Origin of the sequence: Bacillus silvicola (assembly GCF_050524305.1) — a bacterium.
GTDB lineage: Bacteria > Bacillota > Bacilli > Bacillales > Bacillaceae_G > Bacillus_A > Bacillus_A cereus_AT.
In genome coordinates, this window is the sequence record NZ_JBNGVC010000001.1 from 519,043 (window position 1) to 634,385 (window position 115,343).

Below are 115,343 nucleotides of genomic sequence, written 5' to 3' on the forward strand. Positions count from 1 at the left end.
AAACGTTAAGTTTGTTTTCATATTTTTATCCACTGCATCAAGTAACGAGCCCATTTTGCTAATTGATTGAACAGACATAGCTTTTTTCGCAATTGCTTCAATTACAAGTTGTTGTCTTTGACCACGCATTGCATCACTATCAATTTTACGCGTTCTTGCAAGTGCAAGTGCTTGTTCTCCATTTAAATGTTGGTAACCTTTTTCTAAATGGATCATACCAGCTTGATCTTTACTATCTTGTTCAGTGAAAGTAACTGGTACATCAATATCAATACCACCAATTGAATCGACAATTTGTACGAATGATTCAAAGTTAAACTTCACATAATAATCAACAGGGACATTTAAAAATCTTTCCACCGTATCTCGGGTACTTTCCACGCCACCAAATACGTGAGCATGAGTAATTTTATCTAGTTTTTTTCTAGTTGGAATATAAACACGTGAATCACGTGGAATACTTACTAGCTTAACAGACTTATCATCTTTATTAATTGTTGCTAATAAAAGTGCATCCGTTCGAACCGCTTCGCCATATTGGCTTTTTCTCATTTCACTTCCATCTACACCCATAATTAATATTGAAATATTATCCTTTAAAGGTTCAACTTCTTTATCACGCTTTGATGACTTATCAATTTTTGCATACGCATCACTTACAACAGCTTTTGCTTTGTTATATATAAACGAACCATATCCTACTCCTCCAAAAATAAGTAGGAAAAATGGAATTAATATGAACCATTTCATTGACTTTCTTTTAGAACGCTTTTTATTACTTCTCGTGTTTTGTTCTAATTCAGAGCTCATGTTCATTCTCCTCTCTTTCTCTTTTCCTAGTATAATGTATGTCTAGTAATCTTCATATTGAATTTCCTTTCAATCACCTTACATTTTTGTAAGGTTACATCATGAATCCAATATGTATTCCATTTCACATTATACTCTCGTGCTTATTTTTGGCAAGTCACTGTTTATCAACTTCAAAAATTTAACACTTCAAAGCATTCGAATTCACAGATTTACCATTCTGTTATTTAGGTAGTAAGAGCCTCGAATTTCAGTAAGAATAAAGAGTGAAATTTTTCCTGTAAAAGCTCGATTGAAGGCTAATAATCAGTGGGAGATGAACACCCCCACTGATTAAAGTTTCACCTTATTATTTCTCATTTGGTGTGTATATCATTTGCTTCCCATTATTATTAATTAAAGCTGATTTTGCTTGTATTTTCGTTTTTTCTATTTCTACATCTTCATTTGAGAAATTCACAATAATTTTAATATCCTTTCCATATGAAGCAGATTGTACTAGCTTATCTTCTGACAGATATGCAAAGTTCGTCATTTCTTCTTTTACTGCTTTTTCATGAACTTCATTCCAAACTTTCAGATGCTGTGTAATTTCTTTTTTATGCTTATTCCACTCTATTTCATCTAAATGGTACAACGGAGGAACATTATACAATAACTCATATAACATACGATTTCCAACTTCATCTTTCACCTTCAAACTTCCCCATTCCCAATGGTGCGTTGTAATAACGGAATCGTTGTATACTAATTTATATAATGGTACCGAATATACTGGATTTAAATATACTTGTTTATATTCTTCTTTCAACGGTACTTGTTTTGCATATTTTTCGGGAACATTTTGATTTGGTGACCAATATCCACCTACATAATACGGGCTTGTTTTGTTTTTTCTCATATCTTCATCGTCCCATTTAATAACTGGCGTTTCAATTCCATGAGCAAATGCAATCGTACTACTCGCAAAATCATTTCCGCCCTCAGAGCCCACTACCATACCTTTTTCTTGCGCAATATAATCCATTCGTTTTAATCTTGCTTTTAAATCTTGTTCTTGTGTCGTTATATGTTTTGCCGAATAGTCATCATAAATTTCACCTGTCGCATCACAATCGATAAACCATGAATTATATTTAGGACCATTTTGCAATATGTCGTTCATTCGCTCTTTTACACTAGGAAGTGATAATGTCGGATTTAGTTTTCGCCCTCTACCTAAAAACCCTTGCACCTTTTCTCCATTTTTCTTCGTTACAGTAGCCTCTTCGTATAATGATGGGTCAGTAAAGGAAGCTGTGTTCCAATTTTTATCCCCTTTTTCGTGAATAGAATGATAAGAATCATACGGACCAACTAAATATCCCATTTCCTTCGCTTCTGTAACGAAATTAGGCTGCATAAACCCTTGTTCCCAGTTCGGTAAACCAATCCACGCCTTTTCTATTCCGGCCTCTTTCATTTCCTTTAGTATATCCGTCCCATCTGCTTTACCCCATTTACTTACTTCTTCAACTGCATCACCGAGTACTGACTTTAATAAATGTTTATTTAAGCTATACAGCTCTGTCTTCGATAAGTGATCTACACCTTTCTTTAATAACACACTAGCTTCCTGATTAACTTTCGGGAAAATATCCTCTTTATACAATTCCTTCATAGATAATACTTCGTTTGTATAGCGTAAAATAACATTTTTTTGGTACTTATCGATAAAGTCTTGTTTACTCACCTGCTCAAATACATTCAATTCCCCAGGCTCTGAACTATTTTTTTGAATAAGCTCTTTTATATGACTAAACACCGGGCTATTTATTTGCTCTCTTAGCTTCGGCCAATTTACGTTACTTTCTGATAAACCATTTTGATTCCAAAAGTAAAAATGAGCTGCCCCATAAAGCTTTTCGATTTCTTTATTTTTTCTTGCCTTTTCTTGTAATGTTTTAAATTCACCTTTTTCAACAATATTATCCTTATACAGTTTAGCAATACTTACTGCATCATTATTTGTCACATATAATTGAAAGCCATATGTTTTATTTTTATTTATACTCGGGAATTCATGTGTGAAATCAAACCCTATTTTTGGATTTGAATGAAATTTCAATTCATTATTAAACATATTATTCGCAATATATACGATCGAATATTTAGAACCATTTAATGCAAAAAACTTCATAGAAAATGATTCAGCAAATGAATATGCATCATCCTTTAAAAACTTCTTCCAATTCTCATCATTGCTCGGAATTTGCTTACCTTCCCATAACGGAAGTGTATAATTTTCAGCCTCTACTTTCGGCCACGTAAAGCTTTCCGCACCAGTCGATTCCACTTCAATGTTTAAGTGGTCTTTTTTCTTTTCTAAGTTTACTTTTACTTTTTCATCTGGATATTCCCACGATGTACGATCCTTTTCTTTTTTTACATTCGATACCTTCATTTTCGGTAGGGGTTGTGATGCCTGTTCCTTTACACCCTCATGTTCTACAGTTATTGTGAATGTTTCTGGATTTACATCGTAAGTAAAATCTTTATACGTCGCTTTCTTTATTTTAGACTCTTGTACAGTATTATTACCTTTTACATCACAACCGACTAAAGTCGAAAATGACATAGTTGTAAGAAGACATATCGCTATCATTTTTTTCATCCTCTGCACCTCCACCAATGAATATACAGGTGCTTTGTTACAGGAATGTGGCAAAAAATAATAGAGCTAGCATATTGCTAGCTCTATTTGGAGTATTAAAAAAGGTGATATGAACAACTTTAACTCGCTTAAAAGATATGTAATACGATAACTGCTTTTTTCTTTTTCACTAATTATGAAACTAAACAAATCAAAATTTTAACAAACATTCTTTAACTGAAAAAGTAAGTGTATACAAAGTATCCTAAAAGTAGTACTAAGATGATTATCCCTGTACCTTTCCAATTCATCCCCCCTGTCATATCAACAGGACTACCTGATTCCACTCTATTGAGTCCGTCATTTAAGGAACCAGTGGGATTACTTTTTAATTCACTTTGTCTCATACGTTCTCTTTTTTCTTCTAGTGACTCTTTATTCATATAAGCACCTCCAAAATTAATACACTCTTTACTAAATTATACATTATTATCTTTCTTTTACATGTCAATTTAACAGATATTTACAACATAAAGAAAGCTAGCGATGCTAGCTTTCTTTATAATCCAATATGTTCTTCCTTATTTACAGTAATCCCTTTATGGTCGATTTCAAGCTCACATACTTTCATAGCTGTAAATACTCTCGCTAATTGCTCCGCAATTTCTTGTCGTTTCTCATATGGAGTTAATATAAAAATGGACGGTCCCGCACCGCTAAGCGCTGTGCCATATGCTCCGAATTCTTTTGCACATTTACGAATTGACGGTAATAACGGTACAAGTTCTAAACGATATGGCTCGTGAAAATGATCTCTTTCCATCATTTCACCAACAACTTCCCACTTCTTTTGACATAACGCAGCTACTAATACGTTACTTATCGCGCTAGCCTTAACTGCTTCATGAAACGGAAACACCTCTGGTAATACAGATCGGCTTTCATCCGTATTTAGCTCTTCATTCGGAATGAGAGAAATTACGCCTAATTCCTTACTTTCAATCCTTACAACCGAAACATTTTTCCCGTCCAGTGCTCCGATTACTGTTCCGCCTAAAATAGAAGCAGCGACATTATCTGGATGCCCTTCAAAATTTGTGGAAATTTGAACTTTTTGATCAGTTGTTAAGTTCAAATTGCCCAGTTGATTCGCAAGCTCTATTCCTGCTACAATCGCTGATGCGCTACTTCCTAGACCTCTTGTAAGCGGAATATTACTAGTAACTTCTATTATATGGGGCGATAAAGAAGGACACACTTTACATGCCGTGCTAACGATTAAATTTTTTTCATCTGTTGGAATTGAATCTTCAAAGGAATGGATGACTTGCCATTTATCAGCTTGCTCTTTTACTACCACATCTAAATACAATGACAAAGCTATTCCCACCGAGTCAAATCCAGGTCCAACATTCGCTGTACTAGCAGGAACACGAACGCTTAATGGTATCACGACATAATCACCCCTTTTATATGATCTTTGATTTGTTCTATATCATTTGCAACACTTGCAATGTCAAATTTATTAGAAGAAATAGCGATATCAGGATCTTTCAAACCATTTCCAGTTAATACTGCAACAACTGTTTCTCCCTTTTTGATTTTTCCAGATTGAACATGTTTAATTACACCGGCCAATGAAGCATTTGATCCTGGCTCAGCGAAAACTCCTTCAGTTTTTGCTAACAATCTATACGCATGTAATATTTCCTCATCTGATACCATATCTATTTCACCATTTGACTGCTCAGCAGCCTCTACTGCATACGACCAACTTGCTGGATTACCAATACGAATCGCTGTTGCAATCGTTTCAGGCGCCTCAATTACATGTCCTTTAACAATCGCTGCTGCTCCCTCCGCTTCAAAACCGTGAATTCTTGGTTTCTTATACCCTTTTTCTTTCTCATATTCACAGAACCCTTTCCAGTATGCTGTAATATTTCCTGCATTCCCAACAGGGATAGCTAGAACATCTGGCGCTTTTTGCAACTGGTCACAAATTTCAAATGCTGCTGTTTTTTGTCCTTCAATTCGATAAGGATTCACTGAGTTTACTAATGTAATTGGCTCTTCTGCAGCAATATTTCTTACAGCTTTAAGTGCATCATCAAAGTTCCCTTCTATTGAAATGATCTCTGCCCCATAAGCGACTGCTTGCGCTAATTTCCCGTGCGCAATCTTCCCTTCTGGGATTACGATAATACACTTCATTCCGAGACGTGCCGCGTATGCTGCAGCCGATGCCGATGTATTACCTGTTGATGCACAAATGATTGCCTCTGAGCCTTCTTCTTTCGCCTTAGCAACCGCCATTACCATACCACGATCTTTAAAAGAACCTGTCGGGTTCGCTCCCTCGTACTTCCCATATAACTGAATTCCTAATTGCTTTGATATATTTAATAATGGAATAAGAGGTGTATTCCCTTCCATTAAACTAACATCTGGTGTATTTTCACTTACCGGTAAATATGAAGCATATTGTTTTAAAAGTCCTTTATACATATTGTTTTTCCTCCTCAATACTGTAGTAACTGTTTATTTCACTTGCGATATCTTCAATCGCTCTTAACACTTGTTCAAATTGATATTTTGAAGTGTGATGTGTCACGATAACAACTTCTGCAAGGTCCCTATTCAGCGGCAACTGAATTACCTCTTTTAAACTTATAGAACAATTAGCGAAACATTCTGTTATTTTTTGTAACATCCCAGGTTCATCACTTAATGAAATACGTAAAAAATATTTAGAAACTACTTCTTCATCATCTTGTAATTCATACGGCTCTGGTTCTTTTAATACACTTTTATGTTTCGGTATTTGATTCATATTTTTAACGACTGAAATAATGTCACTAACTACTGCAGATCCAGTTGGTAACTTCCCAGCGCCCGGTCCGTAAAACATCACTTCTCCTACCGCTTGACCATGAACATATACCGCATTAAATTCGTTATTCACATTCGATAATGGGTGGTGACTTGGCAATAAAGTCGGTTCTACACTTAAATGAATAGATGATCCTTGCTTCTCCGCTTTACCAATTAGTTTCATAGTAAACCCTAACTTTTTCGCCATTTCTAAATCTTCTTTTTCAACCTTTCGAATCCCTCTAACTTGAACATCATCTAAAGAAACATTCATCGAAAAACCTAGGTTAGCAAGAATCGCTACCTTTCTTGCTGCATCCAGACCATCTACATCTGCTGTTGGATCTGATTCTGCGAAACCTAATTTTTGTGCCTCCTGTAAAGCCTCTTCATACGACCATCCATTTTGACTCATCTTTGTTAACATATAATTAGTTGTTCCATTTACAATTCCCATTATTTTTTCAATTTGATCTGAGGCCAGTCCGTCTGCCAATCCTCTTAATATTGGAATTCCACCTGCTACACTTGCTTCATAAAACAAATCGCAATTATTTTCATTTGCTAATTGTAGAAGCTCAGCCCCGTATACAGCCATTAAATCTTTATTTGCTGTTACAACATGTTTTTTACTTTGTAATGCCTTAATAATATGCTGTTTTGCTTCTTCAATTCCGCCCATTACCTCTACTACAATATCTATATTTGAATCATTTAGAACTTCATCCACATTACGCGTAACTACGATTCCATCAATACAAACGTCACGTTCTTTTTCTAAATCACGCACAACGACTGTCTTTACCTTTACTTCACACCCTGTATCAAGTGCGATTTTTTGGTAATGCTCTTTCAAAATATGAACAACACCACTTCCGACAGTACCTAAACCGATTACCCCAACATTAATTACATTATTCATCTTCTAATCTCCTCCTAAAATTTTATTTTTCGGCTCTATCAATCACCTTACTCTGCCATTTCCCCATACAGGTGGTGGTTATTTCCGTACGTACAAATCGTTTCATATTACAGCACCTCCTTTCAAAGTAATAAAAAAACACACTCATCCCTAGGAAAGGGACGAATGTGTTTTCGTGGTTCCACCCTTGTTCCAACCTAGACTTATTTTCTTCTAGATTGCTCAAGTTCAGATAACGGCTGATACCGTCAATAATTACTAGATTACTCGTTCACTATTGAAGCTCAAAGGTGGTAAAACCATTTCTCGTGTTAGGAAGCTCACACCCTTGGCTTCCCTCTCTGTAAACCGTAAAAATGATTTCATGTCCTTATCGTTACTTTTTCGCTCATATATATTTGTTAACTCATTATACTCGCATAAAAGACAAAAACAATATATTTTTTAATTATTTTAAATTTTCAATCTTAAAAGCTATAAAAAACACACTCATCCCTAGGAAAGGGACGAATGTGTTTTCGTGGTTCCACCCTTGTTCCAACCTAGACTTATTTTCTTCTAGATTGCTCAAGTTCAGATAACGGCTGATACCGTCAATAATTACTAGATTACTCGTTCACTATTGAAGTTCAAAGGTGGTAAGATCATTTTTCGTGTTAGGAAGCTCACAGCCTTGTCTTCCCTCTCTGTAAACCGTAAAAATCATCTCATGTCCTTATCGTTACTTTTTCGTTCATGTCTATTTGTTAACTTATTATAGTTATGAAAATTTTAAAAAGCAAGCCTATTTTTACTCACTATTTTAAAGATAATTTTTCATTATATTTCACAATAACATTTTACAATGACTGCTCTTATTACTTTTTTTGCAATTTACTAGCTTGCAAATCAACAGTTCATATATAAATATTCCATTTTAAAACGAGAAGATCTCTACTTTCTAAAACTATATCAATAAAGAATTTTTTAATACAATCTTTTCGTATAACTTTCTTCTAAAGAACGTGCAACGTCCTCTTCTGAAGCATTCACTTTCGCATGCTCCAGTAACATCTTCGCTGCTGAAGGTAACTCTTTTTTATTTAACCACGATTCTGGATCCCACATTTTTGAACGTATAAAAGCTTTTGCACAATGGATATAGCACTCCTCTATCTCAACAACAATTCCAAGTAACGGATTACGTCCATTCGCCTGCATTTCTTTCAAAATTTCTTCATCGTTTGTAATATATGCTTTACCGTTTATTCGGAGTGTCTCCCCAAGACCAGGAATAACAAAGATTAGCCCTACGCGTGGATTTGAAATAATATTCAAAATGGAGTCTATCCGACGATTGCCCGGTCTTTCTGGAATGATAATTTTATTATTATTTAATATATATACAAATCCAGGTGCATCCCCTCTCGGCGAAGCATCACACTCTCCTAATTTATTTGCAGTAGATAATACTAGAAAAGGAGATTTAGACAGAAAATCTACACAATGATGATCAAGTGATGAAATAACTTTTTTCAAAGCCCGCTCACTTGGTTGCCCCAATATTTGTCTTAATTCTTCCTCAGTTGAAATTATTGATTTTATTTCCTTATTCTCTATCTCCACTTATAGCCACTCCTTCTTCTTTATTTTCCCAAAATTCAATACAATATTGTATAATAAAATTTGCAGAAAGGGGAATTAAAATGACAGAGTGGTTAACGATATTTGATTCTGAAAAAAATACACTTGGAAAGAAATTACGTGATGAAGTGCATCGTGACGGTGATTGGCACGAAACATTCCATTGCTGGTTTGTAGAAAAAGATGATGAAGATATGTTTTTATATTTCCAATTACGCTCTAAAAATAAAAAAGAAGCTCCAAATATATGGGATATTACTTCAGCTGGGCACATTATGCATGATGAAGAAGTAGAAATTGGCGGTCTTCGTGAAATTGAAGAAGAATTAGGGCTTTCTTTTCAAACTACTGATTTAGCATACAAAGGAATCTTTAAAATAGATTATGAAATTTCTAATCTTACTGATCGCGAATTTTGTCATATGTATTTTCACAATGTAATACAACCTCTACCTTTTACACCAGGTGAAGAAGTAGACGATGTGATGAAAATACACGCAACTTCTTTTCTACAACTATTAAAAAGAGAGATTTCATCTTTTACGGCTATTTCTGTTTTGAGCAATAAACTGATTACAATAACATTTGAAGATATTTACCCTTATGACCTTCAATACTACGAATTTGTTATAGAACAAGGAAAAGAATTACTAAAAAATAATAGTTTATAAATAAAATAGGACCCCTAGCTTATAATATCCGGGGAGTCCTATTTTATTTATCATCATTGTTCAAGGAGCTTCAACCTTTTCTCTACTTGTATAAATAAGCGAATAATTAACAACAGCATAACAATCATAACCGCTATCATTGTATGCGGATATCTAAACAGTATACTAATAACACTTCCAATTAACATCATGATGAAACCATTTTGTTTCATCACTTCCGCACTATACCTATTACCCGCATCCCATAGTTCCTTATTTTTCATAGATCGCTTCGTACGATAACCATATGCCGCGTTAATATCTGTCGGTGGACTTTTTTGAAGTATAAGTGCAGCAAGTATAAATATAACACCAATCAATATGCTCATTCCTATGTTTACTAGTGCATCAATCAATTATATCCCCTCCTAACCTACACTTTCATTATACGACATAACCCTAAATTTCCCAATTGATAACACATTCACTTTCTTTCTTTCGATGTCTGGAACATACTTGGAAGCGTTACAAACCGAGCCCCTTTCATTTTTAACTGCGGAATGATTTTGTCTAGTGCATCTACAGATCCTTGCAAATGTCCGCCTGGAGTTGAATGCTGAAGTATGACACTACCTGGAAATGAATTCCCTAACACATTATTTGTAATCGTATCAGCACTTACACCTTTCCAATCAACCGTATCAACACTCCACTGTACAATCATAAAATTTTTCTCCGTTGCCCATTTCAATTGATTTTCAAGTATTTCACCATACGGCGGACGTATAAATTTAGGTGCATAACCAGCTAAACGATTTAATATTTCTTCCGTTTTTATAATTTGATTACGGTACTCAGCCTCATTTACTTTCGCTAAATTCGGATGGTTATACGTATGATTACCAATTACATGCCCTTCATTAGCGATACGCTTTACTACATTCGGATACCTTTCTGCATTTTCACCAAGCAGAAAAAAAGTAGCTTTTACATTATGTTGTTTTAACTTATCTAAAATTTTTGGCGTAAATACTAAATCTGGTCCATCATCAAATGTAAGAGCTACTTCCGCTTTATTATATGGACCTGAAAATGCATACGCATATTTTTCGGCCCACGAAAACGGTGTCCATGACCCACGATCCTTTTCTTTCATATGGACTTCATAATTTTGAGAAACATGTAAAGCGTATGGCAATGAGCTTATATAGTCTCCATAATAAAATGAGTTATATGGCATATAAGCATACGAAACATTTCGCTCTAATCCCCATTGAAATGGAACGAACATCTCTGGTGAATAAAAATAATACATGATAAAAACCTCCCTAAAATTTCATATGTGATTCAGCTGCACTTTGTTAGAGAAATTCTTATTCATGAACAAAAATAAGACTGTCCATAATTAGGACAGTCTTACTACTTTATACAATTAATATATCGTTGTACTATCTTTCGGCAAAGCTTTCACATGTTTTAAATAGCTCGTCACTTTGTCATCATCATCTTGCGGATATTGATAACCATAAGTGCTAGCAATTTCATTCGCAGCTTCCCTAAATAAATCTCCCATTACAAAGAATGACTCCCATATGTTTTCATATTCAGCATTAGAAAAGGTCCTCTTAAATTGTTGCCATATATCTTTTTCAAAATATTGCTCGAAATGCTTACCAAACTTCCCTGCATTAACTGTAAAGTCTGTTTTCATACCAATATGCCATTCTAGCATTACGATTAACATATCTCGTACTGGCCCTTCAAGCATCCCTTTTGCATAAGAAAGTTCCTCTCTCCATAACCCTTTTGCGATATTCGTACTACACCACCAAAATTCATTACAGCAATCTAAAAACTCTTTTTCTGTAGGCTTTTTTATTAAGTAATCCTTATCACTTGCTATAGAAAATTCTCCAATACAATCATCTTTATCAAGAAGTAGTTTACTTAAACTATCTTGTCCAACGAATGTATGTATCAAATCAACCGGAACTAACGTTAAATCGATTCGGTTCCCATCCATAAACTGCATTAAGTACGGAAATTTTCCGTCTTCATCTGCTGGAATTAATGACATTTCTTCCGGCATTTGTACAATCATTATCTCTCCAAATCTTTGAATCCAATTATGATTAGACGTAAAAGATTGGATATCTTTTACAACATATATAATATCATAATCTTGAAAACAATCTCTTTTCACATTTGGATTTACACGTGATCCATTCATGATGACTGCTCGAATTCTTTCATCCTCATTTGCTGTATTAACAATTAAGTCTAACATTTCTTTTTCAGTTCTCATCTATTCCTAACCTCCAATTTTTATATAAACTTATATTTTTATGTATGTTGGAGGTCCACGAGCTAGCTGTGTTACACAAGATACATGTTATAATTTTTGAAATTTCTTTTTCATCCCTTTTACCTCCTCACATCACTCTTTTACGACTGCCATTATAAATCCATCATACCCTTTACTTCCGACAGTTTGAAGCGCTGTAGCACTTACACGCGGTTCTGCAGCTATCAATTCATAGAAACGACGTATCCCTTGTACACGAGGATCGCTGTTAGTATTGTCAATTACTTCACCTTCACGTACTACGTTATCCCCAATAATTACGGTACCAGGGCGTGATAGTTTCAGTGCCCATTCAAAATAAGCAGGGTTATTTTGTTTATCTGCATCTATGAAAATAAAATCAAATGGTTCATACTTCTCATTTTCTATTTGCTGTAAAGAATGTAGTGCTAATCCTGTTCGTATTTCAATTTTATCATTCAAATTGGCACGTTCAATATTGCTACGTGCAATTTCGGCATGCTTTTCACTTGCTTCCAATGTAACAACTCGACCTCCAGATGGCAATGCTCTTGCAAGCCATATCGTGCTATATCCACCTAAAGTACCAATCTCTAAAATGTTACGAGCTCCTTGAATTTGTACTAATAGTTGCAAAAACTTCCCTTGCGTTGGCGATACATCATGTGTTGGCAAATTAGCTGCAGCGTTTGCTTGAAGGACTTCTTCTAATGTAGAATCTTTCGGTATTAATACATCACTCATATATTGATCAACAGCCGTCCATTTCTCAATCGTACTCATGTAAATACCATCCCCTTAAAGTTTTTTTATCCTTTTCTACCATTCACACTTGATTATACCGAAAATTTCGTTTCACACACAAAAATAAAGAAGGGACATCCACTCCATTACAGAATAGATGTCCCTTCTTTGTTGATAAATGTAGCCCTTACGGATTAGTAGACCAAAGTCCTGCTGATTTAATAAATGTACGTTTATTTAATTTCAGCTGTGCTACGATAAATTCTGCAATATCTTCTGCTTGCATTACTTTATCAGGATTTCCATCAGTTAACCCTAAATCTACAGCCATATCAGTCGCTACTGTACTTGGAGTTAAAGCCGTTACACGAATGTTATGTTTACGAACTTCCATCGCTAACGATTCTGTTAAGCCAAGAACACCAAATTTAGAAGCACTATATGCACTTGTTACAGGCGCGCCTTTTTGTCCTGCTGTAGATGAAATGTTAATAATATCACCAGATTGTTGTTCAATCATGCTTGGTAAAGCGGCGCGAGTTGCATAGTATACACCCATTAAGTTTACTTGAATGATTTTTTCCCAATCAGCAACTTCTAGTTCTAAAAACTTACCGAATTTAGAAATACCAGCGTTATTAATTAAAATATCGATAGATCCTAAACCATTTTTTAAAGTTTCAATTGCAGTCGTTACTTCTTCATATGAAGATACGTCAGCAGTGGCAATAACAGCTTTTACGCCTTCTGCTTCCACTTCTTTCGCAACTGCTTTTAAGTTTTCTTCTGAACGAGCTAAAAGACCTACATTTACGCCCTCTTTCGCTAATGCGATTGCTACAGCGCGACCAATCCCTCTACCTGCTCCTGTAATTAAAGCATTTTTACCTTGTAATAATTCTGCCAAGTATAACACTCCTTAATCATCTCAGTTGTTTATTATATTAAAAGTGTATCTATGTTTATGAAAAAAGGCAATGATGCACTTTCATGTGCGTAGGTTACTTATAGGTAACCATAGTAGCTATATATACATTTTTAAAGAAAAATAGTGTTAGAAATCTTTCCTCCTAACACTACTTCTCTTCATATTTAGGAATACGCACAATAAATTTTGTACCATTCCCTTCCTCACTCTCGACTTTTATTTCTCCATTATGAAGGTCGAGTACTTTTTTTACAATTGCTAAACCTAAGCCACTTCCTCCATAAGCACGGTTTCGTGAAGAATCGGCTTTATAAAAACGCTCAAAAACATGTTGCTTCTGCTCTTCTGATATACCAATTCCCGTATCATGAATACTTACTTCTAGGAATTCCTTATGTTCTTTTAATTGGATTGTAATCGTACCACCACTTGGAGTAAATTTAATACTATTATGAATTAAATTGATCCATACTTGACTCACACTTTCTTGGTCGGCAGTAATTTGCACTTTTTCTAAATCAAGGTCTAACTCAATTTCTTTTTCAGCCCACAGCGGTTCACTATTTAATACAATTTGCTTTAACTGTTGATCTAATCGATAACTCACTCTTTCTGGTGTATACTCTTCTGATTCTAAAAGTGTTAGCTTTAATAGATTTTGACTCAGTTTAGATAATCTCGTTGTTTCAGTTTCAATAATGGTAAGATAGTGCTTTCTTTTTTCCTCAGAAAGATTATTATCTTGCAGCGCTCTAGCAAACCCTTTTATAGAAGTTAATGGTGACTGTATTTCATGAGAAACATTCGATACAAATTCCTGGCGCAGTTTCTCCATTGCGTTCAGTTCATCTGTCATATCATTGATACTCTTTACGAGTACACCAATTTCTCCATCATACTTTTCTTCATTTCGTATTTTTACAGAGAAATCTCCTTTTGCAATTTTTTGTATCGGTTCAATAATAGTCCAAATCATTGCCTCTCGCTTCGGTCTCATTAAAATCCCGATTAATGTCCAAATAAGAACAATAAAAACAAAGCCAACCATATCACTAATTAGAAAAGTAATAAAAGGCGATACGTTTATTTCCAGAGCTTTCATGACACTAGACGATACAAAAAAGGCTATAGACCAAATTATAGTAAGAAAAGTAAAGAGCGCTACTATCGCCCCCATTACTTTTAACATCTTCATCTTACTCATTCTTTCTCTTTTTCTCATTTACTTACCTCTAAGCGATACCCTAAGCCCCTTATCGTCCTTATACTAAACTTCGATAACTCTTCTTGAAACTTTTCACGCAATCGATTAATATGAACGTCTAGCGTGCGTTCATTCCCTTCAAAATCATATCCCCATACATCTTCTATTAATTGCTCTCTTGAACAAGTTCTTCCCGCTTTAGATCCTAATGTAAAGAGTAATTCAAATTCTTTTAACGGCAACGTCACCGTTTGTTCTCCGGCGTTAACTTCAAATGTTTTACGATTTAACAGTACATTCCCAACTTGAATAGATTGCGATACTGTAATTTGATAACGTTTCAACAATGCCTTCACTCTCACAACTAATTCTAAAGGATCAAATGGTTTTACAAGATAATCATCTGTTCCGAGGTGAAACCCTTTTATCTTTTGAGATGTTTCACCTTTAGCAGTTAACATAAGAATCGGTATATCATAGTATTTTCTTAATTCATAGCATAAATCAAACCCATCCATATTTGGCATCATAATATCAAGAATCGCCATATCAACTTTCACTTCTTCTATTCTTCGAAGAGCATCTAATCCATCAACAGCCTCATATGTTTGAAAACCTTCTCGTTCCAAAAATACAGAAACAAGTTCTCTAATGTGCGGATCATCATCTACAATTAATATTTTAGGTATCAAGGAATCATCCCCTTTCTGCTTAACATACTTTTTAGCACTCTAAAATTAACAATCAGTGAAGTGTCCCCCCACTGATTGTTTTCATTCTATAATGCTCCTTCTTTAATTTTCAATTGTTGCATTGCAAATTCACGGTACATGTCGTGTGTCCGTAATAACTCATCATGTGAGCCACTTCCTGTAAGATTCCCTTTTTCAATAAAGATAATTTTATCTGCATCTACAACAGTAGAAAGTCTATGCGCAATAACTAAAGTTGTTCTACCTTTCATTAAGTTATTTAACGCCTTCTGAACAACCGATTCGGATTTACTATCAAGACTTGAAGTCGCTTCATCTAACATAAGGATTTGCGGATTTCGTAGTAACGCTCGAGCGATCGCAATTCGTTGTCTTTGCCCTCCAGAAAGCTTCACACCACGCTCTCCAACTTCTGTTGCGTAGCCGCTCGGTAAATCATGAATAAACGCATCAACATATGCCATTGCTGCCACTTTTTCAATTTCTTCATCCGTCACTTCATTCTCAACACCGTAGCAAATATTATCACGAATCGTTCCATCAATTAACGGACTATCTTGTGAAACGTAACCAATTTGACGTCGCCATGACTGTAATGAATAGGCCGTAATTGGTTCTTCTCCTAATTTTATTACACCATTAGTCGGCTCATAAAAACGTTCTAATAGCGAGAATAAAGTTGTTTTCCCACTACCACTTGGTCCTACAATCGCTGTTACTTTTCCAGATTCAATCGTGAAATCGATATTTTTCAATACTTTCTCATCTTCGTTATACTCAAAATTCACATTTTCAATAACGATCGACTGCTTTGCATTTGTAACTTTCACACCAGTTTCATGGTCTTCTACTTCATATTCTAAAATCATATTAATTCTTTCAGTTGCACCAATTGCCTTTTGGAATTGTGTGAAAAACATAGATAATTGACTCATTGGCATTATAATTTGAACTAAATATAAAATAAACGCTACAAGTTCTCCTGTTGTTAATGCGCCACTAGAAACTCGCATTCCACCATACCCTACGATAATAACAAGCAACGCCATTAAAACAAACGACATAACTGGTGAAATTAACGCTTGCACTTTTCCTTCTTTCAAACCAAATTGCAATAACTTTTGGATACCTGTATTACCTGTTTCATATTCTCTTTTTTCCGTATTTGAAGATTTCACTAAACGAATTTCTGATAACACCTGTGTTAACACACTTGTAAAAGAAGCTGTTTCATCTTGAAGTGCTTTTGAAATCTTATACATTTTCCGTCCAAGTGGCACTAAAATTAGTACAGATAATGGAATAACCGTTAAAAGTAATGCTGTCATTTTCCAATCTAAAACAAATAATACAATTAACGATCCAATAATTGAGATACCGCCTGTTAATAAGTTTGACAAATGCTCAGAAATTAATGTTTTAACAACACCTGTATCATTTGTCATACGACTAATTGTATCTCCAGTTCTATTTTGATCATAATAAGACACTGGTAAAATAAGTACCTTTTTCCACAATCGTTCTCTAAGTCCAGCTACAATTTTTTGTCCAATATAATTCAGTAAATAAATTGACAATCCTGCAGCAATTGTTTGCATAATAAAGAATGCGACTAACCCAACAATTTGTCCTGTACTAATTGAAGAAAGCGAAAAATTATCAACTAATCCTTTTGTTAACATCGGAATAAACAAACTCGCTCCAGTAGAAAGTAAACTCATTAATAATGCAAAAATAAGAATACCTTTCGGTGGATTTGTATCTTGAATAAGACGTAAAAACTGCCTCCAATTTCCTTTTTTCTTTTCTGTATTCCCAACTTCCATTGTCGTTCATCTCCTCGTTTTCAACAAAACTATGATTTCTAAAAATAGAATACGATATAAATGTAAACTGAATGTAAACACACTTTTTCTATTTTTACAAAATATACATATAAACTCATCTTTACAACAGATATAAACATCTGATATTATTACCTGGTACTTAATATTATTCTATGCAAATGCTAGACTAGGCATAGAATATATATAACGGATTTTCTTAATTAGCCAATTTAAAATACTAAATAAATCTCCAGTTACTGAAAGGAGTATCCTTTTTGCAAACAAATAAACATTCTGAAAAGGAAACAATTATTTTTATTCATGGATTAGTTGGAAATCGCCGTGCCTTCAAAAAAGAGCATAAACGATTTTCTGCATACTACAACATTATAACTTATGACTTATTAGGCCACGGAGATGATAAAGGAGAAGCTATCGACTTTTCAATACAGCGCCTCGTAGATCAATTGTTGAACTTGTATGAAAAAGAGGGTATTAAAAAAGCTCATATTTGCGCTCTAAGCTACGGCTGTTATATCTCTACGACATTTGCGCAAATGCATCCTGAGAAAGTATTAAGCATTTGTCATATTGGTGGACATTATAATAATCCTTCCCGTTTATATAATGTTTTTCAGAGATTTTGGGAAAAACGCGGGGATGAATATTCAGCTTGGCTTTCTCAGTATGCAAATACTATTTTCCCAAGTGGGATATTAAAGGCTAATCCATTCGCTGTAATTTCAAGAAATATTTATTACCGTTTCGGATTACAATTACACTCTTCCATTATTGCTGAGTCATTACGACATCGCTTAGAATTCGACTTGAAATCTAAATTAAAAGCACTTCCCCATCCTATATTATGGGTGATGGGGGAACATGATCATCTCTATAAGTCTTGTCTCTTTGATTTAAAGTCCATTCTTCCGAACGTTTTATATAAAGAAATTCCATTAGCAGGACATGCAGCAAACCTATTCCGCCCAAACTATTTCCATGATTTATATGCTAAATTTTTACATGGGAAATTAAAATAAATGCTTCTATATTTGTAATCTATCCAAATATGAAAAAGGCTTCCCAAGTTTCCCTGGAAAGCCTTTTCTCTATACAAAAAGTATAAAAAATACTTTTTCTTAGTATGCTTTTGTGTAACCTGTTAGATGTTTAGCCCAGTAAGAGTTATTAACTGAACTAATTCTTACACCAACACTTTCATTTTCTGCACTAATGAACTGACCGTTTCCTAAGTAAACACCCATGTGAGAAAGACCTGGTTTATAAGTGTCAGAGAAGTATACTAAATCACCTGGTTGTGGATTGCTAGTTTTTGTTTTAGAGCTCCAGTATCCAGCAACTGTTTGACGAGCGCCTGAATGACCAGTTTGATTTAATACGTAGTGAATGAATCCACTGCAGTCGAAACCAGCAGTAGTTTGACCACCAAATACATATTTTGAACCATTTAAAGATCTAGCGAATCCAGCGATTGAAGATGTATCTCCACCTGTTGGTTTTTGTACTTGGTTCGTGCCTTGGTTCGTGCCTTGGTTCGTACCTTGGTTCGTACCTTGGTTCGTACCTTCGTTACCACCAGTAACTACATTGTTCACTCCGCCTTTTACAAACTTAACAAAGTCTGCACTTACGTAACCAGTGCGGCCATTATGGTTAATTTTATACCAACCATTTTCAGCGCCAGTAACGTTTAATACTGTACCATTTGTTACCCCACCAATTACAGGGTTATATGTAGCTGGACCTGTACGTACTTTTAAAGCACCTGTGTTAACAACATATGATCCACCAGTTTGAACTGTAGTAGTATTGTTGTTTGTAGTTGGTTGCTGAGTTTGGTTAGATACAGCTGAACCACCTTTTGTTACGAAGTCTTTGCTTACGTATCCAGTTCCACCATTGAAGTTAATTTTAAACCAATCTTGAACTTCACCTACAACTTGAACTGTTTTTCCTTTATTTACAGAACCTAAAACAGTATGAGATGTACTTGGGCCTGTACGTACGTTTAATGAAGAAACGTTTACTGTGTAAGTACCTGTTCCTTGCTGAACAGTAGTAGTAGTTCCTTTATTGCCACCAGTTGTTACGAAGTCCCCACTTACATAACCTGTTTGACCGTTTACACTAACTTTGAACCAACCGTTTTCTTGTCCAATTACTTGAAGTACTTGACCTGATTTCACTTTAGAAATAACGTTATGTCCTGTACCAGCACCTGAACGTACATTTAATACATCAGCTGTTACTGTGTATTTTAATTCAGAAGTTGTTTCTACCGTTTTTGTTTCAGTTACAGTCGTTTGAGTTTGAGTTTGTCCATTAATTTCTTTTAGCGCATCATTTGAAACTTGTGCATGAGCAGAATCCATTCCAGGAACTGCTACGCCTGCTACAGACGCTGCTGCTAAACCTGCGATTACTTTTTTCATAAGTTGTCTTTACTTCCTTTCCCTACTATCCTCTTGAGAAAAAACTATAAACTTAATACTTTACAATATTATCAAAGTAAAATATTCATCCAGTTCCATTTTTTAGCAAGAGTTTTATTTTTCACACGTCGTTTATTTTAAACGATTGAAGTGAATTTCGTGTGAACTTCATGTGAACTTTACCATTAAACAGTGTGTTTTTGCAACGATTTTTTCAAATTTCTTATGTATTACATCAAAATTTAAAATTTCATACGTTATTTCAATATAGATTTTACACTTTCTATCTAATACTGAAATTCCATTAATCTAATACATAAACACAATATATTTTTCTAGAAAGTTCTTTTTCATGGGGCACACTCTTATCATGACAAAAAAACCCTTATTTATTAATAGTATAATATATTAGGAAAATGAATTCTCAATACTATGTATGATTTTAAACAAAGTGATGATTTGTAAGATTTCACACACGAAAATTTCATCCGACTTGAGAGCATTCCCCTTCCAAAAACACAATTGATTATTTTTCCTCTTCTAAATATGGAATTATTAGGGTTTTATTGATAGAATATATATAATCACATACAAAGAGGAGTTGCATTTGTGGAAAAAATAATAGACGATCACATAACTAATAATATCGAAATTTACTATATACTTACTCACTTATTATCATTTGCAACATTTAAAAAGGTACACACTATTGAAACAAAGAAAAATGAATTAAAAGAACAGATGAAAACAATTCAGCATACAAACTCCTACCATGTATAAAAAGGTGAACAGATTATATCTCTGTTCACCTTTTTATTTTATTTGTAAATTTTCACACGAGTTTCTAATGACTGATATTCTTTATCTCCTGCCGAAGCTACCGGTTTACCAAATGGCATTTGCGCAGTTAACTTCCAGTTTTCAGGTACATCCCATTCTTTTTTTACTTCTTCATCAATCAACGGATTATAATGCTGCAACGTAGCACCAAAACCTTCAATTTCTAACGCTGTCCAAATCGCAAATTGCAACATTCCAGAAGATTGCTGAGACCATGTAGGAAAATTATCTTTGTATAGTGCAAAGTTCTCTTGCAAACTTTCTACTACTCTACTATCTTCAAAATACAAAACTGTCCCATAGCCACTTTTAAATGCATTCATTTTCTCTTCCGTAGGTGCAAAATTATTTTCAGGTACAATTTTTCGTAACGTTTCTTTCGTAACATCCCATAATTTGTCGTGTTGTTCACCTAGTAATACAACAACTCTTGCACTTTGAGAATTAAAAGCCGAAGGTGTATGTTTCACAGCATGATAAATCACTTCTTGAATTCTTTCATCAGAAACTACTTGCTCTTTACTAATCGCGTAAATAGATCTTCTGTCTTCAATTGCTGAGTAAAAATCTTTTGCCATCACAATTCCCTCCAATTTTTATTTGAGGCAGTATCGTCTGTATGAAGCATATAACGCCTCCTAAACTTATTATTAATAAGTTCTTAACTTAATAATATCAACAAAAAAAATCAAATTCAAATGATATCACTTAAGTTTTTACTCCCAATACGTCAAAGAATAAAAAAACAGTCTATTGTCACCAACATCAAGGTTCAATAAACTGTCCGCTTTATTTTTATAACAATCTAATTTCCTTATTTCTTCACCTAATTAAGCAATTGAAATGCATAGGACATTAATTTATTTGTTTCTGTAAAACGTTTTGTTTTCCCCTTCGTCCCCATAACAACTGTAATGATGCGATTATCGCCTTGTTTTGCAGTACCTGTAAAACAATACCCTGCGCTATCTGTAAATCCTGTTTTTAATCCGTCTATTCCTTCTATATATAAAGCTTTATTATTTTTGTTTAACATTTCATTTGTGTTTGTAACATTAATATTATTAAATGCTAACTGACTTTGACGTAAGTGAGTCACTTCTAATATCTCTGGATAGTCTTTTATAAGATGATACGCTAATTTCGCTACGTCAGCTGCTGTCATTTTTGTTTCACTTCCGTCGGACTCCTGTAATCCGGAAGCATTCGCGAATTTAGCTTTATCTGACATTTCTAACTGCTGGGCTTTTTCATTCATAAGTTCAACAAAGTTTTTCTCTGTCTGAGCTACATGTTCTGCTAAAGCGACAGCCGAATTATTAGCCGACTCAATCATTAACGCATGGTATAAGTCCTTAACAGTTAATGTATCATTTACTTGCATCGGGATTTTTGCACCCTCTGTTTGTGCCGATTTCGCACTTATTTTCACTGGATCTTCCCAGCGTACTTTCCCATTATGTATACTCTCTAAAACGAGATATGCTGTCATCATTTTTGACATACTAGCAGGGGCAACAGCTTCATTTTCATTATTTTGATAAATAACTTCTCCATTACTCGCATCGATAATAATAGCTGCTTTTGCATCAATTTCTGGTGGTATATATTTTGGTGGAACTACTTTTTCAGATAGCCCTGTTTTAGGTAGCTCTGCCACTTGTAAAGGCTGAGTATCTACATTTGTTTCACTCTTTTGAACTCCTTGGAAAAAGAACCAACATATACCTAGAGTTACTACTAATAGGATTGTTAATCCTCCCCATTTCAACCGCTTCATTCTAAAACTCCTTTAGCAAACCTTTTATACACTCATGTTTAACCATAACAACAATTACTTTATATCGTCAAGGTAAAAAGCATATTTATTCATCTACAGCAATTATAATTTCAACCTCTTTCTCTTTTTCATATGTGTTACACTAAAAACAACGAAATATAAGAATATTCAATAACATCTAAGCACAAAAACACTATAAATAGAAAGGATTTATACAAATGATACTTCCAAAAGCATTAAAATATGGCGATACAATTGGCATCTACTCTCCCTCTTCACCAGTAGCCCATACTTCTCCAAAGAGATTTGAGCGAGCAAAATTATACTTACAAAAGAAAGGATTTCATATATTAGAAGGTTCACTAACAGGTCAATATGATTATTATCGTTCAGGGAGCATTAAAGATCGTGCTGAGGAACTAAATGAATTAATTAGAAACCCTAACGTTTCTTGTATCATGTCGACAATTGGGGGAATGAATTCAAATTCATTATTACCTTATATTGATTATGCTTCTTTTCAAAAAAACTCTAAAATAATGATTGGCTATTCAGACGCAACAGCATTATTACTAGGAATTTATGCAAAAACAGGAATTCCTACATTTTATGGTCCAGCACTCGTTCCTTCTTTTGGTGAATTTGAGCCTTTCGTAGATTGCACATACAAATATTTTGTGGATACTTTATTAACTGATCAACACCTTCCTTACAACATAAACCAGCCGTTATTTTGGTCAGATGAATTGATTAATTGGGAAGAAAAAACGAAAGAAAAAGATTTTCGACCGAACAATTGGATTTCAGTAATAGGTGGAAAAGCTACTGGACGTATTATTGGTGGGAATTTAAACACTTTACAAGGTATTTGGGGCAGCCCTTATATGCCACACATTCAAGAAGGTGATATTCTCTTTATTGAAGATAGCTCAAAAGATGCAGCTACTATCGAAAGAAGTTTTTCATTACTTAAAATTAACGGCGTTTTTGATAAAGTTTCAGGTATCATCCTTGGAAAACATGAACAATTTGATGATTGTGGTACAAATAGAAAACCTTACGAAATATTATTAGAAGTATTACAAAATCAAAAGCTTCCTTTTCTAGCCGATTTTGACTGTTGTCATACTCATCCAATGATTACTTTGCCAATAGGTATTCAAGTAGAGATGGATGCAACAAATAAAACGATACAAATAATAGAACAGTGGAAAATCTAACTCCACTAACTCTATTATTTTCAGCTCTAAATCTACATATTGCCTTCTATTGTTTTACATTAGAAGACATGATACTATATATTTTGGAATATGAAGAAATAAACAAAAATCATTTCAATATGCCTTATATATAATAAGAAGCTATTGATTATATACATCGAGTTTACATACGTGTATATAAAGTAAAAGAGAGTGAATATATGAAACCAACTATTAAAAACTATGTATTTTTACATGTGGCCTTCTTGATATATTCTATCATTATGGTCTACATGAAATGGGCAGCTCAATTCCCTATTGCATCAATTTCATTTTTTATTGCTTACTTCGGACTTGTTGTACTTTTATTCGGATACGCAATTCTATGGCAACAAGTCATTAAGAATTTTGAAATTTCTAGAGCATATTCACACCGTGGAATTATAATACTATGGTCAATGCTTTGGTCAGTATTCCTATTTGGAGATACGATACAGTGGAATCACATACTTGGCGCAGCTATTATTATCGTCGGAATTGTGGTGGTGACAAAAGATGAATAGTTATATGCTATTATTGATATTCGGGATAATTTTAGCCAATTACTCACAAATATTATTAAAAAAGGCTACTTTACAACAATACGATTCTAAAATAAAAGAATATGTGAATCCTTATGTTATCATCGGCTACTTTTTATTTGTAATTAATGCCGGATTAAATGTGATCGCCTTAAAGGGCTTGGCATTAAAGCAAGCATCTGCATTAGAATCATTAAGTTATATTATCATTTTAATTTTTAGTTGGTACTTCCTAGGAGAGAAAATAACGAAACGAAAAATCATTGGCAACATTATTATTGTCATTGGTGTAATCATCTATTGTATACAATAATAAAAAGATCCGTTTATCATAAACGGATCTTTTTATTATTGCCCTAAATTTTGAACCTTATCTTTCAAATCCTGAACTTGTTCTATCGTCTGCATAAGCTCAGAGTTTTCAAACTGCTCTACATTCATTTTCACTTCCTCTATCTTTTGCATAGAGGTATCAATTAATGTATTTAACTTTTCATTATACCCGACGATTTGCTGGTGAAGATCCTTCGCTACATCCGGTGGTGTTAATTCATTAAAAGCTGGTATATCTTGTTTAATTTCAGTAAGTTTCGTTTCTAGTTCTTTTCGAGCTTCTTTATCATTAACAGCCTTTTCAGCTAATGCTGGCGCTTCATTTGCAAATGCACTTATTTCATTTACATAGTCTGTCGCTTTTTGAGCATAGTCTATAGAGTTCTTCCCTTCCTCTACTAACGAACATCCCATCAAACCAATTGAAACTACAATTGAAAGTAACAGTATTTTTGTAAACTTCATTTTGACCTCCCAAATATTTTCCATACTTTTATTCATTTATAAACACTTTGTTTTCTTCTTATACACCTTATCACATCATATCTTATTTTTTAATCTTCCTTTTATACATTCTAGAAAAATCATTATTTTCCTGTTCAACATGCACCTCGAAACTATCTTCATATAAATATAAAAACAGACATACTTATTTTAAGTACGTCTGTTTTCAAGGTCAGTATGACTCCCACTAATTAAAGTTTCTCTTTATCCTCTCACATGCCCTATTACTGTTAGAATATCTATGTCTATATGTACACTAATAATATCTTCTATAATGTCCGTATATCCTTGGCCTAAAGGTGTTCCGTAATGTAATAAAATCTCTTTTTTTTCATAAACTGACTTCGGTACTGTAAAAATAAATTTCCTCATATTCCGCTCATCAGCAGGCTCCAGAATTAAAACAATGCCATCCTCTTCAAACATATTAATCACGCCTTCCAACAATCCATTCACTATGGCTCAAGTATTGCCTTGAAAGGATAGGTTTTAAACACCCTTTCTAACAATATATAACCAATTCATGATCAAGTAGCTTATACGACCTATATGATTTCACCACAAATACAAAAACACAAACCTTGAACTATCAAGAATTTGTGTTTTTTTTCATGTCATTCTTATATACCTTTATCAAGCTCGTATAACCTACGATATTTCTCATTTTCTTTCAGTAGCTGTTCATGGCTACCTTGCATAGCGATTTGACCACTATCAAGGAAAATAACTTCATCTACATGTTCAATTCCTACAAGATGATGTGTAATCCAAATAACAGTCTTTTCTTCTGTTGCAGAGAACATTGTTTCTATTAAGGCTAATTCCGTTTTAGGGTCTAAACCGATAGTCGGTTCATCAAGTACAATGATTGGTGTTTCTTGCATAAGGGTTCTCGCAAATGCTACCCTTTGCCTTTCTCCGCCAGAAAACCTCTTTCCCATTTCATGCATTTTTGTTTGTAATCCATCAGGAAGAGAAGCAATGTGTGGTGCTAGCTGCGCTTTCTCTAAAGCTTTCCATATCTCTTTATCATTAGCCTCTGGTTTACCGATCCGCACATTATTTCCAATTGTCGTATCGAATAAATGTGGTTTTTGGTTTAATACAGAAATATATTTTGACAAAAGATTCGTATGAGCTTGTTCACCATTCAATATAACTTGGCCACTCACCGGACGTAACGCCCCAGTTAACAGTTTTAGTAAAGTAGATTTCCCTGTTCCACTTCTACCTAAAATAGCAATTTTCTTTCCTGCTTTTATTTGTAACGATACATCTTTTAATACAGTCTCGTTACTATCTGGGTAACTATACGATATATGATTCAGTTCAATATCTACATGTTTTGGTGCAACGTAATCTTTATCTCCATGCAAATCCATTTCATCATGTAAAACACTTTCACTTTCTACACGATTAAGACGATGAGCAGATTCTACATACGATGGGATTCGATCGATGGCATCTGAAATAGGAATAAGCGCATTCGTTACAGATAAAGTCATTAATACGAAAGCCGCGATAACTGTAGGTGCAATCTGTTCACTTGACGCTTCATTCCCAGTCCATATAATCATTGAAATAACTACAATCCCTACTACTAAATGAATGAGACTGTCTCGAATATGATACCAGCGTTTCACTCTCTTCTCCGTTTTTAACAATTGATCATTTTGCTCTACATACGCATTAATAAATTCATTTTTTCTACCACTCGCCTGCCAATCAGATAACCCAAATACTACATCTGTCAATTGTTGATACAAACGATTTCTTCCTTGCTTCAAAGCGATATGATGTCGTTTCATTAAAAGCAGTGATACAAACGGAAGAAGAAAAACGATAATAGCTAACATACAGCCTGCAATGAGTGCAAATACTAAATCAAATGCACCGATAACAAGTACGAAGATGCTATATACAACTAACGCTAATATACTAGGAAATATTGTTCGTAAATATAGATTCTGTAAATGTTCAATATCCTCAGACAATACACCTAGTACATCACCAGTTTGAAAGCGTGAGCGGAAAAATAACGCCTGTGGTTCTACAATTCTATATAGTTTCGTTCTCATTTTTTCTAATATACGTAGTACAACATCATGCCCAACTAAACGCTCTAAATAATGAAAGACCGCTTGTCCTATACTAAATGCACGCGTTGCGACAATAGGAACATATACAGCCATTACATTTTCTGGTCTGAGAGCAGATTTAGAAATTAAATAACCTGAAATAAAAAGTAACATCGCACCCGAACTAACCCCAAGAAGCCCCAGGAAAATAGTCAAAGTCATTCTACCTTTATTTTGCTGTATATAAGGCTTAATCCAATTACTCATCGCTCTCCCCTCTCTTCCCTATGAAAATGTAATGTCTCATTCTTTAAATGTTCTTCATATGTTCCACTTTCTTTAATTTCCCCTTTATTTAAAATAAGAATATGATCCATTTGCTTCATCCAATGCAGACGATGCGTTGCAAGAAATACTAACTTACCTTCAAACAGACGTAACATCGATTGCTTTATTTCAAATTCAGTTTCAATATCAAGATGTGCTGTAGGTTCATCTAATAAAATAATTGGCTTTTTACTTAAAAGTGCACGTGCCATAGCGACACGTTGTTCTTGTCCGCCACTAAGCATACGTCCACCTTCTCCAATTCTTTCGTACATCCCATGTGGTAATGATGCAACTAGCGAACGAAGGCCCACTTCATTTATAACTCTCTCAACTTCTTCATCAAGTGTATTCGCTTCATAGAAACAAATATTATCTTTTAACGAAAGTGGAAAAATATAAGGTTGTTGCGGAATATAAGCAATGTTTTTTTGCCAATCTTCTCGAGTAGATGCGTCAATTTCCACACCATTTACAATCATATTTCCACCAGACGGATTTAGAAATCCTGCTAACACATCGATTAGCGTTGATTTCCCTGCCCCACTTTCACCAATAATGCCTATAGCACCGTTACCTTGCCAAGTAAAATCAATTCCCTCTAATATAGCCTTTTCAGATTCATCATTATTTACTTTTACATCTTGTAATTTCAAGCTACTAGAAGAATTCCATACTATATCTACATTTGAATCCTTCTTTTCTATTTCTTTTTGTTTCTGTAGAATTTCTTCTATTTGCTCCATTGCAAGTTGTCCATCTAATGTAGCATGATAATTCGCTCCAACTTGCTTAATCGGCAGAAAATATTCCGGCGCTAAAATTAAAATCGTAAGAGCTGGTAACAGTATAATTGTCCCATCTATTAACCGTATCCCTAATCCAACTGCTACAAATGCAATTGATAAACTCGTAAAGAAATCTAATGCAAAAGAAGAAAGAAAAGCAACTCGCAAAGTACGCATCGTTGCTTTTCTATATCGTTTACTCACTTTTTCAATCTTTCCTTCGTGCTGTTTACTTTTCCCTAAATACTTTAATGTTTCTAACCCTTTTAACGTATCTACGAAATGATTAGAAAGTACACGATATGTTTCATATTGGCTATCCGCCATTTTCTGCGCTGCTAATCCTAGAAGGATCATAAATATAATCACAATCGGAATCGTTACAACTAAAATGATTCCAGACTTAATATCCAGTGTAAAAACATATAGAACAATTAGTCCTGGTACGATACTACTTCTAATCATTTTAGGAATTGTTAATTCAATATAAGTTTTGAATTTCTCAATACCTTCTATCGATAAAGTAACCAGATGACCAGTCCCATTCGTTTGGACAAATCTAGGTCCTAATGTAAAATATGCTTCTATTAACTGTTTACGTAATGCCAATCCTGTTTTTTCAGCGAAACGCTCAACCAATATTTGCGATGCGCGCACCAACATTTGGCGTGCTGCAAACATAACTCCAAAATAAACAGTTTCATTTAGCACAGCTTGCACTGTTTCTCCATGAAATAAAAATGTGATTGCTCGTGCTAAAAACACTGTCTGCGCAATGATACTACACGCCTCTAAAATGCTAATAAGACTTAAAGTCACATATAAAACTCGGCTACCAGGATACGACGGAAGTCCTCTTTTTCTTTTCATTAGTACTCCAAATCTTTGTCTGACTTAACAGGTTGTCTAAATACATAGAAACTCCATATTTGACTACCGATAACAAACGGTAAAATAGCAAGAGAAAAATAGCTCATCAGTTTTAATGCATAAGGTCCTGATGCCGCATTATAAATTGTCAAATCATTTACCGCTCCTAATGAGCTAATCATGACACGCGGGAACATACCGATGAACACACTTGCACTTAGCAAAATGATTGTTAAACTCGTCATAAAGAAAGCCCAACCATCTCTTCTTCTTTTATTTAATAAAGTAGAAACAAATAGCGCTACAAAAGCTCCAATTGGAACCATTAGCCACTCTGAACCATGTGCGGTGAAAATATCTGTTTTCCATAACCCTACAGCTGCAAAAACAAGAAGTGTTATTAATGCAAAAGGTGCAATCTTTGTCGCGGCAATACGTGCACGTTCTCGTAATTTTCCTGTTGTACGTATAGTAAGAAATTGCAAACCATGAACAATACATAGAAGAAGAAACATAACTCCTCCAAGTAACGCAAATGGGTGAAGTAATTTCATAAATCCGCCTACCATATTTTTACTTTCATCAATTGGTACACCTGTCATAAAGTTTGCGATCGCAACTCCCCAAAGTATAGGAGGTAGCATGCTTCCAATAAACATGCCCCAATCCCAGAAACTTTTCCACTTATGGTTTTCTATTTTCGCACGGAATTTAAAGGAAACGCCTCTTATAATTAAAGCAAGAAGCATAAACACAAACGGAATATAGAACCCACTAAATAAAGTTGCATACCAGTGCGGAAATGCCGCAAACATAGCACCACCAGCACAAACAAGCCATACTTCATTTGCGTGCCAAAACGGTCCAATTGTATTTAAATATATTCGCTTTTCCAAATCGTTCTTTCCTAAAAACCTTGAAACGATTCCTACACCAAAATCGAAACCTTCAAGTACAAAGAACCCAACGAATAAGGTTGAAATAATTAGAAACCATAACTCATTAAGAGATAACATACTCTTCCTCCTTATCAAATGGATCATGGCTTTGATAATCCTTTTTCGTTTTCTTATTCGCATGTCCTTTAATGATACGAACGAATAAGTAAACAGTAATGCCTCCAATAATTACATATAATGATGTGAATGAAACAAGAGAGAATAATACTTCTCCAAATGTAACGTTTGGAGATACTGCATCTTCTGTTTTCATAACACCGAAGACAACCCAAGGCTGACGTCCCATTTCAGTCATAATCCAACCTACTGTATTTCCGATAAACGGTAGTGCAATTGCATATACCATTAATTTTAAATACCAAGTTTTTTCAGCTAAACGATCTTTTCTTGATAAGAACCAGCCGTACACTCCTAAAAGAAGCATGAATGTTCCACTCATTACCATCGCTCTAAAACTCCAGAACATAATATGTACTGGCGGAATATAATCCCCAGGTCCATATTTTTCTTCATATTGTTTTTGAATTTGATTCATTCCTTCTACTTGACCGCTAAATTTATCGTATGACAATAGACTTAGCATATAAGGGATTTGAATTTCAAACGAATTTTCTTTCTTCTCTGTATCAATTTTTGCAAATACTGTAAATGGCGCAGGATCTTCACTCGTATTCCATAATGCTTCAGCTGCTGCCATTTTCATTGGATGTGTCTTAATTAAATTTTGTGCTTGTGCATGACCGAAAAATAATACCAATGCTGTTGAAATTGTTCCGACAACGATAGAAACTCTGAAAGACTTCTTAAACACCTCAGTCTCTTGTTGTTTTGCAATTTTCCATGCACTAACACCAGCAATAAAGAATGCGCCTGTTGCAAGTGCCGCTGTAATTGTATGCGGGAATTGCACCCATAGTTGTGGATTTTGAATAATCGCCAAGAAATCATTCATCTGCGCACGTCCATCTGCAGCCATTTCATATCCTACCGGGGACTGCATAAATGCACTTGCAGTTAAAATCCAAAATGCTGATAACATTGTTCCTATTGAAAGGAGCCAAATACATAAAAGGTGAACTCGCTTCGGAAGTTTATCCTCACCGAATACCCATAAACCTAGGAATGTAGACTCAATGAAAAATGCTAATAAACCTTCAATTGCCAGTGACGGTCCGAAAACATCACCAACAAAACGTGAATATGTTGACCAGTTCATACCAAACTGAAATTCTTGTAAAATACCTGTTACAACACCTACTGCAAAGTTAACAAGGAATATTTGTGTCCAAAACTTTGTCATTTTCTTATAAACTTCTTGTCCCTTTACCACATACAACGTTTGCATTAACGCAATGATAAAAGCTAAACCAATAGATAGCGGAACGAAAAAGTAATGAAAAATCGTTGTAGATGCAAATTGTATTCGTGCCAATTCGAGCGTTTCCATGCTAAATTCACTTCCTTCATAATTTTTTATATCGTAATATCGATTGAATTCACTTCATAACGAACAATTCAATCATTTGGAAATACAAAAAGATAAATTCGTTTATGTACTTTCTGAAAATATAGATTGTCAGTTTTTTAGATAATTACAAAAGAACTTTCTTCATACGATTTACCTTTTCACTATTTCAGTAGTGTTTTATTCGTTAATCGAATTGTATAATATACTTACATAATAAATTCAGGTGATTTTTGACGTATTATTGACAGGATTTTGTCTGAAATATGTCTTTTGTAATTTTTTTGAATTAGATTTCTCACATTTTAAAAACTTGTTTTTCAAACATACAACAGACTCTTATATCAATTATTATTACGTTTTTCTCTTCATGCGCTTGACTTTCCTCTTAAAAAATGTCCTCAAATCAAACCTGGAAACACGCTATATTTTTGTCAAGAGAAAAATGTATTTACAAAATTCAAATTAAGAATATTGTTATTCACAAATAGAAAAACCCTTTCCTTTTTTAGACTAAAAATTCATTTTTTCGTCATTTTTCAAAACTGAATTAACATAAAAAATACCGAGAGTCAGCTAGACTCCCGGTATTTCCCAATTATTTTGCTATGTGCTTTCTAACAGCCGGCATAATTTCAGTTGCAATTAATTCGATGTTTTTCTCAATCTTATCAAATGGTACACCGCCAAAATCAATTTGTGCCATAAAACGTTGTTGCCCAAATAACTCATGTTGATACAGCATTTTTTCAATAATTTGTTGCGGACTACCAATCATTAACACGTCACGATAATCTACTGCATTAGTAAATTGTTGTTTTGGATACCCACCACCACGTAGTGCAAGCATACCAGCATGAATATGAGGATAATATTCACTAAGTGCATCTTGTGAATTTTCTGCTGTATAAAATAAACTTGTTGTAGCAATTGGTAATGTTGCTGGATCAAAACCACTTTGTTCAGCAGCTTCACGATATGCATCCACCGAAACTTTAAAATTAATGGCTGGGCCACCAAGTGTCGTAAGCATCATTGGTACACCTGCGTGACCTGCCTTAATTGCACTAGCAGGTGGCCCTCCAACAGCACGCCAAATTGGCATATTGTTATTTTTTGCTCTCGGTATAATTGTCGCATGTTCAAGCGGCGTTCTAAACTGCCCTTTCCATGTTACACTTTCTTCTTTACTTATTTTTAATAAAAGATCCATCTTCTCTTCAAATAGTTCTTCATAATAATTTACATCGTAACCCAGTAAACTATATCCCCCAATACGAGATCCACGACCAGCAACGATTTCCGCACGACCATTAGAAATTAAATCGATTGTAGCAAAATCCTCATATACACGAACCGGATCTGACGTGCTTAATACTGTTGCAGAACTCGCGATTTTAATGTTTTCCGTAGTTTGTGCAATAGCTCCTAAAATAACTGTATGAGCTTGCGTTGTAAAATGCGCTTGATGACTTTCACCGACAGCAAACACATCAAGTCCAGCTTTATCTGCTAACTTAGCTGTTTCAATTAGTTCATGAATTCTTTTTTCTGCACTTATTTTCGAACCATTATGCGGATTTAAAATGTGATCTCCAATTGAATATAATCCAAATTCAATTCCTTTACTTGTATCAATACGGTATTTTTCCATAGTTGTCCTCTCCCTTTTAATCAAGTGGTATTAATTTCTCTTCAATCTCTTTTCTTCTCTCTTCTAAAAATGGTGGTAAATCTAGCTCTTTTCCTAATTCAGCAACTGCTGAATCTACAGTAAATCCTGGTCCATCCGTCGCAATCTCAAATAAAATTCCATTTGACTCACGGAAATATAAACTTTTAAAATAAAAGCGATCGATAATCCCAGTTGATTGGAACCCTTTATCTTTCACAGCTTCATTCCAATAACTCAGTTCTTCATCATTTTTTACACGAATAGCTAAATGATGAATACTTCCTTTTCCAGGTCTTTCACTCTCTCCTTCTTGCTGTTTCACCAAAATTTCTCCAAAAGATTGACCGGCAATAGATTGATAAATCCCCTCATCATCTGAACGAGATACTTCTTTATAACCAAATAAACCTGTTAATGTTTTTGATAATTTATTTAAACTGCGCACTGTCATTTCAACTGTTCCCATACCTAAAATACGATGATTCTGCTCTACAGAAGAGTCATCCCATGCAGTCCAATATTCAGGTACCTCTTCACCGTTATTATTTAGTAGCACTAACCGTAGGCCATCTGGATCTTCAAAGTGCAGTGCGTCTCGGCTGGCGTAAGTTGTAATTTCTCCATGCGCCACTTGAAGCGACTCAAAACGTTTCTTCCAAAATGTAAGGCTTTCTATTGAAGGTACGAGCAAACCTATTTGCGTTATTGCATTTGTGCCACGGATTGTTCTTCCTACATTCGGCATTTCAAAAAATGATAATTCAGTTCCGGCACTCCCTGTTAAATCGCCATAAAACAAATGATACATAAATGGATTATCTTGATTGACTGTCTTTTTCACTCGGCGTAATCCTAAAATATCTCGATAAAAATCATTATTCGTTTTCGCATTTTTAGTCACCATAGAAATGTGGTGATGTCCTGGAATTGTATACATAAAACTTCCTCCTCTTTATCACTTGATTAGTCAATTGAATGAGTAAAAAAAATTACTCATTCGGTAATTCTTTTTTTTCACTATGCTTATGAACTTTTGTCATCAACTCGTATAGTATTTTCTGCTCTTCTTCATTTAATACATCATCAAAAAATGATGATTGAAATGCAAGTTGCTCTGGCAATGCTCTTTCTAAAGCCTCTTCCCCTTGCTCTGTAAGACTAATTGTTTTCGTTTTCCAATCTTGTTTTCGTATAATATATCCTTCTTTTTCAAGACGTGTTAACATTCGAGAAATACCGCCTTGTGTAACGGTAACCTTTTCTGCTAACTCCATTTGTGTTAATGGCTGATAAGTCCGTATTTGCAAAAGCACATCAAATTGAGCTGTCGTTAAATCAAAACGTTTTAAAAACTCATTTGACATTTGATTACTTTGGTTCGTAAATCGTATTAGGCGTAACCATATTAATGATCCTATCGTATTCTCACGCATGTTTCATCACTTCCTAGCGTTGATCTTACTATCACTTTACCACTCAAGTGATAGTAATGCAAGTAGAAATACGTTAAAAATATCTCCCAAAATCATTATTCTTAATTTTCCATTTCATTCATTGCTATATTTAAAGCTGCCACAGCTTTTGGCCAACCAACGTAAAAAGCCATATGTGTTATTAATGTAACTAATTCATTCTCCATCATCCCATTTTGTTTAGCTAGCTTCAGATGAAATGGTAATTGTTCTATATTACCCAGACTGATTAATGCCGACAATGTACATAAGCTTCTTTCTCTTAATGTTAAAGCGGCATCCCCCCACACTTCCCCAAATAATATCTCTTCACTATAATGAGAAAATACAGGTGCTATTTCTCTCATTTTCTTTGGAATATAAAATTCAATTGGTTCATTCATCATTTTTCTCCCTTCATTTTTACCAATTGTGCCATCCCTTGACCAAATGACCAGTTTTCAGCAGCTGTCTCATGTAATGTAATAAAAATGTCAGTAACTTTTACGTTGGAATATTCTGAAATCCCAACGGATATAGATTGATACAAACCTTTTTTCTGTTGCACTGTTCTTCCAGGTCCACATGTAATAGAAACATGAATCATATTCTCAGTTCTCATTTCTCCTCTTTCCAACAAATAATATGGATTATACAAAAATTGTTTTCGTTGATAAGGTAAAAACATTTGAAAATAATCATTTTCAGGGATGTTAAAATGTTCAATTAATGAAAGATGGATACATTCACCTATCTTTTTCAACTCTTCTTTATTTAATATATTTTCATTATAATAAACGTTCACAAAAGGCATACATTTTCATTCCTTTTTCTTAATTTAGCATTCAACAACATATCATCGTGAAATATGTAAAATCTCATAAATAGTAACATCGTCCATTACATCTATTTCAGGCTTTTCCTTATAAAAACTGAATTGACTATATCCCCACTTATCCGGATTATAAACTATTACATTTCCTAAACATTTTTCTATGTTTTGCACATTTTCATTTACTTTATTTAATTGCGTCCCAATCAGCGATTTACTTGGAGAAATACTTCTTGCATATTCAACAGCATATCTACTTTTTCTAAAATCATTACTTAAATTAACAATTAATGGAACACCTATATTTATTTGTTGCCACCCAAACGATTGCAAAATATTATCGTAATACCCTTCAAAGATAAATTTGTTCATCCCTTCATGACCATTCCAAATATATAAAGGTGCATAACAATTATGGAAATCCCCATACTTACCTGCCTCAGCAATTAAATAAGCCTTAAAATTCAACCCTTGAAAACCATCCGTTTTATAACCATTCTTTTTCACCCTTTCTCTAATAGTCCCCATATCATAATCTTTTGGCAAAATGACCTTATATTGCATACCAATCATGTTTATCACTCACTTTCAATCTTATATACATAATGATAAACCGATGATCGGCTGACGTAAAATAGGTATAAATTATGTTTGGTATCATTTATAATGATACCGTATAAGGGGCTGAAATGAATGGAAATAAATGATCTTATCATATTTAAAACTGTAGCTAACGAAGGATCTATTAGTAAAGCTGCTAAAGAGCTAGGCTATGTACAACCAAATGTAACTGAGCGAATCAAAAAATTAGAACAAGAATTAGAAACACCTTTACTACATAGAGATAACAAAGGTGTTTCCCTGTTACCTTCTGGTGACATTTTATTAGACTACACGAATAAAATATTAGCTCTTTTAGAAGAAGCGAAAGATGAAATTAAAACAAGTACTTCTTCTTATGTAATAGCGACGTCACAATCTATTTTGACTAATTATTTAAGTATGCGTATTAAAGAAAATTTCAGGAATTATCAAATATATATAGAAAGTAGTAGCCATTTACAAAAACTACTACAGCAACAAAAAGTTGATATGGTCATAACTTATGAGGATTATCCCGACGCAGCGTTTAAAAAAGTATTCACCACTTCAGTTTCTGTAGGCTTATTAAAAGCGAAAGAACAGTGTAACATTGACTTTTCAAAAGAACTTTTCTTTGTTAGTAACGATAAAAAGTGCCCTTTTAGAAATATGACAATACAATTTCTAAAAGAAAACAATCTATCCCAGCATCAACTTCAACAGTTAGATTCTTATTCGCTTATTGAAGAGTTTATTGTTGAGGGAAATGGGATAGCTTTTTTACCGATTAGAAATGATAAATTAGTTCCAGTTGAAAATGTCGCGGTTGAAAAACTACCTATTAACTTCTTCACAACTCGAGACTTAGAAAAAGCGATTCCTGGTGAACTATTTAATTAATAAAGAGGCTACACTTGTCGTATTTTACGGGTAAATAGATATCCTTTTTCGAATCGCTAATATAACCTTCATATACTATCGGCTTAATACAATAAAAAGGGATGTTACCTAGTTAATATGTTTAACTACTAGGACATCCCTTTTCATCTTGAAGACTTATTTTACACGTTCTGTTCCACCCCTGTACTCTTCTCCTTCTTACTTCTTTTAAAATTCTTCAACTTCTTAATCGTTCCAACTAATCCTTTTGGAAAAACTAATAACACGATAATGTATAATAAACCTAGAATAATCGTCCATCTTTCAAAAATCGGATATTCTGTTGCTAGTTCTGATAAATAATATTTAAGTGATTCAATAATTCCAGCTCCAGCAATGGCTCCTATTAACGTTCCAACTCCTCCAATCATTGTCATCAATAATGCGTTTAGCGTCATTTCAATTGAAAATACCGTCGTATTTACAAAACGCAATGTGATGACAAATAAACCACCGCTAATTGCCGCTACTACTCCTGCTACTACACTTGCGATAATTTTATAATGAAGAACTTTATATCCAAGTGCTTCAACGCGTTGTTCATTTTGTGAAATGGCCTTTAATACTTTTCCAATTGAAGACTTTGTGAAAAGACGTAACAAGATGAAAATGACGATTAGACATATAAATGTTATATAATAAAATGTAAAACGATCACGGAATATATTTGGTACACCAAATGTAAATCCATCTCCTCCGTGAGTCAGTGAACGCCATTTTTCAGCAAGTACAAAAAACAGCTGGGAAATAGCGAGCGTTAACATTGCATAAAAATGACTTTTCAAACGTAATGAAAGCATACCAATTATATAACTAACGATGGCTGATACAATAATTGCGGCTGCTATTCCTATAAAAAAATTTGTGATAGACACCCCTTGCCGATCAAATAAGAGTGCCACACCATACGCTCCTATTCCAAAGAACATACAATGACCGAATGAGACAATGCCTGTATAGCCAAGTAGAACATCAAAGCTCATAGCGAAAATAGCGAAGATGAAGATTTGAGTGAACAAAATTAACAAGCTCCGTGAATCATTTACGAATGGAAATACACTTAAACAAATGAGCATAAAAACTCCGAAGTATACTTTAATTCGATCCGATGTGCTGTTCACCGTTTCACCCCTTTTCACCAACAAGTCCAGTTGGCTTCACTATTAAGAAAAATAGTAACATTAACATATTAATTGCAAGTGATAAATCCGGTATAAAATATGCTGTAAAAGCACCAGCTAATCCAACAATTAAAGAAGCGATTGCTGAACCTTGTACGCTTCCTAATCCTCCTATTATCACTACTATAAAAGCTAAAATCGCATACTGCATACCCATCTCGGCGAAAATAACACCTGAATACGGTGCTAATAAGAAGCCTCCCAAAGCCGCCATCCCTGCTCCTAGTAAAAAGACGAAAGAAAATATCGCTTTTACATTAATACCGAGCGCTTGAACCATCTCTTTATCCATTACACCTGCGCGAATCATAAGACCTATCTTTGTTTTTTTGAGCAATAATAGTAAGGCAATGTAAATGATGATCCCAATTAAAATAACGAATAGACGATATTTAATTAATATAACGCCTTCAAATGTATAACTACCTTGTAACCATAACGGTAATTTAGCACCAATTGGATTTGGCCCCCAAAATACTTTAATACATTCACTAAGTACAAGCATTCCTCCAAGCGTCACAAGAAGCTGGCGAACATGATTTCCATATACCGGTCTAATAAGGAACCTTTCTAAAATGAATCCAAGAAACATCCCCATAGCAATTGCTCCAATTAAAGCGAGTAAATAGCTTCCAGTTGTATTAAATATCCATACACCTGTAAAAGCTCCCCATGCAAATAACCCACCATGTGCGAAGTTTAGAACGCTCATTAAACCGAAAATAAGTGAAAGACCTGACGCTAATAAAAAAATGAGCATCCCTGTTGAAATCCCATTTACAAATAAATTGATTAACACATCCATCCTTCTCACCCCGGATTCATGTTAAGAGATTCCTAAATATTTGTGACACATTTCCTTATCCTCTTTTAATTCATGCATAAAACCGTTATGAACAATTCTTCCGTTATCCATAATATAAAAGTAATCACCAATTTGACTAGCCATCATAAAGTTTTGTTCAACGAGTAAAACTGTTGTTTTCTCTTTCATTTTCAAAATGGCTATCATTAATTTTTCTATCATAATGGGCGACAAGCCTTTACTCGGCTCATCAATAAGTAATAAACCATCACTATTAATAAATGCTCTTGAAATTGCTAGCATTTGCTTTTGCCCTCCGCTTAAGAGTCCACTTTTTTTGTGCCAAAATTGCTTTAAATCTGGAAATAATTCAAGCATCCAGTCTATTTTTTTTTCCGCTTCTTCTCCCTTCTCCCTAGCAAGAGCGAATGTTTCTTCTACTGTCAGGTCGTGAAAAATACCTTGATTTTCTGGTACATACCCTATTCCTTTCCTTGAAATTAAATGTGTAGATAATCCATTTACTTGTGTACTATCATAATAAATTTCACCATGTGCGATATGGTGAAATCCCATAACCGAACGTAATGTCGTAGTCTTCCCTGCCCCATTTCTTCCAAACAGTACAGTAATCGTTCCTTTCTCAACAGTAAGAGATACCCCTTGTAAAATATGAAACTGATCTAAATACGTCTCTATATTATTCACTTGTAATAGTGCCACTATATAATCCCCCTAAATAAGCACTTTGTACACGCTCATCTTTCATCATTTCTTCGGGCAAACCTTCAGCCAATAACTCTCCATGGAATAAAACGATAAGATGGTCTGACAAACCTAGTACCATATCCATTTTGTGTTCAATAAGTACAATTGTACTCTCTGGATGTTTCTTAATATTTTCAATCACTTGTAAAATAGCCGGTACCTCCTCAACTGATATACCTGCCGTCGGCTCATCAAGTAGTAACACATCCGTTTTTAAAGCTAATAACATCGCAAGCTCTAACTTTCGTTTTTCACCATGCGCTAGATCTTTCGCTAATACATGTTCTTTCTCGTGAAGTAATACTGTTTTTAAGAAACGTCTCGCCTCTCCAACTTGTTGCTTAAATTTTGCCGAACTCGAAAAAAAACTATAGTAATCTTGCACAAATGATTGAACACTTAAACGAACATTTTCAAGTACCGTTAACTCTGGGAATATATTTGTAAGTTGAAAAGAACGACCAATTCCTAATCGAGTACGATCCGAAATTGATAAATTTGTAATCTCTTGTCCTTTAAAATATACTTCACCCTTTGTTGGAGAAATTTGTCCACTTAGTAAATTGAATAGCGTTGTCTTTCCTGCACCATTTGGTCCAATAATTGAAATGAGCTTTCCTTTTTGTACTGTTAAATTCACATCCTTAATAACATGATGCTCGCCAAAAGATACGCAAAGATTTTTCGTTTCTAGCAAATGTGTCACGAAATCCCTCCCTTTAAAGCTTTAAGTATGAAAGAAATACGTATAAAGAGGGTGTACTCCCTCTTTATACGAAACAACAGAAAATTCAGTCTATTTATTTTGAACTTTGGGTTCTGTCTCTTTCATCGTTAATTCTCGCTCTAATACTGGCACCGGATAATCAACACCATCTTGCTTTTTCAATGTGATAGAATAAAGTGTCTGCATCGCTTGGTGATCTTTTTCTCTAAACTTCATCTTTCCTTTCGGTGTATCAAATTCCATTCCTTCCATTTTCTTAATCAATGTATCTACATCTGTATCACCTTTTGTTTTCTTTAAAGCTTCTACAATTGAAATTGCCGCTGACATTCCTCCTGCTGTAAATAAATCTGGCACCGCACCATTAAATCGTTTTTTATGTTCTTCAACTAACCAATCATTCACCTTATTTTTCGGAAGTGTGTGATAATAAACAGAAAAACCTTGCATTCCTACTAACGCATCCATCGTTTTTAATGCCGGTATATCTGGTGCACCGGTAGAAATTTTAATACCCTGCGCTTCCACATTCATATCTTTTAACTGTTTCCAAGGTGAATTTGCCCCTGCCCAAACGATAAATAAATAATCCGGCTTTGAGCTAATGATATTTTGAATATTTGCAGTGAAGTCAGTCGAATTTGTATCAGCATATTGTTCGTTTACAATATTCGCACCTAATTTCTTCGCTCCAGCTTTAAATGCCGCAATTCCCTCACGGCCGTAAGCATTATCTTGTGCTAACGTTGCTATTTTTACATCTTTTTTAGCAATTGCCGCAGCACCAGCGACTGCATCTTGAGATGAATTTCTACCTGTTCTAAAAATATATTTATTCCAGTTCTTCCCGGTAATACTATCAGCTACTGCTGGTTCTACAACCATTATTTTTTCATATTCTTGAGCTAGTGGTAAAACCGCTAATGTATCACTTGAACTAGACGATCCGACTAAAAAATCGACTTTCTCTTCTTCTAATAACTTCGTAGCTTTTTTAACCGCTACATCAGCTTTCGTTTCCGTATCTTCTACAACAAACTTAATCTTCTTCCCTTCCACTTTCCCAGTTCCACCAGTTGCATAGTCTAGCCCTAATTCAAATCCGTTCACTGTTTGTTTTCCATATGATTCTAATGGACCTGTTAATGAAGCAAGAACCCCTACCTTAATCGTCTTTTCATCCTCTGTACTTGTTTTCTTTCCTGAACAAGCCGCTGTTACTAATAACGAACCTAAAACACAACCAGTAACCACCGTTCTTAGCCATTTACGTTTTTTCATCGACATTGTGATCCTCCCCATACTTTACTTTCTGATAGAATCAAACACGCCAAAGTTACCCATCCGTAATTATGACTTTTCCTTTGAATAATATAAACGAGATTGTTAGTATACATGTATCTTCTCCGATTTCCATTAAACACCTTTACAATTTCATATAAATATTTTATTCCTACCTATACCGCATTCCCAAACTATTAAACTTCTATCCTTTCTAACAAGCATTTTGAGTCTCCAATATTAATTAGCTTTCTTAAAAAATTGAATTCTTTGGAGTAAACCATCTGTAATAATGATATTCCCTTGACTATCCACATCTATTCCTTGTGGTGAGAAAAACTGCCCTGACATACCATTAAAACCTCCAAAAGACTCTAAAAAATCCCCATTTTCATTGTAAATATTCACACGATTATTAGAAGTATCTGTGACATACACCGTATTATTTATATCGATTTCAATTCCTATTGGCAAAAAAAGATCTCCTGGACCCTCTCTCCAATTTTCTAGTGGATCTAAGTTTCCAGCTCCATGATTTGCACCCCATTTTGCAAGAAAATTACCCTCATTATCAAATTTCTGAACCCTATTATTAATCCGATCAACAACATAAACATTATCTTTTGAATCAATTGCTAATTGCATAGGTTGAAAAAACTCTCCCTCTCCACTTCCTTTTCTCCCCCATTCTTTCATATATACAAAGAATGGATTAAATTTTTGAATACGATGATTTTCTGAATCAGCTATAAATATGTTTCCTTTACTATCAATAGCTATTCCAGATGGAAATTGAAAAAAACCTGGTAATACTCCAAATGAACCATATGAAGCAAGCGCTATCCCTGAATTGGTGAATTTTTGGATACGATGATTTACAGAATCAGATACATACACATTATTGTAACGATCCGTTGCAATCTGTCTTGGAACAAAAAACTGTCCTGGAAGACTTCCGAACCCAAGTGGCCCACCAGTACCAAATAAACTTCCCCACTTAGCAACAATCTTCCCAGATATATCATATTTCAAAATTCGATGATTAAAAGAATCAGATACAAAAACATTTCCATTCGTGTCTCTTTCGACATCATAAGGTCCTGCATATTGTGTATTTCCATTCCTTTCATTACCTATGGTTTTCTTCATTACCGCTGTTAGGCCTACCTCATTATATAAAAGTACACGATTATTTCCCGTATCCGTTATATAGATATTCCCTTTACCATCCGGAAGAACTTGATTAGGATAAACAAACTGGAAAAAGTTACCTGATTCATATAAAAATTGATCTTTATTTGTAAATTTCATTATCCGATTGTTATATGTATCTGCTACATATAGCGATCCAGATGTTGAGTCAAAATTTATTCCTCTTGGATGGTAGAATTGATATGGGCCTAAACCTGCAATTCCTGTTCCGATTACTCGCTGAAACTCCCCTTTTTTATCAAACACTTGAATACGATTGTTATATGTGTCTGCAATATAGACCTCGTCTTGTTTATTTACCGCGATTCCTTGTGGTAAAGCCATTTCTCCATTCGCCTTTCCATAACTCCCTATTGTTTGAATATACTGCCCATCCGGGCTATATTTTTGAATACGATGATTGTATTCATCCGTAATATAGTAATTATTATCGCTATCTACTGCAATTTCCCTAGGAAACGAGAACTGCTCACTTCCTTTACCTTTTGTGCCCCAACTTTTAATAAATTGAAACTCCTCATTAAATTTTTGAATACGATAATTCGCTGTATCCGCAACTAAAATATTACCTTCTTTATCAACAGCAATACCAAATGGCATATTAAACTGTCCCGGACCTTCACCTAAAGTTCCTATAGCATCAACAACTTCTCCATTCTTATCTATTTTCACAATCCTATTATTCCCCATATCAACAACATACAAAAATCCTTTTGTATCCCTTGCCATCGCCACTGGTGTCCTTAATAACTTAGAAGTATCTAGCTCACTCCCCATGATTTCACATATTTTACAGCAGAGGCACTTCCTACAGAAGCAAACATCCCTAGACTTACAGTTACAATGAAAAAACAACATATAATTTTTTTGATAAAATTCATGCTTACTACCATCTAATCACAGTAGCTGCCCAAGTATACCCAGTACCTGCACTAACAGCCACTGCAATATCTCCAGGCTGTAATTTTCCTTGTTCATTCGCAAAGTGTAAGCCAATACACGGATCAAGCGCTGACATATGTCCATAATGATCTAAATATACAACTTGTTCTTCTGCTAGCCCTAGCCCCTGTATCAATTCTATTAACATGGAACGTTTTGTATGCAGTGGTAACAATACTTTAATATCTTTAGGAGTAAATCCACTTTTTCTTAACGCCTCCCGAATAACCTTATCAAAATTAGGGGTTGAAACCCGGTCTAAACGTTCTTTCATACTAATAGGTTCTATTACATCAATATAATGTTGTCGATTCTCAACTGTATCATAGCTCGCAACCAGCTTCGATCCACCAGCTGGAATACGAACATCGTCATGAAATGAACCATCCGTTATAATCGCACTGCCTAATATTTCACCTTTGCTAGCTCCCTTTTTTACTAAAGCTGCACTTCCGCCATCAGCAAAATTAAACATAAAACGTGAGCGTGGATTATCATAATCTACAATTTGAGATTCTTTACATCCACCTACTAATAATATATTTTCAATTGAGTTATCGGAGTAGAGCATATCTTTTGCGACTTTAAGAGCAATGGGAAAGCAAGAACTAACATTCATAACTTCAAAGGCATAAGCATTTTTCAATCCAAGTTCATGCTGAATTTTTGGGGCACTAGACCATACGTGGTAATCTTTATGTGGACTGCCAAAATAAATGACTACATCAATAGATTGAGGATCTACTTGTAATAATATTGGCTTTGCAGCAGCAATAGCTAAATCTGATGCATGCATCGTTTCGTCTGCGACATGTTTTTCATATAACCCAAACTTTTCTATAATAATATTCTCAGGAATACCTGTTTTTTTAGATAAATCTGCGGCTGTCTCTACGTCTTTCGGGAAGAAAACACCAGTTGCTTCAATCCCAATTCTCATTAGACAATTCCTCCTTCTTTTGGCACCATCATCGTCGCTACACCTGTTAACACTAAATCTCCTTTTTGGTTATGACACTCAGTTAACAATTTCAAAACTCTCTTTTCTATCATAAATTTTTGTACTGTTGCCGTGGCTGTAATCGTATCTCCTATAAAAACTGGCGCTGTAAATTTAATAGTTTGTTCCATATAAACGGAACCCTTTCCTGGTAAATGAACGCCTAACAATTGTGATAATAAACTAGAAGTTAATAAACCATGTGCAATTCTTTGATTAAATCTAGTTTGTTTCGCATACTCATGATCAATATGAATTGGATTAAAATCCCCACTTAAACCTGCAAATAGTACAAAATCTGTTTCCGTTATTGTTTTACTACATGATGCCTGTTGACCGGAACTATACATCGTCATCTTTTCACCTACTTTTCAGTTGATTTGCTAACTGTGCTTTTTGAATTTTACCAGTTGCATTTTTAGGAAATTCCTCTAGAAACACAATTTCTTTTGGAACTTTATATTTGGCTAGATATAAACGACAATGATCAATGACTTCCTTTTCAGTTAATACACTGCAACTCTTTTTCACAATAAAGGCGATTGGAATCTCTCCCCACTTTACATGTTGTGTACCAATTACTGCTACCTCACATACTTCTGACAGTTTATTAATAACTTGCTCTACTTCAAGTGGATAAATATTTTCACCACCGGAAATTATCATTTCTTTTTTTCTACCGACAATGTATACAAAACCATCTTCATCAACTCTAGCTAAATCTCCCGTATATAACCAACCATCTTGAATCGTTTCTTCTGTTGCATCTGGCCGATTCCAATACCCTTTCATTACATTTGGCCCTCTTATTAGTAACTCTCCAACTTCACCAATCTCAACTTTATTTTTGTTTTCATCAATAAGTACATAATCACAAAACAGAACAGGTTTTCCAATTGAGCCTACTTTACGTCTTGCATCTTCTTCTGAAAGCATAAATACGGTTGGTGATGTTTCAGTCATACCAAAGCCTTGACCAAATAAAAATCCTCTATCTATAAATTCTCTCATCAACTCTTCTGAACATGGTGCACCACCGTTATAAAACCAGCGAACTGATTGTAAATTTGTAGTTTCAAACTTTGCGCAATTAATTAATGCTTGGTGAATTGTAGGTACTCCCATTACAACAGTCACTTTATATTTTTCTATCATAGAAAGAGCTATGGTTGGCTCAAATTTTCTCGGAACAATGATTATTCCACCTGCAAATAAAGTTGGAAATGCGAATAAACCAATCCCACCAATATGAAATAAAGGCAATAACACAATGGAGCGGTCATGAACAGTTAGGTCAATCGCAAATGTATTATTAAGCGCATTCCAAAACATATTCTCTTGTGTAAGTACAGCTCCTTTCGGTTGTCCTGTTGTCCCCGAGGTATAACATATAATAAAGGATGCGCTTTCATTTATCTCTTCAAAGTTGTCAATTTTTCTATCTTCTATTTCTTTTAAACTTTTAATCGAAATAACTCTTTGTACATATGTTACATTCTGCATTGACAGTGCCATATTTTGAAATGTTTCCTCTACAAATAAAACTGTAGCTCCACTATCTTTCAACTGAAATATAAGTTCATTTTCTGTTAACCGTATATTCAGTGGAACAGCAATACATTCTACCTTTGCTATAGCAAATAAAAGTACAATATATTCCAAGCTATTTTGTGATAAAATAGCTATCCTCTCTCCTTTTTGCACATTTAAGTCGTAAATTAAATATGCTGCTACTTTACTTACATACTCATGTAACTGTTTATATGTCATTTCCTCCTCTTCTGTAATAATGGCAATGCGATCTGGATGCAAATAGGCCCGTTTTTCAATCCAATAAGCAATGCCTTGCATATTTTCCCCACTCCCTTATCTCTTTCTCAATCCTTCAAATATTAATGACATCGCTGCTTCAAATACATCTTCCGGAACATCTTTCTCTTCCCAATAGCCCCATCGCATTCCTAAAAATTGACCAATTGACATAAGACAATACGCAATTGTTTCTTTATCAAGTCGTTTAAATTCTCCCGCTTCCATGCCAGCCGATAAACTTTTTAAAAATCCATTTGCTAGCTTTGCATAATACCATCTATATAAATTATCATCAACAACTACCGCCTGTTGTACAATGTTATATAGATTAGGACGATCTTTCACCCATCGAAAAAAGGCCTGAAAACCTCTTCTTTGTGCCTCTTCATAACTTGATATCCCCTTCATTTCTTCTTTAATAATTAAGCGTAACTCACGGTTAAACTTAAGAATTAATTCATCAAATATATCTTTTTTAGTTGGAAAATAATTATAAAATGTTCCATGTGCCACATTTGCTTCTTGCGTAATATTCACAATAGAAGCCTCATAATATCCTTTACTACCAAATACTTTTTCTGCAGCACACAATAACTTTTCTCTCGTTTCAAGTCCTTTTGTTGTTAAGTTTTTTACATCCACTATTATTTTTTCTGACACCTGAATCACCTCTTAGATTTGATTATAAATTTATTTCTGAATTTTACAACTATTTTAATTAGGCAAAATCCGACAAGCACTTTTCCGTACACTAAAAAAAACTAACCTAAAATAGGTTAGTCTTTTACTTTCAGTTAGAATTAAGCTCGACCTTCTCTAACCCTTCAATCAATTGTTTCTTATCTAGCCCTTCCCCTATTACTACCAAGTTTGTCGGGAAACCAAAATCTTGCTCCAATAAAGTCGGTACCCCAAACGAATATTGGAATAGATGAGGGTATTTATCTCCATGGAATTTCACAAAACCTTTCACTCGATAAATACTATCTGGTAAATTCGAAAGCCATTCATATAATTTGTCTTGATCAATCGATTTCGTGAATTGATACGTCATCGTTTGTATATGTAAATGCTGTTTAACATGAAGTGTCTCGTGTTCCCCATCACTCACAAATTCAGCTTCTTCTATATCATTTAAAGATATATTACAATATTTTGTTTCAAACAATTTCGCATGACTATTTATTGCTTTCACTTCTTCAAATACTTTGTTCTTATCTTCTTCTGTTAGTAAATCTGATTTATTAATAAGAAGGTGACTACCAAATTTCATTTGCTCATGCAGTAACTGTTGTACATTTGCACTTAATATACTTCGATTTAGCCATCTTACTGCATCTAAAACGACTACAATTGATTTCACTTCTAAGAAAGGTGCTAAAATTGGTGATACACATGCATCTAACACTTCAATTGGATGTGCAACGCCTGTTGTTTCTATGTAAATTACATCTGGTCTTTCTTGCTGATATAATGAATGCAATTGTATTTCAAGTTCTTCCTTTAACGTACAACAAATACATCCTTTTAGTAATTCTCTTAATACATTCTCTTTACCAATAATATCTGTATCTACTGAGTATTCACCAATTTCATTCATTAAAACAGCAACTTTTCTATTCTTCTTTTTCTCCGCTAATAATAAATTTTGTAATAATGTTGATTTTCCACTACCTAAAAAACCACCTAATATATGAATTTCCACTTTATTCATTTGATCAACCATCCATTTCTTTATTTCAAACGTATTCAAAGCGTAATAATTACGATTTATATTTATCATTTTATTAAAAGAATAACAATTTGTAAATATATCTACTAGCTTCACTTTTCATTTACTTCATGAGCAACTCTAATTCCAGACTCAATCGCTCCCTGCATCCACCCATGTGTCAACGTTGTATGTTCTCCTGCAAAGTGTACGTTTCCAGCCGGCGACGCAATATAAGGAAATAATTCTAGCTCTTGCCTTGGTTCAAAAGCTGTAAATGCTCCGCAAGAATACGTATTCTTACTCCAGCTAAAAGATTCCCCTTTTATAAACTCACTATAGACCACATTCCCATAAATTTGCGCTAAATTTTTCAATGCGTAACGAATACGCTCTCTATGCGGGAGACTATCCCATGTTAATGCCTCATCCGCCCACGTATAACTTGCTATAACAATAGCTGCCCCTGGTGACTGAATGCCATAACTCGGATAATATGTAAAACGTATCGGTAAATCTGTAATAGATTTACCACCACACTGCCCCACTCTTTCCCAAAATCTACTTTTAAACTCTATCGCAATTTTAGTTGCAGCAATATAATTCAATTCACGAATTGCCCGTCTTTTATAATAAGAGAATAAATGATACGGCTGGACTTCTACAAATCGCAAAGCTGAAAATGGAATTGTGACAATAACGATGTCACCAGTTACTATGAATGAATTTAACGTTTTTTCATGTGTTACTTGCATCATTACTTTATTATCTTCCTGTATAATTTTTTCTACTTTATACGACATAAAAATATTATCCTTTAGCTCTGGTAAAAATGAATTTGGTAATGCATCCATCCCGCCCGTTATCTCATAATATTTCGCCGTTGAAGTGAAAAAGATCATTTCGCGTAATACTTCAATTAAAGACATTCCCATGTATGCTTCCATATCAAGAAGTACTCCGATCATATCTATTGCCCCATCTGAATAATACTCGGTTAAAAATGAACCGAGCGAATATGCTTTATACTTTTTTTTAACAATAATCCAGTTTTTATTAGGATCTTTCTTAATATAATTAAGTATCGGTTCCAATACCTCTAACATTAATCCTTCTGCCGTTTTCCCCCTTTCTTTATTTAAAACTGGATATCCAAGTACACTTGGGTCCTTTTCAAACACATCCAATCTCGTTCTTTTGTTATTCGTATAAATTATATCTGCAGAAGTTTTATTAATAAAAAAGTTTAACGGTAGTTTAAATTTACGAATGTAAGCTAAAGTTAAATCATGAGTATCCGGAATACGCATAGGGCCTGCGTTAAAATATAGCCCTGCACTAAATGGTTCACGAATCGTATACACCCTGCCACCTATTCTGTTATTTGCTTCTATAATCGTTATCTCGTGCCCAGCCTCTTTTAATAAAGATGCTGCAACTAATCCAGACATCCCTGCACCGGCAATTGTAATCCGTTTGGGGTTATTTGTTTTGGCAAGCCCTTCATGAATAATTTGAAGCATTTCTTCCATCGATAATGGATTCCCCATGCCAATTCCCCTTTTATGAAGGATTTTACTGAATTATATTCGTTTAACAGGATTCCTATGTTTCATTCAAGTAATTGAGCGGATACATTTTCAATTACTTGAATATCTTTTATAAAATGTAATAAAATAGATATGAAACTTTAGAAGTAAGACGTATTATCTTACATAATAAAATTAATGAAATTGCGAGGAATTTTGAAATGAAAAAAGGTATTAACCGTGTTGTATTAGTAGGAACAGGAGCAGTTGGGTGTAGTTATGCTTACTGCATGATTAACCAAGCTGTAGCTGAAGAATTTGTTTTAGTGGATGTAAATGAAGCAAAAGCAGAAGGAGAAGCAATGGACTTAAGCCATGCCGTACCTTTCGCACCAGCTCCAACAAAGGTTTGGAAAGGTAGTTATGAAGATTGTAAAGACGCAGATCTTGTTGTAATTACTGCTGGGTTACCACAAAAACCAGGTGAAACACGCTTAGACTTAGTTGAGAAAAACGCTAAAATTTTCAAGCAAATTGTTCGTAGCATTATGGATAGCGGATTTGATGGCATCTTCTTAATCGCAACTAACCCTGTAGATATTTTAACTTACGTAACTTGGAAAGAGTCTGGATTGCCAAAAGAACGCGTAATTGGTTCTGGTACAACTCTTGACTCAGCTCGTTTCCGCTATATGTTAGGTGAGTACTTCGATATTGGACCTCATAACATTCACGCTTATATTATCGGAGAGCACGGTGATACAGAACTTCCTGTTTGGAGTCACGTATCAATTGGCATTCAAAAACTAGAAACGCTTCTTGAAAAAGACAACACATATAATCAAAAAGATTTAGATGATATTTTCATAAACGTGCGTGATGCAGCTTACCACATTATTGAACGAAAAGGTGCTACATACTACGGCATCGGCATGTCACTGCTACGTGTTACGAAAGCAATCTTAAACAATGAAAACAGCGTATTAACTGTATCAGCATACCTTGAAGGTCAATACGGCCAACAAGATGTTTATATTGGCGTACCTGCTGTCTTAAACCGCGGAGGCGTTCGTGAAATTTTAGAAGTTGAATTAAGTGAAGAAGAAGAATTAAAATTCGATCACTCTGTTCAAGTATTGAAAGAAACAATGGCTCCTGTTCTTTAATCATATATTTTAATCAAAAAAGCAATCCAATTTATATTGGATTGCTTTTTTATATTTTTACAGTTCCCCCTCAATTTAAACGGTAATATTATCTATAATAGAAAGGAGTGATTTCATGAATGATTCTTTGACAATTGTAATCCTCTTACTAGCTGTAGCGGCATTAATACTTTTTCTCTTTTTAATCATCCGAACATTATTTCCAACCAAAAAATATGATAAGAATCTCGGATTGATTCTTATTATTTTAAGCTTGTTAGCAATACCGATAAGTATCTTCCTTATAGGAGGATGGGCAGGTATGGGGGTTGGCATAATCGCGGTGTTTATTTTTGCTGCTGTTATTATAGCTTTAATTGCAAATAAATTTATAAAACTACCTCCTCCAAAGAAAAAATAAGAAATAACCGATGTTTTCCCCAAAAGACAACATCGGTTATTTCTATCACTTATTACTTTTAATCGATTTATCATTATTTACGTCAAGTACATCTAATAAAAAGATAAAGATCGGTATCCCGATAATAAGCCCCCATATTCCGAGGAAATGCTCTGAAAAGATAAGAATCATAAATGTATAAAAAACAGGTAAATTCGTTTTTGCAGACATAAATTTTGGATTTAAAAAATAACTTTCAAGAGCATGGATTATTGTAATGAATACTAGTATGTATACAACATACATAACTCCACCGACGTTATAGGCAATTATACACAGTGGAAACAGGGAAATAATAACACCAGCAACTGGAATCAAACCGAGTAGAAAGACCATGACAGCTAATACAAGGAGCTGTGGAAATCCTAAAATGACAAGTGCGATTACAGTGAGCACACAATTGACAACCGCAATTAAAAACTGTGCTTCAATCACCTTGCCAAACGATCTTGCAAATCTTTCGCCGAAATATGCAATCTCCTCATAAAAAATCTTTAATTTACTATCTTTAAATTTAGACGTGAATGAAATAATCCGCTCTTTTTCTAATAAGAAAAATAAGCTTAGAATAAGAGACAATAGTATTTGCAAACTTACCTTTCCTATGTTTGCTATTGATTGATAAATGACATCCACACCTTGTTCAATATATTTTGATACTTCCATTTCATTAATTGCTGAAAGTACGTATCTAATCATCTCATTATCAGGTGGATGTTGAAAAAACAATTTAAATTGATAAATTAATTGTGAAATTTGTATCGTTAGTACCGGTAAATACTTATACAATGTTGTGACAATAAAGGTCACTAATATTATATATAAACAAGCAATAACTACCTTCCTATTCACTTTCAACTTCTTTGAAATAAAACGTTGAAACCGATCCATTAAAAATGTCAGTATAAACGTAATCAAAATTAAATTGATCATACTTTTTAATCCATATAATACAAGCGCTAATATTATTAAAACGAGAAATCGTTGAAACCCTCTACTTCGAAAAAAATTTTTCACGTCATTCATTAAGATTTAACCTCCCCCTTCAATGGATGGAAATTGGATATATTGCAACACACACTTATTCATTGTAATACTATTACATTTTATGAGCTTCTATAGACAATCTTTCTTATTAATTGGGAAGAATCCTTTTTTTCTTTTTTATTGTCGGATTTTTTTATCTAATACTTTTCTAAAAACTACTTTATCAACTCTATATTTTAGGAGATCGTCTATTTTTAAACTGTTGCTCCTTAGTAGATTTTTCATATTGAAAAAAGAGAGTTATCTATTACTTAACCCTCTCTAAAAAAATACTAAATGAAAAGCTTAATTATTTCAATCTAATCATTTCTTTTTTGCATTTGCTTCACTAACAATTCCTTCACTTGGTTATACGTTAACCCTGAATTTTTGTTTAAACGCTTTACTTCCTCGACATCAGTACCTACCACTGTATATTTTTTCTCATCATTCATTTTTCTACTTCCTTTCTCACCGGATTATTTCTTATATTTCTTCCCTAAACTCTTATAAATTAACACAAATACAAATAAGGAAACTGTGCGTAATTCAATTACTAAAAGGGAATTCAGTTGTGTAAGAGAAGGAAAATATCAAAAAATGTCGAATTTATATACTTGTTGAATTTAAGAACTTGGAGGATACATTTTGAAAACATATGAGTTTAAACTTAACATTCCAACATTAGAAGAATATAAATATTTGTGTGATTCTGTTGGATGGACTAATTATATGAATTTTGAAGTAGCGGATACTTCACTGCAGCATTCTATTCACTGCATCACAGTCAAAGATAATGATCAAATTATCGGCATGGGGAGAATTGTTGGTGATGGATCTATCTATTTCTATATTCAAGATATAGTGGTTCATCCAGATTATCAGAAACATGGTATTGGGAAAGAAATCATGCATCGTTTAGTTGCATACTTAAATGAGAACGCCCCTGATAAGGCGTTTGTCGGTTTGTTTGCATCACAAGGTAAAGAATCGTTCTATGAGAAATTTGATTTTAAAGATTACTCACCAAACATGACAGGGATGTTTACTGTCATTTCAAAATAATAAACATAATAGATTTTTAATTGTAAGGAAAAACATCGATGCATATGAAGGAAATTGTTCTTACAATAAGAGTTTAAACATTACATACAAAAGGAGAGTACATATATGGCTAATATGTACTCTCCTTTTGTTTATCTAACTCTTTATATATCAAATTTCTTAATAAAATTTCACTACATCTTCAGTAGGTAAGAATGTTCTTTCCCCTGGTTCTTCATTTGGCTCACCAAATGGCATTTGTCCTACTAAACTCCACTCTGCTGGAATGTTCCAAGTTTCTTTTACCTCAGCATCTACGATTGGGTTGTAATGTTGCAGTGATGCGCCAATTCCTTCAGCAGACAATAGCATCCACACAGTATGTTGTAACATGGCATTACCTTGATGAGACCAGAATGGGAATTGATCTTTATATAACGGTGCATTTTCTTGCATTTTTTCTACAGTTGCTTGATCTTCAAAGAATAAAACTGTACCTACACCTGTATGGAAACCTTTTAGTCTTTCTACAGTCGCTTCAAAGTTTTCTGCTGGTACGCGTGATCTAAGCGTTTCTTTTACGATATCCCAAAACTTTTCATGCTCTCCATCCATTAATACAACCATACGGCCACTTTGCATATTGAAAGATGTTGGTGCGTGTAAAGCTGTTTTTAAAACCTCTTCAATTCTTTCTTTTGTAATTGCATCATTTTTTGTTACTTTACGAATTGAACGACGGTTCACGATTGCTTCTTTTAAGTTTGTTGTAGTTGCTGACATTTTAATTCCTCCAAATATTTGTTTTATAATTTATTTTGTTATTTCATAACAAGCGAATTAGCAATATCCATCTGTATTACATTGCATTCCTTCAAAAGAATTTGTTTTATTCTTTTCAATTTCTTTATCAATTACTCTCTCTAGCGTTTCTTTACTAGCAAGCCCTTGAATGACTTCATCGCCAATCATGACAGTTGGAACAGCCATAATATTCGCTTCATCATATGCACGCTGAATTGCTTCTTGATGTTTTTCTTTATATTTTCGATTTACTAATGCATCTTTAAATTCAGCTTCTGGAAGCCCTACTTCTACCGCTAGTTTTGTTAACACATCAATATCTTCAATGTTTTGTTCTTCTTGGAAAAATGCGGTGAATACGCGGTGATGATACTCATTCCCTAGCCCACGTTCTTTCGCAAATTCACATCCTTCAAAAGCTAGATGTGTATATGGATGCGGTGAAACACGTGGCAAGCGCATATCGATTCCTAATTTCTTCGCTGTAGGAAGAATGAAAGCATCCCATGAACCTAACTTTTCTGGTTCATTCCATGGATCTATTTTTGAATATGGACTTGGACGTAATTCAAATGGCATCCATTCAATTTCTACGTCTTTCTCTTTCGCTACTTCATCTAATGGACCTTTTGCTAAAAAACAAAACGGACATATAAAGTCTGAGTATACTTTCATTTTTACAGTCATAATTTTTACACCTTACCTTTATAGTTGTAATCAAAACAGTTACATTAATAATAAAAAAATATAGATAATATTTTAAGCATTCATTTTCTCTTGTAAAGATTCAAACAACTGCCCCATCGTAATATTTTTCAAAACTTCTTCCATCGCGGATTGCGCTTGAATTAATATAACTTCTAACACCACTTGAATATTCGCGCCAATTGGACAATCTGGATTTGGTTGCTCATGAATATGAAATAGTTTATCCTCTTCCACTACATTTACTGCATGATACACATCTAACAACGTGATTTCATGTAAATCCTTTAATAACCCCGCGCCACCTGGTCCGCGATTTACGTAAACAAATCCAGCTTGTTTCAAGTACGACATTATTTTACGAATGACTACCGGATTTGTATTTACACTTTTGGCCATATAGTCTGAAGTGCAAAGTGAAGATGGATTGTTTTTTAAAATAGATAAAATATGAACAGCTATAGAAAAGCGGCTACTAATTTTCATCGTAATCACCACCTCGATGTAATCATTATAGTTACAACTAAAAGATAAGTCAATCCTTTTGATAGATTTTTTATAAGCAAATTAAAAAGTGTCCCATTATGATATATGAGACACTTCTTTTTATTCTGTAAATAGCGCTTGAAATTCTTCAATAAATAGCTGCACAGCGATTGAAGAATCCTTTAATGATGGAACAGCTAAAGCAATTTCTCTCCATACTTGCGGTTCCAACTCTCTCGTTTGCACATTTTTTGGTAAATTCGTTAAAGATAATTCAGCTAATATCGCAATACCTAATCCTTCTTGAATCATATTTAAAGCTGTAGTAACGGTCGAAATTACATACTCAGCCCGAAGTGGTACGTTGGCTTGTTTAAACATATCAATAATGGGTGGTTCGTATCCGCCCTTACATAATATGATCGGTTCATTCTCTAAATCACTAATTGTAATAGAGTCCTTCTTACAAAGAGGATGATCCTCTCTTAAGATAACAACCATTTTCCCCTTCGTTAATGGGACAATCTCCATATCTTTATTAGGCAAAATAACAATTCCTATATCAACAACCCTCGATACTAACCAATCTTCAACTTCTTTAATCGTCCCTTCACAAAGAACGACTTCTAAGTTCGGATACTTCTCCTTAAAAAGATTTATCATTTTGGGTAAGAAATGCGCAGAAGCACTCGGAAAACTACCAATTCGAATCGTCCCAACTTCGTGCCCTTTCTCCATCGCAACTTCTTGTTCAATCTTCTCTACACCGTTCAAAATCTCTCTAATATGTACAAGAATTCTGTTTCCTACATCCGTAACGAGTAATCCTTTTCGTTTATCACGTATAAGAATAGTAACTCCTAATTCTGACTCAATACTTGAAATCGCATGACTTACAGCTGGTTGCGTCATATTTAACACCCGAGCAGCCTTCGTAAAACTACCTAACTCAACAGTTTTTATTAATACTTGCAGTTGTGTAATGGTCATAACTAATCACTTATACTCCTTATAAAAAAGATTCATTTTATTTATCACAGTCGATATCATATCATAGTGAGATGAATAACACCAAGGAGGTTTTACAGTGACACAGCTTTCTCGAACTAAGACAGCCATAATCCTTACGTTTCTCGTTTTCATGTGGGGAATCAATTGGCCTTTATCTAAGTTTGCCCTACATTATACACCACCCGTTTTATTTGCAGGCGTTCGAACTTTAATTGGAGGATTCATTTTACTCCTTTTCGCTTTACCGAAATACAAAGAGTTACATTTAAAAGAAACTTGGCATTTATACGTTATTTCTTCTTTACTTAACATCATTATATTTTACGGACTACAAACTGTCGGACTTCAATACATGCCCGCCGGACTATTCTCCGCAATCGTATTTCTCCAACCTGTCTTACTCGGCATTTTCTCATGGATTTGGCTTGAAGAGGCAATGTATGGCTTGAAAATTTTCGGACTTATTCTTGGATTTATTGGTGTAGGGGTTATTAGCTCTAGTAGTTTAACTGGACATATTTCTATTATCGGTGTTCTACTTGCTTTAGGCTGTGCTATCGGCTGGGCACTCGGCACAGTATTTATTAAGAAAACTGGACACCGCGTTAATGCCATTTGGATGGTAACACTTCAGCTTATTATTGGCGGACTTTGCTTAATCGGATTTGGTTCAAAATTTGAAAGCTGGTCTAACATCGCTTGGAGTATACCATTTGTAAGTGTACTACTATTCATCTCATTCTTTGTTATTGCAATGGGGTGGCTCGCTTACTTCACACTTGTTGGAGCCGGTGAAGCAAGCAAAGTTGGAGCTTATACATTCCTTATCCCTCTTATCGCTATTATTGTAAGTTCAATTTTCTTACATGAGGCAATTACGATTAGCTTATTTATCGGACTTTTATTTATTGTGGTAAGTATTTGTTTTGTAAATATAAAGCCGAAAACACTTGCTGTAGGGCAGCAAGTTGAAATGAAATAAATAGACATAAGAAAGAGCCTACTTTTTGTAGGCTCTTTCTTATGTCTATTTTGTGCACCATCACTTTAAGTACCAACAAAAAGGGAAATCTCTCTTTTTGTTATAACTATCCATATCAATAATCTTTCAGCTCTATCCCGTTAGCAGCTTTCGCTATCATTTTCGAAACCATCTTAAATCGTACAACCATAATAGTTGGTATACGCAACATTAAGTTGCGAAGAAAGATTTTGAATTTCGATTTTTCAACCATACTCCCTGCAGCCATTAATCCTATTTTTTGATTTTTCTCAACAAACTTTCTCATTTTTTGTTCATAGGCAATAAATGCACGGGCGAAGTCGCCATCTGCAGCTTTGAGTTCACCAGCTAATACAAAAGCCCCGACAAGCGCCAGGCTAGAGCCTTGACCCGATAAAGGTGATGGTCCATACGCTGCATCACCTACCAATGTAACCCGCCCCTTTGACCATGTCGGCATGTGAATCTGGCATATCTCGTCAAAATAAAAGTCTGTCGCATCTCTCATGGTCTTGAGTAGATGCGAGGTTTCCCAACCTGTATGGTCTAAGAAGGCATTTTCTACAAGTTTCTTTTCAGCCTTCTTCCCGTAATAAACAAACAAGGCTCCTCATCATCTCTTTCATCTAGATACCTTTTTAACCAAATAGTGCAACGAGTATTAAAGTATACTTCCCTTTCTTTATCACCTTTCCCATGCAAAATGATTCGTTGAGAAGTTAATATCATCACGATTCAGTTTTACGTCTTCTCCAATACGGCAGCCCGTAGAATACAAAAATTCAAATAATGATATGATTTCTCTCGTTGTATTGGGATGTTTATAAACCATCAATTTTTTGTTCCTCTCCTATTCTTCATACTTCTGTTCATTAGCCAAAGTATGAAGAATAAGAGCTTTTTTATATACAAATAATAAAGCTCAAGGAGTTGTTGACATGAATTTCATATTAAATATTTTAGGGATTTTCATTGTAATATTATTCGTTTTCCTATGTTCGCCTAATAAAAGAAAAATAAAATGGAGACCAATCAGTATTCTAATAATATTGGAGCTTTTTATTACATGGTTTATGTTAGGTACCAAATTGGGTAGTATCATAATTAATAAAATTGCGTCATTTTTCAGTTGGCTACTTTCATGTGCGAATGAAGGTATTCGATTTGCATTTCCTTCAGCTATGGAAAATCAAACAATTGATTTCTTCTTTAGCGCATTACTTCCTATCATTTTTGTTATCACTTTTTTTGATATTCTTTCTTATTTTGGAATCTTAACTTGGATTATCGATAAAGTAGGTGCAATCATTTCAAAGATTTCTCGTTTACCAAAGTTAGAAAGCTTCTTTTCCATTCAAATGATGTTTTTAGGAAACACGGAAGCACTTGCAGTTGTTCGTGATCAATTATCTGTTTTAAAAGAAAATCGTTTGTTGACTTTTGGAATTATGAGTATGAGTAGCGTCAGCGGTTCCATTCTTGGTGCTTATCTATCAATGGTTCCAGCAACATATATTTTCAGCGCCATTCCTTTAAACTGTATTAACGCATTAATTTTAGCCAATGTTTTAAATCCTATAGAAGTCACTAAAGAAGAAGATATTATTTATTCACCTTCAAAAAATGAAAAAAAAGATTTCTTTTCTACCATTTCAAATAGTATGTTAGTTGGGATGAATATGGTTATTGTTATTTTAGCTATGGTAATTGGATATGTAGCATTAACAGCATGTTTAAATGGGATTTTAAGTTTTTTTGTAACAGGTTTAACAATTCAAAAAATCTTCTCTATTATCTTTAGTCCTTTTGCATTTTTACTTGGTGTATCAGGCAGTGATGCTATGTATGTAGCTGAATTAATGGGGATAAAAATAACAACGAACGAATTTGTTGCAATGATGGATTTAAAATCAAACTTAAAGTCTTTACAACCGCATACGATTGCAGTTGCAACAACATTTCTAGCCTCTTTTGCTAACTTTAGTACAGTAGGTATGATTTATGGAACTTACAATTCATTATTTGGCGGAGAAAAATCTTCAATCATCGGTAAGAATGTTTGGAAGCTTCTTGTTAGCGGAATGGCTGTTTCCTTATTAAGCGCTATGCTTGTGGGGCTTTTTGTATGGTAAATGAATAATACGAATGTCAATTTTTTATTTCCCAATATTTCTCCTCCAATTTCTTGTCACGCCACCCTGAAACAATGCTGGTTCGCTTATGACCATCTCTAAAAAGTAAAGAGCAGAAGATACAAAAAATTATTTAATTTTAACACTTCAAACACGCATCCCTCCTCGAGGCTGCTTAATCTCTAATATTAATTAACAAAGGTCTCATTACTTTCAATGAGACCTTTCAATGTTGCCTATTTTTTACGACGTACTACAAAAATACAAGTACCCACTGACGATACAATTGCCAAAATGGATAAGATAATTGCTATTGTTTGCATATTAATGATACCTGCATTCTCTTTCACATTAGATACTTCACCATGTTCTCCTGTTAATGATGTACCTTTTGCAATCGTAGTAAGAGAATGTGGTTTCTCAGCTTTCTCATCACCTGTCCATTCAACAATTTCTCCGTCCTTATATTGCTGATATGCATCCCAAGCTATTTTTTGTTCTTTATCTGGATTTTTAGCTACGAAAGTAAATCGCTGGAACTGACCAGGTAAAATCCCATCTCCTGTTGCTTCCCATATTACAGTTTTAACTTTTCCAGCTGCATCTTTTTGTTCTTCCACTTTCCATCCTGGTACTGGCTCATACTGTTGAAACTCGACTCCAGATGGTATTTTCAGTGTAACTTTTGTTGTTGCCATATTCTTTTCAACAGGTACCTTTATTGTATAAGTTTCCCAAGAGCTAACGTCAGAAGTTGCTGGTTTTACAGTCACATGAGCACTAACAGGTAACGAAAAAATTCCCATTGCAATTATTGTTGCGATCATTGTTGTTCCTAATTTTTTTATACGTTTCATTTTCTATTTACTCCCTTTCATCTATAACGCCTCTTTACCCCGCTATTCGCCGCGCAGTATGACCCCCTACCTCAAAATTCAGCGAAAGCAAAGAAGTTAGGCTGGGGATCAACTGCCCGTAAAAGCCCAATTGGGGCGGGCTAATAATCAGTGTGGGATGCGTCCCCCACTGATTAAAGTTTCACTTTACCTGCCGCCTACTATAAATTTATAATCCGTATCAAAGCTATCAAGAGATTTTGTTAATCCGTGAACTTGTATATTCCAGTTTCCTGTCATGTTAATATACATACCTTCCGCTTCATATTCTCCCGGTGAAACTGCCGAAACTTTAAATGAACCTTTGCCCATATTCATATCTAACGATTGAGTCGTTAGTATAATTTGCTCCATATCAGTAACAGGTTGTCCATTTTCATCCTTCAAAGTAATATGAAATGTATTCTGTCCTACTTTATTAGGACTTACATTTAGCGTAAGTTCATATCCATTATCTAATTGTTTACTCTCTGTAAAAGGTCCAGTAGGAGGCATCGGTGGTGTTTGTACGTTTGTCATAAAGGCCACGATTATGAAAACGATAACTCCAATGATAAACTCTACTTTCACCGTAGCTCCTAACCTTTGCTGCGCTCGCATTCTCCCTTTCACATAATGAATAATTCCCAATATACCCATACAAACGAATAAAAGTATCTTTGCTAATAAGGCTAATCCATACTTCGTATCAAATAGTGAATGGATCGTTGGAATAAAAAATGTACTGTTAAAAAGACCTGTTAATAAAATCACTATGACAGTACCTGTTGCCCATGGTGAAAAACGCTTAATCGCATCCCAATACATAGCCCACTTACCATCCTCTTTACGTAAAAGAAGAATAATCGATGATAGACCACCAACCCATAATGAAGCTGCAAATAAATGTAGAAAGTCCATAACGACAGCAATTTCTTTAAACTTTAATCCATATGCATGACTATTGAAGGCTTTCATAACAAGTAACCCAATAAATAATAGTATTGGAATGCTCCATACTTTAAAAGACGAAAGCTTTTCACGCTTCATCGCAAAATATGTAACAATTATAAGCATACTAATAAGAGCCATTTGAGTGATCCATACATAACCAAAAACAGATAGCTGTAATGTTTCTTTTAATAATAAAGGATCGAATGCTTCTAGCCATGAAACATCAGCATTTATTTTCGCTTGCAATGGTAAATTGAAAAGTAAACTAATGAATATACCAAATAATGATATCCATATTATTTTCTTACTCCTCGACTGAACTTGACTTTCACTTCCTTTATAAAGGATAAGATTAAATAATAGAACACCGATAAATAGAGAAAAACTTGTATATAAAATTCCGCGTTCCACAATCATATCGATTTTCGGAACATAGCCCATCTCTTCTACTTTTATATCATCTGTTCCCGCTTCTGCTGACCCAATACGGAACGGAATAACTCCTTGAATTGGATGTCCATCAGCTGAAATAGCTTTCCACTGAATAGAATAGAGACCATTTTTGAGATTCTCTTTTAAGCCAGCTTCTAATAATTTTTTATTACTTTTATCTATATGAGCATCTTTTAAATCTACTCTTTTACCTGAGGAATCTCTTACAAACAATGTATTAAAATGTGAAACTTGTATATCCTCATCAAATTCAATTTTCACAACAGGTGGTGCTTTCTTTAATGTTTCATTTTCCGTAGGGTTTGATTTTACAACATACGCATGAGCAGATGCACTTTTTGGTATTAATATGATAAAAACGCATGCAATTAATAGCCATGCCCCTAACCTTCTTATTACTTTCACACTCATTTCACTTCTTTCTTTTTCGTCACTACACTTTCATTACTTTACTTCTTGAATTTTATTCTCCGCTAAACTATTAACCTGATTAAGTATAAGGATCTATATAGTATCACTCTCTATTAATTCCTCACCTCTATACTTCTAATATAATAGTAACTATCCTCACAGACATTACTTATATTTTTAAAGTCGATTATTATTATAGCACAAAATATATTTTTGTAAGTTTCTAAAAAAGAAAAGTTATCGTGAATCATTTGTGAAGAAAATGTGAAATACATAAAGTAAAACTTTAATCAGTGGTTTTTTTGCCCTTCCCCCACCTAACTCCCTCACATTCGCCAGCTTTTGAGGTGGGAGTCTTACTGCCCACAAATAGCGGGATAAATAAAAAGGTGATACGTTAGTACGTAACACCTTTTAAAAAAATATCCTTCTTTTATTTCTCTTCTGGATAATCACAGTACTCAATGATTGTTCCTTCTGTATCTGCCGGGTTAAGATATATTAACCTTCTGCTATGTTTATTCATTCGAAGTATATGCTCTAACGCTCGAATACCTTGTTCTTTAAATATGTTGTGTTTCAACATATCCTTTCCCTATTTTTAAATTTCATTTTCTTTTTTAGGGTTACTTTCAATTATTTTTAACAACTGTTTTACCCTTTTATCATATGTATGTTCGATTAGCGTTCTCTTAAGTCCTTCCATCGCAATTTTCTTTCTTTGTGCCGGATTCACTAAATATCTTTCTGCTTTCTCTATAAAATCAACCGATGAAGTAAATGTCTCAATTTGTGCCCCTGGAATATAGCACTTTTCCAAGTCTGAACGAATATCCGTCATTTGAAAAGCACCTGTACTAGCTATTTCGAATGTACGATTATTAATGGAACAAGCATTTATTTTTACTTTATTTATATTAAATGTTAAATCCTCTATCGAACGATGTATATTAATGTTAATTTTACTTTTTTTGTAATATCCCATACTATTTTTATAAACCAAAAATGGTAAAAGTAAAATTTTATCCTTCAATAACTCATAACTTTTTAGTCTATCCCAATTACATCCTATAATTAGAGTGTTTTTAGTCACTAAGTACTCTGCAATTGAATCAATAAACGCGAGCCGATTATCAAAAGCAGTCCCTATGAAACTAATATCAAATGCGTATTCCTCTTCCGTAAGTATCGGCGTATATAAAGGAGGTTCGGCCGCTAAAGGCAAGTAATATACATTATCACAGCCTAAATCTTTATAAAAATCAATACATCCTGTATCTTGTGTAAAAACATAATCATAATCAAGCACTAAGTTTTTCGTCACATCTGTAAAGTAAGGATCATCTGTAAGCCAGAGTGCAGTCTTAAATTTATATTGCTTTAATTCTTGTATCCCCTTAGTTATCCCTTCTTCAAAACCATGGAATACAATAATGAGAGACGGTTGTATCTTTAAAGCTGTTTTCACCAAATTTTCGTATGTTACCATCGTTACATTACCAATTGCTTTTGTCAAACTATTAAATATAGATTCCTCTAGCACCGGAAAATATACAGAAGCACCAGATTTAACAAATAATACGTTATAATTTTCAGCACTATTTGAAATCTCCACAGATAACCACTCTCCAATACATGAAATTAACTATTTATATTAATTGCCTAAAAATATATAGTTGGTTACAAACTACTATTCCCCTTTAACATGTTGCTATGGAAAAAGAGAATAATCAGCTAATTTTCATCTTAGTATAAGATATGACTTTCTTATAAAATGTATAACTTTTTTGTCACTCCACACAAATACATATATTTAAAGGTGCTACGTTAGTACGTAACACCTTTCTCAAAAATATACTTCTTTTATTTCTCTTCCGGATAATCACAATACTCAATAATTGTCCCTTCAGTATCTGCTGGGTTAAGGTAAATTAATCGCCTACCATGTTTATTCATTCGAAGTGTATGTTCTAACGTTCGAATACCTTGTTCTTTTAACTCTTCTAAAGCTACATCTAAATCATCTACACGATACGCAACGTGATGAACGCCTTTACCTTTTTGTTTAATAAATCGGGCTATTGGAGATGTCGTATTATTCGTAGGCGCAAGTAATTCAATTCTATCGCCATCTACTTCAAGAATAGCCACTTCACTTTCAACGCCTGGTGCCTCACTTACGTAACGATCTATTAAAGTTCCTAACAATACCTTTTCATAAAAACGTATCGTACTATCTATATCTCGAACTGCGATGCCGATATGATCAATTGTTTTTTTCATTCTATTTCCCCTACTACTTTATTTTTTCTATCCTTATTAATAGTAACAAAAAAAGTTATAGAAACAAGTCTATAACTTTTTATATTTAACCTATTTTCTTATTCGCTCTAGCTGCTGGTTGAACTTGATTTTTCACTTTTAGAACACTAATACCGTACCCGATAAATCCACCGATAATCGCTGGGAAGATCCAGCCTAATCCTACTTCCTGCATCGGAAGGAATTTAGTGAACACTTGGCTTACTACTTCAATGTTAACTCCAGCTGCACTTAATCCATCGAATAAGCTGATAATAAATGTTACAGTTAAGCTCACTTGATAAACTTCAGCTCTTCCTTTGAATAATGAATGGAAGAATGTTAAGAAAATCAATACGATTGCTAGTGGATAAATTGCTGTTAATACTGGAACAGAAACTGCGATTAATTGTGTTAATCCTACGTTTGCAACAATTGCACTAAATACACATAGCGTGACTGCAATTGCTTTGTAAGAAACATTTGGGAATAACTTATGGAAGAATGAAGAACATGCTGATACAAGTCCTACACTAGTTGTTAAACAAGCTACTGTAATCATTAATCCTAATAATACTCCACCATATGATCCAAAATAGTAGTTAGAAACTTTCGCTAATACTTCTCCGCCGTTCTCTAAATGTCCAAGCTTTGCAACACTTGAAGCACCCATATAAGAAAGAGCTGTATAGATAATTGCTAAAATAGATGCTGCAATGATTGTCGCTTTTGCACAAACGACCATAATTTGCGTTTTCGTTTTCGCACCTTTTTCTTTAATTGCATTAATGATGATGATTCCGAATACGAATGATGCAAGCGTGTCCATCGTTAAGTATCCTTCTTGGAATCCTTTAAAGAATGCGTGTGATGTATAAGCTTCAACTGGTGCTTGCATTTCTCCAATCGGGTGAATAAAAGCAACGATTACTAAAATACCGATGAATGTTAATTTAATTGGCGTTAAGATTTTTCCAACAATATCGACAATTTTCGCGGGATTTAGCGAAAAAAAACAAGTGATGCTAAAGAATACAATTGTGAAAAGAATTAAAGGTGTAGAACCTAATCCCTCTGGCATAAACGGCTTAAGACCAATTTCATAAGATACATTTCCTGTTCTCGGTATTGCAAATAACGGACCGATCGCTAAGTATAAAACTGTTGTAAACACAATCCCGAACACTGGGTGAGCACGACTTGCTAATGACTGTAAATCATCTTTACCTGAAAAACCAAATGCTAGTACACCTAGTAATGGTAATCCAACACCAGTTACTAAAAATCCAGCGTTAGCAATCCATACATTTTCTCCTGCCGATTGACCAAGCATTGCCGGGAAAATTAAATTTCCTGCTCCAAAAAATAGTGCAAATAACATTAATCCAATAACTACTATGAACGAAAACGGTACTTTATTCGCCATAATATAACCCCCATTCAAATTTCCTTATCTCATTTTCCAATTTTAACTAATTGAATTTTCTGAATATTTAATTTAAGTATCAACTATTCTTGAACTCATTATAGTTTGATATATAATATTTTGCAATACTATTTTCAAACTTTTCATTTATTTTATAAATATACATTTTTTAACATAGAAATAGACTAAAAAACCAACATGGTCATCCATGTTGGTTTTTACATTTACTATTAATTAAAATTTCGCCGCTACTTTCTTGACGTTCTCTAAACCTTCTTCAACAATTTGTTGTGATCGATCTGGATATTGATTGTGTCCTTCAATTACAACTGTCTCTGGATTTGTAATTCCCCAGAATCCAAGTACAGTTGTTACGTAATTAACTGCCATTTCCATAGGAGCCATTTGTTCTGAAGAGTAATCTGAACCACGAGCACCTAATACAACTACTTTCTTACCACCAGCTAAACCTTCTGGACCATTTGCTGTATATTTAAACGTTTTTCCAGCTTGAGATAAGTATGAAATATATGTGATTAACGGTGCTGGTACTGTAAAGTTCCATAGTGGGAACGCGAATACAACTTTATCGGCTTCTAAAAACTGATTTAAATATTGATCTACTGTAGCAACAGCCTTCTCTTCTTCAGCTGTTAACTCCATACCTTGACTACGTTTGTATCCACCTGAAATAGCGATATTTCCGTAATAAGGAAGATCTAATGCAAATAAATCTAACTCTGTAATTTCTGTATTTGGATTAGCTTCTTTATAAGTACTTACAAATGTTTCATACATTTTTGAACTAATTGCTTGCTCCACTGGACGATCGTTTGCTTTTACGAATAATACTTTTGACATTTTTTTATTCCCCTCTACTTTTGTATTTTCTTCTTTTTTACCAAATAATGAGCTAAATAGTCCCATTCTCTTCACCTAAACTTTCTTATCATATTCATTATTCATCATCATAAAAATTCTTATTCTAATAAAAAGTTCCAGTTGATACCTTAAATAAAGCTGACTAAAACTTTTTGTTATTTAATTACCTTATGTAAGTGATTGTAATATAGTCACTTACTTTAGTCAAGTGACTTTTAATAAAAAAATAAATCTCGAATTAAAAACATTAACTAAAATACAATTGAACACCAAATACGACTTTATTACTTGTATAATAAACTTAGAGAGGAAAATTCATATTTAGAAAGGATTTATTCATGAGCACTATAGAAAAGATTCAAACTTTTATTATTCTTTTTGCTGTTATATGCGGCATCATACTTGGACAATTTAACGTCATACATATGTATTCAGACAAATTTATTGTCCCCTTCTTATTTTTCATGCTATATGGATTATTCCTCAGCATCCCGTTGAAAGAAATAAAAAATGGATTCCGCAACTTAAAATTCGCTGGAACAAGCCTAGGTATTAACTTTATATGGACACCTTTCCTTGCTTGGGGATTAGGAGCATTATTTCTTTCAGATCACCCAGCACTTTGGGTTGGATTTATAATGTTGATGGTTACTCCATGTACAGATTGGTACTTAATATTTACTGAAATAGCGAAAGGAAATGTAGCACTTTCTACAGCAATTTTACCCGTAAATTTAATTTTACAAGTATTACTGCTTCCAATTTATTTATTTTTATTTGCTGGTGTAATGAAGACTGTAGCGGTTTCTGTTTTAGTAGAAAGTATTGTTATCGTAATCGTCTTACCATTTTTACTTGCGCACGCTACAAAATTCATTATGCATAAAGTGAAAAAAGCTGAAACACTTGAGAATAAACTCATTCCGTTTTTCAGCTCTGCTCAAATTGTATTTTTAAGTTTAGCAATAGTAGCGATGTTTGCCTCACAAGGTAAGTACTTATTACAAAATATGAATGTTGTTTTATTGTTACTTATACCAGTATTACTGTTCTTCATGATTAACTTTATACTAGGACAGTTTGTAGGACGTATGATGCATTTATCCTATGAAGACACTGTCAGCCTAAGCTTAACAACGTTAGCGAGAAACTCACCTGTTGCACTTGCTATTGCTGTGACTGCTTTTCCAGATGAGCCTCTTATTGCACTTGCATTAGTTATTGGGCCATTAATAGAACTACCAATACTAGCTTGTGTGTCACAAGTATTATTACTTATTAAGAAGAAGCAGCAATATACATAATAAAAAACGTCCTAATTCAGGACGTTTTTTTGTCGAGAAATTATAGAAAATGAAATAACTGATACTACAGACGTAATGAAAATAAGTCGCTATTATACACCCATGTATAATAGCGACTTTAAGGATTTTATTGATTATAGAAGATTAACTTGTCGTTACGTTAACAAAACCTTTCTAATTAAAAATTATAGGAAAAGTAAATATAACGAAAGCAGCCCAAAGTCCGTAGATTGGCAAATACTTCGTAACGGCATCTTGGATAGTTGTCGGTCCTGATTTGTTTTGTAGAAAACGCATATAGGAAAACATAATCCAAATTAGATTTGCCCAAATCAGTATGTTTACCCCTAAAACAGCAAGTCTATTAGGTGTAATCCCGTAAGAAGAAAGTCTGAATACGATGGCTGACAGAGCTACAGTATCAATAATAAGCGCAAGAACAATTAAGGCAAAATTGATATAATCTGAAATGTTCTTTTTCTCGTCTGAGTCACTCTCAACAATGGAAAATATGGTGACAGCCAATACACCAAGGAGTATTCCGTTGAACGCCATTAGGAAATTGCGGTCCAAGAACGGGTTTTTCCCGACCCATATAACCGTTATAAGATAGATCAACAATGTGATCAGGACGAGAGGACTAAAAATTTTAGATATGTATGGTGTAATATTTTTAGCAAGTTTAAGATTCGTCGATACCAAGTATGCAGCCACAATAGCGAGAGCAGCAGCACCAAATAAAACAACATTACTAAAATAGAATTCTCCTATATCCAAGTCAACAAAGATAAATAACCGCATAGTCAATACAGCTAATACCATTCCGCTCACTGCCATGCTGGCGTAGAGAAGACAATATTCCAAATTAAACTTAATATAGGCTAATCTTGTACTACCCTTTGAATATTCATTTCCCGTAAATGCAAGCCCTACTAAGACCCATAACAATATAGGAAGATGTAAATAAACAAGGATAATACTGTCTTTATCATTTAATGGCAACATATTAAGATACAACCCGGAAATTAAGAACAACGCTACAAGGGAATAAATAATACTTTTTTTCGGAGTATTATTGTAAACAAAATAAGTGACAATAAAGGGAATTACACCAAAAGCCAAGTTAATTGGAGCAATTGCACCCTGTTCGACAAAGTGGAAAATGATTCTGGTGCTTATCCCGGCCAGAATAGCTAAAAGGCCCATGAATAAGAAACCCTTTTGAAATAAAGATGTTTTTTCTGTATTTACCTTCTCCTTAAAATGCAACCTTTCATACCAAGCACCAAGAATCTGAGAACCAGGATTTTGTTCCCATACTTGTGAGAATGACTTTTTAAAAGCTTTCGGGTCTTTTCTATACATTTTTTCCAACTCATGAGGGTTATCCATATTTTCAATGATTAAATTGTTAATGTCCATATTCATACCTCCTCTAGTTTTAAAAATAACGTTGTTACCTTTTCTATGAAAAGCAGCATACTTATTTATTCTGATTTTGATTTTATTATATATTTTATTGTTTTACAATAAATTTTTATTATTTTATATAATATTTTTGTTGTATATTTTGTTTAAGTAAAAATAAAAAAGCATAACATACAATTGTCATGCTTTTTCTTTTCTATCATTATTTTTTCAAACTTAATCTGTTATAGCACCTTTCACTCGGGCAGGAGCTTTTTTATTTGTTGAAACCACTTGTCTTTGTATAAAAAAGTTCTTTACTAATAAGTAGTGTAATTACTGCGTTTTTCAAATTAGTAAAGAACTTTTTTATCTTTTATTTATATAGCTACAGTCAGTTTGAAACTTCCTCAAGTAAAGAACTTTTTTATTCCAACTCAATTCTTCGGACGATGTCTATATTACTTGATTAAAGACTATTTTTGCTTTGTTCACATCTCCTAATCAACCATTTCCCAAAATTGAGATGCTACTTTTGAAATTCTTTGGTCTTTTAATTTTACTATTACAGGCTCTAGGTGAAAATCAAATTGTTTCAATTCAAAAAGCGTTGTATGTTCTAAAAATGTTGATGTGTAATCCATTCTTGGAATAACGGATAATCCTAGCCCTCTACTAACAAGTGCTATAACCATCCTTATATCTTTACACTCGATAATGATATTTGGCTTGACTTGATGTTCATCAAACACTTTGAAGAGATCTTCATTGAAAGAGAGTCCTTCCATTGCTCCTAGCATAATGAATGGGAACTGGGCTATCTGTTCAATCGTCACATGCTGTGATGAAAACGATGTTGCCCAGCTTGTTGGTATAATCACAGCGGTTGGTTGTTTTTTTAATATTTTCATCTCATATTGTTCACTATCGCCCAATCTTAAAAGTAAGGCAACATCAATTTCTCTTTGTTCTAGTCTTTTTAATAATTCTTCTGAATTTCCAGTTACTATATTTATTTTAACATTAGGGTATTGTGTTCTAAACATACTAACATAGTCAATGAGCATATTAGAACATGTAGACGATACACCGATACTTACTGTTCCTCCTATACCTTGTTCAATTTCTTGAATTTGCTGCTTTACATCTTGAATTTGCATTAGCATTTGATTGGCATATTGGTATAGTATTTCACCTGTTTCTGTAAGCTCCCATTTTTGACGATATCGATGAATTAAAGTTGTGCCAAGATCAGTTTCAAGCTTTTTTAATAATTGACTAAGTGGTGGTTGCGCGATATGGAGCACTTCTGCTGCTTTAGAAATGCTTCCTTGTTTCACAATTTCTTTAAAGTAATATAATTGCCTGAAATCCATTGTATCTCTCCGTCATATGTTTTTTGATATGATTAGTTTATCATATATATATTTTTCATATGTCGAGTTTGGCGTTATATTTAATTCTATAGCTATAGTCTTTATATTGATAATATTAACTAGAAAGTGAGAGATACTATGAATCATCGGAACAGAACCTTGAAGCGCCTCGTCTTATACGTGCTCGGGTTATTTTTTATGTCGATCGGCATTAGCATGTCGATTCAAGCAGGGTTTGGTGTATCGCCTGTGTCATCATTAGCATATGCAAGTACGCTAACGGTTGGTTTATCGGTTGGTGTGACAATGGCGCTTGCAAATGTTTTATACATTATTATTCAAGTAATATTAAGTAAACGAATGGAGTTCAATGAATTTGTGAGTCAATTCATTATTTCGTTTTTATTTGGGTTCTTCATGGATGCAACGCTCTTCCTTGTACAACTTTTCCCCACACCTGAAACTATCTTTGCCCGAAGTGTCTATTTGATTGTTAGCCTATTTGTTATAGCAGTCGGTTTAATGGGCTATACAACAGCGAAACTGCCATTAATGCCGTATGATGCGTTAACTTATGCAATTAGTGAAAAATTTAATTTGAAATTCGGTAACGCAAAAATTTTGAGCGATTTAATCAACATTTGTGTGGCTGGTGCAATCTGTATAGTTTTCATTCAATCATTAGGATCAATAGGAATCGGTACACTAATCGCCGCCTATTTTATCGGCAAAATTTTAGGGTGGATGATACCGTATTATCAACCAACTCTTCAACAATGGATATTTAAAACAGAGAAGGCTGCCTAAGGAATCATAATAAAGTACAGGAAAAATAGATAAATCGAATTCCTCAGTCGAAATCAAACAATGAATTTTGCACCTTACAAAGTGCCAGTCCACATTAGGAATGGCACTTCTTTATTACTGCCTTTTCTTCGACCTTCTATTACTTTGGTTAAATGATAAAACAAACATCGTATTAAAACTAACCTGCCGTTTAGTTAAAGAAGGATTTTTAAACAACTTTTTTATTTGTTAAAGGACTTTATTGTAAATTAAATAACTTTATTGCTACTTAACACTATTTCATACCATCTTTTCAAACAATTATTTTAAATAATTTTTAGTATTAGTACACAAAAGTCTGTAATTATAAAATAGAAAAAGCATGACATTAAATCGTCATGCTTTTTCTATTTTATCAATATTTTTTTCAAACCTAACCTTTTACTTTGGAAAGGACTTTTTTATTCAGTAAAGCACTTTTTTATTTGTTGACACTATTAATTCTCAAACACAAAATTAATCTTATTATCTTTCCACTCTAACTTCGCATCAAACGTTTTCTCACCTTTTTTAAAGCCTTTAATTAAATCGGTCTTCTCACCTTTTAAAAGCTTTGTCATGTTTTTTTGCGAAATTGTTTTACTTAATATCTTCTTCGAGATGGTAAAGTCACATTGTGTTGTATTGTAGTTTGAACAACCGTAAAACGTCGACTTATCAATAACATCGCCATCACATTTTTTACAGTTCCCCACCTTTTTACCTGTTGTAAATTTCGATCCTTTTCGTTCAATCGATTCAACATGTAATCCAGTGAAATCCCATTTCTCCGACATTTCCACCGCATCTTCAATAATTTTAGCTGATAGCTTTTTCGTTTGTTCCATAAATGTAGCTGGTGAAGCTGTACCTTCTCCAATTTCCGCAAGGCGTTGCTCCCATTTTGCTGTCATTTCTGGTGAAGCCAGTATTTTATCACCGATTGCTGTAATTAATACTTTTCCTTTATCGGTTGCGTACACTTGGTTTTTCTGCACATCTATATATTTACGGTCTTTCAGCATTGTAATAATACCAGCACGAGTAGCCTCAGTACCTAAACCTTCTGTTTTCTTTAATACTTTCTCAAGCTCTTCATTCTCTAAATACTTACCCGCCGTTTTCATTAACGTAATAAGTTGTCCTTCTGTATAACGCTTCGGTGGCTGTGTTTTTCCTTCTTTCACTTTCACCTTTACAACTTTTCCTTGTTCACCTTCAGCTACAATTGGAAGAATCGTTTCGTCATCTTTATCGTCTTGGAAAATAACTTTACGCCAACCTTCTTGAATTTGCTGTTTTCCTTTCGAAATGAACGCAGCACGTTCGTCTACAAGAGTTGTAATCGTTGTGTAGTCAAAGATTGCTACTTCATAATGCGCCGCAATCAGTCTTCTTACGACCATATCGTAAATTTTCTTTTCATCACCTGATAATTTGCTTGGATTTGTAACTTGCTCTGTCGGTATAATTGCGTAGTGATCTGTAACTTTCTTTTCATTCACATAACGCTTGTTATTCATAATTGATTCAATTGGTGCTGGCAATAAGCCTTTATATTCATCAAACTGACTTAACTTCTGTAAAATATCAGGAAACGTCGCTGCTTCTCCTTGTGTAACATAGTTAGAATCCGAACGTGGGTAAGAAACTATCCCTTTTTGATATAGTGCTTGTGTTATATCAAGCGTCTTTTTCGGTGAAAATTTAAAAGCTTTATTCGCTGTCGCTTGCAGTGCTGATAAATTAAATAAAAACGGCGGCTGAAACTCTTTACGCTCCGTTTTCATTTCTTTTACTACAGCCGGTTTACCTTGGCAAAATGCCGCAATTTTATTTGCCATATCAGGGTCTTTTAGGCGAGATTCATTGTCTTTCTCCCATTTCCCCTCATATTTTTTTCCTTCTATATTAAAAGTTGCAAACACTTCCCAAAATGGCTCTGACTTAAAGTTCTCTATTTCTTTTTCACGCTTTACTATTAACGCCAATGTTGGAGTCTGTACACGTCCAGCTGAAAAAACATCATTCATTCCCTTTTTCTTTAGCAAAATACTAAAGACACGCGATGCATTCATACCAACAACCCAGTCAGCGCAGGATCTTGTATATGCTTCGTAATACGTATTAATCGTATCTGCTTCATCTAGTAAGTTTTTAAACCCTTGATAAATAGCTTGCTTCGTTAAAGATGAAATCCACAAGCGCTTCATTGGTTTTTGCACGTTACAAAGGTTAATAATGTTTCGTACGATTAATTCCCCTTCACGCCCAGCATCGCCCGCGTGAATAATTTCTGTTACTTGAGGGTTATGTAACAGCTGTTTCACAACGTTAAATTGCTTATACTTTGACTTTGTTACCTCAAACTGAAAACGCTCTGGAATCATCGGTAACGTATTAAGTGACCATTTTTTCCACTCTGCGTGATAATGTTCTGGATTACATAACTGCGTCAAATGACCAATTGCCCATGTACAGTACGCTCCATTTGGAAATAACTCATTTGCTTCTACTTCTAAATACCCATCTTTCCGGCGATATTTAAATTGTGAAACAAGAGCCAAACCTTGATCTGGTTTCTCGGCAATAATTAATTTCATCTTCTAACTCCCTATCTGTATTCCAGTGTTACTTTCATTGTATATATGTTTAGAGACGATGATAAAACAACAATCTTATTTATCATTCGCGGTTTGTCTCAAAAATGTGAGACCTATAATATTATACGCTGATTCTTTATGGCTTCACAATAGAAACTCATTATATAACAATTTCTTTCACATGCTCATAGACAAAAAAGACGCCAAAAAATCGAGCGTCCTTCCCTTCATTACTGCATACCGTTTTTAAATTGTGCAGATAATTTGCAGATATATATTAGCATAAGTATTCTCCATTTGAACATATGATGAAGTGAACGATAGGACAGGGAGGTATCATGATGTTTGCTTATACGCTAACTACTTTAACACTTTGTTGTATCTCGATTATTATTACATCATATATTTCTAAACGTAAGGGTACCCTAATGGAGTATATGGTATTTATTATGTCTTTTAGTATGTGTATTGGTTTAAGTATAGGTTTTTATTTAGGCATTCTCTTTAAAGGAGAATTACTACATTCTACTTTGCTTGCTATTTTGATTAGTGGGTTTATCGGTCTTTTAGTCGGTCTACGCTTTCACCTTTATACTGCCTTAGAAGGTATGTTCTCTGGATTAATGGCAAGTATGATGGGCGCTATGATTACAGAGATGTTAAACGCTCAACAAGCCCATATTATACTGTTCATTAGCCTCTTACTTACCATAACGATAACTATGTCATGTATGATTCACCTTTTATCAGAAACCTTTTCTACTTATATCCATCGCCAGTTTCTATTATCGCTCTCAATTGGCGTAGTAATTGTTCTCACTGTATTCGTAACATTCCCAGATCATACACCTCCACCTGCATCCGAGCATGATCAACATATGCATAACGCTAAAGACTAAAATACATAAAGCAGTTATCCTATGGATAACTGCTTTATGTTATTCTGGCTTATTAGGAATATTAGGGTTTGGAACATACTCAGATTTATAATCTGTATATTTCACTTCTGTTACCATCCCCGCTGAAGCATGGTGTAAATCATGACAGTGGAACATCCATTCACCCGGATTGTCTGCTACAAAGGCTACTTCATATTCTTCTCCTGATTTTAAGTTCAAAGTGTCTTTAACAATTGGAGAACCTTCTACCGGTTTTCCATCTTTACTTAACACCTGGAAGAAATGACCGTGTAAATGCATCGGATGATCGTCCGCTTTAGAGCGATTTACTAATTTTACTTTTACTAAGTCACCCTTTTTCACTGAAATTGGGTCAATATCTGGGAATACCTTTCCGTTAATTGTATATACCATTTCATTTCCATTCATTTGCGTATTCAAGTCCATATTATATGTGGCAGTATACTGCTGGCCTAACGTGAAACTACCTAATCTTTTAGCACCATATTTCGTCATATCTAATTTCGGTAATTTTTCTTTTTCATCTGCTTTGTCTTTCATCTCTTTGCTTCCATCATATTCAATAACAGCTTTCATTCCTTTTGCATCCTTATTTTCTGAATGGTCTTCAACGTACCATTTCCCAGGATTGTTAGCTGTAAATTCAACATCATAACGTTCACCCGGTGCAATTGAAATTACTTTTTCTTTTATAACTTTTGGATCATTAATTGGTTGACCATCTGTTGCAATTACTTTTAAATCATGACCGTGAACGTGTATATCATGTGATAAATAACCCGCATTAACGAGTCGAAGACGAACTTTATCACCCTCATTCACTTTTAAGGGCTCTACTAAATCACCGCTTTTACCATTGATTGTGAATAAGTCATACATACTCATATCATGACCTTCCATCTTCATATTTCCATGATCCATGCCTGCCATATTGCCAGAGTCTTTTTTATCACTCTTCATGTCCATACCGGAATGATCCATGCCTTTCATATCATCATTCTTTTTCGTATTTTCATTACCCTTAGATTTATTACCTGTTGGCCCTTTTGTCATTTCTTTTAACTGCTTATTAATTTTTTCTTTATCAGTTACCCATTCATCTAACATTAATGTGTAATCTTTATCATAATTTTCATTTGTATCCTCTACAATAAGAGCGCCATACAAGCCTCTATCTAGTTGATTTACAGAATCTTGATGTGAATGATACCAATATGTTCCTGGTACGTTCGCTTCAAATTCATAGGTGAAACTTTTTCCTGATTCAACCGCATCTTGTGTCACGCCTGGAATTCCATCCATGTTATTTGGGACAGGATACCCATGCCAATGAATAGATACTGGCGCAGGTAATTCATTTTTTAATGTCACTTTAACCTTTTCACCTTTTTTCACCCTGATTTCTGGACCTGGGGATGAACCATTAAATGTCCAGACTGGAACAATAACACCGCTACTTAGCTTTTGTTTTTCTTCTTTCGCTACTAAAGTAACTTCTGTCCCTTTTATAACTTTCAATGGCTTTGTAGCCGTTTCAGTCTGTTTTGTTTTTTTATCATTCATATTTTTATGAGCATTTGTTGTATTTGTAGTCGCAGAACACGCAGCAATTAAAGATATTACGGAGACTGTAACTGCTGTTAATACAAATCTCTTCATGGAAAATTCCCCCTTTTTCTTTTCACGATTATTATAGAAGGCAATTTTCAAGAAAATATGGAGATATAAAATAAGCAAAATAAAAAGGCGCCCAAAATTGAGCGCCTCTTCCAATCATTATTTCGTAACAACTTCATCTTCTTTTACATTTACATTATTCTCTCTCATAAACTCTTCAATCTCTTCAACTTCTCTAATGATATCTTTTGACAAGTTTTCATATCCGTCCTTCGTGACAAGAATATCATCTTCAATACGAATTCCAATTGATTCTTCTTCAATATATATACCTGGTTCAATCGTAATAACCATACCTTCTTCTAATACTCTATCTTTGTACGTTCCTACATCATGTGTATCTAAACCAAGGAAGTGGCTGACACCGTGATAATAATATTTCGTTAATTCCTCGTCTTCTTGAATTAAACCAATTGCTTTACATTCTTCTGCTAGCACCTTTTTTGTATGCTCATTTAATGCAGCGAATTTTAAACCTGGCTTAATAAGTTCCGTTGTTTCTTTTAATGCTTTTAACACGATATTATATATTTGCTTTTGGCGACTAGAGAATGTTCCACTAGCTGGGAATGTGTAACTAATATCAGCATTATAATAGTCTTTTTGAGCACCTAAATCGAGCAGTACTAGATCACCTTGTCCCACTTTTGCATCATTATCTTCATAATGCAGCACAGTAGCGTTTTTACCACTCGCCAAAATTGTATTAAATGCATGATGTTTAATGCCAGATGATTTCAACGTAAAATCAAAATGAGCTTCTAATTCATATTCCATCATGTCTGCTTTTGCATGCTTCAGTACATTATAAATACCCTCTTTAGTAACAGCAATAGCGTCTTTTATGATTTCAATTTCTTCTTCTGTTTTAAACACTCGTAATTCACAAATGTTTGGGTATACATTACCGATTGTAACGTGTGGATATTGTTCTCTTACATGTTTAGCAAACGCTAACGTTTTCGGCTCTGTACCTTTCCACTCACGAAGTTCCAAATCTAAATTCACATGTTTCACATTTTCTGTGAAAAGTGTATTTGCCATTGTCTTTTCAAAGCTTTCTATATATACAACTTTTTTTATACATGAAATTTGTTCTGCATCTTCTTTAGAAACTGTTTTTCCAACCCACTTTTCAAGCACCGGATCTGATTTTTCAATGAAGAGAGTCTCTTCTACACTATTCCCAAACTTTTTTAACATGAAAATAACATTCGGCTCATCGATCCCCGTTAAATAATAAAAATTTCGATTCGGTATAAATTTATAATGTGCATCAGCTGACATATGAGGTGCCTGTCCAGCAAATAAAATAGTAATAGATTCATCATGTAATGTTTTCGCTAATCGTTCTCTATTTCGAGCAAAAAATGTTGACTTCATAATAATCCCCCTAGTGTTCTATGTATGTTTTTAAAGATAATTATCCTCTGTTATTCATTTTATTATTGTTATAATTTTTCGTCAATTAATAGTATTCATATAAAAAGTTAAACCTCCATTATCATATGTATAAACTATTCCTTTACCTATGTTGTTCAGTTATTTTTTAGGAGCATTGACATCTTCTAAAAGATAGGATAAAATAACTATAAATTAGTAAGTAACTAATTTAAATTAAAATAAGAGGTGAACAAAATGCAAAACATTTTATTCCGTATTAACGAATTATCAAAAAAAGAAAAAGCATCTGGATTAACAGTTGATGAAAAACAAGAACAACAAATGTTGCGTCAAAACTATACAAAAACATTTCGTGGAAGCTTAGATTCCATTTTATTAAACACAAAAATCGTTGATCAAAATGGTCTTAACGTTACACCAGTCGCATTACAAGATGCTCAAATACGTTTAAAATTAAGCAAATGAAATCAAGGCTAAAAAAACAATCGTATAAAACATAAAAAGAGCTGAAATTCCTATATAGAAATTCCAGCTCTTTTTATTGTCTTTTCTAATTTAGTATACGAGCGATACATAGCAATTCTCCACGATACGATCATCGCAAAAGCAAGTAAGAAAAACATCCCGCTTAATTGCGCCAAATCAATCGATTGACTTAAATATGATTTTAATGCTACCCGTACAGCTAATAAGCCTACTAAAATAAATATGAACGCTTTTGACGGTTTCATATATATATCTTCGCCCTTTATTTCGAACTTAGATGTTTTAATAAGAAATATAGAGAAAATAAGTCCTACGCTAATTGCCTCTACTATTTCTAACGATGTTAACCGAAACTCTGGTAAGAAGTACATCGATGCGCCAGTACTCATAAAGATTGGCGGTAATATAATTTTCTTTTTCGTTACCGGTTTTTTCGCTGACTTAAAGCGAAGAAACATCACTCCAACAGCCATACAAACTGCTACGATACTTGATAAAAGTGCTAAACTCATATTCTCCACTCCTATCTATTTAAAAGACTTTTTTAGCAAAATCATAAACCAAACAAGCCCGACACTAATAATGACATGAGCTAATCCAGCCATATGGCTTAAACCGTTAAAGTCTGTTCCGTTTACTTGTAGAAGACCTCTAAATACCATTGTAGCGATAGTAAAAATTAATCCTGCATTATAAACAATAAACCATACGTGAAAGCTTTTTGTTTCTTGTACATGAAACACTTTAAACAAAGCTAATGCAACCAAAAAGAATATGAACCCTAATACTAATACATGCGTATGCACTAGCTGTAACATAGTAGATCCTTTAATTCCTTGTGCTTTTGTATACTCTCTTGCAAATACACCTGATAATAAACCAATAATTAAGTACATGAATGCTGCATTATATAATTTCTTCATTATATTCCTCCTGCTGTAGAACGACAATTCATATCGTCGTTTTCCATATCCGCTGCAATTATTTTACGGAATGTTTATGAACGGAATATGAACAGAATGTTACATTCTATTTTTTAAAAACAAAAAAGCCATTCCACAACTTTTCCTTGTGGAATGGCTTTTACTTATTTTAAATCTTCAATTGTGAAAGCACCCGGCAATAACTGTTCAACCGTCACTTCTTTTTCATCACCTTTTACATTCGTTAGTAAAACAGGCATTTTCGGATCACAAAATTCAGCAATAACTTGTCTACATGCACCACATGGTGAAATTGGTCCATCAGTTTCGCCTGTAATGACTAGGTAACTAAAGTCACGCTCACCTTCTGATACTGCTTTAAAGATTGCTGTTCTTTCTGCACAGTTACATAAGCCGTAAGAAGCATTTTCTATATTACAGCCAGTATAGATTTTACCTTCTTTCGTAACTAATGCTGCACCAACGGGAAATTTCGAATACGGAATATATGCTTTTGATAACATCTTATTTGCTTCTTCAATATATTTTTTCTTATCCATATTATTTCCTCCTCAAAGTAAATGTAATGATGATTAGTCAGTAATAACTGTATGAACTAATTTAGGAGCCACTGCTGTTTCAGCGATAGAAATGTTCTCATAAATTTTTACTTTTACATCTTCTACATTTTCGCGATTTGCATAAATCGTTACGAATGGCTCGCCTTCTTTTACTGTATCGCCAACTTTTTTACGTAACATTAAACCTACAGCTAAATCGATTTCATCTTCCTTCGTTGCACGGCCTGCACCAAGTAACATCGCAGCGATACCGATTTCATCTGCAACAATGTTTGAAATAACACCTGAAGTTTTAGCAGGTACATCAATTACATACTTCGCTTGTGGCATTTTTTCTGGATTATCTACAATTGAGCTGTCTCCACCTTGATTGCTTAAGAACTCTTTAAATTTCTCAGTTGCTTTCCCATTTTTCATAACTTCAATTAACATTTTACGAGCTTCTTCTAATGTATTTGCTTTTTTCGCAAGTACAACCATTTGACTTCCTAATACAAGTACTAATTCTGTTAAATCTTCTGGACCTTCACCTTTTAACGTATCAATCGCTTCTTTCACTTCTAAAGCATTACCAATTGCAAAACCAAGTGGTTGTGACATATCTGAAATAACAGCCATAGTTTGACGTCCTACATTATTTCCGATACGTACCATTGCATGCGCTAATTCTTTTGCATCTTCTTCTGTTTTCATAAATGCGCCAGCACCTGTTTTTACATCAAGTACGATTGCATCAGCACCAGCTGCGATTTTTTTACTCATAATTGAACTTGCGATTAAAGGAATTGAGTTAACCGTTCCTGTTACATCGCGTAATGCATAAATCTTTTTATCTGCAGGTGTTAAGTTTCCTGTTTGTCCAATAACAGCTACTTTGTCACGGTTTACAATATCAATGAACTGCTCTTTCGTGATTTCAACGTGGAATCCTTCTACCGCTTCTAATTTATCAATTGTTCCGCCCGTATGTCCTAAACCACGACCAGACATTTTTGCTACTGGTACGTCTAAAGCAGCTACTAATGGTCCTAATACTAATGTAGTTGTATCACCAACACCGCCAGTTGAATGTTTGTCTACTTTAATTCCTTCAATTGCTGATAAGTCGATCGTTTCTCCAGACTCCACCATTGCCATCGTTAAATCTGCACGCTCACGATCTGTCATATCTTTAAAAAAGATTGCCATTGCAAGTGCACTCACTTGATAATCAGGAATACTTCCGTCTGTATATCCATTAATAAAGAATTTAATTTCTTCAGTCGTTAATTCTTTGCCGTCACGTTTTTTCGCAATAATATCTACCATTCTCATTACAATCACCATTCCTTTTTATATTATATGAATCTATTAAAATAATAAGCCCACGATTGTTGCTGATAAGAAACTTACTAACGTTGCACCGAAAAGTAATTTCAAACCAAATCTTGCGACTACATTCCCTTGTTTTTCATTTAAGCTCTTAACTGCTCCAGCAATAATTCCAATTGAAGAGAAATTTGCAAATGATACTAAGAATACAGATATAATCGCTGTCGTTCTATCTGAGAAATTAAAGTTTCCTTGTGCTAAATCTGTCATCGCAACAAATTCATTTGATACTAATTTTGTCGCCATAATATTACCTGCGTTAACTGCTTCATGCCAAGGCACACCCATAATAAATGCAAATGGTGCAAATACATAACCGAGAATTTCTTGGAATGAAATACCGATTACACCCTTAAATACTGCATTAATGAATGCGATAAGAGCAACGAAACCAATTAACATAGCTGCTACTGTAATCGCAACTTTAAATCCATCTATAATGTATTCCCCTAATACTTCAAAGAATGTCTTTTTTTCTTCTTCTTGTACTTCTAACATATCCTCTTCTTCTGTAACTTCATACGGATTAATGATAGAAGCAATGATGAATCCGCCGAATAAGTTCAGAACTAAAGCGGTTACAACATATTGAGGTTTTAACAACACCATGTATGATCCAACGATAGACATAGAAACTGTAGACATTGCAGATGCACATAATGTATACATTCTTTTCTCTGGCAATAATCCTAGTTGTTTCTTAACTGAAATAAACACTTCAGATTGTCCTAAAATCGCAGAAGCTACCGCGTTATATGATTCTAGTTTCCCCATTCCATTTACTTTACTTAATGCTAGACCGATAGATTTCACAATAATAGGTAATACTTTAATATGTTGCAAAATACCTATTAAAGCTGATATAAATACGATTGGCATTAATACACTTAAAAAGAATGAAAACTCTTTTTGATTTACTAATCCACCAAATACGAAATTCACACCATCAGCGGCATATTTTAATAATTCTCCAAAACCATCTGCTATTCCGCTAATTAATATATTCCCTACGCTTGTATTTAATAATAAAAATCCCAAAATGAATTGTAATATAACCATCGTTATGATTGGGCGATATTTGACTTTTTTTCTATTATTACTAGCAAGCCATGCGATACCTAAAATCAATACGAGGCCAAAAACACCTATTAAGTATTTCATAAGCCGTCTCCTCCCATTCGTATCCGCTTACATTATTTTCAATTGTTAAAGCAATAGATACACTATACTTTGTGTATCTATTGCTTTTCACACTTTATTAATTAGTAGTTATCTGTAGCACCTTTTGCATCGTTTAATACGATTGCAACACTAGCACTTGCTCCAACGCGAGAAGCTCCAGCCGCTACCATTTTGTCTGCATCTTCACGTGTACGAACGCCGCCAGATGCTTTTACACCAACGTTTGGTCCTACTGTTTTACGCATTAATGCGATGTCTTCAGCAGTTGCTCCGCCAGTTGAGAATCCAGTTGAAGTTTTTACGAAATCAGCGCCAGCTTTTACTGATAATTCACAAGCACGTACTTTTTCTTCGTCTGTTAATAGGCAAGTTTCAATAATAACTTTTACAAGAGCTTTTCCTTTTGCTGCTTGTACTACTTCATAAATGTCTTTTTCAACGAACTCATTGTCGCCATCTTTTAAAGCACCTACGTTGATTACCATATCAACTTCAGTTGCACCTTTTGCGATAGCATCTTTTGTTTCGAATGCTTTTGTTTCAGTAGTGCTTGCTCCTAATGGGAAACCGATTACAGTACAAACGTCTACATCATGTCCAGCTAATTCTTCAGCAGCTAGCTTCACCCATGTAGGATTAATACAAACAGAAGCGAATTTATATTCCTTTGCTTCTTCGATTACTTTCATAACATCTTCTTTTGTAGTATTAGCTTTTAAAATTGTATGGTCAATTAACTTTGCAATATTCATTATCTTCACTCCTCATATCTTTTAACAACTTCATTCTAACTCTTAGTTGAACAAATGTAAATACACTTTTGAAATTCTGTTCATTCTTTTTCAGAAGGGAATTTCTTGTAATACATTGAAAGTAGTATAAGCTTGTAAATAAAGGATGTGAACCAATTGTTTAAGTCAAAATTCTTTATATTCACATTGCTAGTATGCACCTCACTATCCATATTTATTTTTTATAAAAGGGATGTTATTTTCCAAGAAGGAAACCCCATTCCATTTGCTTTGGCTATGTCTAAGATGGTTATTCAAGACAAAGAAATGGTGGAAGTAGAACCGATAGATAATCAATACCCCTACTTAGTAAAGCGTGGAAAAATGGAACCTTTTATCGATATGATGGAGCAAGATGGATGGACTTTTGTAGATAGAGATATTATGGCTAATTCACTAATTTTTGAAAAAGGAGATCAATCAAAGAGCGTTCCTTACAAATACTTTACAAGGTACTACACATTGATTTATTCATACTAAAAATAAAAGGCTTTCTCAAAATTAATATTTTGAGAAAACCTTTTATTTCTAACCTTTTTGATAATGTAACAATTCTTTTGCTGTATGCTGATCGATAATTAATACATTTGCATACCCACCGCGTAACGCACCATCAATTGCTTTTATTTTTCTATTGCCACCTGCAACTAAAATAGAACGTTTCTTTAATTTAAGTTCCTCTAACTCAATTCCAATTGTACGCTTATTAATTTCTTCGCTACTAATATTTCCGTCTCCATCAAAGAAACGTGAACAAATGTCACCGACAGCTTGTTTTTTCAAAATGTTCGTTTCATCCTTATCTAAATATCCTAATCGGAATAATAACGCTTCATCACGCACTGTACCAACAGTGAAAATCGCAACATTTGCTTGTTTCCCCATTTCAATAATGTGATGAATATGTCGATCTTGCTCTACTAATTCTTTTGTCACCGCATTATCAAATATAACTGGAAGTGGTAGATTTCTTGGTGTCGTTTGAAAAGCCTCTGCAAATAAAGCGATGGTCTCATTTGCATATGTATTTACACTTGAGTGACTAATGCCACCTTTTAATTGGACAACCTCTACCCCTTTTACATGTTGAGGTACGATTTTTCTGGCGATTTCATACATCGTCATTCCCCAGCTTACACCAACGATATCACCGTTTTTCACTGTCTTTTCCATATACTCAGCAGCATACTTACTAATATACTCCGTAATCGTTGCATATTCTGGTACTGGAGAAAACACAACATGTGCCTCTAACAAGTTGTACTTTTCTTTAAGTAAATTCCCAACGTTATCTAAATCAGCAAATGGATCAGCTATACTAATTTGAACAAATCCTTTTTCTTTTGCGTACTTTAATAATCTAGAGATCGTCGGTCTTGAGATATTTAATTTGTTAGCAATTTCTTGCTGACTATAATCTGATTGATAATATAATCTTGCAACTTCAACGCTTAATTGTTGTTTATCCTTATCCATAGTAACTTATTACAAATCCTTTCCTGTATTTCCCTTTCGTTACAAGCATTATACAGCTTTATGCAAGAAATTTCGACTATCGAATTTTATCTACCTGAACTGCTATTCCATTTAGTCTTTACAATGAAACTTTATTTTTCAGCTTCATACACTCGATACAGATGATCTTGAAACAGTTAAATGGATTTATATTTATTCTTTTTATAGTAACGATAACAAAACCCTTCAATAACAAATATTAAATATCGTTTATGGAACTTCCTTAATGTACGTTTAACAAAGAAATTCCTTAAGCGTATGAAATTCACATTTTGATTGCGAAATCCACGGCCATCAAGCTAAAGTTTTAATGTAACCCCGAAATGAAAATTTTCTTTCACTGCAGTTAATTACTTTGAGAAATTCGCGGATTTTTTCATTTTAGTGGGGTGTTTTACTTTGTTTTGTTAGCTTGATAGTGATGGGATACAGCCAACATTTTGGAAGTTTTATATGCTAAGCGAAATTTAACCTAATAAAGTCGAATTCCTGTACGTTAAGTGAAGTGGCATTACATTCACATAATCCGTATTATCTGAAATTAATAAAGTCTGTTACACTCTCTTCTTTAAAAACGTTTCCATAATATCCTTCTTGAATTTTTCATAATCAAACTGAAAAGCTACATTATGCGTTTTATAGCCTGGATTAGTAGTAAAACGAAAATCTGCAATACTTTGACCAAATCCTTCTCCTTGGTCAGGAATTACTTTAATAGGTACTCTTGAAAGGCCCACAGCCTCTTGATTCAGCAAATACCACACTGTCACAAAATCATGCATAGGACTTCCACTTATACCTGGATTAGACTTGGAGTAGAATTTATAATAATAGTCTAACATAGGTTTGATGATGAGTCCTGCAAGATCCTGTGTATTCCGGTGAAATGCATCGATTTGCTGGACCATTTCGGGTGTAACAATCGCATGTTGAGTCACATTTAAAGGAATAATTGTCAAGTTCTTTGCATGCTGCAGAATTAAGTTTGCTGCATAAGGGTCTGAGTAAAAGTTAGCTTCAGCCACAGCAGTTACGTTACCTGGATAGAAAAAAGCTCCCCCCATGCAAACGCATTCTCTTACGTTTCGCATTGTTTCTAAATTCAATACAAAAGTCGTAGCTAACGAAGAAAGTCTTCCTAAATTGATAATTGTAAGATTTTCTAAATTTGATTCTATAATTTGATAAATATCATTTAAAGGATAAACTGGATATGAAATTTCAGGGGGAATAATAGGCCCTAATCCGACTTTTCCATGTACCTCAGGGAAATACTGAATCACTATACCTGTCAACGGTACAGAAGCACCAAGGAATACAGGTATCTCTTCCCTTCCCGCAATGTACTTCAAATAGTTAATATTTCTTAATACATTTTCTCTTGATACATTTCCATAATCGGCTACAATTCCTACAAGTTGAATGTCTTTACGAAAAAAGGTGTACAGTATAGCAAACGCATCATCAATCCCCAAATCTGTAAACAGGAGAACCTTTTTTTGCATATTTCTTCCTCCAAAATCTATAGAATCCTACTTTCACTAATGATGTAGTAATCAGACTAAGCTTGTATGTATATATTTTATGTATTCTTAAAGAGTGGATTCTATTCACTTGAAATAGAGCTTTGCTCATTTAAATTTGATATTATGTTCAAGCGTAAGTTCCTGTTCTTAAGTTGATGGCATGTGGTGCTATCCCATGCCCATCAACTTAAGAATTTTTTACCACCCCAAAATGAAAAAACAAGTCAAATTCTCATAGAAAGCCACATTGATAAAACGCACAGCAAACTTATGGATAAAATTACATGCTCGGCTCTCCACAAAAAACGGGATAAAAAAATAAACAGCGGAACTAGTCCACTGTTTACTTCGCCACACCTTCATGCAATTTTTCTGTATAATCCTTTACATCTTTCCAGCTATCTTTCGCTGTATTTAAATCTTCTTTTATAAATGTAAATTCTTCTGGACTCATTCCTTTTACGTTTTGTAGTAAGTTATTATATTTCGCACCTACTGTATACCATTGATTTGATATGTTTTGCAGTGCTGTAATTGCTGCATCAATTGTTTCTGTCATATTTGTTGTTTTATTTTTCACATCAGTCAAAATTGCTACTTCTGCTTGTGCTCCAGAAATTCTATCTTTTAAATTGGCTATTTCTCTTTCTGCATTTGCGATATCTTTTTTCGCAATTGCAATCATCGGTCCGCCAGCAAGACATGTTATTAGCGCTACGCAAAGTACACCACCAGCGATAACCATATCATTACTCTTTTTGATTGAATCATTATATGTATTTATTTGTTGCTCTAATGCTGGAATACCTGCATTCGTACTAGCCAAAATTGCTGTTAATTGATTTGTATCCTCTTTAAAACTATTTGTGTCTTTCGCCATTCTATCGCGAAAAGCTTTCAAATTCCCTAATAATACATCTACCTCATTTTGATTCTTTACAATATCCGCATATAACTTTTCCAAATCCGCTTTTAATTTACCGCTATCCTTTTGATCAATCGCTACTAGCATGCTATTATAGTACGCTTGAAAAGTATTATTGTAATTAATAATATTTTGGTCCGTTTTCATAATTTGAGGCTTCATATTATTTAACCAATACGCCGCATTAATTTTTGCATCTCTTTGATGCTGAACCATATTTCCTTTAAACTCACTATTAATGGAACTTATTTTACTCAAATCAGTCTCTTGCTGATTTTGAATTAATTTTGCATATGAATCCATTGCAAACATACTTGATGTCGTTTGTGCCATTACATCTTGGAATCCTGCTGGTCCGAGAGAATAATTTTTCGCATTTTCTTGTAGTGTCTTTACGTTTTGTTCTGCTGCAAAAGGATGTAAAGGAAACGCATTACTCGTTGCGACTCCAGCAATCATTATCGTTAAAAGACATTTTTTATAGAAATTATTACGCATACTTATCACCTATTCTTTTTATGAGGATATGAAACGTTAGAGGTAAAAAGAGCTCCTGCTCACTACTGAACAGGAGCTCTCTATTATTTGAAAATCATTTATCTATACATAATGCTGAAACAGTTTAATTACTATTATGCTTTTTTCGTATCCACTACTTTAATATCTTCAGCATAAATTTTTTCTGCATAGTCTTTAATGTTTTTCCAGCTATCTTTCGCAATGTTTAAATCTTCTTTAATGAAAACAAGGTCGTTTGGACTAATAGAATCTACATTTTGAAGTAAAGAATTGTATTTTGATCCCATTGTATACCATTGATTTGATATGTTTTGCAACGCTGTAATTGCAGTATCAATTGTATTTGTTAAATACTCCGTTTGTGTTTTAATGTTTGTTAATCCAGCTACTTCTAATTGAGCGGTTGTAACTTGTCCTGTTATTTTTTGAATTTCAGCTTGTGCATTATCAAGCTCTTTCTTCGCTAATACGATACCAGCTGTACCACCACCTACAGCTGCTGCACCACCTGCAATTAATGCGACCCCTAGCGGCGTTCCTGCACCTGTCGCAATAACTACTGCACCACCGATAATTGCAATTGGGCCTAGTGCTGTCGCCACTGATGAACCGATAATAATTGCATTATATTTACTAATTGCTTCATTGTACGTTGTAATTTGATTTTGCAGAAGCGGGATTCCTGCATCTTGACTTGCTAAAATAGATGTAATTTGATTTGCATCACCCTTAAAGTTTTGCGTATCCGACGTCATTTTATTTCGGAATTTCTTCAAGTCTTCTACTAACTGATCTACTTGCGCTTTATTTTCATTAATACTACTTGATAATCTAGTTAACCCTTTTGTAAGAGTCGCTTTATCTTTTGCATCTACCGCAGCAACTAAAGTATCATAATAGTTTTGGAATTTCGTATTGTAATTGATAATATTTTGATTCGTTGAAATAAGCTGTGGCTTTAATACATCTAACCATTGCTTCGCATTTCCTCTCGCTGTATCTTGATGCTGAATGACTTTTCCTTTTAAAGCCGCATCAACAGATGATACATTACCAAAGTTAACATTACCTTGTTTAATAATTGTTAAAGCGTACAGATCCATTACTAAAGCATTTGAACCTGTTCTTTCCATTGCATCTTTTAAGCCTTCTGGTCCTAATGAGTATTCTTCATAGTCATTATAAGCTTTTGCAACCGCATGAACTGGAGCTTGTTTCACGGTGCTTTCAGCTGCATACGTATGGGCTGGCATGATGTTTCCTGCTGCAAATACTGCCATAAGTGCTGATAGAGCCATTACTTTATATGGTTTTTTTGTCATTTTTCTTCTCTCCCTATATCGCTAATTATTTTTTTGCTTAATGTACTTCAACGTTTGTAATGTAATCTTCAAATTGATTTGTTTGTTTATTCATTTCATCACTTACTTTTTTAATTTGATTGAAATGTTTTTGAAGTAAACTACTGTCTGTATATGTGCCTTCTTCAACATTCTTTTGAATTTGGATCATATTATTGTTTAAAACTTTCCAATCCGTTAATAACGTTTCTAAAGTTGTAATTTGACGATTGATTAGTTCTGTAAAGCTACTTACTTGATCTTCAACAAATGTAATTTGTGTCGCCTCTGCTTCAGTTTGTGATAACTTTTGAATAAGTGGTAGTAGCTCTTTTTGCTTTTGCTGAATGCGAAGAGCTGCTTCTCTCGTTTGACTATCGGCAGCATTTACAATTTCATTACTTAAAGTACCGATAGAAACGAAATCAATTGTTTTCGTCTGCGCAGTTTGATTTGTAATTGTAAATACTTGTTTACCGATATTAATAGAACCTTTAATAATTTCTTGAGGCCTGTTCAAAATAGTCGTTAATTCAGCTTGAATTTCCCCTTGAATTCTTTTAATATCTTCTCTTAATTTCACAATATCTCCACTTGATCCTTGTAGTGTTTTTATTGCTTCATCAGCTTTAATTGATAAGTTGCTACTATCTTTGTCTAATACCGTTTTAAATCGATTTAACTCTAATAAATCTTGCTCCATACTCTCTTGAATGCTTTGTACTTGTAATTGTAATTTTCCATATGCGCCTGTAAAATCTGCTTTTGCTTGTTCATCTTCATTTATGTTTCCTGCTAGTTCATAGAGCTTACTATAATAGCTATTAAATCGAGTGCTATATCTCATCATCTCTTGATTTAAATCGATTAGCTTCGGATTATATTCATCAATCCACTCTCGTACATTTGCCTTTGCAAACTTTTGATGATTCGTTAAGCTGCTCATCGCATTCACCTTAATGTCTGGCTGTTGTAAAATAACCAATCCGTATGCTTGTATAAGCGGTGACTGTGATCCTAACATTCTAATTGAATTGGATAATGTATTTGGAGCAATTACATTTTGTGCATATACTGTTTTCACTTCTGGTTGCGCCTCCTTAGCGTAAGCGCTTACAGGAATGAAGCAACTCGTAGATACTGCTGTAACCAATAACCCTGTAATTAAAGTTTTTTTCACTTTAACTCCTCCTATGTATTAGTAACTATTACTATCCCATTTTATTATTCTATTTTCTTGCAAATGATTTGAGATGGTTAAAAATAGAGAACGTTCTCACCGTGAGTCATGTACGAACCACCTCTCTCAAACTTTATTTCCACAGTACTTACTTATTGTTATAAAACACTTCATAACTTTTCATATGTGCTTAGTATGAATAATATTGTATAAAATTTCTGTTTCATCGCAATTTCTACATTCACACAGTGAATATATTACATGAAAATATTATTCATTTTAAGCTAAATAACGCACGTAAATATGAAATTCCGTTTTGTTTTTATTTAAGTTTTGTACTGTAAGGTCATTTAAACACAGCTATTTATCTACCGTAAAGAAGTATTTTAATTCCCTTTATTTTCAAGCCCTCATGTCTTTATTCCAAAATAAAATCCGATTAACTTTCTCAATTAAAATATCCATATATCACAACAAAAAACACTGTTTACTCATAAGTGATAATATTATTGTAATATAATTTTAAGACCTATATGCAATTATGCATAGCATATACACAAAAAGGATAGCTTCAGTTTCGTGAAGCTATCCTTAAAAAATCTTATTACTTTTTCAAATGATATGGAACTGTCGTAATAACAACATTTCTTTTATAGAGTAAATACGCACGAATGAGTAAACTAGATTGATTATGAAGAATGTTATGCCAGCCTTTTTTCGGAATAAACTGTGGTATAACGACTGTAACCCGATAATTTGATTCACTCGCTTTATATTGCACTGTATCAATGAACTTTGTTAACGGCTGAATGATACTTCTATAATGAGAATGTAATGTAACAAGTCTTACTTCTGGCTGCCACTTCTGCCATTTCTCTTCAAATTTCTTTTCCTCTTCTCTGTCAAAGGCAACATATACAGCGATAACTTGATCCGCTGAAAGTGCCTTCGCATAGTTCAGTGAATTTTCTACTACATGAGTCATACCTGCTACAGGAACGACAATTACATTCCCTTCAATCGGAACAAGTGGTTCACAAGTTTTTAAACTTAATTGATCCCCCACTGCATCATAATGCTTCTTAATTCGATGGAACAAGAAGATAATGGCAGGTAAGAAAATAAGGATCGACCAAACTTGTGCGAATTTAGTTAAAAAGAACATACTCATTACGATAAAACTAATGACTGCACCAATTAAATTGACCGTTAATCTCAAAGCCCATCCTTCAGGTTTTTCACGAAGCCATTTTAATACCATCCCAGTTTGAGAAAGTGTAAATGGAATAAATACACCTACTGCATATAACGGGATTAAATGTTCTGTTTGCCCTTGGAAAGCTACAATTAAAATAATTGAAGCGATTCCAAGTATAATAATACCGTTTGAGTAACCTAGGCGGTCTCCTCTAATCGTAAACATTCTCGGTATAAACTTATCTTTCGCAAGATTAACTGCTAATAGCGGAAATGCAGAATAACCTGTATTAGCAGCAAGAATTAATATTAAAGCTGTTGTACCTTGTATGAAATAGTACATGAAATTACGTCCAAAAGTTTGTTCAGCAATTTGTGAAACGACTGTTACTTCCTTACTTGGATTAATTCCGTAATAATAAGCTAAAAAGACAATTCCTGAAAATAAAACTGCAAGTAATGCACCCATTGCAAGCAATGTTTTCGCTGCATTGTTAGGTGCAGGATCTTTAAAGTTTGGAATTGCGTTAGATATCGCCTCAACACCCGTTAAAGCAGAGCTTCCTGAAGCAAATGCTCGTAACAGTAAGAACAAACTAATTCCTGCAACTGGTGTTCCAATCGGCGTGTGTAAAGTCGGTGACACGTGACCAGTTAAAATATTATATATCCCTACACCAATTAATATAAATAGTGCTAAAACGAATAAATAAACTGGATATGCTAAAATGGAAGCTGATTCCGTTACCCCTCTTAAATTTAATATCGTAATTAATATAACAAATACAACTGCAATAATTACACTATGTGCATGTAAGCTAGGAAAAGCAGACGTGAGCGCATCGGTACCTGCAGATACACTTACTGCAACAGTTAAAATATAATCGACTAATAAAGACCCTCCAGCTATTAATCCTGGATTCATACCTAAATTTTCTTTTGATACTACGTATGCGCCTCCGCCATGAGGGTAAGCGAAAATAATTTGGCGATAAGATAAAATAAGAGCAGTTAATAACACTAATACCCCAACAGCTATCGGAATGGAATACCAATAAGCTATTGCTCCAAGACCTGCTAATGCGATTAATATTTGCTCTGGCCCGTATGCAACCGATGACAATGCGTCAGAAGATAAAATGGCTAGCGCCTTTGTTTTATTAAGCTTTTGCTCTCCTAACTCAGTTGATTTTAACGGCCTTCCAATTAAAAACCTTTTGATAGATGAAACCACTGCTGTCCACTCTCCAATAATTTTGTACGAACTTTTCTGCTAGTTACAGCCAGCAAACTATTTCTTCAGAAAACAAAAAATGTCTACAAGCCATAGCGAAATAGACTTGTAGACATTATTTTTTTTGTCGCACAAGCTCCACCTTCCTTCTCAATATAACGCTTACGAGGTTAGCTGTCGGATTCGGGCCTATGAGTAGCCCTACCTTTTTTCAAGGATTCACCCCATCGGATTATGTACTAATCCGTAAGAACGGGTCCCCCGCACCATGCGGTTTCAGCGATTTAGAAAATTGAAACTGTGGATTATAATACTCCTTTATTTTCAAAATGTAAACAAAAATTTTAAAAAATAAAAATTTAAAATGATTGCGCATAATCCGCCCGTAAATATACATAATGAATACTAAAAAATTGATAAAGGAGACCCATATGTCTAAAGAAAAGAAGCCTATTTTTTCTGATTCATATTTAGATGCATTAGCAAATGAAATTAATCAGTTTTATGGTAACCGTGAAAAAGAAAGAAATACGACAGAAAGAACGAAAAGAAACGAATAAGTTGTCAAAAATAAAAACAAAAAAGATAGCAACATTTATATGTTGCTATCCTTTGCTCTTTTTCATACTATTTCTTTAGTTAAAATCACTTTTTCATATACATTTAAATTTTGATATACAGCGCCTAATAAAGGTGCTTCTATAGAAAATTGCTCTGCTAAATCCAGTAAATATCCTTGTAAATGTTCTCCTTCAATGAGCGAGCCTTTTTCCATATCGCGCTGCATAGATGACTTCATATCATAAGAAATTTTATCAATCGTTTTCATATGTTCCTCAACAATATTATCTTTAACTGGAGCCTCTATGGATTTCATGATTTGCACTGATTCTTCAAATAAGTTTCGAATAAAATCACGTCCACCTTCACTTTCACGAATCGGGCCTATTGGTGCACGCATTAATGTTGTCACACCTGACATTACAGTAATAAATAAATATTTGTGCCACATATCTTGTGTAATATTTTCACTTAATACAAAACTAGCTTTCGTACCCGCAAATACTTCCGAAATACGCTGCATCCTCTCTGCATCTTGAGGCTTAATTTCCCCAAATACAAGTCTGTTGGCAGCACTAGTTTGCACGACATCCCCTTCGTTATTTAATGTCGTTTCAATAAAGCATAAACCACCCATCACCTTTTCTTCACCGAATTCCTTTTGTAATAGTGCTAAATGAGCGATACCATTTAACAATGGGATTATTACTGTATCCTCTCCTACAAATGGTTTCAAATCTGTTATCGCTTCATTTAGGTGATACGCTTTTGTTGAGAATACAATTACATCAAATGGAGACGTTCTATCTTCTTTCGTTATCAATTTCGGTTGAAATGAAAAATCGCCGTTAATACTTCTGATAACAAGACCTTTTTCCTCTAATTGTTGTTTCCGTTTATTACGCACGAGAAAAGTTACATCTTCTCCCTTTTCTACTAGTCGTCCACCAAAAAAACCTCCAACGCCTCCAGCTCCTAGCACTAAAATACGCATATTACATCCCCCTTTAAAAGACAAATTCACTACTTTTAGTATACATAATATTATACATGTCTCCTAATAAATCAGCTGAATTTTCATTCTTAATTGAATGAAAAAACGGCGGTTATTTTTAATAAGATTTGGGCATGTTGTTTCTATAGCCTATATTGAAAGGAAACTATGTAAATGGAGGCAATACAAACAATCGAAGAAAAAGATGTAACAACAGCTATATTTCAATTTATATTCCCGTTTTCGTTTAAAACTGGATATGAACAAAATATGTTCCCTTTCTTACAAAAAAATAATTTCCGTCCTTTTCGACTTGATCATCTTGAAGATGAAAATACATATTACGGGCAGTTTCAAGTTTCACATCAAAAGATGGAAGCATACTATCTTTCATTTACGAATAAAATTCTTTTTCCTCATTCAGAACATCAAAAGGGACTACAGCGCTTTTCTAAAGATCTTAATTTAAATGGACATTTAACAACAAATCTTATTTCCGTTCCATTCAAGATACATTCTATTGATGTAACACTTTGTCCTTATGAGCTTGGCTTCTTAACAATTCGAACAGAAGTCAAAACCGCTCCAAACATGACATTATCAGAAGCCATCGAATTCGCTTCTCGCTTCCGTGTGCTTGAAACTAGAAATGATACAACTGAGACCATTTGTATTGAATGTGATGGAAAAAAATATTCACAAGTAGAAAAACTTATATTCGGCGATTTATTTCATGGCTTAACAGACTTCTTTGAGAATAAGAGGTTGCGGAGTTCATACTTTCAAACATTCCCCTTCTTTGAAGACCAACGAATGTATGTACAAACCTTATTATCTATTAACAAAAAGTCAGACCTTCATGTAGTTGATGTATATCGAGCTTCCAGTCTTTCCGGATTAACAGACGATGGTAAGCCGTATATTAGCGCAAATAATGTTCCTTATATTCACGATTATTTAACAAAGCATTCTTATCAAAGATGGGCTCCTAACCGTTATTTTATTATGGAAGAACATATTTTCACATGTATAACAAATGAAGGTGAACGAGAAGTCACTAAACTTGCTAGTCAAATGTACGGAGAATTTTATTACGCTTTATTATTAAACCTATTCCATAAAGTTGTTTTATTAAAGATGGCGAACGCTTATGCTGAACTAAATATTGAACAAGATACAAATGAAATAGAGAAATTAATTTACTCTATCAATTCGTTTACAGCGAATTATTTTTCTTTAGAATTAGTATCTCAATCACAAAGTGAAGATATTTTCTTCCGCTTAAGAAAACTTTTTAACATTGAAATTTTATACTCGAACGCGAAACAAAATCTTGATGGTTTGTTTAAATATCAAGAAAATGTCGCCGCTAAAAAAGATAGCCTTTTATTATTAATTTTAACTCTCTACTCTGTGGTGGGCCAAATGTTAGGGTTTACTATGATTGACCTTTTAAGAAACACAGATTCAAACAAAATATCATCGCCTCTTGAACTTTTCGCACTGTTAATAGCAATTAGCGGTATAGTCATTTCCTTTATTTTAGGTGCACAAAGTTTATACCAATGGGGTATACAGCATCGAAGAAGACAAGCATGGGTAAAACAAACTGTACTATCTGCTGTGAAAGAGAAAGATGATAAGAAGTAATGAAGTTTATTTTCAAATTTTCCATATGTGGCGCACTTCAGTAAATGAAATTTTCATCAGCGATTTTTCGAATATATCGGCGCAACTCGAAATATATCAGCGCAACTCAAAATATATCGGCGATTTTCCAGATATATCGACTTACCGACAAAAAAACAGAACCGGACAATATAAAAAAGGTACTCCACCATAAAGTTTGGAGTACCCTTTTTTATTACACGAATTTCACTTACTTCCCTGCTTCGATTTTCTCTAATGCAGCAGCTACTTGTTCTTCAGTTAATTCATGTTGTATTACGTAGCGGTTACGTGGGCTTACACGACATTCATGAGAACATGCGCGTAAGTGTTTCGCTTCGTTTTCTTCAGAACATAAAATTTTCTTGTTACATTCTGGATTTGAACAGTTTACATAGCGCTCACAAGGTTCACCAGTAAAGTGGTCTTTACCAACAATAACATGTTCTTTTTGGTTTACTGGTACAGCGATACGCTCATCGAACACGTAACATTGTCCATCCCATAGCTCACCTTGTACTTCTGGATCTTTTCCGTACGTTACAATTCCGCCGTGAAGCTGACTTACATCTTCATAGCCTTCACGAACTAACCAACCAGAGAATTTCTCACAGCGAATTCCGCCTGTACAGTACGTTAAAATCTTTTTGCCTTCAAGTGTTTCTTTATTTTCTCTAATCCAGTCTGGTAATTCACGGAATGATTCAATATCCGGTTTAATCGCACCTTTAAAGTGTCCTAAATCAAACTCATAATCATTTCGTGCATCAATGATAACTGTATCTTCTTGTTTCATTGCTTCATAAAAATCTTTTGGCTCTAAATACTTACCAGTTATTTCGTGTGGGTTAATGTCATCTTCTAGACGAAGTGTAACTAACTCTGGACGAGGACGTACGTGCATTTTCTTGAATGCGTGCCCTTCTTCTTCATCTATTTTAAATACGATACCGTCAAAGCGTGGATCGTTGTTCATTGCTTCCATGTATTTCTCTGTTTGTTCTACAGTTCCAGAACAAGTTCCATTAATTCCTTCTTTAGCTACAAGAATTCTTCCTTTTAATTCAAGTGAATTACAAAATACTAAATGCTGTTCAGCAAATTCTTCTGGGTTTTCAATTGTTGTGTACATGTAATATAGTAATACTCTATATGGTTTTGTAGTTGCCAATGTATTTCTACCACCTATCTAATTTTTAAAATCATGTATAAGTTAACGTTCATATCAAAACATATATAATAAGAAAATACACACTAAATTGTACTTAGCCTATTTTCTTCTATTTACAATTTTTTCTATAAGTTAACAAAAATAAAAAACAAGATTACACACCAAAACACTATGGTTATGTTGTAATCCCAATATATTATATATCATACAAATCCATTTCCATCAATTAATATGCTGTATTATAGGCTTTATGTTCACATAAATTTCAAAAATAGCCCTTTAATTTATTATGTTTCCCCACGTCACCACACCATAAACTCCCAATTTTTTATAACACCACACCATCCATTGCATAAAGGCATATAATTTGCACTAAGGAAACATTTATGTTCAAATAAAAATATCATCTCATACATTTAAATGTATTGAAATAATGGGTAAAAATAAATACAATAATTTCATCAAGTTAACATTTCAAAGGGGAAAACTACTATGAATAAAGATATAACAAAAGATGAACAAGTCCCTTCTCAAAGTACAACTGTTCAATCAGCACACTTAGCTTTAAGTGGCGAAACGAAAGGTTGGAAAAGACTGTTACCGTTTTTAGGACCCGCTTTTATCGCGTCAGTTGCTTATATTGACCCTGGTAACTTTGCTACAAATATCGCAGCTGGTTCACAATATGGATATTTACTATTATGGGTTATATTCGCTTCTAACTTAATGGCAGTATTAATCCAAACTTTATCCGCTAAATTAGGAATTGCTACGGGAAATAATTTACCTGAAATCGCTCGCGAACACTTTCCAAAACCTGTGTCTATTGGCTTATGGATTCAAGGTGAACTCGTTATTATGGCTACAGATTTAGCTGAATTTATCGGGGCAGCACTCGGATTGTATTTATTATTTGGAATTCCGATGTTACCAGCTGCTTTAATTACAGCAGTCGGATCATTTATTATTCTTGAGTTTCAACGCAGAGGATTTCGTCCACTAGAAGCTATTATTACAGGGATGATTTTTATTGTAGTAATAGCATTTGGGATTCAAGTTTTTTATGCAAAGCCAGAATTAAGCCCTCTACTTTCAGGACTTTTCATTCCAAAATTCCAAGGTGTAGACAGTATATTACTTGCAGCAGGGATATTAGGCGCAACAGTTATGCCACATGCAATCTATTTACATTCTGCATTGACACAACGCCGTGTGGTCGGAACAACTGACGAACAAAAGAAAAAGATTTTCCGTTTCGAATTTATCGATATTATTATTGCAATGGTTATCGCTGGAGCAATTAATGCGAGTATGTTAATTGTAGCAGCTGCACTATTCTTTAAAAACGGTATGCACGTTGAAGATTTAGATGTGGCATACACTCAGTTTAGCAACTTAGTCGGTCCTGTATCAGCTGCGTTATTTGGGATTGGGCTCTTATCAGCAGGACTATCTAGCTCTTCTGTCGGTACAATGTCAGGTGACATTATTATGCAAGGATTCATTCGAATGCATATTCCGTTATATTTACGCCGCTTTATTACAATGATTCCACCATTAGTTATTATCGCTTTAGGTGTAAATCCAACTTACGCTTTAGTCATGAGCCAAGTCGTCTTATCATTCGGTATTGCTTTTGCATTAGTACCACTTATCATGTTTACAAGCAGTAAAAAAATTATGGGTGCACTCGTTAATCACCGCATAACAACCTTTATCGCTTGGATCATTGCTGCACTTGTTATCATTTTAAATATTTTCTTACTGTATCAAACATTTATAGGGTAATGAAAAAAGGTATTCCAATAAAACTGGAATACCTTTTTTAGTGAAGTAATTCTCTTTTACTTATCACTTATGTATGTACCTCTTTTTGAAATATATTCCACAATCAATTTTATCACAAATCCAAACCTTACTTCCCTCTTGAATAATCTTTATTTTCAGATTAAATTATATAATAACAACACATTCGAGTTTCAAAAGAAATGGAGTGAAGGCATGTTTCCTATATTAAAAACCGATCGACTCATTTTGCGAGAACTTACTGAAGAAGATGCACCAGGTATACTACAATGTTTTTCTAATACTGATGTACTGCGCTATTATGGTCAAAAACCATTACAGGATGTTGATCAAGTAAAACAAATCATTAATAATTTTAAACTGAGTTACAATGCAAGAAACGGTATAAAATGGGGAATCGAATTAAAAGATAAGAAAGAACTCATTGGGACAATTGGTTTTCACGATTGGTCTTCTGAGCACAAACGAGCAAATATAAGTTATGCCTTTCTCCCTGAACACTGGGGAAATGGGTATGCCACTGAAGCGGTTTCTGACGTTTTATCATATGGTTTCCACACGCTACATTTAAAACGGATCGGTGCAATTGTCTTTCTTGAAAACGAGGCTTCAAATAAAGTGCTATTAAAATTAGGTTTTGAAAAAGAAGGTGTTCTAAAAAACTATATGTATCAAGATGATATCCCCTATGATACGAATTTTTATTCTTTATTAAAATCTGTTTAATAGAATTTATGTGTAAAAAAACCTTACTTTTAAAAGTAAGGTTTTTTCAGGTATAGCCGTAGCGGTTTTATCTTTTAAAACCAGCTTTCCCTCTTGCTTTGTAAAAGTAAGGTCAATACGTGAGATATGCGTTCCATATTTATATGGTTCTGTAATAATAACACCATTTACAAATTCTTTTTTAACAAGTTTATACATATGAGCCGCAAAAATAGCGCTGGTAGAACCCTTATTAACGGACAGGAAATCAGCTTTTCTCTTGTCGAAATTTACTTAGCATACAGTGGTCATATATTTTTAAGAATAACGGAAGAATATATAGAAAATGCTACATAAATGTGAAGTTTAATCAACTTAGGGGGGACAACCTTGTTCAATCAGACTGTAAAAGCTATACCGAATTTATTTACGATTGGAAATTTATTGTGCGGTGTTTTTTCAATTACTATGAATATGAATGACTATTTGGAAGTAGCCTCCATTTTCATTTTCTTTTCAGCTGTTTTTGATTTTCTTGATGGAAGGATTGCGAGAAAATTAAAAGTGAACAGTGAGTTTGGTGTAGAATTAGATTCCTTAGCTGATATTGTTAGTTTCGGGGTTGCTCCTGCACTTTTATTTCATTCGATAGCAACACCCTCTGTTTTAACTTCTTTGGCATTTATCCTTTTCCCAACGATGGGTGCTTTAAGATTAGCTAAATTTAGTGTTAAACCAACCATTGGATATTTTAAGGGATTACCGATTCCAGCTGCTGGATTACCATTGGCTGGCATGGCATTGTTTTCATATAGCAATGCATGGATTACATTAATCCTCGCTCTCTTAATGGTAAGTCCAATTAAGTTTAAGAAATTTTAATTGGGGTCCCGTCCATCACTATCAAGACTTTACGGAATATCGTTTATTTGAGTACGACTATAGAAATAGTAAAGGGTATGTGCTGTTGGTTCATCAGCAATAAGTAAATCAACATTGTAAGATAGTGCCCTAGCAATTGCTACTCGTTGTTGTTCGCCACTTAGCTGAATTAAATAAAATGACAGTTGCTGAATATAAAGAATATGTTTACTTTTGTTTTGAAAATCCTCTTCTTTAACGAGTTTCATGTAAAATACCGAGGTAATAAATAAAAGAATAGTCATTGACTATTCTTTTAAAAATAAGGTTTTTTTATTTACTTCTTATCAATATAAGCATTTTTATACGTATACACGCCACCAAATTGATGCTTCTCAATTCCTTTTACATAGTCCTTTTGTACATAAGCTGAGCCAATGTGATAAAGCGGTGCTATCGCAGCGTCCTCTAATAGAATACGTTCAGCCTCTTGCAGAGCTTCCCAGCGTTTCTCTTGATCTAGTACTAGCTCATTTTTCGCTTTCTTTATTAATTCATCGTAACGAGAATTAGAGTAACTCATTTTATTATTCGGATTACTCGTCGTAAATAACTCTAAATAACTAATTGGATCTTTATAATCAGGTCCCCAATTTACCATAGATATATCGTAATCGCCTGTTTGTTCTAGTTGTAACTTTTGTTTAAACGGCTGTTGTTTAATTTGTATCGTTAATCCTTGCAAATTCTTTTCTAAGTCACCTTTTATATATTCCGTCATACGTTTTGCGTTATCTTGTTCAAACGTTAAAAACTCGAGGTTTACTTGCTCTACTCCAAGTTCTTTTTTCGCTTCTTCCCAAACCTTTTTCGCATTTTGTAAATCATATGAAGAAATATCTCCGTTCTCTTTTCTAAAATCTTTTCCAATCTCTTCATTCACGTGACCAACTGGTACAAGTCCACTTGCAGGTTTTGCCCCGTTATTAATAAAGTGAGTAACAAAATCTTCTTTATTTAACGCTAATGAGATAGACTGACGCACTTTTTTATTTGCTAACGCCTTATTTTTTTCATTAAAACGTAGCATAGCAATTCCAGGATCACTCGACATGTGTAATTCCTTATTCCCTTTATACTTATCTACAATTTGCGAATTAATAGGCACCCGGTCCAAATTACCAGCTTCATATAAATTTACAGCCGTCATTGTATCCTTTACGATATGAAAGTTTATTTCGTCTAACTTCACTTTCTTTTGATCCCAATATGTATCATTTTTCTTCAATTGAAATTCTTGTTCATGCTTCCATGTTTCTAACACGAATGGGCCATTATATATGAGATTACTAGGTTCAAGCCCGTAATTGCCCCCTTGTTCTTTCAAAAATGATTCATGCTGTGGTAAGTATATAGGTAAAGCTAATAACTGTAAGAAATATGGAATCGGCTGTTCGAGTTCAACTTCTAACTTATAATCATTTATGACTTTAATCCCAAGTTCATCAAGTGGCATTGTTCCCTTATTTATTTCTTTCGCATTTTTCACCTGAAAGAGCATGTATGCATATTGAGATGCTGTTTCAGGATTAATCGCACGTTTCCACGCAAACATAAAATCATTTGCTGTTACATTATCACCATTTGACCATTTTGCATCTTTACGCAATTCAAATGTATATTTTTTACCATCTTCACTTCTTTCAAATGATTTTGCTACTGCTGGAATAGGCTGATCTTGATCATCTAGCACATACAATCCTTCAAATATGTTTTGCATAACGTGTGCTGACGTACCATCCATTGTTTTCGCAGTATCAAGAGAAGGAATTTCTTCTGATACCGTTACATTTAGCACTTGTTTTTTAGCCTCTGTATCACTTTTATTCGCTTTATTATTACAAGCTGTTAATAATAAAGATGTAACAAGTGCCATTACCATTAAATGGCTCTTTTTTAGCTTCATGAATTGTTCTCCTTAAATATAAAATATTATAAAGCGTAATATATTATAGCAGAAATACTAATAGAAAGATGCGACATTCTTTTGAATATTTATTCGTTCAAAAAAAGCTATCCTTTTTTTAAAAAGGATAGCTTTTTCAACTGACATGTAAATACTTATCTTTGTAAACCACGTTTATAACGACTCGCTTCAAATATAATACGCTCTTCATCTAATGTTTTACATTCACCATTCCAAACAACACGTTTACCGTTAATAATTACATCACTTATATCTTTTCCACTAGCAGCATATACAAGGTGCGATGACACTTCATCTGCTGGTTGTAAATGCGGTTTATTAGACGGATCAATCGTAATAAAATCAGCACACTTTCCAACCTCAAGTGATCCCGTTTGTTTCATGCCAATTACTTCCGCAGCTCCTTTTGTCGCAAGAGAAAGAGCTGTTTCAACTGGTAATGCTGTTGCGTCTTGATGAATACCTTTTTGTAATAAAGTTGCTATGCGCATTTCTTCAAACATATCTAAATTGTTGTTAGATGCAACACTATCTGTTGCAATTCCAACTTTCATTCCTGCTTCTAGCATCGCTTTTACATTCGCTATACCCGATCCTAGTTTTAAATTACTATTCGGATTATGAGCTACTCGAACGTCATGTTCTGCTAAAAATGCACGCTCATTTTCATTTAATACTACACCGTGTGCAATAACTGTTGGGCGTTTAAACAATCCACAACTTGCTGCATATTCTACTGGACGTTTTCCGTACTGTGCTTCAATATCACGTACTTCACGCTCTGTTTCCGAAAGATGAATATGAACCATCGTTTGATTTTCTACTGCAATACGTGCGCATTCTTCTAACAGTTCTGTAGAACATGTATATGGACTATGTGGTGCAACCATCGTAGTTAACATACCACTTTCGTTATAATAACGCTTCACATATTTCTCAGCTTCTTCAATTGCTTTCTTTTCATCGTCTTTCGTTCCGAAGCTAAATAAAGTTCTTGAAACAGCAGCTCGCATTCCACTCCTTGATACCGTTTCCATAATTGCATCTTGATCTACTCCAATTGGATTGAACATGTCAGAGAATGATGTTGTACCACTTTTCACCATTTCAAGTAATCCTAATTCCGTGCTAGCGACCGCAAGCTCTGGAGTAAACTGACTTTCAAGTGGCCAAATTCTCGTCTCAAGCCATGGTTGTAATAACATATCATCGCCAATACCTCTTAAGAGACTCATTACAACGTGTGTATGTGTATTTACAAGCCCTGGTAAAACCCACTTTCCTTTCATGTCAATTACTTCATCTACTTCAAAATCATTAGCGAATTCTCCGCTCTTTACATCTATAATTTGATCATTTTCTACAATGATATATCCATTTTCTATCACTTCGTTTTGTTCATTCATCGTTACGATTGTAGCGTTTACATAAGTTGTTTTCAAAAGTATTTCCCCTTTCAACTCTATGAAGTTCCCTTTAATAAGTTACCACCATTATAGTAACTTATTAAAGATTAAGAGTCAAAAGATAATTTTAATTCTTTCGTTATCTTTTCCTTCAAAATGCTATATTGTTTTTCATTTGTATCCGTAAATGCTTCTTCCCGATTTGATTTCTCATCCATATAATTCAATTTTCCATTGAATTGAGTCTCTGTAAAATCAAACATCTTTCCATCTATAAGGTTATAAAAGTGCCATACTTCTCCTACTTTCGTTTTTTTAATCTCTCCCTCGTATAAGTCTTGAACAACTAGAGCCGTTACACCACATTGTCCCTTTGCCGGATTTTCGCTCGTCCATTTTGAACTTGTTTCAATCGACCACGATTTTGTTAACATGTCATATATTTGTTTTTTCTTCACATTATCCACTCTCATCTTCCCCCGACATTAATAGTTTTACACATCATATTGCAAAAGCGGTAATAGTCGATCCTTAAAAACCGTTGACGGCGTCTCTCCGATTAACTTTGCTCCCATCTTCAAGTAATATCCTTTCGCATTCGGATCACTATCAATTGTAAAACTTTTTATTCCTAGTTCATTTGCTTTTTCTATTACATACTCCCAAAGTATTTTCCCGTACCCTTTCCCTTTGCAACGAGGATGAATGTATAAAAAATCGAGAGCTTTATCATTACGTAAAAATGAGAAAAATCCAATCTTCGTATTATCGTTTTCTAAAACATATACAAAATTATTTTTTATGTACTCTTCTGTAATTGTTAAATCTTCCTTACAAGCAAGTATGAATTCTTCACTATAGTTCCACATTGCTTTTGAATGTAGTGCGAGTTCACTTAATTCATTTGCTTCTCTTAATTCCGCTTTTCTTATCTTCATGATTCTTTCTCCCCATCTTCAATATGTAAGCTATTAATATGATTCGAAAAGTAATTAAAAAAACCTCTTATTTCCGTAGATAAGAGATTACTTTTATAAATCCTTATCATAAAACTAAAAAGTTTCACCGTATTATGGATAACAATTTTTCAAAAGAAAAAGAGAACGCCATTTCCAAAAATTGGCGTTCTCTTTTTCTTTTAACCTTCAAACTCAACCATTCATTTTACTATTTCTTACGATACTCATTTATATAGTTTCTACTACTGCTTCAAGCATTGTTCCATTTTCAGCATAATTCGTATGCCAAGAAAAAGCTTTTTCTAAAACATGAGGGGTTTGTCCACCTCTTGCTTGTGCTTCTTCGTAATAAGCTCTTAGCTGATCACGATACATTGGATGTGCGCAATTCTCAATAATCAGTTCCACTCTTTCTCTTGGCGCCAACCCTCTTAAGTCAGCATACCCCTGTTCAGTAACGATAACATCTACATCGTGTTCAGTATGGTCCACATGAGAGACGAAAGGAACGATACTTGAAATGTTACCACCTTTTGCAATCGATTTCGTAACAAAGATAGCTAGGCGTGCATTTCTTGCAAAATCACCAGAACCACCAATACCATTCATCATTTTTGTACCTAAAACGTGAGTAGAGTTGACATTTCCGTACATATCTAATTCTAAAGCAGTATTAATCGAGATTAATCCAAGGCGGCGAATGATTTCAGGATGATTAGAAATCTCTTGCGGGCGCATCATTAATTTGTCACGATATTTTTCAAAGTTGGAAAATACTTGTTGCATTTTCTCTTCAGAAAGCGTGATAGAACAACAAGAAGCAAAATTGACTTTTCCAGCATCCATAAGATCAAAAACCGCATCTTGTAAAACCTCGGAATATACTTCTAAATCTTCAAACTCTGAATCTAACATTCCGTGCAATACTGCGTTAGCAACTGAACCAATTCCTGATTGTAACGGCGCTAAATGATTTGTTAATCGGCCTACTTTTACTTCTTTTCGAAGGAACTCTATTAAATGCTGTGCCATAATAACAGTTTCTTCATCCGGAGGAACAATTGTCGATGGCGAATCTAGTTGATTCGTAAACACAATCCCCTTCACTTTTTCAACATCAATCGGAATACCGATCGTTCCAATTCGATCATCCGTTTTCACTAGCGGAATTGGAAGCCTTTCCCCTTGTTTTCCTGGTTCATATAAATCATGCAGCCCCTCTAGTTGCGCGGATTGGGCCATATTCATTTCAATAATAATAGACTTAGCATTTAAGGAAAATGCTAAGGAATTTCCAATTGAAGTGGTTGGAATAATCATTCCGTCCTCGGTAATCGCAACCGCTTCCAAAATAGCGAAATCTATATCCATAACGTCAGCACGGAGTAACTCTGCTGTATGAGATAAGTGCTGATCCACAAATAAAAAGTCTCCGTTATTAATTCCTTTTCGCATAGTTGCATCGGCTTGGAATGGCAATCTCTTCCCTAAAATTCCTGCCTCAGCAAATAATTTATCTACATCCGAACCTAAGGAAGCTCCAGTATAAACATTTACTTTAAAAGATTTATCATTCTTAACTTGGTTCACTAGCGCAAATGGGACTGCTTTTACATCCCCAGCACGTGTAAATCCACTTAGGCCTAAAGTCATTCCGCTTTCAATCCATGAAGCTGCTTCTTCAGGTGTAACTACCCGATCTTTTAAACGTTGATCCCTGATTCTATCCAAATTATTCTCCATATGTAATCCCTCTCTCAATGAATATTCATAATTATTTTACACATTAACACCATCAAAATAGGAATTTTAGTATACAATGCCGAAAATTCAGACAAAACAGCAAATCTAGGCTCTAAAGCAGAAAAATCTAGAATCCTAGAAGCTTACGGAAATAACTGGCGTATGATTGACTAACTGGTACTCTCTCCCCATTATCCATCGAAAGTAAAAAAGTAGAATGAGTATCAGGATAAATCGCTTTAATATGATTAACATTTACAATAAATGAACGGTGACATCTAATAAATGAATCTTTCGGAAGCAAGTATTCGAATTCTTGTAGCGAGTATTTATGTGTTCCTGATAACTCTTCTGAATTCACATACGTCTTTTTATCTTTAGCCTCTAAATACATGACCTTTGAAAAAGGAACCGGAACCCAGCCGTCTGTTGTTTTTAAAGTAACGACTGACTTGCCATCCGTTAAAGCTGGATAAATTGCCGTCACGCACCCTTCAATCTTGCTATTATTTGAAAATGGTACGGCCATTCCATGATAAGGAATACCAAAAACATCCCGGTTAATAAACTCAGAGGCTTTTTGCTTCGTTATCATTGCTTTATGAGCAATCGTCCCTTCCTTTATAGGATCCCCGACGCTAATCTTTAAATCAATTCGTTTACTTGGCCGATAGTAAATATATTCTTTCGTATTCGAAACTGCAATGGAAATTTCATCTGAAAATAATTCCCCAACAACATCTAGTAGTAAACCTAATGTTTTATCTTCCATACTATAAACACCTCATTCACTATTATACTACTATTATAATTTGTAAAACCGTTCAGCAATTTGAACGGTTTTACAAACAATTCAGTTCACCTTAGCTCCATAACATCTTGCTACTGCAACTGCCTGCGCTATGTCTAATTTCACATTTTTCAAATCAAAACTTTTAAAATCAACTCTATCAACTATCGCTCCTTTTAAATCTGCACCGCTAAGTTTTGCCTTACCTAATTGTGCACCTGTTAAATCTGCTTCACGTAAATCTGCTTTTTCTAAATTACATTCATATAAGTCAGCTTCAATTAAACGTATACCTTTTAGCATTTGTTTACTTAAGTTCGCGAACCTTAAATTTGTATATGACCAATCACCGGATATTATTGTTATTCCATCTAAATTCGCTTCTTCAAAATCGGATCCAGTCATTTTACATTCTTCAAACTTAGATACGAATAAATTCGCACCAACAAACTTACAATTTGCGAATGTAGTTCCTTGGTGGATAGAAGCATTAAAAAGAGAACCAGTAAAATCACATTCTATGAAATTACAATTTTTAGTAAAAACTTCTGATGCATCTACCCCTCTAAAACGGCATTTTATGAAGGTACAATTTTTTAATTCCTCTTCTTTAATCAATTCATATTGAAAATCTATTTCTATATATTCTTTATTTACAAATCCGCTCATAATCTTTCCTCCATTTCCTCAAAGAAACCTCACTTCAAAAAAGTGAGGTTTCTTCTCATACAATATGTCTATCTAACCAAGAAATCAAATCTTTAAACACTTCATCTCTATTCACTTCATGGAACATTTCATGTCTTCCATTTTCATATAAACGTAGTGTCAGGTCTTTCACACCACATTTTTTATAGTTTTCATAAACTTCTGTTACACCTTTTCCCATATCTCCAACAGGATCACGATCTCCAGAGAATATATGTATCGGAAGATTTTTTGGTGTTTTCTTGAATTCTTCTATTTTATTTACTTCTAGTACACCATGAAATAATTCTCGATAAAAACTTGTTGTGCAAATAAAGCCACATAAAGGATCTTTTATATATCTATCTACCTGGCTATTATCTGAAGATAACCAATCAAATTTTGTACGATTTGGCTTAAAGTGCGAGTTAAAGTTTCCGAAAGATAAAAAGTTTAGCATCGGGCTTTTCGTTTTGGGCCCGCGTAATTTCATCTCAATTGTCGCTACTTTATGACCGATACTTCCTAAAAGCCCTGGATTTCCACCAGTTCCTGAAATAAGAAATCCATCATATAGTTCACCTTTAAGTTGTACAGCACGTCTTGATAAAAAAGAACCCATACTATGTCCAAGTAAAAACAATGGACCTGTCTGCTCTTCTTTTATCATTTCCGAAACAAAAATCACATCAGACACAGCCTCACTCCAACCTACATTTGGTTCGAAATGACCATAGTCTTCTTCTCTTTTCACTGTTTTTCCATGCCCTTTATGATCATGAGCATAAACACCATATCCTGCTTCTAATAAAGCATCAATAAAGTCTGTATAAACACCTGCATGTTCTGTCATACCATGTGCAATTTGAATAATCCCTCGCGGATCTCCTTCTGGTAACCACTTACGCAAATAAATTTCCGATCCATCCAATGCCGTAACGAAACTTTTCTGTACGTTCATTTCGTCAGCCCCCAAATCTATTATGTATCTCAAAAAATGAATATCCATTCATTATTCTTATTATGTATTATATGCAATTGCTTCTATTATGACAAATGCATTCATTGTTTATCTTTCAAACTATTCTCTTGACGGACTTAAAATAAAATTATATAGTTACTTACATAAAGTAACTATATAATTTTTAGGAGGTTTCTACTATGATGCCATCACTATTTTTAGCACACGGTTCACCAATGCTTGCCATTCAAGATACAGACTATACACGCTTTTTAAAGACACTTGGAGAAACATATAAACCGAAAGCTATTGTTATTTTTACCGCTCACTGGGAAAGTGAAGTATTAACGATTTCCTCTTCAGATGAAGAATATGAAACAATTTATGACTTTGGAGGTTTTCCTCCTGAGTTATACGAAATCAAATATCGTGCGAAAGGCTCTTCTAGCATTGCATCTATGCTAGCAACAAAATTTAAAAATAAAGACATTCCAGTCCGACATAATATGACGAGAGGGTTAGATCATGGTTCATGGACACTCCTGCATCGTATGTATCCAGAAGCAAATATTCCTGTCATACAAATATCAGTAAATCCATTCCTCCCTGCAAAAGAACAATTTGAAATTGGAGAAGCACTAAAAGGACTTGGACAAGAAGATATTTTAGTAATCGGTAGCGGTGTTACTGTTCATAATTTACGAGTATTGAAATGGAATCAAACAACACCTGAAAATTGGGCAATTGAATTTGATGATTGGATTATTAAACATATGCAGACCAATGATAAAGATGCATTGTTTAATTGGGAGAAGAATGCGCCTCATGCACAATTAGCAGTACCACGAGCAGAGCATTTTGTTCCTTTATTTATCGCAATGGGTAGTGGTGAACAGACAGGAAAAGTCATTCACCGTAGCTACGAGCTAGGTACATTAAGTTATCTTTGCCTTCAGTTTTAATAAAAAAGGATGAAGCAAATATCGCTTCATCCTTTTTACTGTTCATTCACCTAATTAACTAACTTCCAAATGTTGTTTCTCTGATACCTCTGCATTCTTACTATGAAAATAAACCCAAATACATGCAATAAATAATAATGATGATGTAGAGAAGAAAACATATTGGAAGCCTGCGTGAGCTGCAATTTGCCCACCAAGTACTGGCCCAATCATATTTCCTAAAAACTGAAACGATTGATTATATCCAAATATTCGTCCCGTTACATGGGTTGGCGTATGTTGTTTTAGTAGAGTTTGTACGGAAGGTAATAGTCCTGCTTGTGCAATACCTAATAAAAAGCGAAGAATTAATAGTTGCCAAGCTGAGGTTACAAATGCTTGCGGAATAAAAATAATTCCGGCAGCAAACAACGCTACAACTAACGTTTTTTGAGGACCTATATGATCTGATAATCGTCCTAGCTTCGGAGCTGCTAAAATAACTGCTAATCCTGTCGCAGACATAACTGCACCTGCAATCATTTCAATATGATCTGTTCCTGGTCCTGCCAAATGTTTTACGTACAGCGTAATAATAGGTTGAATTGACATATTTGCAAGCTGAATAATAAACGTTGCTACAAATAAACTTATTATTAAATGTTTTGCCGGGACCATCGTCCATACTTTTTTCGGCTGTGCCTTTTTTGCTTTAGCAGAATGATTCTCTTCATGTAAGAAGAAAAAGACGATGAGAAAGGAAAGGAATAAGAAAGCTCCTGTAACTAGAAAAACATGGCGCATTCCGATTAACTCTGACAAATAACCTCCGAGTATCGGCCCAAGTAATGAACCGCTCACGCCTCCTGTTGAGATTGTAGAAATCGCCCAACCTGAATGTTCTTGCGGAGTTTCTGCAGCAATAAATGTCATCGCTGTAGAAAGGAAACCTGATACCGCTCCCATTAAAAACCGAAGTGCGACTAGTTGATACACGTCCGTCACAAACCCCATAAGCGTCATAATTATCGCCATACCAAGGCTCGCACGTATAAGCATCAATTTCCGTCCATGTATATCACCAAGCTTGCCCCATATTGGTGATACGATCGCACCCATTAAAAATGTCACACCAAATGCAAGTCCCGACCACTGTGCAATACTAGAAGTGCCGGTCACCCCTAATTCCTCAATATAAAAAGATAAAAAAGGAATTACTAAACTCATACCGGCGGCAGTGGTAAAACAACCTAGCCAACAAATCATTAAATTTCGTTTCCAGCTGGCCATTTTCACACCTTCTTTCTTTCGCTCCCCATTCTACACCGTTTTCTAAAAAAAGTTTAGTAATTTGCTTTATACATAATAAAACTCTATCCCCTTGCATTCTTAGCAAAGGGATAGAGTTAATTATCTCCTATGGGTATTAAACGTGCATTACAGCATCGCTCGTAAAACTCAATCGGACCTGCTTGTCCTATAATTGCATACTCATATCCGCTTTTCTTCATGTCATATAAACAATGATTCAATAACGTCTTCCCAACACCGTTCACACGATTATGTTTCACTGTACCCATCGGTCCAAACAGCCCTTTCTTTCCTCTCACAACATCATAACAAGCGAAACCAATGATTTCTCCTCCTTGTTCAGCAATAAAAATAGGTAACTCTTCTTTATATGTCCGAAATCCATAATCTAAAGATTTTAACCAACGCTCACCAAATTCATTCTTAACAAAACGTGCCAACTTTTCAAAATCAGAAGAGATCGCTTTTCTAATATTATGACTTAAACTATTACAAATAGGATCAAATCTTTTTAATGCAACCGTCAAATCTCTTGGTTCAGATGTAATTTGCAATACATCTTTTTTCATCTTTTTACTTATAACCTTATCAATAACTGTATCCCCTTGAAAAATTGCATATAAAACATGCCCTTCATTTATTAATATTTGCTGAAAACGTTCCATCCGTTTCTTCGCTACTTTTAAAACTTCTATCGTCTTATTTGAAACTTTAAACTCCCCAACATTTATGTATTCTATTTCATTTACATAATATTGTTGGAGTAACGATATCTTTGCTAAAAAATCCATGCCCACCGTGTGAAATAAATACATATGTAACTCCGCGCAAACTCCAGTACCTTCCTTACAAGCTCCTATAAATAGATGAACCGGATGGATAATACCTTTACTACACTCAGTCTCTTCTGCTGCGATCTCCAATATTTTATATGCACGTTTTGTAAATTGGAATTCCACCATCTATATCCCTTCCCCTAATGACTTATTATCAAACCATAACCATATATAATAGAAACAATTACTCCAACCATTAATATGCCTGGAAGTAAATTTGCCACTTTAATTTTAATAAATCCAAGTAAATTTAATCCGATTGCGAATATCATAATACCGCCAGTAGCAGTCATTTCCACTATAAATTGATTCATTAATTCTTTTGGAACAAAACTATTAATTTGTGTTGCAAAAACTGCAATACCTCCCTCATATAAAATCACTGGAATCGCTGAAAATACTACGCCAATTCCTAGAGTTGTCGTTAATATAATAGAAATGAATCCATCGATAATCGCCTTTGTAAATAAAATATCATGATTTCCGCGAATCCCACTGTCCAATGCACCAAGTATCCCCATCGCACCAATTGCAAAAATAAGTGTGGCTGTTACAAAGCCTTCTGATATGCTCCCTTTCCCTTTCGATCCAACTTTATTTTCTAACCAATCCCCTAACAGTTTTAACCTTTCTTCTAATTGTAGCCATTCCCCGATTACCGTACCAATAACTAAACTTAGTATGACAACAAGAAAATTTTCACTTTTTAATGCCATTTGAAGTCCAAGTACAGTAACCGCTAAACCGATTGCATGCATAATTGTTCCCTTCATACTTTCTGGAATCGCACTAAATAATTTACCAAGTAAAGTACCAAATATAATACAAATCCCATTTACAATTGCTCCTAATATAACCATTTCTCATTCTTCACCCTTCGAATTCTTTATTTCTATATTTTGGTTTATACATTGATTTACAGGTTATCTATATGTTAACTTAATATTGTGAATATTAACAAACAATTTCTACTATATAACCCGCTATTTTTTTGTTACTATACAAAGACCGATTTCTTTTAGTAGATTCATTGTTAATCTACTTGCGGGATAAATTCAAAAGGGAAGGTATTTATGAAAATTTTACTAAAACGATTTCTGTTAATAGCCTTTTTCATTACACCAATTGTTTTATTAATCAACTACTCTTTTATTTCAAAAGCGAAAGACAAACCTGATATGCAAAACAAATCTAGTAAAACAGCTTCAAAAAGCGAAAAGAAAATAGAAGAGCCTGAAATCACACTCACCTTCTCTGGTGATACAATGTTCGATTGGCAATTACGTCCCGTAATCGAAAAAAATGGGGCTGATTATCCATTCCAACATGTAAAAGAAGAAATAACAAAAGCTGATATTTCTTTTATTAATTTAGAGTCAGCATTTACAACGAGAGAAAAAAAAGTACCTGGACAACAATTTTGGATTAAAAGTGACCCATCCACACTACAAGCAATAAAAAATACTGGATACGATATTGTCAATATTGGCAATAACCATACGCTTGATTATGGACAAGATGGACTACTAGACACCATTTCTCACGTCGAAAAATTAAAACTACCTTACACTGGAGCCGGAAAAAATGCTGAGGATGCTTATACCTCTCGTGAACTAACTGTAAAAGGAAAAAAGTTTAAGTTTCTTTCCTTCGTTCGATTTATGCCTAACTTTAATTGGGTAGCTGGTGAAAATAAGCCTGGCGTTACGAACGGATATGATTTAGATCTTGTAACAAAAACGATTCAAGAGCAAAAGAAAGATGCTGATTATGTAATCGTTTATATGCATTGGGGCGTTGAAAAATCAAATCGTCCAATAGAATATCAAAAACAATATGTACCTAAAATGGTTGAAGCAGGAGCTGACGCAATTGTCGGCAGTCATCCACATTGGTTACAAGGGTTTGAGTATTATAATAAAGTTCCTATCGCTTACTCATTAGGAAACTTTTTATTCCCAAGTTATGTGAATGGAAAAAGCGCCGAAACTGGCGTATTAACTTTAACCTTTAAAGGAAATGATGTCCAAATGTCATTTAACCCGTACATCATTCGCAACAACCAAGTTTCTCCTGTAAATGAAGAAGAAAAGAAAAAAGCACTACAATATTTACAAACGGTTTCAACCGATGTAGAAATTGATGATACTGGGAAAATAATAAATAAACGTAAATAGAAAGAGAGCTAATAATAGCTCTCTTTCTATTTCTTTTAAATAAGTAAATCAAACAAAATAGGATTTTTATTGAGCTCCACAAATTGAATATTATTTTCTTTAAAACGAGTAATTAATTGCTCGTAATCTTCTTTATGTTTTAATTCTACACCGACTAGTGCTGGACCATTTTCTTTATTATGTTTCTTAATGTACTCAAATCGTGTAATATCATCTTCTGGGCCTAATCCCTTATCAAGAAACTCTCTTAGTGCTCCTGAACGCTGCGGGAATTCAATGATGAAGTAATGCTTTAATCCTTCATAAATGAGGGAACGTTCTTTCATTTCTTGCATTCTATCAATATCATTATTTCCACCACTTAGCGTACATACAACTGTTTTCCCTTTTATTTCATCCCTGTAAAGATCAAGCGCCGCAATAGAAAGTGCTCCAGCGGGTTCAGCTACAATTGCATTTTTCTTATACAGTTCTAAAATCGTCGTACAAACCTTTCCCT

Annotated in this window: 108 protein-coding genes, 5 pseudogenes, 1 riboswitch and 2 other annotated features (2 of these 116 only partly in view); of the genes and pseudogenes, 23 read left to right on the forward strand and 90 right to left on the reverse strand. The window is 34.2% G+C overall.

Translation table 11 applies throughout. From position 1 onward, the window contains the following. The 7 genes from ACP6L7_RS02700 to ACP6L7_RS02730 all read right to left on the reverse strand — a co-directional run. Nucleotides 1–810 carry the 5' portion of an LCP family protein gene (locus tag ACP6L7_RS02700; RefSeq protein ID WP_097829794.1) on the reverse strand. Its footprint begins 192 nt before the window's first position, so the window shows 810 of its 1,002 coding nt (coding positions 1–810); its start codon is at nt 808–810; the stop codon falls past the left edge of the window. A gap of 349 nt (nt 811–1,159) precedes the next feature. Then, nucleotides 1,160–3,463 carry a glycoside hydrolase gene (locus tag ACP6L7_RS02705; RefSeq protein ID WP_097829795.1) on the reverse strand — a complete coding sequence of 768 codons (2,304 nt, stop codon included), beginning with the start codon at nt 3,461–3,463 and terminating at the stop codon, nt 1,160–1,162. Nucleotides 3,464–3,675: 212 nt separating this feature from the next. After that, on the reverse strand, nt 3,676–3,885 hold the full coding sequence (locus tag ACP6L7_RS02710; protein WP_097829796.1) for a DUF6366 family protein: 210 nt from the start codon (nt 3,883–3,885) through the stop codon (nt 3,676–3,678). A 116-nt stretch (nt 3,886–4,001) separates the two neighbouring features. Further along, nucleotides 4,002–4,895 (reverse strand): homoserine kinase, encoded by an 894-nt coding sequence (thrB, locus tag ACP6L7_RS02715; RefSeq protein WP_097829797.1) that lies wholly within the window; start codon nt 4,893–4,895, stop codon nt 4,002–4,004. Then, nucleotides 4,892–5,950 carry a threonine synthase gene (gene thrC, locus ACP6L7_RS02720; RefSeq protein WP_097829798.1) on the reverse strand — a complete coding sequence of 353 codons (1,059 nt, stop codon included), beginning with the start codon at nt 5,948–5,950 and terminating at the stop codon, nt 4,892–4,894. The genes thrB and thrC overlap by 4 nt, the downstream gene beginning before the upstream one ends. Next, nucleotides 5,943–7,238: a homoserine dehydrogenase gene (locus ACP6L7_RS02725; protein ID WP_097829799.1), complete on the reverse strand. Its 1,296-nt coding sequence runs from the start codon at nt 7,236–7,238 to the stop codon at nt 5,943–5,945. Before ACP6L7_RS02725 ends, thrC begins: the two co-directional genes overlap by 8 nt. A gap of 154 nt (nt 7,239–7,392) precedes the next feature. Next, nucleotides 7,393–7,624, reverse strand: a binding site (T-box leader). 113 nt (nt 7,625–7,737) lie between these two features. Next, nucleotides 7,738–7,969, reverse strand: a binding site (T-box leader). Nucleotides 7,970–8,204: 235 nt separating this feature from the next. Then, entirely contained in the window at nt 8,205–8,843 is a 639-nt protein-coding gene (locus ACP6L7_RS02730; RefSeq protein WP_097832461.1) for a pyridoxamine 5'-phosphate oxidase family protein, read from the reverse strand. A gap of 80 nt (nt 8,844–8,923) precedes the next feature. Here ACP6L7_RS02730 and ACP6L7_RS02735 point away from each other — a divergent pair, with 80 nt between their 5' ends. Further along, complete coding sequence (locus ACP6L7_RS02735; protein WP_097832462.1) at nt 8,924–9,532, forward strand: NUDIX hydrolase; 609 nt, start codon at nt 8,924–8,926, stop codon at nt 9,530–9,532. A gap of 53 nt (nt 9,533–9,585) precedes the next feature. On the opposite strand, the gene ACP6L7_RS02740 is transcribed toward ACP6L7_RS02735, so the two are convergent. From ACP6L7_RS02740 to ACP6L7_RS02775, 8 genes are all read right to left on the reverse strand, one after another. Then, a complete protein-coding gene (locus tag ACP6L7_RS02740) occupies nt 9,586–9,924 on the reverse strand; it encodes an SdpI family protein (protein ID WP_141533459.1) in 339 nt (112 codons plus the stop codon). 71 nt (nt 9,925–9,995) lie between these two features. Beyond that, nucleotides 9,996–10,826 (reverse strand): peptidoglycan-N-acetylglucosamine deacetylase, encoded by an 831-nt coding sequence (locus ACP6L7_RS02745; RefSeq protein ID WP_097832464.1) that lies wholly within the window; start codon nt 10,824–10,826, stop codon nt 9,996–9,998. Nucleotides 10,827–10,943: 117 nt separating this feature from the next. Next, nucleotides 10,944–11,816, reverse strand: coding sequence for an aminoglycoside 6-adenylyltransferase (locus ACP6L7_RS02750; RefSeq protein WP_097832465.1), 873 nt, complete (start codon nt 11,814–11,816; stop codon nt 10,944–10,946). Nucleotides 11,817–11,948: 132 nt separating this feature from the next. Then, on the reverse strand, nt 11,949–12,620 hold the full coding sequence (locus tag ACP6L7_RS02755) for an O-methyltransferase (RefSeq protein WP_097832466.1): 672 nt from the start codon (nt 12,618–12,620) through the stop codon (nt 11,949–11,951). 148 nt (nt 12,621–12,768) lie between these two features. Beyond that, entirely contained in the window at nt 12,769–13,488 is a 720-nt protein-coding gene (locus ACP6L7_RS02760) for a 3-ketoacyl-ACP reductase (RefSeq protein ID WP_002012353.1), read from the reverse strand. A 169-nt stretch (nt 13,489–13,657) separates the two neighbouring features. After that, nucleotides 13,658–14,731 carry an envelope stress sensor histidine kinase HitS gene (gene hitS / locus ACP6L7_RS02765; RefSeq protein ID WP_141533447.1) on the reverse strand — a complete coding sequence of 358 codons (1,074 nt, stop codon included), beginning with the start codon at nt 14,729–14,731 and terminating at the stop codon, nt 13,658–13,660. Continuing rightward, nucleotides 14,728–15,405 (reverse strand): envelope stress response regulator transcription factor HitR, encoded by a 678-nt coding sequence (gene hitR, locus ACP6L7_RS02770; protein ID WP_097832467.1) that lies wholly within the window; start codon nt 15,403–15,405, stop codon nt 14,728–14,730. The genes hitS and hitR overlap by 4 nt, the downstream gene beginning before the upstream one ends. A gap of 86 nt (nt 15,406–15,491) precedes the next feature. Continuing rightward, nucleotides 15,492–17,252 carry an ABC transporter ATP-binding protein gene (locus tag ACP6L7_RS02775; RefSeq protein ID WP_097832468.1) on the reverse strand — a complete coding sequence of 587 codons (1,761 nt, stop codon included), beginning with the start codon at nt 17,250–17,252 and terminating at the stop codon, nt 15,492–15,494. 275 nt (nt 17,253–17,527) lie between these two features. Between ACP6L7_RS02775 and ACP6L7_RS02780 the strand changes: the two genes are divergently transcribed. Continuing rightward, the gene (locus tag ACP6L7_RS02780; protein WP_097832469.1) at nt 17,528–18,292 is read left to right on the forward strand and encodes an alpha/beta fold hydrolase; all 765 of its coding nucleotides are present in this window, start codon (nt 17,528–17,530) and stop codon (nt 18,290–18,292) included. Between the two features lie 99 nt (nt 18,293–18,391). On the opposite strand, the gene entFM is transcribed toward ACP6L7_RS02780, so the two are convergent. The 3 genes from entFM to ACP6L7_RS02795 form a co-directional block, all read right to left on the reverse strand. Beyond that, complete coding sequence (entFM, locus tag ACP6L7_RS02785) at nt 18,392–19,705, reverse strand: enterotoxin EntFM (protein ID WP_097832470.1); 1,314 nt, start codon at nt 19,703–19,705, stop codon at nt 18,392–18,394. An 818-nt stretch (nt 19,706–20,523) separates the two neighbouring features. After that, entirely contained in the window at nt 20,524–21,123 is a 600-nt protein-coding gene (locus ACP6L7_RS02790) for a nitroreductase family protein (protein ID WP_097832472.1), read from the reverse strand. Nucleotides 21,124–21,371: 248 nt separating this feature from the next. After that, nucleotides 21,372–22,325, reverse strand: a complete 954-nt coding sequence (locus ACP6L7_RS02795; protein ID WP_097832473.1) for a D-alanyl-D-alanine carboxypeptidase family protein — start codon at nt 22,323–22,325, stop codon at nt 21,372–21,374. Nucleotides 22,326–22,543: 218 nt separating this feature from the next. On the opposite strand from ACP6L7_RS02795, the gene ACP6L7_RS02800 reads away from it, so the two are divergent. The 3 genes from ACP6L7_RS02800 (at nt 22,544) to ACP6L7_RS02810 (ending at nt 24,418) form a co-directional block, all read left to right on the forward strand. Then, entirely contained in the window at nt 22,544–23,545 is a 1,002-nt protein-coding gene (locus tag ACP6L7_RS02800) for a S66 family peptidase (protein WP_097832474.1), read from the forward strand. A gap of 200 nt (nt 23,546–23,745) precedes the next feature. Further along, nucleotides 23,746–24,087 carry an EamA family transporter gene (locus ACP6L7_RS02805; RefSeq protein WP_070141862.1) on the forward strand — a complete coding sequence of 114 codons (342 nt, stop codon included), beginning with the start codon at nt 23,746–23,748 and terminating at the stop codon, nt 24,085–24,087. Next, nucleotides 24,080–24,418 carry an EamA family transporter gene (locus ACP6L7_RS02810; RefSeq protein WP_097832475.1) on the forward strand — a complete coding sequence of 113 codons (339 nt, stop codon included), beginning with the start codon at nt 24,080–24,082 and terminating at the stop codon, nt 24,416–24,418. The genes ACP6L7_RS02805 and ACP6L7_RS02810 overlap by 8 nt, the downstream gene beginning before the upstream one ends. Before the next feature lie 35 nt (nt 24,419–24,453). On the opposite strand, the gene ACP6L7_RS02815 is transcribed toward ACP6L7_RS02810, so the two are convergent. From ACP6L7_RS02815 to ACP6L7_RS02870, 12 genes are all read right to left on the reverse strand, one after another. Continuing rightward, complete coding sequence (locus tag ACP6L7_RS02815) at nt 24,454–24,903, reverse strand: DUF6376 family protein (RefSeq protein ID WP_097832476.1); 450 nt, start codon at nt 24,901–24,903, stop codon at nt 24,454–24,456. 243 nt (nt 24,904–25,146) lie between these two features. Next, nucleotides 25,147–25,368 (reverse strand): hypothetical protein, encoded by a 222-nt coding sequence (locus ACP6L7_RS02820; protein WP_097832477.1) that lies wholly within the window; start codon nt 25,366–25,368, stop codon nt 25,147–25,149. A 194-nt stretch (nt 25,369–25,562) separates the two neighbouring features. Further along, complete coding sequence (cydC, locus tag ACP6L7_RS02825) at nt 25,563–27,287, reverse strand: thiol reductant ABC exporter subunit CydC (protein WP_097832478.1); 1,725 nt, start codon at nt 27,285–27,287, stop codon at nt 25,563–25,565. Next, a complete protein-coding gene (gene cydD, locus ACP6L7_RS02830) occupies nt 27,284–29,005 on the reverse strand; it encodes a thiol reductant ABC exporter subunit CydD (protein WP_097832479.1) in 1,722 nt (573 codons plus the stop codon). The genes cydC and cydD overlap by 4 nt, the downstream gene beginning before the upstream one ends. Then, complete coding sequence (gene cydB / locus ACP6L7_RS02835; RefSeq protein WP_002126907.1) at nt 29,005–30,021, reverse strand: cytochrome d ubiquinol oxidase subunit II; 1,017 nt, start codon at nt 30,019–30,021, stop codon at nt 29,005–29,007. The genes cydD and cydB overlap by 1 nt, the downstream gene beginning before the upstream one ends. Beyond that, on the reverse strand, nt 30,008–31,411 hold the full coding sequence (cydA, locus tag ACP6L7_RS02840) for a cytochrome ubiquinol oxidase subunit I (RefSeq protein WP_097832480.1): 1,404 nt from the start codon (nt 31,409–31,411) through the stop codon (nt 30,008–30,010). Before cydA ends, cydB begins: the two co-directional genes overlap by 14 nt. A 616-nt stretch (nt 31,412–32,027) precedes the next feature. Further along, nucleotides 32,028–33,083, reverse strand: coding sequence for an LLM class flavin-dependent oxidoreductase (locus ACP6L7_RS02845; RefSeq protein ID WP_097832481.1), 1,056 nt, complete (start codon nt 33,081–33,083; stop codon nt 32,028–32,030). Between the two features lie 16 nt (nt 33,084–33,099). Next, the gene (locus ACP6L7_RS02850; RefSeq protein WP_097832482.1) at nt 33,100–34,041 is read right to left on the reverse strand and encodes a ring-cleaving dioxygenase; all 942 of its coding nucleotides are present in this window, start codon (nt 34,039–34,041) and stop codon (nt 33,100–33,102) included. Nucleotides 34,042–34,093: 52 nt separating this feature from the next. After that, entirely contained in the window at nt 34,094–34,537 is a 444-nt protein-coding gene (locus ACP6L7_RS02855) for a MarR family winged helix-turn-helix transcriptional regulator (RefSeq protein WP_001208967.1), read from the reverse strand. 101 nt (nt 34,538–34,638) lie between these two features. Continuing rightward, nucleotides 34,639–34,962: a carboxymuconolactone decarboxylase family protein gene (locus ACP6L7_RS02860; protein ID WP_170961035.1), complete on the reverse strand. Its 324-nt coding sequence runs from the start codon at nt 34,960–34,962 to the stop codon at nt 34,639–34,641. Further along, on the reverse strand, nt 34,959–35,369 hold the full coding sequence (locus ACP6L7_RS02865) for a tautomerase family protein (protein ID WP_097832484.1): 411 nt from the start codon (nt 35,367–35,369) through the stop codon (nt 34,959–34,961). Before ACP6L7_RS02865 ends, ACP6L7_RS02860 begins: the two co-directional genes overlap by 4 nt. Nucleotides 35,370–35,411: 42 nt before the next feature. Beyond that, entirely contained in the window at nt 35,412–35,960 is a 549-nt protein-coding gene (locus tag ACP6L7_RS02870) for a DUF4865 family protein (RefSeq protein ID WP_097832485.1), read from the reverse strand. A gap of 120 nt (nt 35,961–36,080) precedes the next feature. Here ACP6L7_RS02870 and ACP6L7_RS02875 point away from each other — a divergent pair, with 120 nt between their 5' ends. Continuing rightward, nucleotides 36,081–36,869, forward strand: coding sequence for a LysR family transcriptional regulator (locus ACP6L7_RS02875; RefSeq protein WP_097832486.1), 789 nt, complete (start codon nt 36,081–36,083; stop codon nt 36,867–36,869). A gap of 161 nt (nt 36,870–37,030) precedes the next feature. Here ACP6L7_RS02875 and ACP6L7_RS02880 read toward each other — a convergent pair whose 3' ends face one another. From ACP6L7_RS02880 to ACP6L7_RS02935, 12 genes and pseudogenes are all read right to left on the reverse strand, one after another. After that, nucleotides 37,031–37,984: a branched-chain amino acid ABC transporter permease gene (locus ACP6L7_RS02880; RefSeq protein WP_097832507.1), complete on the reverse strand. Its 954-nt coding sequence runs from the start codon at nt 37,982–37,984 to the stop codon at nt 37,031–37,033. A gap of 49 nt (nt 37,985–38,033) precedes the next feature. Further along, a complete protein-coding gene (locus tag ACP6L7_RS02885) occupies nt 38,034–38,894 on the reverse strand; it encodes a branched-chain amino acid ABC transporter permease (RefSeq protein ID WP_000382784.1) in 861 nt (286 codons plus the stop codon). A gap of 21 nt (nt 38,895–38,915) precedes the next feature. Further along, the gene (locus tag ACP6L7_RS02890; RefSeq protein WP_098361792.1) at nt 38,916–39,617 is read right to left on the reverse strand and encodes a branched-chain amino acid ABC transporter ATP-binding protein; all 702 of its coding nucleotides are present in this window, start codon (nt 39,615–39,617) and stop codon (nt 38,916–38,918) included. Continuing rightward, nucleotides 39,595–40,368 (reverse strand): ABC transporter ATP-binding protein, encoded by a 774-nt coding sequence (locus ACP6L7_RS02895; RefSeq protein ID WP_430528885.1) that lies wholly within the window; start codon nt 40,366–40,368, stop codon nt 39,595–39,597. The genes ACP6L7_RS02890 and ACP6L7_RS02895 overlap by 23 nt, the downstream gene beginning before the upstream one ends. A gap of 90 nt (nt 40,369–40,458) precedes the next feature. Beyond that, nucleotides 40,459–41,676, reverse strand: a complete 1,218-nt coding sequence (locus tag ACP6L7_RS02900; RefSeq protein ID WP_097832488.1) for a substrate-binding domain-containing protein — start codon at nt 41,674–41,676, stop codon at nt 40,459–40,461. Nucleotides 41,677–41,910: 234 nt separating this feature from the next. Next, nucleotides 41,911–43,706: pseudogene (locus tag ACP6L7_RS02905) on the reverse strand (NHL repeat-containing protein). 62 nt (nt 43,707–43,768) lie between these two features. Beyond that, the gene (locus ACP6L7_RS02910) at nt 43,769–44,764 is read right to left on the reverse strand and encodes a 3-oxoacyl-ACP synthase (protein ID WP_097832489.1); all 996 of its coding nucleotides are present in this window, start codon (nt 44,762–44,764) and stop codon (nt 43,769–43,771) included. After that, nucleotides 44,764–45,180: a MaoC family dehydratase gene (locus ACP6L7_RS02915; protein WP_097832490.1), complete on the reverse strand. Its 417-nt coding sequence runs from the start codon at nt 45,178–45,180 to the stop codon at nt 44,764–44,766. The genes ACP6L7_RS02910 and ACP6L7_RS02915 overlap by 1 nt, the downstream gene beginning before the upstream one ends. Before the next feature lie 4 nt (nt 45,181–45,184). Beyond that, a complete protein-coding gene (locus ACP6L7_RS02920; protein ID WP_097832491.1) occupies nt 45,185–46,675 on the reverse strand; it encodes an o-succinylbenzoate--CoA ligase in 1,491 nt (496 codons plus the stop codon). 15 nt (nt 46,676–46,690) lie between these two features. Further along, nucleotides 46,691–47,296, reverse strand: coding sequence for a TetR/AcrR family transcriptional regulator (locus ACP6L7_RS02925; protein ID WP_141533448.1), 606 nt, complete (start codon nt 47,294–47,296; stop codon nt 46,691–46,693). 130 nt (nt 47,297–47,426) lie between these two features. After that, entirely contained in the window at nt 47,427–48,350 is a 924-nt protein-coding gene (locus ACP6L7_RS02930; protein ID WP_097832509.1) for a CobW family GTP-binding protein, read from the reverse strand. 110 nt (nt 48,351–48,460) lie between these two features. Continuing rightward, on the reverse strand, nt 48,461–49,897 hold the full coding sequence (locus ACP6L7_RS02935; RefSeq protein WP_430528886.1) for a flavin monoamine oxidase family protein: 1,437 nt from the start codon (nt 49,895–49,897) through the stop codon (nt 48,461–48,463). Between the two features lie 200 nt (nt 49,898–50,097). Here ACP6L7_RS02935 and ACP6L7_RS02940 point away from each other — a divergent pair, with 200 nt between their 5' ends. Next, entirely contained in the window at nt 50,098–51,042 is a 945-nt protein-coding gene (locus ACP6L7_RS02940) for an L-lactate dehydrogenase (protein WP_000715316.1), read from the forward strand. Between the two features lie 115 nt (nt 51,043–51,157). Next, entirely contained in the window at nt 51,158–51,442 is a 285-nt protein-coding gene (locus ACP6L7_RS02945) for a YesK family protein (protein ID WP_097832493.1), read from the forward strand. Nucleotides 51,443–51,487: 45 nt separating this feature from the next. Here the strand turns inward: ACP6L7_RS02945 and ACP6L7_RS02950 are convergent, their stop codons facing one another. Together ACP6L7_RS02950 and ACP6L7_RS02955 are read right to left on the reverse strand one after the other, a co-directional pair. After that, nucleotides 51,488–52,507: an AI-2E family transporter gene (locus ACP6L7_RS02950; protein WP_097832494.1), complete on the reverse strand. Its 1,020-nt coding sequence runs from the start codon at nt 52,505–52,507 to the stop codon at nt 51,488–51,490. 320 nt (nt 52,508–52,827) lie between these two features. After that, nucleotides 52,828–52,962, reverse strand: a complete 135-nt coding sequence (locus ACP6L7_RS02955) for a hypothetical protein (protein ID WP_097832495.1) — start codon at nt 52,960–52,962, stop codon at nt 52,828–52,830. Nucleotides 52,963–53,155: 193 nt separating this feature from the next. Here ACP6L7_RS02955 and ACP6L7_RS02960 point away from each other — a divergent pair, with 193 nt between their 5' ends. Beyond that, on the forward strand, nt 53,156–53,572 hold the full coding sequence (locus tag ACP6L7_RS02960) for a GNAT family N-acetyltransferase (protein WP_097832496.1): 417 nt from the start codon (nt 53,156–53,158) through the stop codon (nt 53,570–53,572). Nucleotides 53,573–53,731: 159 nt separating this feature from the next. Here the strand turns inward: ACP6L7_RS02960 and ACP6L7_RS02965 are convergent, their stop codons facing one another. The 4 genes from ACP6L7_RS02965 to ACP6L7_RS02980 all read right to left on the reverse strand — a co-directional run bounded on the left by ACP6L7_RS02965 (nt 53,732) and on the right by ACP6L7_RS02980 (nt 56,536). Then, nucleotides 53,732–54,334: a nitroreductase family protein gene (locus tag ACP6L7_RS02965; protein ID WP_097832497.1), complete on the reverse strand. Its 603-nt coding sequence runs from the start codon at nt 54,332–54,334 to the stop codon at nt 53,732–53,734. 57 nt (nt 54,335–54,391) lie between these two features. After that, nucleotides 54,392–55,042 carry a DsbA family oxidoreductase gene (locus tag ACP6L7_RS02970; RefSeq protein ID WP_071733864.1) on the reverse strand — a complete coding sequence of 217 codons (651 nt, stop codon included), beginning with the start codon at nt 55,040–55,042 and terminating at the stop codon, nt 54,392–54,394. A 72-nt stretch (nt 55,043–55,114) separates the two neighbouring features. After that, nucleotides 55,115–55,546, reverse strand: a complete 432-nt coding sequence (locus ACP6L7_RS02975) for an Rrf2 family transcriptional regulator (protein ID WP_097832498.1) — start codon at nt 55,544–55,546, stop codon at nt 55,115–55,117. 120 nt (nt 55,547–55,666) lie between these two features. Continuing rightward, complete coding sequence (locus ACP6L7_RS02980) at nt 55,667–56,536, reverse strand: LysR family transcriptional regulator (RefSeq protein ID WP_071769982.1); 870 nt, start codon at nt 56,534–56,536, stop codon at nt 55,667–55,669. A gap of 97 nt (nt 56,537–56,633) precedes the next feature. On the opposite strand from ACP6L7_RS02980, the gene ACP6L7_RS02985 reads away from it, so the two are divergent. Then, a complete protein-coding gene (locus ACP6L7_RS02985; RefSeq protein ID WP_430528887.1) occupies nt 56,634–57,539 on the forward strand; it encodes a DMT family transporter in 906 nt (301 codons plus the stop codon). 115 nt (nt 57,540–57,654) lie between these two features. Here the strand turns inward: ACP6L7_RS02985 and ACP6L7_RS02990 are convergent. Together ACP6L7_RS02990 and ACP6L7_RS02995 are read right to left on the reverse strand one after the other, a co-directional pair. Then, nucleotides 57,655–58,137: pseudogene (locus ACP6L7_RS02990) on the reverse strand (FAD-dependent monooxygenase); the annotation flags it as partial. After that, nucleotides 58,125–58,353: pseudogene (locus ACP6L7_RS02995) on the reverse strand (tyrosine-type recombinase/integrase); the annotation flags it as partial. The pseudogenes ACP6L7_RS02990 and ACP6L7_RS02995, both read right to left, overlap by 13 nt. Before the next feature lie 145 nt (nt 58,354–58,498). On the opposite strand from ACP6L7_RS02995, the gene ACP6L7_RS03000 reads away from it, so the two are divergent. Then, on the forward strand, nt 58,499–59,692 hold the full coding sequence (locus tag ACP6L7_RS03000) for a nucleoside transporter C-terminal domain-containing protein (RefSeq protein WP_097832499.1): 1,194 nt from the start codon (nt 58,499–58,501) through the stop codon (nt 59,690–59,692). Nucleotides 59,693–59,928: 236 nt separating this feature from the next. Here the strand turns inward: ACP6L7_RS03000 and ACP6L7_RS03005 are convergent, their stop codons facing one another. The 7 genes and pseudogenes from ACP6L7_RS03005 to ACP6L7_RS03035 all read right to left on the reverse strand — a co-directional run bounded on the left by ACP6L7_RS03005 (nt 59,929) and on the right by ACP6L7_RS03035 (nt 67,039). After that, nucleotides 59,929–60,549 carry a YcnI family copper-binding membrane protein gene (locus ACP6L7_RS03005; RefSeq protein WP_097832500.1) on the reverse strand — a complete coding sequence of 207 codons (621 nt, stop codon included), beginning with the start codon at nt 60,547–60,549 and terminating at the stop codon, nt 59,929–59,931. Between the two features lie 186 nt (nt 60,550–60,735). Continuing rightward, entirely contained in the window at nt 60,736–62,385 is a 1,650-nt protein-coding gene (locus ACP6L7_RS03010; RefSeq protein WP_141533450.1) for a copper resistance CopC/CopD family protein, read from the reverse strand. A gap of 433 nt (nt 62,386–62,818) precedes the next feature. Beyond that, nucleotides 62,819–62,950 (reverse strand): annotated as a pseudogene (locus tag ACP6L7_RS03015) (glyoxalase); the annotation flags it as partial. A gap of 36 nt (nt 62,951–62,986) precedes the next feature. After that, nucleotides 62,987–64,000, reverse strand: coding sequence for a CgeB family protein (locus tag ACP6L7_RS03020; RefSeq protein WP_097832501.1), 1,014 nt, complete (start codon nt 63,998–64,000; stop codon nt 62,987–62,989). A gap of 248 nt (nt 64,001–64,248) precedes the next feature. Further along, complete coding sequence (locus ACP6L7_RS03025) at nt 64,249–64,668, reverse strand: VOC family protein (RefSeq protein ID WP_000750834.1); 420 nt, start codon at nt 64,666–64,668, stop codon at nt 64,249–64,251. Nucleotides 64,669–64,753: 85 nt separating this feature from the next. Next, nucleotides 64,754–66,112 (reverse strand): branched-chain amino acid transport system II carrier protein, encoded by a 1,359-nt coding sequence (gene brnQ, locus ACP6L7_RS03030; protein WP_097832502.1) that lies wholly within the window; start codon nt 66,110–66,112, stop codon nt 64,754–64,756. A 234-nt stretch (nt 66,113–66,346) separates the two neighbouring features. After that, nucleotides 66,347–67,039 (reverse strand): FMN-dependent NADH-azoreductase, encoded by a 693-nt coding sequence (locus ACP6L7_RS03035; RefSeq protein WP_097832503.1) that lies wholly within the window; start codon nt 67,037–67,039, stop codon nt 66,347–66,349. 293 nt (nt 67,040–67,332) lie between these two features. Between ACP6L7_RS03035 and ACP6L7_RS03040 the strand changes: the two genes are divergently transcribed. Continuing rightward, nucleotides 67,333–68,298 carry an arsenic resistance protein gene (locus ACP6L7_RS03040; protein ID WP_097832504.1) on the forward strand — a complete coding sequence of 322 codons (966 nt, stop codon included), beginning with the start codon at nt 67,333–67,335 and terminating at the stop codon, nt 68,296–68,298. A 174-nt stretch (nt 68,299–68,472) separates the two neighbouring features. On the opposite strand, the gene ACP6L7_RS03045 is transcribed toward ACP6L7_RS03040, so the two are convergent. Together ACP6L7_RS03045 and ACP6L7_RS03050 are read right to left on the reverse strand one after the other, a co-directional pair. Further along, nucleotides 68,473–69,720 carry a DUF4153 domain-containing protein gene (locus tag ACP6L7_RS03045; protein ID WP_097832505.1) on the reverse strand — a complete coding sequence of 416 codons (1,248 nt, stop codon included), beginning with the start codon at nt 69,718–69,720 and terminating at the stop codon, nt 68,473–68,475. 485 nt (nt 69,721–70,205) lie between these two features. After that, nucleotides 70,206–71,081 (reverse strand): LysR family transcriptional regulator, encoded by an 876-nt coding sequence (locus ACP6L7_RS03050; protein WP_097833485.1) that lies wholly within the window; start codon nt 71,079–71,081, stop codon nt 70,206–70,208. A gap of 138 nt (nt 71,082–71,219) precedes the next feature. On the opposite strand from ACP6L7_RS03050, the gene ACP6L7_RS03055 reads away from it, so the two are divergent. Further along, the gene (locus tag ACP6L7_RS03055) at nt 71,220–71,888 is read left to right on the forward strand and encodes a YczE/YyaS/YitT family protein (protein WP_097833486.1); all 669 of its coding nucleotides are present in this window, start codon (nt 71,220–71,222) and stop codon (nt 71,886–71,888) included. A gap of 476 nt (nt 71,889–72,364) precedes the next feature. Here ACP6L7_RS03055 and topB read toward each other — a convergent pair whose 3' ends face one another. Next, nucleotides 72,365–74,509 (reverse strand): DNA topoisomerase III, encoded by a 2,145-nt coding sequence (gene topB / locus ACP6L7_RS03060; protein WP_097831486.1) that lies wholly within the window; start codon nt 74,507–74,509, stop codon nt 72,365–72,367. A 341-nt stretch (nt 74,510–74,850) separates the two neighbouring features. On the opposite strand from topB, the gene ACP6L7_RS03065 reads away from it, so the two are divergent. Beyond that, nucleotides 74,851–75,408, forward strand: coding sequence for a hypothetical protein (locus ACP6L7_RS03065; protein ID WP_097831487.1), 558 nt, complete (start codon nt 74,851–74,853; stop codon nt 75,406–75,408). A gap of 39 nt (nt 75,409–75,447) precedes the next feature. On the opposite strand, the gene ACP6L7_RS03070 is transcribed toward ACP6L7_RS03065, so the two are convergent. Together ACP6L7_RS03070 and ACP6L7_RS03075 are read right to left on the reverse strand one after the other, a co-directional pair. Continuing rightward, nucleotides 75,448–77,088 carry a multicopper oxidase family protein gene (locus ACP6L7_RS03070; RefSeq protein WP_097831488.1) on the reverse strand — a complete coding sequence of 547 codons (1,641 nt, stop codon included), beginning with the start codon at nt 77,086–77,088 and terminating at the stop codon, nt 75,448–75,450. Nucleotides 77,089–77,205: 117 nt separating this feature from the next. After that, the gene (locus tag ACP6L7_RS03075; protein ID WP_097831489.1) at nt 77,206–78,489 is read right to left on the reverse strand and encodes an aminopeptidase P family protein; all 1,284 of its coding nucleotides are present in this window, start codon (nt 78,487–78,489) and stop codon (nt 77,206–77,208) included. Between the two features lie 255 nt (nt 78,490–78,744). Here ACP6L7_RS03075 and ACP6L7_RS03080 point away from each other — a divergent pair, with 255 nt between their 5' ends. Beyond that, nucleotides 78,745–78,975, forward strand: a complete 231-nt coding sequence (locus tag ACP6L7_RS03080) for a DUF896 domain-containing protein (RefSeq protein WP_097831490.1) — start codon at nt 78,745–78,747, stop codon at nt 78,973–78,975. A gap of 50 nt (nt 78,976–79,025) precedes the next feature. Here the strand turns inward: ACP6L7_RS03080 and ACP6L7_RS03085 are convergent, their stop codons facing one another. The 6 genes from ACP6L7_RS03085 to deoC all read right to left on the reverse strand — a co-directional run bounded on the left by ACP6L7_RS03085 (nt 79,026) and on the right by deoC (nt 83,805). Next, complete coding sequence (locus tag ACP6L7_RS03085; protein ID WP_097831491.1) at nt 79,026–79,508, reverse strand: CcdC family protein; 483 nt, start codon at nt 79,506–79,508, stop codon at nt 79,026–79,028. A 15-nt stretch (nt 79,509–79,523) separates the two neighbouring features. Then, nucleotides 79,524–79,919, reverse strand: coding sequence for a DUF2871 domain-containing protein (locus tag ACP6L7_RS03090; protein ID WP_097831492.1), 396 nt, complete (start codon nt 79,917–79,919; stop codon nt 79,524–79,526). Nucleotides 79,920–80,083: 164 nt separating this feature from the next. Continuing rightward, complete coding sequence (locus ACP6L7_RS03095; RefSeq protein WP_000358534.1) at nt 80,084–80,479, reverse strand: cytidine deaminase; 396 nt, start codon at nt 80,477–80,479, stop codon at nt 80,084–80,086. Between the two features lie 33 nt (nt 80,480–80,512). Next, complete coding sequence (locus tag ACP6L7_RS03100; protein WP_097831493.1) at nt 80,513–81,814, reverse strand: pyrimidine-nucleoside phosphorylase; 1,302 nt, start codon at nt 81,812–81,814, stop codon at nt 80,513–80,515. 36 nt (nt 81,815–81,850) lie between these two features. Further along, nucleotides 81,851–83,032: a NupC/NupG family nucleoside CNT transporter gene (locus ACP6L7_RS03105; protein WP_070141767.1), complete on the reverse strand. Its 1,182-nt coding sequence runs from the start codon at nt 83,030–83,032 to the stop codon at nt 81,851–81,853. Between the two features lie 101 nt (nt 83,033–83,133). After that, nucleotides 83,134–83,805, reverse strand: a complete 672-nt coding sequence (gene deoC / locus ACP6L7_RS03110) for a deoxyribose-phosphate aldolase (protein WP_001017444.1) — start codon at nt 83,803–83,805, stop codon at nt 83,134–83,136. A gap of 156 nt (nt 83,806–83,961) precedes the next feature. Between deoC and ACP6L7_RS03115 the strand changes: the two genes are divergently transcribed. Continuing rightward, entirely contained in the window at nt 83,962–84,324 is a 363-nt protein-coding gene (locus ACP6L7_RS03115) for a hypothetical protein (protein WP_000477042.1), read from the forward strand. Between the two features lie 48 nt (nt 84,325–84,372). On the opposite strand, the gene deoR is transcribed toward ACP6L7_RS03115, so the two are convergent. From deoR to ACP6L7_RS03145, 6 genes are all read right to left on the reverse strand, one after another. After that, complete coding sequence (deoR, locus tag ACP6L7_RS03120; RefSeq protein ID WP_097831494.1) at nt 84,373–85,320, reverse strand: DNA-binding transcriptional repressor DeoR; 948 nt, start codon at nt 85,318–85,320, stop codon at nt 84,373–84,375. Nucleotides 85,321–85,913: 593 nt separating this feature from the next. Next, on the reverse strand, nt 85,914–86,864 hold the full coding sequence (locus ACP6L7_RS03125) for a nucleoside hydrolase (protein WP_097831495.1): 951 nt from the start codon (nt 86,862–86,864) through the stop codon (nt 85,914–85,916). A gap of 364 nt (nt 86,865–87,228) precedes the next feature. Then, a complete protein-coding gene (gene nheC / locus ACP6L7_RS03130) occupies nt 87,229–88,308 on the reverse strand; it encodes a non-hemolytic enterotoxin NHE subunit C (RefSeq protein ID WP_097831496.1) in 1,080 nt (359 codons plus the stop codon). A 134-nt stretch (nt 88,309–88,442) separates the two neighbouring features. After that, nucleotides 88,443–89,651, reverse strand: coding sequence for a non-hemolytic enterotoxin NHE subunit B (gene nheB / locus ACP6L7_RS03135; protein WP_000162968.1), 1,209 nt, complete (start codon nt 89,649–89,651; stop codon nt 88,443–88,445). A 37-nt stretch (nt 89,652–89,688) separates the two neighbouring features. After that, nucleotides 89,689–90,849 carry a non-hemolytic enterotoxin NHE subunit A gene (nheA, locus tag ACP6L7_RS03140; protein WP_097831497.1) on the reverse strand — a complete coding sequence of 387 codons (1,161 nt, stop codon included), beginning with the start codon at nt 90,847–90,849 and terminating at the stop codon, nt 89,689–89,691. Nucleotides 90,850–91,453: 604 nt separating this feature from the next. Further along, nucleotides 91,454–93,280: an APC family permease gene (locus ACP6L7_RS03145; protein ID WP_097831499.1), complete on the reverse strand. Its 1,827-nt coding sequence runs from the start codon at nt 93,278–93,280 to the stop codon at nt 91,454–91,456. A 144-nt stretch (nt 93,281–93,424) separates the two neighbouring features. Continuing rightward, nucleotides 93,425–93,572, reverse strand: a riboswitch (cyclic di-AMP (ydaO/yuaA leader). Between the two features lie 139 nt (nt 93,573–93,711). Here ACP6L7_RS03145 and ACP6L7_RS03150 point away from each other — a divergent pair. Further along, on the forward strand, nt 93,712–93,840 hold the full coding sequence (locus ACP6L7_RS03150) for a hypothetical protein (RefSeq protein WP_255290728.1): 129 nt from the start codon (nt 93,712–93,714) through the stop codon (nt 93,838–93,840). Between the two features lie 62 nt (nt 93,841–93,902). On the opposite strand, the gene panE is transcribed toward ACP6L7_RS03150, so the two are convergent. Beyond that, on the reverse strand, nt 93,903–94,835 hold the full coding sequence (gene panE / locus ACP6L7_RS03155) for a 2-dehydropantoate 2-reductase (RefSeq protein WP_097831500.1): 933 nt from the start codon (nt 94,833–94,835) through the stop codon (nt 93,903–93,905). A 174-nt stretch (nt 94,836–95,009) separates the two neighbouring features. Between panE and ACP6L7_RS03160 the strand changes: the two genes are divergently transcribed. Beyond that, nucleotides 95,010–96,485 carry a hypothetical protein gene (locus ACP6L7_RS03160; RefSeq protein ID WP_097831501.1) on the forward strand — a complete coding sequence of 492 codons (1,476 nt, stop codon included), beginning with the start codon at nt 95,010–95,012 and terminating at the stop codon, nt 96,483–96,485. 229 nt (nt 96,486–96,714) lie between these two features. Here ACP6L7_RS03160 and trhO read toward each other — a convergent pair whose 3' ends face one another. After that, on the reverse strand, nt 96,715–97,674 hold the full coding sequence (trhO, locus tag ACP6L7_RS03165) for an oxygen-dependent tRNA uridine(34) hydroxylase TrhO (RefSeq protein ID WP_097831502.1): 960 nt from the start codon (nt 97,672–97,674) through the stop codon (nt 96,715–96,717). A gap of 492 nt (nt 97,675–98,166) precedes the next feature. On the opposite strand from trhO, the gene ACP6L7_RS03170 reads away from it, so the two are divergent. Both ACP6L7_RS03170 and ACP6L7_RS03175 read left to right on the forward strand, forming a co-directional pair. Continuing rightward, the gene (locus tag ACP6L7_RS03170) at nt 98,167–99,462 is read left to right on the forward strand and encodes an Nramp family divalent metal transporter (protein ID WP_097831503.1); all 1,296 of its coding nucleotides are present in this window, start codon (nt 98,167–98,169) and stop codon (nt 99,460–99,462) included. 213 nt (nt 99,463–99,675) lie between these two features. After that, a complete protein-coding gene (locus ACP6L7_RS03175) occupies nt 99,676–100,206 on the forward strand; it encodes a GNAT family N-acetyltransferase (protein WP_097831504.1) in 531 nt (176 codons plus the stop codon). A 6-nt stretch (nt 100,207–100,212) separates the two neighbouring features. Here ACP6L7_RS03175 and ACP6L7_RS03180 read toward each other — a convergent pair whose 3' ends face one another. Then, nucleotides 100,213–100,404 (reverse strand): hypothetical protein, encoded by a 192-nt coding sequence (locus ACP6L7_RS03180; RefSeq protein ID WP_489686861.1) that lies wholly within the window; start codon nt 100,402–100,404, stop codon nt 100,213–100,215. A gap of 171 nt (nt 100,405–100,575) precedes the next feature. Here ACP6L7_RS03180 and pssA point away from each other — a divergent pair, with 171 nt between their 5' ends. Continuing rightward, nucleotides 100,576–101,067 carry a CDP-diacylglycerol--serine O-phosphatidyltransferase gene (pssA, locus tag ACP6L7_RS03185; RefSeq protein WP_097831505.1) on the forward strand — a complete coding sequence of 164 codons (492 nt, stop codon included), beginning with the start codon at nt 100,576–100,578 and terminating at the stop codon, nt 101,065–101,067. A 77-nt stretch (nt 101,068–101,144) separates the two neighbouring features. Here the strand turns inward: pssA and ACP6L7_RS03190 are convergent. The 9 genes and pseudogenes from ACP6L7_RS03190 to ACP6L7_RS03230 all read right to left on the reverse strand — a co-directional run. Next, a pseudogene (locus ACP6L7_RS03190) lies at nt 101,145–101,240 on the reverse strand (ATP-binding cassette domain-containing protein); the annotation flags it as partial. A 143-nt stretch (nt 101,241–101,383) separates the two neighbouring features. After that, nucleotides 101,384–103,012: a peptide ABC transporter substrate-binding protein gene (locus tag ACP6L7_RS03195; RefSeq protein ID WP_097831507.1), complete on the reverse strand. Its 1,629-nt coding sequence runs from the start codon at nt 103,010–103,012 to the stop codon at nt 101,384–101,386. Between the two features lie 155 nt (nt 103,013–103,167). Further along, a complete protein-coding gene (locus tag ACP6L7_RS03200) occupies nt 103,168–104,493 on the reverse strand; it encodes a bifunctional S-methyl-5'-thioadenosine deaminase/S-adenosylhomocysteine deaminase (RefSeq protein WP_141533451.1) in 1,326 nt (441 codons plus the stop codon). A 53-nt stretch (nt 104,494–104,546) separates the two neighbouring features. Continuing rightward, complete coding sequence (locus tag ACP6L7_RS03205) at nt 104,547–104,906, reverse strand: YunG family protein (protein ID WP_098361794.1); 360 nt, start codon at nt 104,904–104,906, stop codon at nt 104,547–104,549. A 27-nt stretch (nt 104,907–104,933) separates the two neighbouring features. Next, nucleotides 104,934–105,377, reverse strand: a complete 444-nt coding sequence (locus tag ACP6L7_RS03210; RefSeq protein ID WP_097831510.1) for a GNAT family N-acetyltransferase — start codon at nt 105,375–105,377, stop codon at nt 104,934–104,936. A gap of 249 nt (nt 105,378–105,626) precedes the next feature. Beyond that, nucleotides 105,627–107,141 (reverse strand): succinyl-CoA:acetate CoA-transferase ScpC, encoded by a 1,515-nt coding sequence (gene scpC / locus ACP6L7_RS03215; protein WP_097831511.1) that lies wholly within the window; start codon nt 107,139–107,141, stop codon nt 105,627–105,629. Nucleotides 107,142–107,268: 127 nt separating this feature from the next. Continuing rightward, a complete protein-coding gene (locus tag ACP6L7_RS03220; RefSeq protein WP_097831512.1) occupies nt 107,269–107,913 on the reverse strand; it encodes a LytTR family DNA-binding domain-containing protein in 645 nt (214 codons plus the stop codon). Nucleotides 107,914–107,994: 81 nt separating this feature from the next. Continuing rightward, entirely contained in the window at nt 107,995–108,600 is a 606-nt protein-coding gene (locus ACP6L7_RS03225; protein WP_097831513.1) for a pentapeptide repeat-containing protein, read from the reverse strand. Nucleotides 108,601–108,655: 55 nt separating this feature from the next. Continuing rightward, the gene (locus tag ACP6L7_RS03230) at nt 108,656–109,579 is read right to left on the reverse strand and encodes an alpha/beta hydrolase (RefSeq protein WP_097831514.1); all 924 of its coding nucleotides are present in this window, start codon (nt 109,577–109,579) and stop codon (nt 108,656–108,658) included. Between the two features lie 200 nt (nt 109,580–109,779). On the opposite strand from ACP6L7_RS03230, the gene ACP6L7_RS03235 reads away from it, so the two are divergent. Further along, entirely contained in the window at nt 109,780–110,541 is a 762-nt protein-coding gene (locus ACP6L7_RS03235) for a DODA-type extradiol aromatic ring-opening family dioxygenase (protein WP_097831515.1), read from the forward strand. A 54-nt stretch (nt 110,542–110,595) separates the two neighbouring features. Here ACP6L7_RS03235 and ACP6L7_RS03240 read toward each other — a convergent pair whose 3' ends face one another. The 3 genes from ACP6L7_RS03240 to ACP6L7_RS03250 form a co-directional block, all read right to left on the reverse strand. Then, a complete protein-coding gene (locus tag ACP6L7_RS03240) occupies nt 110,596–111,810 on the reverse strand; it encodes a multidrug efflux MFS transporter (RefSeq protein ID WP_097831516.1) in 1,215 nt (404 codons plus the stop codon). A gap of 116 nt (nt 111,811–111,926) precedes the next feature. Beyond that, nucleotides 111,927–112,793 carry a GNAT family N-acetyltransferase gene (locus ACP6L7_RS03245; protein ID WP_097831517.1) on the reverse strand — a complete coding sequence of 289 codons (867 nt, stop codon included), beginning with the start codon at nt 112,791–112,793 and terminating at the stop codon, nt 111,927–111,929. 14 nt (nt 112,794–112,807) lie between these two features. Continuing rightward, nucleotides 112,808–113,527 carry a DUF554 domain-containing protein gene (locus ACP6L7_RS03250; protein ID WP_097831518.1) on the reverse strand — a complete coding sequence of 240 codons (720 nt, stop codon included), beginning with the start codon at nt 113,525–113,527 and terminating at the stop codon, nt 112,808–112,810. Nucleotides 113,528–113,740: 213 nt separating this feature from the next. On the opposite strand from ACP6L7_RS03250, the gene ACP6L7_RS03255 reads away from it, so the two are divergent. Then, nucleotides 113,741–114,844 carry a CapA family protein gene (locus ACP6L7_RS03255; RefSeq protein ID WP_097831519.1) on the forward strand — a complete coding sequence of 368 codons (1,104 nt, stop codon included), beginning with the start codon at nt 113,741–113,743 and terminating at the stop codon, nt 114,842–114,844. A gap of 35 nt (nt 114,845–114,879) precedes the next feature. On the opposite strand, the gene ilvA is transcribed toward ACP6L7_RS03255, so the two are convergent. Continuing rightward, nucleotides 114,880–115,343: the 3' end of a threonine ammonia-lyase IlvA gene (gene ilvA, locus ACP6L7_RS03260; protein ID WP_097831520.1), read on the reverse strand. 799 nt of this gene lie beyond the right edge of the window; the window shows 464 of its 1,263 coding nt (coding positions 800–1,263); its start codon lies off the right edge, out of view; it ends in the stop codon at nt 114,880–114,882.

Bases quoted from the DNA above. Each gene is read 5' to 3' on its own strand.
- ACP6L7_RS02705 (WP_097829795.1), bottom strand. From the start codon at position 3,463: ATGAAAAAAATGATAGCGATATGTCTTCTTACAACTATGTCATTTTCG.
- ACP6L7_RS02710 (WP_097829796.1), bottom strand. From the start codon at position 3,885: ATGAATAAAGAGTCACTAGAAGAAAAAAGAGAACGTATGAGACAAAGT.
- thrC (WP_097829798.1), bottom strand. From the start codon at position 5,950: ATGTATAAAGGACTTTTAAAACAATATGCTTCATATTTACCGGTAAGT.
- ACP6L7_RS02725 (WP_097829799.1), bottom strand. From the start codon at position 7,238: ATGAATAATGTAATTAATGTTGGGGTAATCGGTTTAGGTACTGTCGGA.
- ACP6L7_RS02735 (WP_097832462.1), top strand. From the start codon at position 8,924: ATGACAGAGTGGTTAACGATATTTGATTCTGAAAAAAATACACTTGGA.
- ACP6L7_RS02745 (WP_097832464.1), bottom strand. From the start codon at position 10,826: ATGTATTATTTTTATTCACCAGAGATGTTCGTTCCATTTCAATGGGGA.
- ACP6L7_RS02750 (WP_097832465.1), bottom strand. From the start codon at position 11,816: ATGAGAACTGAAAAAGAAATGTTAGACTTAATTGTTAATACAGCAAAT.
- ACP6L7_RS02755 (WP_097832466.1), bottom strand. From the start codon at position 12,620: ATGAGTACGATTGAGAAATGGACGGCTGTTGATCAATATATGAGTGAT.
- hitS (WP_141533447.1), bottom strand. From the start codon at position 14,731: ATGAGAAAAAGAGAAAGAATGAGTAAGATGAAGATGTTAAAAGTAATG.
- ACP6L7_RS02775 (WP_097832468.1), bottom strand. From the start codon at position 17,252: ATGGAAGTTGGGAATACAGAAAAGAAAAAAGGAAATTGGAGGCAGTTT.
- entFM (WP_097832470.1), bottom strand. From the start codon at position 19,705: ATGAAAAAAGTAATCGCAGGTTTAGCAGCAGCGTCTGTAGCAGGCGTA.
- ACP6L7_RS02790 (WP_097832472.1), bottom strand. From the start codon at position 21,123: ATGGCAAAAGATTTTTACTCAGCAATTGAAGACAGAAGATCTATTTAC.
- ACP6L7_RS02795 (WP_097832473.1), bottom strand. From the start codon at position 22,325: ATGAAGCGGTTGAAATGGGGAGGATTAACAATCCTATTAGTAGTAACT.
- ACP6L7_RS02800 (WP_097832474.1), top strand. From the start codon at position 22,544: ATGATACTTCCAAAAGCATTAAAATATGGCGATACAATTGGCATCTAC.
- ACP6L7_RS02805 (WP_070141862.1), top strand. From the start codon at position 23,746: ATGAAACCAACTATTAAAAACTATGTATTTTTACATGTGGCCTTCTTG.
- ACP6L7_RS02810 (WP_097832475.1), top strand. From the start codon at position 24,080: ATGAATAGTTATATGCTATTATTGATATTCGGGATAATTTTAGCCAAT.
- ACP6L7_RS02815 (WP_097832476.1), bottom strand. From the start codon at position 24,903: ATGAAGTTTACAAAAATACTGTTACTTTCAATTGTAGTTTCAATTGGT.
- ACP6L7_RS02820 (WP_097832477.1), bottom strand. From the start codon at position 25,368: ATGTTTGAAGAGGATGGCATTGTTTTAATTCTGGAGCCTGCTGATGAG.
- cydC (WP_097832478.1), bottom strand. From the start codon at position 27,287: ATGAGTAATTGGATTAAGCCTTATATACAGCAAAATAAAGGTAGAATG.
- cydD (WP_097832479.1), bottom strand. From the start codon at position 29,005: ATGAAAAGAAAAAGAGGACTTCCGTCGTATCCTGGTAGCCGAGTTTTA.
- cydB (WP_002126907.1), bottom strand. From the start codon at position 30,021: ATGTTATCTCTTAATGAGTTATGGTTTCTAATTATTTCAACCTTATTC.
- cydA (WP_097832480.1), bottom strand. From the start codon at position 31,411: ATGGAAACGCTCGAATTGGCACGAATACAATTTGCATCTACAACGATT.
- ACP6L7_RS02845 (WP_097832481.1), bottom strand. From the start codon at position 33,083: ATGGAAAAATACCGTATTGATACAAGTAAAGGAATTGAATTTGGATTA.
- ACP6L7_RS02850 (WP_097832482.1), bottom strand. From the start codon at position 34,041: ATGTATACAATTCCAGGACATCACCACATTTCTATGGTGACTAAAAAT.
- ACP6L7_RS02855 (WP_001208967.1), bottom strand. From the start codon at position 34,537: ATGCGTGAGAATACGATAGGATCATTAATATGGTTACGCCTAATACGA.
- ACP6L7_RS02860 (WP_170961035.1), bottom strand. From the start codon at position 34,962: ATGATGAATGAACCAATTGAATTTTATATTCCAAAGAAAATGAGAGAA.
- ACP6L7_RS02865 (WP_097832484.1), bottom strand. From the start codon at position 35,369: ATGCCTTTTGTGAACGTTTATTATAATGAAAATATATTAAATAAAGAA.
- ACP6L7_RS02870 (WP_097832485.1), bottom strand. From the start codon at position 35,960: ATGATTGGTATGCAATATAAGGTCATTTTGCCAAAAGATTATGATATG.
- ACP6L7_RS02875 (WP_097832486.1), top strand. From the start codon at position 36,081: ATGGAAATAAATGATCTTATCATATTTAAAACTGTAGCTAACGAAGGA.
- ACP6L7_RS02880 (WP_097832507.1), bottom strand. From the start codon at position 37,984: ATGCTCATTTGTTTAAGTGTATTTCCATTCGTAAATGATTCACGGAGC.
- ACP6L7_RS02885 (WP_000382784.1), bottom strand. From the start codon at position 38,894: ATGGATGTGTTAATCAATTTATTTGTAAATGGGATTTCAACAGGGATG.
- ACP6L7_RS02900 (WP_097832488.1), bottom strand. From the start codon at position 41,676: ATGTCGATGAAAAAACGTAAATGGCTAAGAACGGTGGTTACTGGTTGT.
- ACP6L7_RS02910 (WP_097832489.1), bottom strand. From the start codon at position 44,764: ATGAGAATTGGGATTGAAGCAACTGGTGTTTTCTTCCCGAAAGACGTA.
- ACP6L7_RS02915 (WP_097832490.1), bottom strand. From the start codon at position 45,180: ATGACGATGTATAGTTCCGGTCAACAGGCATCATGTAGTAAAACAATA.
- ACP6L7_RS02920 (WP_097832491.1), bottom strand. From the start codon at position 46,675: ATGCAAGGCATTGCTTATTGGATTGAAAAACGGGCCTATTTGCATCCA.
- ACP6L7_RS02930 (WP_097832509.1), bottom strand. From the start codon at position 48,350: ATGAATAAAGTGGAAATTCATATATTAGGTGGTTTTTTAGGTAGTGGA.
- ACP6L7_RS02935 (WP_430528886.1), bottom strand. From the start codon at position 49,897: ATGGGGAATCCATTATCGATGGAAGAAATGCTTCAAATTATTCATGAA.
- ACP6L7_RS02940 (WP_000715316.1), top strand. From the start codon at position 50,098: ATGAAAAAAGGTATTAACCGTGTTGTATTAGTAGGAACAGGAGCAGTT.
- ACP6L7_RS02945 (WP_097832493.1), top strand. From the start codon at position 51,158: ATGAATGATTCTTTGACAATTGTAATCCTCTTACTAGCTGTAGCGGCA.
- ACP6L7_RS02950 (WP_097832494.1), bottom strand. From the start codon at position 52,507: ATGAATGACGTGAAAAATTTTTTTCGAAGTAGAGGGTTTCAACGATTT.
- ACP6L7_RS02955 (WP_097832495.1), bottom strand. From the start codon at position 52,962: ATGAATGATGAGAAAAAATATACAGTGGTAGGTACTGATGTCGAGGAA.
- ACP6L7_RS02965 (WP_097832497.1), bottom strand. From the start codon at position 54,334: ATGTCAGCAACTACAACAAACTTAAAAGAAGCAATCGTGAACCGTCGT.
- ACP6L7_RS02970 (WP_071733864.1), bottom strand. From the start codon at position 55,042: ATGACTGTAAAAATGAAAGTATACTCAGACTTTATATGTCCGTTTTGT.
- ACP6L7_RS02975 (WP_097832498.1), bottom strand. From the start codon at position 55,546: ATGAAAATTAGTAGCCGCTTTTCTATAGCTGTTCATATTTTATCTATT.
- ACP6L7_RS02980 (WP_071769982.1), bottom strand. From the start codon at position 56,536: ATGACCATTACACAACTGCAAGTATTAATAAAAACTGTTGAGTTAGGT.
- ACP6L7_RS03000 (WP_097832499.1), top strand. From the start codon at position 58,499: ATGAATTTCATATTAAATATTTTAGGGATTTTCATTGTAATATTATTC.
- ACP6L7_RS03005 (WP_097832500.1), bottom strand. From the start codon at position 60,549: ATGAAACGTATAAAAAAATTAGGAACAACAATGATCGCAACAATAATT.
- ACP6L7_RS03010 (WP_141533450.1), bottom strand. From the start codon at position 62,385: ATGAGTGTGAAAGTAATAAGAAGGTTAGGGGCATGGCTATTAATTGCA.
- ACP6L7_RS03025 (WP_000750834.1), bottom strand. From the start codon at position 64,668: ATGAAAAAAACAATTGATCATATCGGCATCGCAGTTCGAGATATAGAT.
- brnQ (WP_097832502.1), bottom strand. From the start codon at position 66,112: ATGGCGAATAAAGTACCGTTTTCGTTCATAGTAGTTATTGGATTAATG.
- ACP6L7_RS03035 (WP_097832503.1), bottom strand. From the start codon at position 67,039: ATGGGACTATTTAGCTCATTATTTGGTAAAAAAGAAGAAAATACAAAA.
- ACP6L7_RS03040 (WP_097832504.1), top strand. From the start codon at position 67,333: ATGAGCACTATAGAAAAGATTCAAACTTTTATTATTCTTTTTGCTGTT.
- ACP6L7_RS03045 (WP_097832505.1), bottom strand. From the start codon at position 69,720: ATGGACATTAACAATTTAATCATTGAAAATATGGATAACCCTCATGAG.
- ACP6L7_RS03050 (WP_097833485.1), bottom strand. From the start codon at position 71,081: ATGGATTTCAGGCAATTATATTACTTTAAAGAAATTGTGAAACAAGGA.
- ACP6L7_RS03055 (WP_097833486.1), top strand. From the start codon at position 71,220: ATGAATCATCGGAACAGAACCTTGAAGCGCCTCGTCTTATACGTGCTC.
- topB (WP_097831486.1), bottom strand. From the start codon at position 74,509: ATGAAATTAATTATTGCCGAGAAACCAGATCAAGGTTTGGCTCTTGTT.
- ACP6L7_RS03065 (WP_097831487.1), top strand. From the start codon at position 74,851: ATGTTTGCTTATACGCTAACTACTTTAACACTTTGTTGTATCTCGATT.
- ACP6L7_RS03070 (WP_097831488.1), bottom strand. From the start codon at position 77,088: ATGAAGAGATTTGTATTAACAGCAGTTACAGTCTCCGTAATATCTTTA.
- ACP6L7_RS03075 (WP_097831489.1), bottom strand. From the start codon at position 78,489: ATGAAGTCAACATTTTTTGCTCGAAATAGAGAACGATTAGCGAAAACA.
- ACP6L7_RS03080 (WP_097831490.1), top strand. From the start codon at position 78,745: ATGCAAAACATTTTATTCCGTATTAACGAATTATCAAAAAAAGAAAAA.
- ACP6L7_RS03085 (WP_097831491.1), bottom strand. From the start codon at position 79,508: ATGAGTTTAGCACTTTTATCAAGTATCGTAGCAGTTTGTATGGCTGTT.
- ACP6L7_RS03090 (WP_097831492.1), bottom strand. From the start codon at position 79,919: ATGAAGAAATTATATAATGCAGCATTCATGTACTTAATTATTGGTTTA.
- ACP6L7_RS03095 (WP_000358534.1), bottom strand. From the start codon at position 80,479: ATGGATAAGAAAAAATATATTGAAGAAGCAAATAAGATGTTATCAAAA.
- ACP6L7_RS03100 (WP_097831493.1), bottom strand. From the start codon at position 81,814: ATGAGAATGGTAGATATTATTGCGAAAAAACGTGACGGCAAAGAATTA.
- ACP6L7_RS03105 (WP_070141767.1), bottom strand. From the start codon at position 83,032: ATGAAATACTTAATAGGTGTTTTTGGCCTCGTATTGATTTTAGGTATC.
- deoC (WP_001017444.1), bottom strand. From the start codon at position 83,805: ATGAATATTGCAAAGTTAATTGACCATACAATTTTAAAAGCTAATACT.
- deoR (WP_097831494.1), bottom strand. From the start codon at position 85,320: ATGGATAAGGATAAACAACAATTAAGCGTTGAAGTTGCAAGATTATAT.
- ACP6L7_RS03125 (WP_097831495.1), bottom strand. From the start codon at position 86,864: ATGCAAAAAAAGGTTCTCCTGTTTACAGATTTGGGGATTGATGATGCG.
- nheC (WP_097831496.1), bottom strand. From the start codon at position 88,308: ATGCGTAATAATTTCTATAAAAAATGTCTTTTAACGATAATGATTGCT.
- nheB (WP_000162968.1), bottom strand. From the start codon at position 89,651: ATGACAAAAAAACCATATAAAGTAATGGCTCTATCAGCACTTATGGCA.
- ACP6L7_RS03150 (WP_255290728.1), top strand. From the start codon at position 93,712: ATGTCTAAAGAAAAGAAGCCTATTTTTTCTGATTCATATTTAGATGCA.
- panE (WP_097831500.1), bottom strand. From the start codon at position 94,835: ATGCGTATTTTAGTGCTAGGAGCTGGAGGCGTTGGAGGTTTTTTTGGT.
- ACP6L7_RS03160 (WP_097831501.1), top strand. From the start codon at position 95,010: ATGGAGGCAATACAAACAATCGAAGAAAAAGATGTAACAACAGCTATA.
- ACP6L7_RS03170 (WP_097831503.1), top strand. From the start codon at position 98,167: ATGAATAAAGATATAACAAAAGATGAACAAGTCCCTTCTCAAAGTACA.
- ACP6L7_RS03175 (WP_097831504.1), top strand. From the start codon at position 99,676: ATGTTTCCTATATTAAAAACCGATCGACTCATTTTGCGAGAACTTACT.
- ACP6L7_RS03180 (WP_489686861.1), bottom strand. From the start codon at position 100,404: ATGTATAAACTTGTTAAAAAAGAATTTGTAAATGGTGTTATTATTACA.
- ACP6L7_RS03195 (WP_097831507.1), bottom strand. From the start codon at position 103,012: ATGAAGCTAAAAAAGAGCCATTTAATGGTAATGGCACTTGTTACATCT.
- ACP6L7_RS03210 (WP_097831510.1), bottom strand. From the start codon at position 105,377: ATGAAGATAAGAAAAGCGGAATTAAGAGAAGCAAATGAATTAAGTGAA.
- scpC (WP_097831511.1), bottom strand. From the start codon at position 107,141: ATGGAGAATAATTTGGATAGAATCAGGGATCAACGTTTAAAAGATCGG.
- ACP6L7_RS03220 (WP_097831512.1), bottom strand. From the start codon at position 107,913: ATGGAAGATAAAACATTAGGTTTACTACTAGATGTTGTTGGGGAATTA.
- ACP6L7_RS03225 (WP_097831513.1), bottom strand. From the start codon at position 108,600: ATGAGCGGATTTGTAAATAAAGAATATATAGAAATAGATTTTCAATAT.
- ACP6L7_RS03230 (WP_097831514.1), bottom strand. From the start codon at position 109,579: ATGAACGTACAGAAAAGTTTCGTTACGGCATTGGATGGATCGGAAATT.
- ACP6L7_RS03235 (WP_097831515.1), top strand. From the start codon at position 109,780: ATGATGCCATCACTATTTTTAGCACACGGTTCACCAATGCTTGCCATT.
- ACP6L7_RS03240 (WP_097831516.1), bottom strand. From the start codon at position 111,810: ATGGCCAGCTGGAAACGAAATTTAATGATTTGTTGGCTAGGTTGTTTT.
- ACP6L7_RS03245 (WP_097831517.1), bottom strand. From the start codon at position 112,793: ATGGTGGAATTCCAATTTACAAAACGTGCATATAAAATATTGGAGATC.
- ACP6L7_RS03250 (WP_097831518.1), bottom strand. From the start codon at position 113,527: ATGGTTATATTAGGAGCAATTGTAAATGGGATTTGTATTATATTTGGT.
- ACP6L7_RS03255 (WP_097831519.1), top strand. From the start codon at position 113,741: ATGAAAATTTTACTAAAACGATTTCTGTTAATAGCCTTTTTCATTACA.